Source organism: Micromonospora sp. PLK6-60, from assembly GCF_019890675.1.
In the GTDB taxonomy this organism is placed as follows: domain Bacteria; phylum Actinomycetota; class Actinomycetes; order Mycobacteriales; family Micromonosporaceae; genus Micromonospora.
This window is the reverse complement of the sequence record NZ_JAIOAA010000002.1, coordinates 173015-287474: the sequence shown is the minus strand read 5'-3', so window position 1 is coordinate 287474 and position 114460 is coordinate 173015. Positions and strand designations below refer to the sequence as shown.

Annotated in this window: 104 protein-coding genes (2 of these 104 cut by a window edge); 30 read left to right on the top strand and 74 right to left on the bottom strand. The window is 73.7% G+C overall.

All coding sequences use genetic code 11. The features are described 5' to 3' along the window. From thyX to K7640_RS04300, 3 genes are all read right to left on the bottom strand, one after another. On the bottom strand, window positions 1-215 hold the 5' end (the start) of the coding sequence (thyX, locus tag K7640_RS04310; protein WP_222953718.1) for an FAD-dependent thymidylate synthase. The gene continues 523 nt to the left of window position 1, outside the view; 215 of the gene's 738 nt are visible here — the first part of the coding sequence; it begins with the start codon at window positions 213-215; its stop codon lies off the left edge, out of view. A gap of 94 nt (window positions 216-309) precedes the next feature. After that, on the bottom strand, window positions 310-966 hold the full coding sequence (locus K7640_RS04305; RefSeq protein ID WP_374198050.1) for a DUF2752 domain-containing protein: 657 nt from the start codon (window positions 964-966) through the stop codon (window positions 310-312). Next, entirely contained in the window at window positions 956-2185 is a 1230-nt protein-coding gene (locus K7640_RS04300; protein ID WP_222953366.1) for a winged helix-turn-helix domain-containing protein, read from the bottom strand. Before K7640_RS04300 ends, K7640_RS04305 begins: the two co-directional genes overlap by 11 nt. Before the next feature lie 40 nt (window positions 2186-2225). Between K7640_RS04300 and K7640_RS04295 the strand changes: the two genes are divergently transcribed. Continuing rightward, a complete protein-coding gene (locus tag K7640_RS04295; protein WP_255608026.1) occupies window positions 2226-2816 on the top strand; it encodes a GNAT family N-acetyltransferase in 591 nt (196 codons plus the stop codon). Here the strand turns inward: K7640_RS04295 and K7640_RS04290 are convergent. After that, a complete protein-coding gene (locus tag K7640_RS04290) occupies window positions 2715-4013 on the bottom strand; it encodes a glycosyltransferase 87 family protein (RefSeq protein WP_222953716.1) in 1299 nt (432 codons plus the stop codon). The two genes, K7640_RS04295 and K7640_RS04290, sit on opposite strands and share 102 nt — an antisense overlap. A 35-nt stretch (window positions 4014-4048) precedes the next feature. On the opposite strand from K7640_RS04290, the gene K7640_RS04285 reads away from it, so the two are divergent. Continuing rightward, entirely contained in the window at window positions 4049-4630 is a 582-nt protein-coding gene (locus K7640_RS04285; RefSeq protein ID WP_222953365.1) for a GNAT family N-acetyltransferase, read from the top strand. 23 nt (window positions 4631-4653) lie between these two features. On the opposite strand, the gene K7640_RS04280 is transcribed toward K7640_RS04285, so the two are convergent. The 6 genes from K7640_RS04280 to K7640_RS04255 all read right to left on the bottom strand — a co-directional run bounded on the left by K7640_RS04280 (window position 4654) and on the right by K7640_RS04255 (window position 9741). Next, on the bottom strand, window positions 4654-5067 hold the full coding sequence (locus K7640_RS04280; protein ID WP_222953364.1) for a type II toxin-antitoxin system VapC family toxin: 414 nt from the start codon (window positions 5065-5067) through the stop codon (window positions 4654-4656). After that, the gene (locus tag K7640_RS04275) at window positions 5049-5303 is read right to left on the bottom strand and encodes a hypothetical protein (RefSeq protein ID WP_222953363.1); all 255 of its coding nucleotides are present in this window, start codon (window positions 5301-5303) and stop codon (window positions 5049-5051) included. The genes K7640_RS04280 and K7640_RS04275 overlap by 19 nt, the downstream gene beginning before the upstream one ends. Window positions 5304-5394: 91 nt before the next feature. Continuing rightward, a complete protein-coding gene (locus tag K7640_RS04270; RefSeq protein ID WP_222953362.1) occupies window positions 5395-6279 on the bottom strand; it encodes a carbohydrate ABC transporter permease in 885 nt (294 codons plus the stop codon). 1 nt (window position 6280) lies between these two features. Beyond that, window positions 6281-7390 carry a carbohydrate ABC transporter permease gene (locus K7640_RS04265; RefSeq protein WP_222953361.1) on the bottom strand — a complete coding sequence of 370 codons (1110 nt, stop codon included), beginning with the start codon at window positions 7388-7390 and terminating at the stop codon, window positions 6281-6283. An 83-nt stretch (window positions 7391-7473) separates the two neighbouring features. Further along, on the bottom strand, window positions 7474-8724 hold the full coding sequence (locus K7640_RS04260) for an extracellular solute-binding protein (RefSeq protein WP_222953360.1): 1251 nt from the start codon (window positions 8722-8724) through the stop codon (window positions 7474-7476). 36 nt (window positions 8725-8760) lie between these two features. Beyond that, entirely contained in the window at window positions 8761-9741 is a 981-nt protein-coding gene (locus K7640_RS04255; protein ID WP_308042452.1) for a LacI family DNA-binding transcriptional regulator, read from the bottom strand. Window positions 9742-9899: 158 nt separating this feature from the next. Here K7640_RS04255 and K7640_RS04250 point away from each other — a divergent pair, with 158 nt between their 5' ends. Then, on the top strand, window positions 9900-12020 hold the full coding sequence (locus K7640_RS04250) for a glycogen debranching N-terminal domain-containing protein (protein WP_222953358.1): 2121 nt from the start codon (window positions 9900-9902) through the stop codon (window positions 12018-12020). An 81-nt stretch (window positions 12021-12101) separates the two neighbouring features. On the opposite strand, the gene K7640_RS04245 is transcribed toward K7640_RS04250, so the two are convergent. The 8 genes from K7640_RS04245 to K7640_RS04210 form a co-directional block, all read right to left on the bottom strand. After that, complete coding sequence (locus tag K7640_RS04245; RefSeq protein WP_222953357.1) at window positions 12102-12578, bottom strand: GNAT family N-acetyltransferase; 477 nt, start codon at window positions 12576-12578, stop codon at window positions 12102-12104. A gap of 472 nt (window positions 12579-13050) precedes the next feature. After that, window positions 13051-13806, bottom strand: a complete 756-nt coding sequence (gene dapB, locus K7640_RS04240) for a 4-hydroxy-tetrahydrodipicolinate reductase (protein ID WP_255608206.1) — start codon at window positions 13804-13806, stop codon at window positions 13051-13053. Between the two features lie 65 nt (window positions 13807-13871). Then, window positions 13872-15206: a pitrilysin family protein gene (locus tag K7640_RS04235; protein ID WP_222953355.1), complete on the bottom strand. Its 1335-nt coding sequence runs from the start codon at window positions 15204-15206 to the stop codon at window positions 13872-13874. Between the two features lie 92 nt (window positions 15207-15298). Further along, window positions 15299-17662 (bottom strand): polyribonucleotide nucleotidyltransferase, encoded by a 2364-nt coding sequence (locus tag K7640_RS04230; RefSeq protein WP_222953354.1) that lies wholly within the window; start codon window positions 17660-17662, stop codon window positions 15299-15301. Between the two features lie 252 nt (window positions 17663-17914). Next, window positions 17915-18184, bottom strand: coding sequence for a 30S ribosomal protein S15 (gene rpsO / locus K7640_RS04225; protein ID WP_013284678.1), 270 nt, complete (start codon window positions 18182-18184; stop codon window positions 17915-17917). A gap of 194 nt (window positions 18185-18378) precedes the next feature. Continuing rightward, window positions 18379-19308 carry a bifunctional riboflavin kinase/FAD synthetase gene (locus K7640_RS04220; protein ID WP_222953353.1) on the bottom strand — a complete coding sequence of 310 codons (930 nt, stop codon included), beginning with the start codon at window positions 19306-19308 and terminating at the stop codon, window positions 18379-18381. A 76-nt stretch (window positions 19309-19384) separates the two neighbouring features. Continuing rightward, window positions 19385-20269, bottom strand: a complete 885-nt coding sequence (truB, locus tag K7640_RS04215; protein ID WP_222953352.1) for a tRNA pseudouridine(55) synthase TruB — start codon at window positions 20267-20269, stop codon at window positions 19385-19387. A gap of 96 nt (window positions 20270-20365) precedes the next feature. Further along, a complete protein-coding gene (locus tag K7640_RS04210) occupies window positions 20366-21694 on the bottom strand; it encodes an MATE family efflux transporter (protein ID WP_222953351.1) in 1329 nt (442 codons plus the stop codon). A gap of 126 nt (window positions 21695-21820) precedes the next feature. Here K7640_RS04210 and K7640_RS04205 point away from each other — a divergent pair, with 126 nt between their 5' ends. Next, window positions 21821-22567 carry an MIP/aquaporin family protein gene (locus K7640_RS04205; protein ID WP_222953350.1) on the top strand — a complete coding sequence of 249 codons (747 nt, stop codon included), beginning with the start codon at window positions 21821-21823 and terminating at the stop codon, window positions 22565-22567. A 114-nt stretch (window positions 22568-22681) separates the two neighbouring features. Here the strand turns inward: K7640_RS04205 and K7640_RS04200 are convergent, their stop codons facing one another. The 11 genes from K7640_RS04200 to rimP all read right to left on the bottom strand — a co-directional run bounded on the left by K7640_RS04200 (window position 22682) and on the right by rimP (window position 33180). Beyond that, window positions 22682-23194, bottom strand: a complete 513-nt coding sequence (locus K7640_RS04200) for an AAA family ATPase (RefSeq protein ID WP_308042451.1) — start codon at window positions 23192-23194, stop codon at window positions 22682-22684. 630 nt (window positions 23195-23824) lie between these two features. After that, window positions 23825-24034, bottom strand: coding sequence for a DUF6186 family protein (locus K7640_RS04195; protein WP_222953714.1), 210 nt, complete (start codon window positions 24032-24034; stop codon window positions 23825-23827). Then, the gene (locus K7640_RS04190) at window positions 24034-24441 is read right to left on the bottom strand and encodes a hypothetical protein (RefSeq protein ID WP_222953713.1); all 408 of its coding nucleotides are present in this window, start codon (window positions 24439-24441) and stop codon (window positions 24034-24036) included. The genes K7640_RS04195 and K7640_RS04190 overlap by 1 nt, the downstream gene beginning before the upstream one ends. A gap of 85 nt (window positions 24442-24526) precedes the next feature. Further along, window positions 24527-25558 (bottom strand): bifunctional oligoribonuclease/PAP phosphatase NrnA, encoded by a 1032-nt coding sequence (locus K7640_RS04185; protein WP_222953712.1) that lies wholly within the window; start codon window positions 25556-25558, stop codon window positions 24527-24529. Window positions 25559-25575: 17 nt separating this feature from the next. Beyond that, complete coding sequence (rbfA, locus tag K7640_RS04180; protein WP_222953349.1) at window positions 25576-26076, bottom strand: 30S ribosome-binding factor RbfA; 501 nt, start codon at window positions 26074-26076, stop codon at window positions 25576-25578. A gap of 194 nt (window positions 26077-26270) precedes the next feature. Then, window positions 26271-26564, bottom strand: a complete 294-nt coding sequence (locus tag K7640_RS04175; RefSeq protein ID WP_222953348.1) for a DUF503 domain-containing protein — start codon at window positions 26562-26564, stop codon at window positions 26271-26273. Window positions 26565-26894: 330 nt separating this feature from the next. After that, window positions 26895-27944, bottom strand: coding sequence for a TRM11 family methyltransferase (locus K7640_RS04170; protein ID WP_222953347.1), 1050 nt, complete (start codon window positions 27942-27944; stop codon window positions 26895-26897). Window positions 27945-28029: 85 nt separating this feature from the next. Next, the gene (gene infB / locus K7640_RS04165) at window positions 28030-31020 is read right to left on the bottom strand and encodes a translation initiation factor IF-2 (RefSeq protein WP_222953346.1); all 2991 of its coding nucleotides are present in this window, start codon (window positions 31018-31020) and stop codon (window positions 28030-28032) included. Between the two features lie 93 nt (window positions 31021-31113). Beyond that, window positions 31114-31449 (bottom strand): YlxR family protein, encoded by a 336-nt coding sequence (locus tag K7640_RS04160; RefSeq protein WP_222953345.1) that lies wholly within the window; start codon window positions 31447-31449, stop codon window positions 31114-31116. Between the two features lie 16 nt (window positions 31450-31465). Continuing rightward, window positions 31466-32509, bottom strand: a complete 1044-nt coding sequence (gene nusA, locus K7640_RS04155; RefSeq protein ID WP_222953344.1) for a transcription termination factor NusA — start codon at window positions 32507-32509, stop codon at window positions 31466-31468. Further along, entirely contained in the window at window positions 32506-33180 is a 675-nt protein-coding gene (gene rimP, locus K7640_RS04150) for a ribosome maturation factor RimP (protein ID WP_222953343.1), read from the bottom strand. Before rimP ends, nusA begins: the two co-directional genes overlap by 4 nt. Window positions 33181-33413: 233 nt before the next feature. On the opposite strand from rimP, the gene K7640_RS04145 reads away from it, so the two are divergent. From K7640_RS04145 to K7640_RS04115, 7 genes are all read left to right on the top strand, one after another. Continuing rightward, window positions 33414-33860, top strand: coding sequence for a hypothetical protein (locus tag K7640_RS04145; RefSeq protein ID WP_222953711.1), 447 nt, complete (start codon window positions 33414-33416; stop codon window positions 33858-33860). After that, complete coding sequence (locus tag K7640_RS04140) at window positions 33857-34300, top strand: ferritin-like domain-containing protein (RefSeq protein ID WP_222953342.1); 444 nt, start codon at window positions 33857-33859, stop codon at window positions 34298-34300. Before K7640_RS04145 ends, K7640_RS04140 begins: the two co-directional genes overlap by 4 nt. 80 nt (window positions 34301-34380) lie before the next feature. Beyond that, window positions 34381-34965, top strand: a complete 585-nt coding sequence (locus tag K7640_RS04135) for a PadR family transcriptional regulator (RefSeq protein WP_222953341.1) — start codon at window positions 34381-34383, stop codon at window positions 34963-34965. Continuing rightward, the gene (locus tag K7640_RS04130) at window positions 34962-35696 is read left to right on the top strand and encodes an ABC transporter ATP-binding protein (RefSeq protein ID WP_222953340.1); all 735 of its coding nucleotides are present in this window, start codon (window positions 34962-34964) and stop codon (window positions 35694-35696) included. Before K7640_RS04135 ends, K7640_RS04130 begins: the two co-directional genes overlap by 4 nt. Beyond that, window positions 35693-38428, top strand: coding sequence for an FtsX-like permease family protein (locus K7640_RS04125; protein WP_222953339.1), 2736 nt, complete (start codon window positions 35693-35695; stop codon window positions 38426-38428). The genes K7640_RS04130 and K7640_RS04125 overlap by 4 nt, the downstream gene beginning before the upstream one ends. A gap of 107 nt (window positions 38429-38535) precedes the next feature. Then, on the top strand, window positions 38536-39018 hold the full coding sequence (locus K7640_RS04120) for a nitroreductase/quinone reductase family protein (protein WP_222953338.1): 483 nt from the start codon (window positions 38536-38538) through the stop codon (window positions 39016-39018). 107 nt (window positions 39019-39125) lie between these two features. After that, complete coding sequence (locus K7640_RS04115; protein WP_374198049.1) at window positions 39126-39851, top strand: nucleotidyltransferase domain-containing protein; 726 nt, start codon at window positions 39126-39128, stop codon at window positions 39849-39851. Window positions 39852-39964: 113 nt separating this feature from the next. On the opposite strand, the gene K7640_RS04110 is transcribed toward K7640_RS04115, so the two are convergent. Next, window positions 39965-40681 carry a VIT1/CCC1 transporter family protein gene (locus tag K7640_RS04110; protein WP_222953336.1) on the bottom strand — a complete coding sequence of 239 codons (717 nt, stop codon included), beginning with the start codon at window positions 40679-40681 and terminating at the stop codon, window positions 39965-39967. Beyond that, the gene (gene map, locus K7640_RS04105) at window positions 40678-41535 is read right to left on the bottom strand and encodes a type I methionyl aminopeptidase (RefSeq protein ID WP_222953335.1); all 858 of its coding nucleotides are present in this window, start codon (window positions 41533-41535) and stop codon (window positions 40678-40680) included. The genes K7640_RS04110 and map overlap by 4 nt, the downstream gene beginning before the upstream one ends. Window positions 41536-41631: 96 nt before the next feature. On the opposite strand from map, the gene K7640_RS04100 reads away from it, so the two are divergent. Further along, complete coding sequence (locus K7640_RS04100) at window positions 41632-41949, top strand: STAS domain-containing protein (protein ID WP_222953334.1); 318 nt, start codon at window positions 41632-41634, stop codon at window positions 41947-41949. A gap of 6 nt (window positions 41950-41955) precedes the next feature. Here K7640_RS04100 and K7640_RS04095 read toward each other — a convergent pair whose 3' ends face one another. The 5 genes from K7640_RS04095 to K7640_RS04075 form a co-directional block, all read right to left on the bottom strand. Continuing rightward, window positions 41956-45636 carry a SpoIIE family protein phosphatase gene (locus K7640_RS04095; protein WP_222953333.1) on the bottom strand — a complete coding sequence of 1227 codons (3681 nt, stop codon included), beginning with the start codon at window positions 45634-45636 and terminating at the stop codon, window positions 41956-41958. 125 nt (window positions 45637-45761) lie between these two features. Next, window positions 45762-46505 carry a gamma-glutamyl-gamma-aminobutyrate hydrolase family protein gene (locus K7640_RS04090; protein ID WP_222953332.1) on the bottom strand — a complete coding sequence of 248 codons (744 nt, stop codon included), beginning with the start codon at window positions 46503-46505 and terminating at the stop codon, window positions 45762-45764. Further along, on the bottom strand, window positions 46502-47269 hold the full coding sequence (locus tag K7640_RS04085; protein WP_222953331.1) for a 3-oxoacyl-ACP reductase: 768 nt from the start codon (window positions 47267-47269) through the stop codon (window positions 46502-46504). Before K7640_RS04085 ends, K7640_RS04090 begins: the two co-directional genes overlap by 4 nt. 5 nt (window positions 47270-47274) lie before the next feature. Further along, window positions 47275-48630 carry an aldehyde dehydrogenase gene (locus tag K7640_RS04080; protein WP_222953330.1) on the bottom strand — a complete coding sequence of 452 codons (1356 nt, stop codon included), beginning with the start codon at window positions 48628-48630 and terminating at the stop codon, window positions 47275-47277. Between the two features lie 105 nt (window positions 48631-48735). Next, window positions 48736-50100 (bottom strand): glutamine synthetase family protein, encoded by a 1365-nt coding sequence (locus K7640_RS04075; protein WP_222953329.1) that lies wholly within the window; start codon window positions 50098-50100, stop codon window positions 48736-48738. A gap of 227 nt (window positions 50101-50327) precedes the next feature. Between K7640_RS04075 and K7640_RS04070 the strand changes: the two genes are divergently transcribed. Next, window positions 50328-52979: a glycosyl hydrolase gene (locus tag K7640_RS04070; protein ID WP_222953328.1), complete on the top strand. Its 2652-nt coding sequence runs from the start codon at window positions 50328-50330 to the stop codon at window positions 52977-52979. 88 nt (window positions 52980-53067) lie between these two features. Further along, window positions 53068-53439, top strand: coding sequence for a hypothetical protein (locus tag K7640_RS04065; RefSeq protein WP_222953327.1), 372 nt, complete (start codon window positions 53068-53070; stop codon window positions 53437-53439). 45 nt (window positions 53440-53484) lie between these two features. On the opposite strand, the gene K7640_RS04060 is transcribed toward K7640_RS04065, so the two are convergent. After that, complete coding sequence (locus K7640_RS04060) at window positions 53485-53919, bottom strand: MerR family DNA-binding transcriptional regulator (protein ID WP_222953326.1); 435 nt, start codon at window positions 53917-53919, stop codon at window positions 53485-53487. 49 nt (window positions 53920-53968) lie between these two features. Here K7640_RS04060 and K7640_RS04055 point away from each other — a divergent pair, with 49 nt between their 5' ends. Both K7640_RS04055 and K7640_RS04050 read left to right on the top strand, forming a co-directional pair. After that, the gene (locus tag K7640_RS04055; RefSeq protein ID WP_222953325.1) at window positions 53969-54961 is read left to right on the top strand and encodes an NADP-dependent oxidoreductase; all 993 of its coding nucleotides are present in this window, start codon (window positions 53969-53971) and stop codon (window positions 54959-54961) included. Window positions 54962-55007: 46 nt separating this feature from the next. Continuing rightward, window positions 55008-55505 (top strand): YcxB family protein, encoded by a 498-nt coding sequence (locus tag K7640_RS04050; RefSeq protein ID WP_222953324.1) that lies wholly within the window; start codon window positions 55008-55010, stop codon window positions 55503-55505. A 361-nt stretch (window positions 55506-55866) separates the two neighbouring features. On the opposite strand, the gene K7640_RS04045 is transcribed toward K7640_RS04050, so the two are convergent. The 9 genes from K7640_RS04045 to pcaF all read right to left on the bottom strand — a co-directional run bounded on the left by K7640_RS04045 (window position 55867) and on the right by pcaF (window position 65804). Then, window positions 55867-56577, bottom strand: a complete 711-nt coding sequence (locus K7640_RS04045; RefSeq protein WP_222953323.1) for a GAP family protein — start codon at window positions 56575-56577, stop codon at window positions 55867-55869. A 48-nt stretch (window positions 56578-56625) separates the two neighbouring features. Beyond that, a complete protein-coding gene (locus K7640_RS04040; protein WP_222953322.1) occupies window positions 56626-58164 on the bottom strand; it encodes an amino acid permease in 1539 nt (512 codons plus the stop codon). Window positions 58165-58435: 271 nt separating this feature from the next. Then, window positions 58436-59347 carry a UbiA family prenyltransferase gene (locus tag K7640_RS04035; protein WP_222953321.1) on the bottom strand — a complete coding sequence of 304 codons (912 nt, stop codon included), beginning with the start codon at window positions 59345-59347 and terminating at the stop codon, window positions 58436-58438. Window positions 59348-59492: 145 nt separating this feature from the next. Then, entirely contained in the window at window positions 59493-60239 is a 747-nt protein-coding gene (locus K7640_RS04030; protein ID WP_222953320.1) for an MBL fold metallo-hydrolase, read from the bottom strand. A 147-nt stretch (window positions 60240-60386) separates the two neighbouring features. Next, the gene (locus K7640_RS04025) at window positions 60387-60857 is read right to left on the bottom strand and encodes a hypothetical protein (RefSeq protein ID WP_222953319.1); all 471 of its coding nucleotides are present in this window, start codon (window positions 60855-60857) and stop codon (window positions 60387-60389) included. A 20-nt stretch (window positions 60858-60877) separates the two neighbouring features. After that, entirely contained in the window at window positions 60878-61378 is a 501-nt protein-coding gene (locus K7640_RS04020; RefSeq protein ID WP_222953318.1) for a DUF456 domain-containing protein, read from the bottom strand. Window positions 61379-61394: 16 nt separating this feature from the next. Next, the gene (locus tag K7640_RS04015) at window positions 61395-63554 is read right to left on the bottom strand and encodes an EAL domain-containing protein (protein ID WP_308042450.1); all 2160 of its coding nucleotides are present in this window, start codon (window positions 63552-63554) and stop codon (window positions 61395-61397) included. Window positions 63555-63561: 7 nt separating this feature from the next. Next, the gene (locus tag K7640_RS04010) at window positions 63562-64380 is read right to left on the bottom strand and encodes an SAM-dependent methyltransferase (protein ID WP_222953317.1); all 819 of its coding nucleotides are present in this window, start codon (window positions 64378-64380) and stop codon (window positions 63562-63564) included. Between the two features lie 221 nt (window positions 64381-64601). Beyond that, window positions 64602-65804 carry a 3-oxoadipyl-CoA thiolase gene (gene pcaF / locus K7640_RS04005; protein ID WP_222953316.1) on the bottom strand — a complete coding sequence of 401 codons (1203 nt, stop codon included), beginning with the start codon at window positions 65802-65804 and terminating at the stop codon, window positions 64602-64604. 107 nt (window positions 65805-65911) lie between these two features. On the opposite strand from pcaF, the gene K7640_RS04000 reads away from it, so the two are divergent. The 5 genes from K7640_RS04000 to K7640_RS03980 all read left to right on the top strand — a co-directional run bounded on the left by K7640_RS04000 (window position 65912) and on the right by K7640_RS03980 (window position 71303). Further along, a complete protein-coding gene (locus K7640_RS04000) occupies window positions 65912-66874 on the top strand; it encodes a glutathione S-transferase family protein (RefSeq protein ID WP_222953315.1) in 963 nt (320 codons plus the stop codon). Beyond that, window positions 66867-67541 carry a DUF998 domain-containing protein gene (locus tag K7640_RS03995; RefSeq protein WP_222953314.1) on the top strand — a complete coding sequence of 225 codons (675 nt, stop codon included), beginning with the start codon at window positions 66867-66869 and terminating at the stop codon, window positions 67539-67541. The genes K7640_RS04000 and K7640_RS03995 overlap by 8 nt, the downstream gene beginning before the upstream one ends. 201 nt (window positions 67542-67742) lie before the next feature. Continuing rightward, the gene (locus K7640_RS03990; RefSeq protein ID WP_222953709.1) at window positions 67743-69047 is read left to right on the top strand and encodes a dicarboxylate/amino acid:cation symporter; all 1305 of its coding nucleotides are present in this window, start codon (window positions 67743-67745) and stop codon (window positions 69045-69047) included. Between the two features lie 65 nt (window positions 69048-69112). Beyond that, a complete protein-coding gene (locus tag K7640_RS03985) occupies window positions 69113-70180 on the top strand; it encodes an NADH:flavin oxidoreductase/NADH oxidase (RefSeq protein ID WP_222953313.1) in 1068 nt (355 codons plus the stop codon). A gap of 163 nt (window positions 70181-70343) precedes the next feature. Then, the gene (locus K7640_RS03980) at window positions 70344-71303 is read left to right on the top strand and encodes a TAXI family TRAP transporter solute-binding subunit (RefSeq protein WP_308042449.1); all 960 of its coding nucleotides are present in this window, start codon (window positions 70344-70346) and stop codon (window positions 71301-71303) included. Between the two features lie 11 nt (window positions 71304-71314). Here the strand turns inward: K7640_RS03980 and K7640_RS03975 are convergent, their stop codons facing one another. The 12 genes from K7640_RS03975 to K7640_RS03920 all read right to left on the bottom strand — a co-directional run bounded on the left by K7640_RS03975 (window position 71315) and on the right by K7640_RS03920 (window position 80453). Continuing rightward, window positions 71315-72079, bottom strand: a complete 765-nt coding sequence (locus K7640_RS03975; RefSeq protein WP_222953312.1) for an ABC transporter permease — start codon at window positions 72077-72079, stop codon at window positions 71315-71317. Beyond that, on the bottom strand, window positions 72076-73029 hold the full coding sequence (locus K7640_RS03970) for an ABC transporter ATP-binding protein (protein WP_222953311.1): 954 nt from the start codon (window positions 73027-73029) through the stop codon (window positions 72076-72078). The genes K7640_RS03975 and K7640_RS03970 overlap by 4 nt, the downstream gene beginning before the upstream one ends. Before the next feature lie 74 nt (window positions 73030-73103). Continuing rightward, window positions 73104-73265, bottom strand: coding sequence for a hypothetical protein (locus tag K7640_RS03965; protein WP_222953310.1), 162 nt, complete (start codon window positions 73263-73265; stop codon window positions 73104-73106). 77 nt (window positions 73266-73342) lie between these two features. Continuing rightward, window positions 73343-74809, bottom strand: coding sequence for an NAD(P)/FAD-dependent oxidoreductase (locus tag K7640_RS03960; protein ID WP_222953309.1), 1467 nt, complete (start codon window positions 74807-74809; stop codon window positions 73343-73345). Beyond that, window positions 74806-76536, bottom strand: a complete 1731-nt coding sequence (locus tag K7640_RS03955; protein WP_222953308.1) for an ABC transporter ATP-binding protein — start codon at window positions 76534-76536, stop codon at window positions 74806-74808. The genes K7640_RS03960 and K7640_RS03955 overlap by 4 nt, the downstream gene beginning before the upstream one ends. Continuing rightward, window positions 76533-76712, bottom strand: coding sequence for a hypothetical protein (locus tag K7640_RS03950; RefSeq protein ID WP_222953307.1), 180 nt, complete (start codon window positions 76710-76712; stop codon window positions 76533-76535). The genes K7640_RS03955 and K7640_RS03950 overlap by 4 nt, the downstream gene beginning before the upstream one ends. Window positions 76713-76724: 12 nt before the next feature. Next, window positions 76725-77447 carry a class I SAM-dependent methyltransferase gene (locus K7640_RS03945; protein ID WP_222953306.1) on the bottom strand — a complete coding sequence of 241 codons (723 nt, stop codon included), beginning with the start codon at window positions 77445-77447 and terminating at the stop codon, window positions 76725-76727. Continuing rightward, window positions 77444-77995 carry a hypothetical protein gene (locus tag K7640_RS03940; RefSeq protein WP_222953305.1) on the bottom strand — a complete coding sequence of 184 codons (552 nt, stop codon included), beginning with the start codon at window positions 77993-77995 and terminating at the stop codon, window positions 77444-77446. The genes K7640_RS03945 and K7640_RS03940 overlap by 4 nt, the downstream gene beginning before the upstream one ends. Further along, window positions 77992-79038, bottom strand: a complete 1047-nt coding sequence (locus tag K7640_RS03935) for an alpha/beta fold hydrolase (protein WP_222953304.1) — start codon at window positions 79036-79038, stop codon at window positions 77992-77994. The genes K7640_RS03940 and K7640_RS03935 overlap by 4 nt, the downstream gene beginning before the upstream one ends. Next, window positions 79035-79871, bottom strand: coding sequence for a hypothetical protein (locus tag K7640_RS03930; RefSeq protein WP_222953303.1), 837 nt, complete (start codon window positions 79869-79871; stop codon window positions 79035-79037). The genes K7640_RS03935 and K7640_RS03930 overlap by 4 nt, the downstream gene beginning before the upstream one ends. An 86-nt stretch (window positions 79872-79957) precedes the next feature. Further along, window positions 79958-80137, bottom strand: a complete 180-nt coding sequence (locus K7640_RS03925) for a hypothetical protein (protein WP_222953302.1) — start codon at window positions 80135-80137, stop codon at window positions 79958-79960. Window positions 80138-80252: 115 nt separating this feature from the next. Continuing rightward, window positions 80253-80453, bottom strand: a complete 201-nt coding sequence (locus tag K7640_RS03920) for a hypothetical protein (RefSeq protein ID WP_222953301.1) — start codon at window positions 80451-80453, stop codon at window positions 80253-80255. Between the two features lie 293 nt (window positions 80454-80746). Between K7640_RS03920 and K7640_RS03915 the strand changes: the two genes are divergently transcribed. Together K7640_RS03915 and K7640_RS03910 are read left to right on the top strand one after the other, a co-directional pair. After that, window positions 80747-81403, top strand: a complete 657-nt coding sequence (locus tag K7640_RS03915; RefSeq protein ID WP_222953300.1) for a response regulator transcription factor — start codon at window positions 80747-80749, stop codon at window positions 81401-81403. A gap of 12 nt (window positions 81404-81415) precedes the next feature. Further along, window positions 81416-82840, top strand: a complete 1425-nt coding sequence (locus K7640_RS03910) for a HAMP domain-containing sensor histidine kinase (RefSeq protein ID WP_222953299.1) — start codon at window positions 81416-81418, stop codon at window positions 82838-82840. A gap of 29 nt (window positions 82841-82869) precedes the next feature. Here K7640_RS03910 and K7640_RS03905 read toward each other — a convergent pair whose 3' ends face one another. The 5 genes from K7640_RS03905 to K7640_RS03885 form a co-directional block, all read right to left on the bottom strand. Continuing rightward, entirely contained in the window at window positions 82870-86367 is a 3498-nt protein-coding gene (locus tag K7640_RS03905; RefSeq protein WP_222953298.1) for an ABC transporter ATP-binding protein, read from the bottom strand. A gap of 178 nt (window positions 86368-86545) precedes the next feature. After that, a complete protein-coding gene (locus tag K7640_RS03900; RefSeq protein WP_222953297.1) occupies window positions 86546-87139 on the bottom strand; it encodes a TetR/AcrR family transcriptional regulator in 594 nt (197 codons plus the stop codon). A gap of 43 nt (window positions 87140-87182) precedes the next feature. Further along, window positions 87183-89333: a YhgE/Pip domain-containing protein gene (locus K7640_RS03895; RefSeq protein ID WP_222953296.1), complete on the bottom strand. Its 2151-nt coding sequence runs from the start codon at window positions 89331-89333 to the stop codon at window positions 87183-87185. Next, a complete protein-coding gene (locus K7640_RS03890; protein WP_255608015.1) occupies window positions 89330-90223 on the bottom strand; it encodes an ABC transporter ATP-binding protein in 894 nt (297 codons plus the stop codon). The genes K7640_RS03895 and K7640_RS03890 overlap by 4 nt, the downstream gene beginning before the upstream one ends. A gap of 232 nt (window positions 90224-90455) precedes the next feature. After that, the gene (locus tag K7640_RS03885) at window positions 90456-91295 is read right to left on the bottom strand and encodes a DUF4081 domain-containing GNAT family N-acetyltransferase (protein WP_222953295.1); all 840 of its coding nucleotides are present in this window, start codon (window positions 91293-91295) and stop codon (window positions 90456-90458) included. Window positions 91296-91426: 131 nt separating this feature from the next. Here K7640_RS03885 and K7640_RS03880 point away from each other — a divergent pair, with 131 nt between their 5' ends. Further along, window positions 91427-91990: a PadR family transcriptional regulator gene (locus K7640_RS03880; RefSeq protein WP_222953294.1), complete on the top strand. Its 564-nt coding sequence runs from the start codon at window positions 91427-91429 to the stop codon at window positions 91988-91990. 55 nt (window positions 91991-92045) lie between these two features. Here the strand turns inward: K7640_RS03880 and K7640_RS03875 are convergent, their stop codons facing one another. Then, window positions 92046-92870, bottom strand: a complete 825-nt coding sequence (locus K7640_RS03875) for a class I SAM-dependent methyltransferase (protein WP_222953293.1) — start codon at window positions 92868-92870, stop codon at window positions 92046-92048. 130 nt (window positions 92871-93000) lie between these two features. On the opposite strand from K7640_RS03875, the gene K7640_RS03870 reads away from it, so the two are divergent. After that, window positions 93001-93675, top strand: a complete 675-nt coding sequence (locus tag K7640_RS03870; protein WP_222953292.1) for a helix-turn-helix domain-containing protein — start codon at window positions 93001-93003, stop codon at window positions 93673-93675. Between the two features lie 66 nt (window positions 93676-93741). On the opposite strand, the gene ispG is transcribed toward K7640_RS03870, so the two are convergent. From ispG to K7640_RS03845, 5 genes are all read right to left on the bottom strand, one after another. Next, window positions 93742-94914: a flavodoxin-dependent (E)-4-hydroxy-3-methylbut-2-enyl-diphosphate synthase gene (ispG, locus tag K7640_RS03865; protein WP_222953291.1), complete on the bottom strand. Its 1173-nt coding sequence runs from the start codon at window positions 94912-94914 to the stop codon at window positions 93742-93744. A gap of 8 nt (window positions 94915-94922) precedes the next feature. Beyond that, window positions 94923-96173 carry an RIP metalloprotease gene (locus tag K7640_RS03860; RefSeq protein WP_222953290.1) on the bottom strand — a complete coding sequence of 417 codons (1251 nt, stop codon included), beginning with the start codon at window positions 96171-96173 and terminating at the stop codon, window positions 94923-94925. Then, a complete protein-coding gene (gene dxr / locus K7640_RS03855; protein WP_222953289.1) occupies window positions 96173-97384 on the bottom strand; it encodes a 1-deoxy-D-xylulose-5-phosphate reductoisomerase in 1212 nt (403 codons plus the stop codon). The genes K7640_RS03860 and dxr overlap by 1 nt, the downstream gene beginning before the upstream one ends. A 43-nt stretch (window positions 97385-97427) precedes the next feature. Next, complete coding sequence (locus K7640_RS03850) at window positions 97428-98111, bottom strand: Uma2 family endonuclease (protein ID WP_222953288.1); 684 nt, start codon at window positions 98109-98111, stop codon at window positions 97428-97430. Window positions 98112-98197: 86 nt separating this feature from the next. Continuing rightward, complete coding sequence (locus tag K7640_RS03845) at window positions 98198-98728, bottom strand: YcxB family protein (RefSeq protein ID WP_222953287.1); 531 nt, start codon at window positions 98726-98728, stop codon at window positions 98198-98200. Between the two features lie 133 nt (window positions 98729-98861). On the opposite strand from K7640_RS03845, the gene K7640_RS03840 reads away from it, so the two are divergent. After that, window positions 98862-99353, top strand: coding sequence for a hypothetical protein (locus K7640_RS03840; protein ID WP_222953286.1), 492 nt, complete (start codon window positions 98862-98864; stop codon window positions 99351-99353). A gap of 127 nt (window positions 99354-99480) precedes the next feature. Here K7640_RS03840 and K7640_RS03835 read toward each other — a convergent pair whose 3' ends face one another. After that, window positions 99481-99687: a DUF397 domain-containing protein gene (locus K7640_RS03835; protein ID WP_222953285.1), complete on the bottom strand. Its 207-nt coding sequence runs from the start codon at window positions 99685-99687 to the stop codon at window positions 99481-99483. Continuing rightward, complete coding sequence (locus K7640_RS03830; RefSeq protein WP_222953284.1) at window positions 99678-100484, bottom strand: helix-turn-helix transcriptional regulator; 807 nt, start codon at window positions 100482-100484, stop codon at window positions 99678-99680. Before K7640_RS03830 ends, K7640_RS03835 begins: the two co-directional genes overlap by 10 nt. A gap of 253 nt (window positions 100485-100737) precedes the next feature. Between K7640_RS03830 and K7640_RS03825 the strand changes: the two genes are divergently transcribed. Then, on the top strand, window positions 100738-100989 hold the full coding sequence (locus tag K7640_RS03825) for a hypothetical protein (RefSeq protein WP_222953283.1): 252 nt from the start codon (window positions 100738-100740) through the stop codon (window positions 100987-100989). Beyond that, the gene (locus K7640_RS03820) at window positions 100986-101282 is read left to right on the top strand and encodes a hypothetical protein (RefSeq protein ID WP_222953282.1); all 297 of its coding nucleotides are present in this window, start codon (window positions 100986-100988) and stop codon (window positions 101280-101282) included. The genes K7640_RS03825 and K7640_RS03820 overlap by 4 nt, the downstream gene beginning before the upstream one ends. Here the strand turns inward: K7640_RS03820 and K7640_RS03815 are convergent. Both K7640_RS03815 and K7640_RS03810 read right to left on the bottom strand, forming a co-directional pair. After that, window positions 101277-102164, bottom strand: a complete 888-nt coding sequence (locus K7640_RS03815; RefSeq protein WP_222953281.1) for a hypothetical protein — start codon at window positions 102162-102164, stop codon at window positions 101277-101279. The two genes, K7640_RS03820 and K7640_RS03815, sit on opposite strands and share 6 nt — an antisense overlap. A gap of 4 nt (window positions 102165-102168) precedes the next feature. Then, window positions 102169-109941, bottom strand: a complete 7773-nt coding sequence (locus K7640_RS03810) for a ricin-type beta-trefoil lectin domain protein (protein ID WP_222953280.1) — start codon at window positions 109939-109941, stop codon at window positions 102169-102171. 447 nt (window positions 109942-110388) lie between these two features. Between K7640_RS03810 and K7640_RS03805 the strand changes: the two genes are divergently transcribed. Next, the gene (locus K7640_RS03805) at window positions 110389-113472 is read left to right on the top strand and encodes a DNRLRE domain-containing protein (RefSeq protein ID WP_222953279.1); all 3084 of its coding nucleotides are present in this window, start codon (window positions 110389-110391) and stop codon (window positions 113470-113472) included. Window positions 113473-113627: 155 nt separating this feature from the next. Here K7640_RS03805 and K7640_RS03800 read toward each other — a convergent pair whose 3' ends face one another. Further along, window positions 113628-114173 carry a GNAT family N-acetyltransferase gene (locus K7640_RS03800; RefSeq protein ID WP_222953278.1) on the bottom strand — a complete coding sequence of 182 codons (546 nt, stop codon included), beginning with the start codon at window positions 114171-114173 and terminating at the stop codon, window positions 113628-113630. 51 nt (window positions 114174-114224) lie between these two features. Here K7640_RS03800 and K7640_RS03795 point away from each other — a divergent pair, with 51 nt between their 5' ends. Further along, window positions 114225-114460: the beginning of a YhjD/YihY/BrkB family envelope integrity protein gene (locus tag K7640_RS03795; RefSeq protein ID WP_222953277.1), read on the top strand. The gene runs 604 nt beyond the window's last position; the window shows 236 of its 840 coding nt (coding positions 1-236); the start codon lies at window positions 114225-114227; the stop codon falls past the right edge of the window.

Here is a 114460-nt window from a genome sequence, read left to right as displayed (position 1 = left end):
TGCTCCAGCACCGACAGGTGGCCGACGTCGAGAATGTGCGCCAGGTAGCCGGCGTTCGTCGCGGTCGCCGGGTTGGGCTTCTTCCAGGACTGGTAGCAGGCCCGGCCGGCGAACTCGGCGAGGGCCTGACCGCCCTCGGCGTCGGTCGACCACGGCACCTCGTCGGGTGCCTCGAACTGGGTCCACGCGATCAGCTTGACCTGGGGCTGCACCATCTCCGGCATTCCTGCGACTGTAGTGGCCGGTGGGCCCGAGGCGAAACCTGGGCGCGCCGCCGTGAACGCGCCCACGTCCGCCTCGGGGCGGATGTCAGACGTAGAGGGCGGTGAACGGGGCCCAGGGCAGGTTGCGGGCCACCGAGAAGACCAGCCACCCGACCAGGAAGCCGGCGATCACCCGGTTGTCGAGCCGCAGTTGCGGCAGCCGCCAGCCGAACGCCTGCTTTCCGGCCCAGGCCACGAAGAGGTAGGCCAGGAAGGGCAGCGCGAAGACGAAGACGAAGTGGTGCCGCGCGGCGGCCGGCAGGTCGGCGTGCAGCACGTACCAGAGGGCGCGGGTGCCGCCGCAGCCCGGGCAGTCCAGCCCGGTGGTGAGCTTGAGCAGGCAGCTCGGCGCCGCGTCCGGGTCGCTGCGGGTGGGGTCGCTGAGCAGGGCGTACGCCATGCCCATGCCGACGCAGGCGAGCGCGCCCAGCGGCAGCGCCCAGCGCGGCGCGCGGTCGTGCAGCCGGAGCACGAACCGGGTGAACCGGTCCGGCTCGGGGGCCGGATACGGGTAGGACCAGGCGGGCGGCGGGGGCTGACCCGCCTCGGCCGTCCAGGCCCCGGCCGGCTGACCGGCCCCGACCGGCGCCGGCTGGCCCGCCTCGGCCGGGCCGGGCTGCCCCGGCTCGGGCGACCACGCCGGCGGCTGCTCCTGCCCGGGGGCGGCGGGCCGGTCAACGCTCGTCACGCGCTCACCGTACACCCGCCACGCCCGCCAGGGCGGCGGCCAGCGGGACCGCCAGATCCCCGGCCGCCGGCGGGGCGACCGCGTCCAGGCCCAGCCAGCCGGCGAGCCGGTACAGCTCGGCGGCGAGCGCCACGGCGGTCTCCCCCGGGTCGGCGCCCGGCTCCACCCAGGCGGCCGGCACCAGCAGCACGCCGGCCTTCCGGTCGGCCTTCAGGTCGACCCGGGCGGTGAACCGGTCACCCTGCAGGAACGGCAGCACGTAGTAGCCGTGCACCCGCTGCGGGGCCGGCACGTAGATCTCGATCCGGTAGCTGAAGCCGAACAGCCGCTCGGTGCGGGACCGTTCCCAGACCACCGGGTCGAACGGGCTGACCAGGGTGTTGCCGCGCACCCAGCGGGGCAGCCGGGCGTCGGCGTGCAGGTACGCCGGCTGCCGCCAGCCCGCGACGGTGACCGGGGTCAGCTCGCCCGCCTCGACCAGCTCGGCGATCGCCCGGCGCGCACCGGCCAGCGGCAGCCGGAAGTAGTCGCGCAGCTCCACCTCGGCCGCCACCCCGAGCGAGCGGGCGGCGAGCGCGACCAGGGCGCGGTGCGCGTCGGCCTCGGTCGGGGTGGGCGCGTCGAGCACGGCCGGCGGCAGCACCCGCTCCGGCAGGTCGTAGCGGCGGGCGAAGGAGGTGGTGCGCTCGGCGGCGGTCACCTCGCCGGCCCAGAACAGGTATTCCAGCGCCCGCTTGACCGCCGACCAGTTCCAGCCCCAGTTGCCGGTCTCCCGGGGCGCGTCGTGCTCGATCTCGGCGGCGGTCAGCGGCCCCCGGGCGGCCACCTCGTCGCGGACCCAGGCCACCAGCTCCGGCTGCTCCTGGGCGATCCGGCGCATCCCGCCCCAGGCCTCGTCCCGGGCCCGGGCCATCCGCCAGCGCAGCGCCGGGTGCAGCCCGACCGGCACCAGCGACGCCTCGTGCCCCCAGTATTCGAAGAGCTCGCGGGGGCGGCGGTAGGCGGCGGTGTCCAGCAGCGCGGTCGGGTAGGGGCCGAGCCGGCTGTAGAGCGGCAGGTAGTGCGCCCGTTGCAGGACGTTCACCGAGTCCATCTGGATCAGCCCGACCCGGTCCAGCACCCGGCGCAGGTGCCGGCGGGTGGGCGCGCCGGTGGGCGCCGGGTCCGCGAAGCCCTGGGCGGCCAGCGCCACCCGCCGGGCCTGGGCCAACGACAGCGATTCCGGTACGGCCATGGTCGGGCACCCTAATCCATCGGTACGACGCCGGAGCGGGATGCTGGACCGCACGGCCATCGAGGCATACAACGGACAGATGCTCAGCATCCGCCACGAGGAGCCGGACGACGCGGAGGCGGTCGCCCGCGTGCACATCCACGGCTGGCAGGCCGGCTACGCCGGGATCATGCCGGACGAGGTGCTGCGCCGGCTCAACCCGCTGGCCTGGGCGCAGCGCCGGCGGGACCTGGGCACCGCCGACCCGGAGCACCCGTTCACCACTCTGCTCGCCGAGGCCGACGGGGCGGTGGTCGGCTTCGCCACGTTCGGGCCGTACCGCAACAACCAGGACCGCGACGACCTGGACCTGACCCGGGGCGAGATCGTGGGGCTGTTCGTCGAGCCGGCGTACTGGGGCGCGGGGGCCGGGCCGGCGCTGCTGGCCCGGGCCCGGACCGGACTGGCCGGCCAGGGCTGGACCGACTACCGGGTCTGGGTGCTGGCGGCGGCCCACCGGGCCCGGCGGTTCTTCCAGCGGGCCGGGCTGTCACCCGACGGCGAGCGGTCCACCTATCCGGTGCCGCTGGCCGGCGGTCGGCCCCCGGTCGGCCTGGTCGAGCTGCGCTACGCCGGCCGGCTCGACGGTTGACGGGCCACCGGGCGCGGCCGGGCCGGACCGCGCCCGCTCCGGACGCACCGGCAGCAGCAGGAGCAGTGCGATGCTGACCCAGACGTAGGCGTTGCTGCCCAGGAAGCCGCCCAGGCCGGCGAAGTCCTCCTCCCAGGCCCAGACGATCCGGCTGATCAGCAGGGCGTACGCGACGGCGGCGAAGGCCAGCAGGGCGCGCCGGCGGCGGCTGCCCGCCGGGGCGGCCGTCGCGTCGTCCACCAGCAGGATCAGCGCGGGGATCAGCCAGACCAGGTGGTGCACCCAGGTCACCGGGCTGACCAGGCACATCAGCACGCCGGTGAGGGCGAAGCCGGCGGCCTCGTCGCCGGCCGCCACGGCGGTGCGGGACCGGCGGGCCCAGATCGCCAGCGCGCCGAGCACCAGCGCCAGCCAGAGCAAGGTGCTGGGATGCTCCGGGGCGAGCCGGGCCACCATCCCGCGCAGCGACTGGTTGGAGATGAACGCCAGCTCGCCGACCCGGTCGGTGTTCCACAGCGCGGCGGTCCAGAACTCGCGGGAGGCGTCCGGGAAGAGGGCGCCGGCGAGCAGCGTCGCCGCGGCGGCGGTGACGGTGGCGGTGCCCGCCGCCCACCAGCGCCGGGTGACCACCAGGTAGACGATGAAGATGCCCGGGGTCAGCTTGATCGCGGTGGCCAGGCCGACGCCCACCCCGGCCCACCGGCTGCCCCGGGGCAGCAGCCGCAGCAGGTCCGCGCCGACCAGGAACAGCAGCAGCATGTTGACCTGGCCGAAGTTGACCGTCTCGCGCATCGGCTCGAACGCGGCGGCCAGGCAGAGCGCCACCGCGAGGGCGAACCAGCGGGCCCACCCCTGCCGGCGGGCGATCGGGTCGACCAGCCACCAGATCAGCACGACGCTGACCACCACGCTGGCGGCCACGCTCACCGTCACCGCCACCGGCCAGGACAGGTACGCCATCGGCAGCATGACCAGGGCGGCGAACGGCGGGTAGGTGAAGCCGTACTGGGTCATCGGCTTGAGGTAGTCGTAGATCTGGCCGCCGTCGTGCGTCCAGTAGCGCAGTGCGCCGTAGTAGACCCGCAGGTCGAAGAAGCCGTGCCGGGCGGCGAAGACCCCGACGAACCAGGCCACCGCGGCGGCGAGCGCGGCCACGGCGACGACCTGCCGGAACGTCCGCGCGGCACCCTGCGACACCACCGTCTTCACCGCCCTGCGTAGGCTCACGTGTCATGGCTTCGGGGTACGTCCGCCCGGCGCGTCCCGAGGACGCCGGCGAAATCGCACGCATCCAGCTCGCGACCTGGCGGGTCGCCTATCGCCGGATCCTGCCCCGGCACGTGCTCGACAACCTGGACGAGGGGTGGCTCGCCCGGCGGTGGAGCGCCGCGGTGCAGGAGCCGCCCTCGGGCGCCCACCGGGTGCTGGTCGCCGTCGAGCAGGCCGAGCAATCCTATCTGGTGGGGTTCATCGCGGCCGGTCCGGCCGACGAGGAGGCACTCGCCCCGGGCGAGCCGGCGGAGGCGCTGGGGGCGGGCACGGTGGCGGTGACCGACCTGCTCGTCGAGCCCCGCTGGGGCCGGCGCGGGCACGGCAGCCGGCTGCTGGCCGCCGCCGTCGACCACTGGCGCACCGACGGCCTCACCCGCGCGCTGGCCTGGACGTTCGACGGCGACGAGGCGACCCGGAAGTTCCTCACCGGCACCGGCTGGGAGCCGGACGGCGCGGCCCGGGCGCTGGACGTCGACGACATGCTCGTGCCCCAGGTCCGCTGGCACGTGGCGGTCCCCACCGAGCCACCCGCCGCCGACTGAGCCCGTACGCCCCGCGCCGGTGCTCAGGTGGCGAGCAGCCGGATCTCGCAGCGCACGCCGCTGACCTTGGCGAGCCGGCCGTCCCCGGTGACGAGCGGACAACCGAGCAACTCCGCCGCCGCCACGTACGCCGCGTCGTACGCGGTGACGTTGCCACGCAACTGCCACATTCGGTCCACCAACAGCGGCACACCGACCTCGTCGATGACGAGCGAGGGAAGCGCGTCGACGGCCTCCTGGGCTCGGGCGAGGCCGGGTTTCCGGCCGAGGGACTTGCCCCTGATCACCGACAGCACCCCGACCAGGAGATGGCTCGGCGCGGCCCAGTGCGGGTCGGCGCTCAGCTCCACCCGCGCCGCGTCACCCATCGGCCCGTCGTCGACCAGGGCGTCCGCCAGCACGGACGCGTCGACGACGATCACGCGGCGTCCCCCCACGACCCGCGCTGCTCACGCTGCTCCGCCACCTCGGCGGCGGTCTCGCCCGGCAGGGAACGCGCGCCGTCCGACCGCCCGGCGAACCGATCGAAAACCGCGGTGTTGCGCAGGCGCCGGGCCTGGGTCTCCACCAACTCCAGCAGGTACGCCTGGAGCGACTGCCCGCGCGCCTTGGCCTGGGCCGCCAGGGCGTCCCGTACCTCCTCGGGCACGTCGCGAATCTGAAGCGCAACCATGCATTCATGATGCATGCGGCGGTCGCCCGTCGGCGCCGGAACAGTCACGGCGGACCGGTGGCGGGCCGCGCCGGCCCGCCACCGGGAGAGCTCAGCCCTTGTCCGCGCCCTCGTTGGCGCCCCGCACGAAGTAGCGCTGGAAGATCATGAAGAGCACGGCCACCGGGATGGTGGCCAGCAGCGCCGCGCCGAGCTTCAGCGGATATTGCGTGCCCTTGCCCAGCGAGCCACTCACCAGGTCGGCCAGGCCGCGGGGCAGGGTGAACAGGTGCGGGTCCTGCACCGAGACCAGGCTGTGCGGGAACTCGTTCCAGGAGCCCTGGAACGACAGGATGGTCAGCGTGATCAGCGCCGGCCTCGCCATCGGCAGCACCACCGACCAGAAGGTCCGGAAGACGCTCGCCCCGTCGATCCGGGCCGCCTCCTCGACGCTGACCGGGATCGACTCGAAGAACTGCTTCATGATGAAGACGCCCGCCGCGTCGGCGATCAGCGGCACGATCAGCCCGGCGTAGCTGTTGTAGATGCCGAGCTGGTTGAGCACCAGGAACTTCGGGATCAGCAGCACCACGCCGGGCACCGCCATCACCGCGATGACGGCGGCGAAGAGCCCGGCGCGCCCGCGGAACCGCAGCCGGGCCAGGGCGTAGCCGGCCAGCGAGTCGAAGAACACCCGGCCCAGCGTGACCAGCACCGTGACCAGCAGTGAGTTGCCCAGCCAGAGCGGGAAGTTGGTGCCGGCGAAGATCCGCTCGAAGCCGGCGAACGTCAGCGGGTCGGGGAACGGCGACAGCGGGTTCGCCGCCGCCCCCTCCTGCGTCTTGAGCGAGTTGCCGAGCTGGATGACGAACGGATAGAGGAAGACGAGCGCGAAGAAGACCAGTACCGCGTACCCGAGGAAGCGGTTGACCAGGGTGCGGGCGCCGCGGTCCCGGCGCCGCACGGGCGCCGCCGGTCGTTCGGTGAGCACGGCCATGTCAGGACCCCTCCCCCGTGCGCCGCCACCACCGGCGCCGGGGCTCGTCCCGGTCGGCCATGATCCGGCGCTGCACCAGCGTGAGCAGGATGATGATCAGGAAGAGCACGAACGAGATCGCCGCGCCGCGGCCGTAGTCGAAGTCCCGGAACGCCGTCCGGTACGACAGGTAGGCCGGGGTGAGCGTGGTCTTGGCCGGCTCGCCCTGGCTCATCACGTACACCTGGTCGAAGACCTGCCAGGAGCCGATCAGGCCGAGGGTGAGCACCAGGAACGTGGTCGGCTTGATCATCGGCAGGGTGACGTGCCGGAACCGCTGCCAGCGGGTCGCGCCGTCCAGCGTGCTCGCCTCGTCCAGCGCCACCGGCACGTTCTGCAGCGCGGCCAGGTACATCAGCATGAAGGTCCCCGAGGTGGTCCAGATCACCAGGCAGATGATGGAGACCATGCCGACGCTCGGCCCGGCCAGCCAGTCCCACCAGGTCAGCCCGAACGGGCCGCCGTCGGTGAGCGCGGCGGGCGGGTTGTCCACGCCGACCGTGCCGAGCAGCAGGTGCAGCACGCCCCGGGCGTCGGAGAACCACTGCGGTCCGTCGATGCCGAACAGGCCGAGCAGCTGGTTCACCGCGCCGGAGTTGGCGAAGAGGAACAGGAAGACCACGCTGATCGCCACCGAACTGGTGACCGAGGGGAAATAGAAGGCGCTGCGGAAGAAGCCCTTCCCCTTGAGCATCCGGTTGTTGACCACCAGGGCGAGGCCCAGCGCCAGCGCGGTCTGCGCCGGCACCACGATCGCCACGTAGTAGATGTTGTTCCGGATGCTGGTCATGAAGTCCCGGCGGGCCAGCCCCTCCTCGGTGAACAGCCGGGTGTAGTTGTCCGCGCCGACGAACGGCACCTTGCCGGTGAACGGGCTGCCCTGGCCGTTCCAGTCGGTCAGGCTCACCCAGAGCGCCATCAGGATCGGCAGCAGCACGAAGAGACCGACGATCACGATCACCGGCGCCACGAAGAGCCAGCCGGTGACGTTCTCGTTGCCGCGGATGCCGCCCTTGCGGCGCGGCGATCCGGCCGGCGTGGTGGCCGGCGCGGCGAGCGCGTCCGTCGCCATTTCCCCTCCTCCCTTCGGTCGGAGGTGGAAGGAGGGGCCCCTTGTTAACACACGTCTGTTAATAGGGGGCCCCTCCTTGCACCTCAGCCGCCGAGTGCCGCCTTGGCGTTGGTGTCGAAGTTGGTAAGCACCTTCTTCGGGTCGCCGCCGGTCAGGGCCTGCAGGCCGGCGTCCAGGTCACCGAGGACGCTGTCCATCTTCGGCGCGTTCACCGGGCCCTGCGCGTACGCGGCGCCGTCGATGAACGGCTTGTCGGCGGGGAACTCGCCGGTGTACTGCGCCTGGACGGACTGCCGGGACGGCATCACGCCGAACGCCTTGGCGTAGGTCATCTGCTGCTCGCCGGAGGTCATCGCCTCGACGAACTTGATCGCCTGCTCCTTGAACTTGGACTTGGCGGCGATGCCCCAGCAGTTGGTGAAGGAGAGGGTGCCCTTGCCCTTCGGGCCGGCGGGCAGCTCCACGACCTTGTACTTGACGTTCGGGAAGTCGTTCTGCAGGGCGCCCTTGATCCAGTTGCCCTCGATGGTCATCACGACCTTGCCCTTGCCGAACGCCTCACCGGACCAGCCGGCGTCGAGCTGCTTGGGATAGCGGGCGTAGCCGTCGGTGAGCAGCTTCTTGACGTACGTGAGGGCCTCGACGTTCTCCGGGGTGTCGGCGGTGGGCTGCTTGCCGTCCTTGCTGATCAGCCAGCCGCCGTTCTGCACCAGGAACGCGCCGATCCGGTCCCGGGTGTCGCCGAGCGCGAGCGGCACCAGGCCCTTGGCCTTGATCTTCTGGCTGGTGGCGGTGAGCTGGTCCCAGGTGGTCGGCACGTCGGCGTCGGTCAGCCCGGCCTTCGCCCACAGGTCGGTGTTGATCTGCAGCGCCAGGGTAGAGAAGTCCTTCGGCGCGCAGTAGAACTTGCCGTCGTAGGTGAAGGTGGTACGCAGGCTCTCGTAGAAGTCGTCCGGGTTGCTGATCTTGTCGCCGTACGGCTCCAGGGCGCCGACGCTGGCGTAGTCGGCGAACCGGCTGGCGTCGACGTAGAACACGTCCGGCGGGGTGCCGCCGGCGAGCGCCTGACCGAGCTGCTGGACGAGGTCCTGGGCCGGGGTGACGGTGGCCTGGTTACCCGAGGAGGAGGCCCACTTCGCGGCCGCGTCCTGCACCGCCTTGGTCTCCGCGTCGCCGGAGGAGCCGATCAGGATCTGCAGGTTGGCCGGGCCGCTGGACTGCTGGGCGCCGCCCGACGAGTCGTCGTCGAAGCCGCTGCCGCAGGCGGCGGAGCCGAGCAGCGCGACGGAGGCGAGGCCGGCGAGCGCCGCCCGGGCGAGGTATCGAGGTGCCATCTGTTCTCCTGGTGGGGATACGGGGGAAACGGGGGATCACGCGGTGTGCCGCAGCACCAGCGAGGGTGCGAGCAGCACGGGGGCCAACGCCCGCCGCGGTTCGTCCAGCACCGCGGTGAGCAGGTCGACGCAGCGGGCGGCGGCGTCGCCGAGAGGTTGGCTGACACTGGTGAGCCCGACCGCCGCGGCGACCGGGGTGTCGTCGAAGCCGATCACCGGCACGGCCGGTCCGGCGGTCCGGGCGGCCTGGAGCGCGCCGAGCGCGAGGGAGTCGCTGGCGCAGACCAGCGCCGTCGGTGGGTGCGGGGCGTCGAGCAGGTCACGGGCGAGGGTCTCGCCCTCGGCGATGCCGTCGACCGTCTCCCGGGCCAGCCCGGCCGGGTCGACCCCGGCCGCGCGCAGCGCCTCCCGCCAGCCGGACCGCCGATCGTCGCCGACGCCGGAGCCGGCCGGCCAGCCGAGCCAGCCGATCCGCCGGTGGCCGGCGGCGAGCAGGTGCCGGGTGGCCTCGCCGGTGCCGGCCGCGCCGTCCACGTCGACCCAGCAATACGCGCCGGGGTCGTCCCACGGCCGGCCGAACGTCACGAACGGCACGCCGCGGTCGGCCAGCCAGGCGGTACGGGGATCGCCGTGGTCGGTGCCGGTGAGCACGAAGCCGTCCAGGTCGTACGAGCCGAGCAGGTCGTCGTAGGTGTCGATCTCCCGCTGGGCGTCGGTGGCGGTGTAGAGCAGGGTCCGGTAGCCGGCCGCCTCGGCGGTCTCGGTGAGGCCGTGCAGGAAGCGGTCGAGCACCGAGCCGTTGATCCCGTCGCGGGTGGGCTCGATGCGTACCGCGATGAGCCGGGACCGTCCGGTGCGCATCTGGCGGGCGGCCTGGTTGGCCCGGTAGCCGAGGGTGTCGATGGCCTCCTGGACCCGCTGGCGGGTCTCCTCGCGCACGATGTGCGGCGCGTTCAGCACGTTGGACACCGTCTGCCGGCTGACCTGGGCGTGCCGGGCCACCGTAGCGATGGTCACCTTTTCGGCCACTTGATCCCTCTCGCGGTCTTGAACGATCCAATTTGGATAAGGCAGGATTGGATCGTTCAAGTTTCTGGAATGTTTCGCACTCTGCACCGGCCCGGACGGCTTGTCAAGACGTCGTCCACCCCCTCACACGATCTGGAGCCGAAGTCGTGACCGAACCGCACCTGCAACCCCTGCTGCACGATCTGGTCGGGGTGCTCCTCGCCCCCACCAGCGCGCTGGGTGACCGGGCCGGGCAGATCCGCCCCACCGGCGTCCAGGGCGTCTTCCACGCCGACGCCCGGGTGCTGGCCCGGGCCGAGCTGCGCGTGGACGACCGCGAGCCGGAGGCGCTCACCCACGGCGCCGCCGGGCCGCACGGGGCCCGCTTCGTCGGGCTCGCCCGGTGGCTGGGCGACCCCGGCCCCGACCCGACCGTCCGGATCGAGCGGATCCGCCAGGCCGGCCCACACGGCCTCGACGAGGAGGTACGCGTCGTCTCCACCGCCGCCACACCCGTACGGGCCACGGTCAGCGTCGACCTCGGCTGCGACCTGGCCCCCGTCGAGGGGGTCAAGATCGGGCTGACGGCTCCCCCGCTGCCGGCCACCACCGGCCGGCCCGGCGAGCTGACCTGGACCGCCGACGACGTCACGGTGACCGTGACCGGCGACGGCGCCACGGTCGACGCCGCCGCGGACCGGGCCACCGCCCCCCGGCTGAGCTGGCCCGTCGAGCTGCCCGCCCGGGGCGCGGCGACGCTGCGCTGGCGGCTGCGGGTGGCCGACCCCCGGGCCGTGGTGGCCACCCCGCCCGGCGAGCCGGACTGGGCCCGCCCCGAGGTGCGCGCCGACGACCGGCGGATCGTCCGGCTGCTCGACCGGTCCCTCGACGACCTGCGCGGGCTGCGGCTCACCGACACCGCCGGGGACGGGCGGGACGTGTTCCTGGGCGCCGGGGTGCCGTGGTTCCTCACCCTGTTCGGCCGGGACAGCCTCTGGGCGGCCCGGATGATGCTGCCGCTCGGCACCGACCTGGCCGCCGGGACGCTGCGCGTACTGGCCCGCCGGCAGGGCGTCCGGGTCGACCCGGCCACCGAGGAGGCGCCCGGCAAGATCCTGCACGAGCTGCGCCGCGGCGAGTTCAGCCCGGGCCCGGGCAAGCGGCTGCCGCCGGCATACTTCGGCACGGTCGACGCCACCATGCTCTGGGTGGCGCTGCTGCACGACGCCTGGCGCTGGGGCCTGCCCGCCGAGCAGGTGGAGCCGCTGCTGCCGCACCTGGAGGCGGCGCTGGGCTGGCTCGGCGAGCACGCCGACGCCGACGGCGACGGCCTGATCGAGTACGTCGACACCACCGGGCACGGCCTGGCCAACCAGGGCTGGAAGGACTCCGGCGACTCCATCCGGTTCCGGGACGCGCGACTCGCCGCGCCGCCGATCGTGCTGGCCGAGGTGCAGGGGTACGCCCACCAGGCGGCGGTGAACGGCGCCGACCTGCTCGACGCGTTCGGCCGGCCCGGCGCCGACCGCTGGCGCGGCTACGCCGACCGGCTGGCGGCCACCTTCCGGGAGCGGTTCTGGGTCGACGGCGGCCCGGACGGCCCCCGCCCGGCGCTGGCCCTGGACCGGGACAAGCGCCCGGTCGACTCGCTGACCAGCAACATCGGGCACCTGCTCGGCACCGGACTGCTCGACGGGGCGGAGGAGGCGCGGGTGGCGGAGCTGCTGGCCGGGCCGGCGCTCGCGGGCGGCTTCGGGCTGCGCACCATGTCCACCGACGACGCCGGGTTCAGCCCGCTGTCGTACCACTGCGGGTCGATCTGGGCGCACGACACCGCGATCGTGCTGGCCGGGCTGGCCCGGGCCGGCTTCCGGGAGGCCGCGCTCGGGCTGGCCGAGGGGCTGCTCGGCGCGGCCGAGGCGTTCGACTACCGCCTGCCCGAGCTGTACGGCGGTGACGACCGGGAAGTGCTCGGCCGGCCCGTGCCGTACCCGGCGGCCTGCCGGCCGCAGGCCTGGTCGGCGGCGGCCGCGGTGCTGCTGGTGCAGGCCGGCACGGGCCTGCACCCGGACGTGCCGAACAGTCGGGTCGCCCTGCGTCCGCTGGCCGGCGCGGAACTGGGCGCGCTGGCGGTGCGGGGCCTGCGGGTGGCCGGCGCGGAGGTGACCGTCGAGGTCGACCACACCGGCCGCCCCACCGTCTCCGGCCTGCCCGTCTCCCTCACCGTCGACACCCCCACCGTCCCCACCCCGCGCACTCCCGCCCACCCCACCCCGCTCCCCCGCTGACCCGACCCGCGTCGCGGCTCGCTTCGGTGATCATGGAGTTGGCGGCGAACTCGATCGCCGAGACCGCCGCCAACTCCATGATCAACGCGGGTCGGCGAGTTCGACGACGAGTTCGGCGTCCTCGCGGGCGCCGGTGGGGCGGAAGCCGAGGGAGGTGTAGAGGCTCGCGGCGGCCTGGTTGTCCGGGTGGTACGACAGCCGGATCGGGTGGTCGCCGTCCTGGCGGCGCAGCCAGTCGGTGAGCGTCCGCACGGCGGCCCGGCCCACCCCGCGCCCCTGCTGGGACGCGTCGATCACCATGCCGCCCAGCCAGCGCGAACCGTCGTCGTCCACGCCCCACATGAGGTGCCCGACGACGTCCGGGCCGGCGTACACGGCCAGCGACGTCCACACCTCGGACCGGTCGCTCAGCAGCAGGTACCGGGCGGCCAGCGCGGCCACCCAGGTCCGCTGGTCGTCCCGGGGCGCCACGTCGGCCACCGCCCGCCAGTTGTCGTCGTCCACCGGGCGCAGCGTCACCGGCCGGCCGGCGCGGTCGCACAGTCCTGAATCGATCATGGCGGGAAGCCTAGGCGGGCCCGCCCTCGCCGACCACGCTAATACTTCCCGGCGGCCGGTCGGCGCTGGTCGATGCCGGCCGGCAGCCAAACCCAACGCGACCGGCAGCCCGGCCCGAGCGCATGCCGGCGGGAACCGGCCACCGACACCTTTGCGGGCCGCCTACCAACTTGATGTCGTCAACGAATCACCAGCCCCCGCGATCAGACCGACACGCGGCATCTTGGCCCGTGTCCACGCCCCGACTGATACGCCTACGACATCAAGTTGGTAGGACGCCGGACCGGGTACCGGCACCCCGCGCGATCACGCAGCCCAGATACCGGCCGAACCGCCGGAAAGCCGGCACCCGCGCTACCACGCAGACCAGACGCCGGCCGAACTGCCGGAACGCCGGCACGGCAGAGGGACCGCCGGGAGGGCCGACCCGCCCGGGGGCTACCTGGAGGGCGGCGCGAACCCCGACCGGGATTCAGTCGAGCAGGGGGTCGATGCCGAGGGTCAGGCCCGGACGGTTGCGCACCGCGCGCACCGCCAGCAGCACACCCGGCATGAACGAGACCCGGTCGTACGAGTCGTGCCGGATGGTCAGCGTCTCGCCGGTGGTGCCGAAGAGCACCTCCTGGTGGGCGACCAGGCCGGTGGCGCGGACGGCGTGCACGCGTACCCCGTCGATGTCGGCGCCGCGCGCGCCTGCCACCTCGTCCTTGGTGGCGTCCGGGGTGGGGCCGAGACCGGCCTCGGCGCGGGCGGCGGCGATCAGCCGCGCGGTGTGCGTGGCCGTACCGCTGGGCGCGTCGAACTTGCGCGGGTGGTGCTGCTCGATGATCTCGACCGACTCGAAGTGCCGGGCCGCGCGGGCGGCGAACTGCATCATCAGCACCGCGCCGATGCCGAAGTTCGGGGCGATCACCACGCCGACGCCGGGCTTGCGGGCCAGCCAGCCCCGCACCCGCTCCAACCGCTGCTCGGTGAAGCCGGTGGTGCCGACCACCGCGCTGATGCCCTGCTCGATGCACCAGTGCAGGTTGTCCATGACGACGTCCGGCGCGGTGAAGTCGACGACCACCTCGGCACCGGCGTCGGAGGCGGCGAAGAGCCCGTCGCCCTGGTCGATCATCGCCACCAGGTCCATGTCGTCGGCCGCGTCGACCGCCTTGCAGACCTCCGTGCCCATCCGCCCCCGGGCGCCCAGCACACCGACCCGGACCGGCTCCGTCGCGGTCATCCCCTGCTCGTCAGTCACGGGCCACAACCTATCCCAACGGCAACGGCGCGCGGTGTGCAGATCGGTCAGTCGGCGAAGTCGCTCGCGCCGAACGGGCCGACCACCGCCAGCGACATCGGCCGGGCGAGCAGCTCGGCGGCGAGGCCGTTCACCTCGTCGACGGTGACCGCGTCGACCCGGGCGAGCAGCTGGTCCACCGGCATCAGGTCACCGTAGAGCAGTTCACCCTTGGCCAGCCGGCTCATCCGGGAACCGGTGTCCTCCAGGCCGAGCACGAACGAGCCCTTGCTCATGCCCTTGCCCCGGGCCACCTCGGCCTCGGTCAGCCCGTCGGTGGCCACCCGGTGCAGCTCGGCGCGGGTCAGTTGGAGCACCTCGTCGACCTTGCCCGGGGCGCAGCCGGCGTAGACCGCGAAGACGCCGCTGTCGGCGTACTGGCTGGCGTAGGAGTAGACCGAGTAGGCCAGGCCCCGCCGCTCGCGGATCTCCTGGAACAGCCGGCTGGACATGCCACCGCCGAGGACGTTGTTGAGCACCCCGAGGGCGAAGCGCCGGTCGTCCACCCGGTCGATGCCGGGGCAGCCGAGGATGACGTGCGCCTGCTCGGTCTCCTTCGGCTCGACCAGGGTGCCGCGCGGGCGTACCCGTACCGCCGGGGTGGCCGACCGGCGCGGCGCCGGCGCCGCCGGGTCGGCGTCCAGCGGGGTGCCGCGCAGCGCCTGGCGGACCAGCTTGACCACCGTGGCGTGGTCGAGGTTGCCGGCGGCGGCGATGACGATGTTCGGTGGGGTGTAACGGCGGCGGTAGAAGCTCTGGATCTGCCGGCGGGTCATCGGGGTGACCGTCTCCTCGGTGCCGGAGATCAGCCGGCCGAGCGGATGGTCGCCGTAGACGACCCGGGCGAAGAGGTCGTGCACCTCGTCGCCGGGCTCGTCGTCGTGCATGGCGATCTCTTCGAGGATGACGCCGCGCTCGGTCTCCACGTCGGCCGGCTCCAGGACCGAGTCGGCGACCGCGTCGCACATGACGTCGATGGCCAGCGGCAGGTCCTCGTCGAGCACCCGGGCGTAGTAGCAGGTGTATTCCTTGGTGGTGAAGGCGTTCGTCTCACCGCCCACCGCCTCGATCTCCGAGGAGATGTCCAGCGCGCTGCGCTTGTGGGTGCCCTTGAAGAGCAGGTGCTCCAGGAAGTGCGCCGCGCCGCCCTGCGGGCCGGTCTCGTCCCGGGAGCCGACCCCCACCCAGATCCCGAACGACACGCTGCGCATCGCCGGGATCGCCTCGGTCAGCACGCGCAGGCCGCTCGGGAGCACGGTACGCCGGACCGTGCCGCCCAGCGGGTCGTCACTGATGGTCCGGGTGACCGCCCGACCGGCAGGAGAAGACGAAGGCGGGGCCACGGAAACCTGCTCCCAGTTGGACGAGGGGTGGGGATGCGGTGTCACGGAACCGGCCGGGTGGCGACGTGGTCACCACCCGGCCGGATCACTGCTCAGCTGTGCCGGGTCCGGCGACGCGGGCGGGACTCGCCGCCGCCCTCGCCACCCTCACGCGGACCCCGGTCGCCGCCCTCACGCGGGCCACGGTCGCCACCCCGGTCACCGCGCGGGCCACGGTCGCCCCGGTCCCGGGCCGGCCGCTCGCCGCCGGCGGCCTCACCGGCGGCCGGCGCCTCGGCGCCCTCCGGGCGGACCTTGTCCAGGTAGATCTTGCCGCGGGCGTCGATGTCGGCGATCTCGACCTCGACCTTGTCGCCGACGTTGAGGAAGTCCTCGACCTTGTCGACCCGCTTGCCGTCGCCCACCTTGGAGATGTGCAGCAGGCCGTCACGACCGGGCAGCAGCGAGATGAAGGCGCCGAACGCGGCGGTCTTGACCACCGTGCCGAGGAACCGCTCGCCGACCTTCGGCAGCGTCGGGTTGGCGATGCCGTTGATCCGGTCGACCGCGGCCTGGGCCGACGGGCCGTTGGTCGCGCCGACGTAGATGGTGCCGTCGTCCTCGATCGAGATCTCGGCGCCGGTCTCGTCCTGGATGGCGTTGATGGTCTGGCCCTTCGGGCCGATCACCATGCCGATCTTGTCGACCGGGATCTTGACGGTGGTGACCCGCGGCGCGTAGTCCGACATCTCGGCCGGAGCCGCGATCGCCGCCTCCATGACACCGAGGATGATCTGCCGGGCCTCGTTCGCCTGCTGCAGCGCGGCGGCCAGCACGTCCGACGGGATGCCGTTGAGCTTGGTGTCGAGCTGGAGAGCGGTGACGAAGTCCCGGGTGCCGGCGACCTTGAAGTCCATGTCACCGAACGCGTCCTCGGCGCCGAGGATGTCGGTCAGCGTCACGTACTCGGTCTTGCCCTCGATCTCGTCGGAGATCAGGCCCATGGCGATGCCGGCCACCGGCGCCTTCAGCGGCACACCGGCGCTGAGCAGGCCCAGCGTCGAGGCGCAGACCGAACCCATCGAGGTGGAGCCGTTGGAACCGAGCGCCTCGGACACCTGCCGGATGGCGTACGGGAACTCCTCGCGCGACGGCAGCACCGGGATCAGCGCCCGCTCGGCGAGGGCGCCGTGGCCGATCTCGCGCCGCTTCGGCGAACCCACCCGACCGGTCTCACCGGTGGAGTACGGCGGGAAGTTGTAGTTGTGCATGTAGCGCTTGCGGTTCTCCGGGGACAGGGTGTCCACCATCTGCTCCATGCGCAGCATGTTCAGCGTGGTCACGCCCAGGATCTGGGTCTCGCCCCGCTCGAACAGCGCCGAGCCGTGCACCCGCGGCAGCACGCCGACCTCGGCGGTCAGCGGACGGATGTCGCGCGGGCCGCGGCCGTCCATGCGGACCTGCTCGCGTAGCACCCGGTTGCGCACCTCGGACTTGGTCAGCGCCCGGAAGGCGGCGCTGAGCTCCTTCTCCCGGCCCTCGAAGCGCGGGGCGAGCGCCTCCATCACGCGGGCCTTCACCGCGTCCAAGGCTTCCTCGCGGTCCGCCTTGCCGGCGATGGTGACCGCCTCGGCCACGTCGCCGCGGGCCAGGTCCGCGACCGCGTTGTACACGTCGTCCTGGTAATCGAGGAAGACCGGGAACTCGGCGACCGGCTTGGCGGCCACCTCGGCCAGCTCACTCTGGGCGCGGCACAGCTCGCGGATCGCCGGCTTCGCGGCCTCCAGGCCGCTGGCCACGATCTCCTCGGTCGGGGCGGTGGCGCCGCCCGCGATCAGGGTCACCGCGTTCGGCGTCGCCTCGGCCTCGACCATCATGATCGCGACGTCGCCGTCCTCCAGCGCCCGGCCGGCCACGACCATGTCGAAGGTGGCCCGGGCCAGCTCCTCCAGGGTCGGGAAGGCCACCCACTGGCCGTCGACGTGCGCGACCCGGGTGGCCCCGATCGGGCCGGAGAACGGCAGGCCGGAGAGCTTGGTCGACATCGAGGCGGCGTTGATCGCCACCACGTCGTACGGGTGCTGCGGGTCGAGCGCCAGCACGGTCTCGACGACCTGGACCTCGTTGCGCAGGCCCTTGACGAAGGACGGGCGCAGCGGCCGGTCGATCAGCCGGCAGGTGAGGATGGCGTCCTCGCTGGGCCGACCCTCGCGGCGGAAGAACGAGCCGGGGATCCGGCCCGCGGCGTACATCCGCTCCTCGACGTCGACGGTCAGCGGGAAGAAGTCGAACTGCTCCTTCGGCTGCTTGCCGGCGGTGGTGGCGGAGAGGACCACGGTCTCGCCCAGCTGGGCGACGACCGAGCCGGCGGCCTGGCGGGCGAGGCGGCCGGTGGAGAACGTGATCTCACGGGTGCCGAAGGACCCGTTGTCGATCACGGCGGTGCGGGATTCGGTGCCGAGGTTGGTCTCGGTCATGTGCTGTGGTGCTCCTTCGCGTCGTGGGCTCACGACACCGGAGCTGCTCAGACGGCCGGTCTTCGATCGAAGCGCCCGGGGTGGTCGGCGAACTGCCGAGGTGCCCGGGGGCCACTACCGGAGACCGGTACGCTGACCGGCTCCCTGTCGGGTGGTCGCGCGGCCCTTCTTCTGTTCTGGTGGTGCCGCCACCCGGTCCTCGGGTGGCGCACCGGAACGGGGGAGCGGCCAGGCGGCCACTCCCCCGTCACGTCATCGGCGCAGGCCGAGCCGCTCGATGAGCGACCGGTAGCGGTTGATGTCCTTCTTCTGGACGTAGTTGAGCAGCCGGCGGCGCCGGCCGACCAGCAGCAGCAGCCCACGGCGGCTGTGGTGGTCGTGCTTGTGCACCTTCAGGTGCTCGGTGAGCTCGGCGATCCGCTTGGTCAGGACCGCGACCTGCACCTCCGGCGAACCGGTGTCGCCCTCGGCGGTCGCGTACTCCTGGCGGATCTTGGCCTTGGCTTCCTGGTCGAGCGCCATGTTCTCCCTGTTTCGTGGGTCGTTTGACGATGCCCGTCGGATCGGTCTCGGGACCGGGGGACGGGCCGGTTCCTCGCACCCGCGGCGTCGTGCAGGCACGCGAGGCCCCACGTCGGTCAGCCGACGTCCTAGCCAGACTACCAGCACCTGCGGGAAGCGCCCGGTCAAGGGCCCGCGCGCCCGGCCCGGCCGGCTCAACCCAGCGCCCGCCGGGTCCGCTCCACGTCCTCGGCGATCTGCGCCACCAACGGCTCGATCGCGTCGTATCTGCGCTGCTCGCGCAGGTGCGCCACGAAGTCCAGGGCCAGCCGCTCGCCGTACAGGTCGCCGGTGAAGTCCAGCGCGTACGCCTCCACCCGGCGCTCCCGCCCGGAGAAGGTGGGGTTGGTGCCGATCGAGACGGCCGCCGCCAGCGGCTCCCGGTGGCCCCGCCGGACCAGCCGGGCGGCGTAGATGCCGTCGGCCGGCACCGCCGCGTACCGGTGGCAGAGCAGGTTGGCGGTGGGGTAACCCAGCTCACGTCCGCGCTGGTCGCCGCGGACCACCACGCCCTCCAGCCGGTGCGGCCGGCCCAGCGCGGCGGCCGCCGCAGCCACGTCGCCCGCGTCGACGCAGGACCGGATGTACGTGGAGGAGAAGACGGTGCCCGCCTCGGCGACCAGCGGGGCGCCCTCCACCCCGAAGCCGAAGGTCCGGCCGAGCCGCTCCAGCAGGGCCACGTCACCGGCCGCCCGGTGCCCGAACCGGAAGTTGTCCCCCACCACCACCAGCGCGGCGTGCAGGTGCTCGACCAGGATGTCGTGCACGAACGCCTCGGCCGACAGCCGGGAGAACTCCGGGGTGAACGGCACCACGCAGAGCACGTCCGCGCCGAGCGCCTCGATCAGCTCGGCCTTGCGGGCCGGCTCGGTGAGCACCGCCGGGTGCGAACCGGGGCGGACCACCTCGGCCGGGTGCGGGTCGAAGCTGACCACCACCGACCTGACCCCCAGCTCGCGGGCCCGGGCCACGGCGTGCCCGATGGTCGCCTGGTGGCCCTTGTGCACGCCGTCGAAGACGCCGATGGTGACCACGGAGCGCCCCCACCCGCCGGGCGCCGCCTCGTACCCCCGCCACCGCTGCATGCCGTCCTCCCCTGTAAGGAAGGGCCCCCTATTAACGCCTGCTGTATAGGAAGGGCCCCCGGTTAACGCTTCCCCGTCAGGCCGGGGCGAGCACGATCTCCGCGCGGGCCCGCCCGCCCCGCTCGCTGACGATAGCGATCAGCCCGCCGTCCGGGCCGAAGACGGCGTACGGTCCGTCGATGCCCGCCGGGTCGAGCGGCCCGCCGTGGGAGAGCGTCTTCGCCTCCTCGACGCCGGCCTCCCGGCGCGGGAAGAACCGGTCGGCCGCCGCGTCGAGGGGCAGGTTCACCACCGTGGGGGCCCGCTGCTCCAGCTCGTCGAGGGTGGCCGCCTCAGCCAGGGTGAACCCGCCCACCGCGGTCCGCCGCAGCGCGGTCAGGTGCCCACCCACGCCCAGCGCCAACCCGGCGTCGCGGGCCAACGCCCGGATGTACGTCCCGGACGAGCAGGTCACGTCGACGTCGACGTCCACCACGTCGGGGGTGTCCCGCCGGATCGCCAGCACGTCGAGCCGGGAGACGGTGACCCGGCGGGCCGGCAGCTCGACGCTCTCCCCCTCGCGGACCCGCTTGTACGCCCGCTGACCGTCGATCTTGATGGCGCTCACCGCGCTCGGCACCTGGTCGATCTCGCCGGTGAGCGCGGCGAACGCGGCGCGGATCGCGTCGTCGGTGACCGGGCCCGCCGGGGTGGTGGCGATCACGTGACCCTCGGCGTCGTCGGTGACGGTGGCCTGGCCGAGGCGGACCGTGGCGGCGTAGCTCTTGCCCGCCCCGATCACGTAGGTGAGCAGCCGGGTGGCCCGCCCCACCCCGATCACCAGCACACCGGTGGCCATCGGGTCCAGGGTGCCGCCGTGCCCGACCCGGCGGGTCCGGGCGAGCCGCCGGATCCGCGCCACCACGTCGTGCGACGTCATGCCGCCCGGCTTGTCCACCACGATCAGACCGTCTGTGCTCACGACCGCCAAGCCTGCCAGACGGGGCAGCGCGGGCCGTCACCGACGTACGGCGCACCGGGCCAAGGTCCCGCCGGCACACCTCGAAGGCAGCCGGGCTCAGCGCACCGCGCCGACCACCGCCCACCCGCCGGAGCGCAGCCGCAGCAGCAGGGCCACCAGCCGCAGCACCACGAAGAGCATCAGGCCGGCCCAGATCCCGCCCAGCCCCAGGTCGAGCGCGTAGGCCAGCCAGATCGCCGGCAGGAACCCGCCCAACGCGGCCACGATGGTGAGGTTGCGCAGGTAGCGCACGTCCCCGGCGCCGATCAGCACCCCGTCGAGGGCGAACACCACGCCGCCGATCGGCTGCAACGCCACCAACCAGGGCCAGGCCACCATGGCCTGCTCGCGTACCCCCGGGTCGGCGCTGAACAGGCCCGGGACCACGCCGGTGCCGGCGGCGATGAGGACCGCGAAGCCCACGCCGCAGACCCCGCCGAACAGCGCGAGGCGGCGGGCCAGCGCCCGGGCGGCGGGCGCGTCGCCCGCGCCGAGGGCGGCGCCGATCAGGGCCTGGGCGGCGATGGCGAGCGCGTCCAGCACCAGCGCGGTGAAGAACCAGAGCTGCACCGCGATCTGGTGGGCGCCGACCGCGGCGGCGCCGAACCGGGCGGCGACCGCCGTGGCGGACAGGAAGCTGGCCTGGAAGGCCACGCCGCGGACCAGCAGGTCGCGGCTGAGCACCAACTGCTGCCGGATCAGCCGGGGACGGGGCCGCAGCGGGACCCGCTCGCGGACCAGCGCGGCGGCGAAGAGGACCCCGGAGAGGGTCTGCGCCAGCACGTTGGCCACCGCCGAGCCGACCAGCCCCATCCCGGCCGGATAGACCAGCAGCGGGCAGAGCAGGGCGGAGAGCAGGTTGGGACCGAGCACGAACCACAGCGGCCGGCGGGTGTCCTGGATGCCGCGCAGCCAGCCGTTGCCGGCCGCGGCGAGCAGCAGGCCGGGAGCGCCCAGGGCCGCGACCCGCAGCCAGTGACCGGCGGCGTCGGCCACCGCCCCGGGCTCGCCGACGAGGGTACGCGCCAGCGCGCCGCCGCCGAGCTGCATGCCGGCCGCGACCAGCAGCCCCACCCCGAGGGCGAGCCAGGAGGCCTGCACCCCCTCGGCCACCGCGGCGGCCCGGTCGCCCGCCCCGAACCGGCGGGCCGACCGCCCCGTGGTGCCGTACGCGACGACGGTGCCGAGCCAGGCCACCAGGGTCATCACCGTGCCGGCGACGGCCAGCGCGGCCAGCGGCACCCGGCCGAGGTGCCCCACCACGGCCGTGTCGACAAGCACGTAGAGCGGCTCGGCGGCGAGCACCACCAGGGCGGGCAGGGCGAGGGCGGCGACCCGGCGCGCGGTGGCGTCGACCGGGGCGGGAGCGGTGGCGGGCTGGCTCATCGACGCCGATCCTGGCACGCACCCAGTAAGGGACGCAAGCCCTGTCATCACTTACATAACCGGGCACCCCGCGCCGACCTCGCCGACCCACGTCCCCGAGCCGGCACCCCGTCGTACGGTGAGGCCATGACGGCGGGCGGCGAGGCGATCGTCGACGGCGGGGACCCGCTGTGGTGGCGGCGGTTCTTCGGCGAGTACCTCGGCACCTTCCTGCTGGTGCTGGCCTCCGTCGGGCCCGGGGTGGTCAACCAGCGGATCGGCGCGGAGGCGGTCAGCCGGACCGCCGCGGTGGTCAGCCCCGGCCTGATGGTGGCCTCGATCATCCTGTTCATGGGTGCGGTGGCCGGGGCCCACCTCAATCCGTCCGTGACGCTCGCCTTCGCCCTGCGCCGGGACTTCCCGTGGCGGCGGGTGCCGGGCTACCTCCTCGCCCAGTTCGCCGGGGCGGTCTCCGCGGCCGGGCTGCTCGCCGGGTCGCTGGGCGGGCACGGCACCGCCGGGCTCACCCTCCCCGGCCCGGGGGTGGACGCCCGACTCGCCCTGCTCTGGGAGCTGATCCTCACCGTCGGCCTGCTCAGCGCCATCCTCGGCACCGCCTCGGGCGCGCAGAACGTCGGCGGGCTGGCCGCCGTGGCCGTCGGCGGCTACCTCGCCCTGGCCGGCCTCTGGGCCTCACCGCTGACCGGGGCGTCGATGAACGTGTTCCGCTCGCTCGGCCCCGCCCTGGTGTACGGCCAGCCCCGGGCCTGGTGGGCGTACCTGCTCGGCCCGCTGCTGGCGGTGCCGGTGGCGGTGGCGATCGCCGCGGTGCTGCGCGGGCCGGGCGGCGGCCGGATCAGCCGGCGCACCGCCCAGGGCACGGCCCGCCACTGAGCCCCCGGCCCGACACAGCCCCGCACGGCCCGGCGCAATCCGGCCCGGCACAGCCCGCACGGTTCGGCACAGCCCGGCCCGGCCTGGCACGGTCGGGCGGGGCCGGGCTGAGCCTCAGGCGCTCGGCAGGGTGGCGAGCCAGCGGCGTACGTCTGCGGGCCGGCGCAGTCGGACCACCGGCAGGTCCGGGGCGGTCTCCGCCAGCGCGGCGAAAACCCGGGGCCGGGACCGCCGGGGGTAGTGCCAGACGTACCGGAGGAACTCCAGGTCGAGCCGCTCGGCGCAGCCGTCCGGTCGGTCCGGCCGCCGGCTGGCCCGGTCCACCCAGCGCCGGCGCAGCACCCGGACGAGGCAGCGCAGCCGGGGCGGGTCGCAGAGCACCAGCAGGTCGGCGCGGGGCAGGCGGAGGTCGAGGGTGGCCCGGTAGTTGCCGTCCATCACCCAGGCCGGGCGGGCGGCCAGCGCCGCCACCTCGGCGCGGAAGTCGGCCTCGTCGGCGGCGACCCAGCCGGGACGCCAGTAGTGCCGGTCGAGGTGGATCAGCGGCAGATCGAGCCGGCGGGCCACCGCACGGGCCAGGGTGCTCTTGCCGGCGCCGGCGCTGCCGACGATGAGGATCCGTCGCACCGGACGACCGTAGCGTCCGGCCGGGCGGGCGTCCGGCGCGGCGGTGACGTCGGCGACGTCAGGTCGCCGGCGCCGCCGCCGGGTCCGGCTGGGTCACTGGCGGGTGTCCATCGAGGTCTGCAGCGCGCGCCGCATCTGCTCGCGGGCCTCGTCGGTGTTCTCGGGCTTGGGCTTGCTGGCCATGGGAGTTCCCTTCCAGGGTGGGTCGGGCCACCGGCACGGCGGCCCCTGCGGGCGGTCCTGCGGCGCCGGGCGGGCGGTCCGGGATCACCGGAGCGGCTCGCCTGGCAGCGTGAGCCCGGGTCGGTCTGACCCTGGAGGGAGGCGACGCCGGGTGTGACGCCACCGCCCCGCGACCCGCGTCCGTCCGGACGCCGGTCCGTTCCCAAGTTAACGTTTACTTTCCACATGTTGCCCACGCTTCCCGCCATCTGGACAGGTGCGACGAACCGGCAGCTCAGCGGCGCGCGGTGACCCCACGGGGCAGCGGGCCCGCTTCTCGACGGCGGGCGACGGGATGACGGAGCGGCCGGCGGCGGAATGCCGGAGCAGCGGGCGGCGGGCGGCCGGCAGCGGGCGGCGGGCGGCGGGCGGCCGACGGCGGTGGGCGGTGGGCGTGGGAGGGTGGGCTCAGCGGGCGAGGAAGTGCCAGCCGAGCCACCACCAGAAGCCGAACAGTCCGATCCGGCCCACCGGCACCGGACCGACCTCATAGCGCATCACGTAGGCGCAGACCACCCCGAGCGACGGGATCCGCGACCCCTCCCGCCGGGAGAGCACCTCCAGCAGCGCGAACAGCGCCAGGGCGAGCAGGAAGCCGCCGATGGCCAGCATGCGCATCATCGGCGCACCAGCCCCCAGAACGCGGCCAGCCAGGCGAACCAGGCCGCCGACCGGACCATCGGGTCCTCCAGCAGCGGGTCCGCCAGCCGGGAGAAGGTCGGGAACTCGTCACCCACCGACATCACGAACGTGGCGCCCTCGAAGACGCCGAAGACGGTGATCGGCAGCAGCCACCACCCCGCCGCCCGGTCCACCCGTCGGGGGGCCGGCCGGCGCGGCACCCGGTTGCCCAGACCGAGCCAGATCAGCGCGCCACCGGTGCCCAGCGTCCAGATGTTCGCCGCCGCGGAGAAGGAGGGGAACTGGCCGCCCACCACCGAGATGCAGACCAGCACCGGCACGGTGACCACCGGCCGATCCCACGCCCGGGGTGCCTCGACGACGAGCTCGCGGGGCTGCTCCATCATCCGATTCTCCCCGCCCTCACGCGGCGCCGGAAGACCGACACCCCCGGAGGTGACCCTGATCTCCGGCCCGGCCGGGCCAGGGTCAGGAGGTGACCAGCGCCGAATCCAGCTCCGCCCGGATCCGGTCGACCACCGCGTCGGCGTCGCCGCTGCCGGTGAAACCGGCCGCGAACCGGTGCCCGCCCCCGCCGAGCGCCGCCGCCACCCGGCTTACGTCTACCGCGCCCTTGCTGCGCAGGGAGACCGCCCACTGGGCCGGGCCGACCTGCTTCAGCACGCACGCCACGTCGGCCTCCGCGGTGCACCGGACCGAGTCGATGAGCGCCTCCAGCACGTACGGTCGCTGGTCGTGCCGGGCCAGGTCGTCCTGGGTGGCGTACGTCCACACCAGACCGTGGCCGGCGGCGGCCGGCGGCTCCAGCCGGGCCCGGCCCAGCACCTCGCCGAAGAGGCGGACCGCGCCGAACGGGCGGGTGTCGAAGACCTGCCGGGAGATGTCGCCCGGGCGGATCCCGGTGGCCAGCAGGCGGGCGGCCAACTGGTGCACGGCCGGCGTGGTCGCGTCGAAGCGGAACGAGCCGGTGTCCGTGGTCAGCGCCACGTAGAGGCAGGCGGCGATCTCCGCGTCCAGCGCGATGTCGAGCCGGGCCAGCAACTCCTCGACGACCACCGAGGTGGCCGCGGCGGCCGGAGCCACCAGCTGGACGTCACCGAACCCGGTGTTGGAGGCGTGGTGGTCGAGCACCAGGACCGGCCCCGGCTCCGCCAGCCGGCCGGCCAGCTCGCCGAGGCGCGACTCGCTGGCCGCGTCGAAGCAGACCACCAGCTCCGGGTCCGGGTACGCCTCGGTCGCCGGCACCAGCAGCTCCAACCCGGGCAGCCAGCGCAGCGGCTCCGGCACCTCCGGCGGGCCGGGAAAGGTGGCCTGGAGCTGCCGTACGCCCAGCCGGCGCAGGGCCAGGCCGAAGCCGAGCATGCTGCCCAGCGCGTCGCCGTCCGGGTTGACGTGGCAGATCAGCAGCACCCGGGATTCGGGGCCGAGGCCGCGTACCGCCGCCACGGCGGCCGCCCAGTCCGGCTCGCCCGGTCCGGCGGGCACCCCCTGGCGGGGCACCCGGTCCGGGACGTCGGTCACCGTCGGTCCGTGGCGGGCGGGACGTCGCCGCCGTCCGCGCCGCTGTTGTCCGCGTCGCTGTTCTCCGCGTCGTCCTCGTCCTCGTCGACCCGGTACGGCTGGGCCTCGCCGGCGTAGCTGGACTGCGCGGCCAGCCGCTGCACCTCGGCGTCGGCCGTCCGGGCCGCGGCGAGCAGGTCGTCGATGTGCTTGACCTGGTCCTGCACGTCGTCCAGGACGAAGGTGAGGGTCGGCGAGTGGCGCAGCCCGAGCGCCTTGCCCACCGTGCTGCGCAGCATGCCCTTGGCGCTCTCCAGCGCGGCGGCGGTGCTGGCCTGGGCGGCCGCGTCGCCGAGCACCGTGTAGAAGACGGTGGCGTCGCGCAGGTCGGCGGTGATCCGGGCGTCGGTGATGGTGATCATGCCGAGCCGGGGGTCCTTGATCTGGCTCCGCACCACCGACGCGACCAGTTCACGGATGCGCTCCGCGTGCCGGCGTACCTTGGCCGGATCCGACATCTCCCCCACCTCCACGGCGTGCTGCTCCCGGCCGGGAACGACGGCGCTGGCGCCGCCGGGTCCGACCGCCCAACACCTCGAACCCTACCCGCGCCGCCCCGCCCCCCGCGCACCCCCGCCGACCGGTAAGGAAGGGCCCCCTGTTAACGCTTTCGGTAGAGCAGGGGCCCCCTGTTAACACCTCGCGTGGGCGCTCAGTCCTCGGGGCCGTAGAGGCGGCGGCGGACCGACAGCAGCTCCGTCTCGGGCCGGGCGGCGACCAGGCGTTCGCACGAGTCGAGCACCTCGCGCACGTGGGCCGCCTCGGCGGCCACCACCGCCACGCCGATCTCGGCCCGGCCGGTGAGATCCAGGGCGCCGGTCTCGGCCACCGACACCTCGAAGCGGCGCAGCGCGGCGACGATCGGCCGGACGTAGGAGCGCTTGGCCTTCAGGGAGCGGGAGTCCCCGGGCAGCAACAGGTCGAACAGCGCGGTTGCGGTATACACGGCGGCAAACGGTACGCCACCGGTGCGGCGCGGATCACGGATTTTCCCTCCCGCCGTCCACGCCGACCGAGGCTCCCGGCCCGGCCCCCCGGCCTCAGCGACCCGGGCCGGCACGGGCCGCGTTGCCGGCGAAGGGAACCCCCACCTGCCCCAACCCGCCCCACGACCACCCAACCCGCCGCAACCCCGCCCAGCGATCCGGGTCGACACGGGCCGCCTGCCGCCGAGGGAGAGACCCCCCTGCCGCAACCTGCGGCCACCCCGTCCCACGACCGCCCCACCCGCCGCATCCCGTGGCCACGCCGGGCCGGCGGGCGGCGGCGCCGGAGGTCAGCGCGGGGCGACCGCGACCAGCACGTCCCGGTCGATGGCCTGGTCCACCCGGTGCGCGAGGTCCCGCCAGCCGGGGCCGTCGACCACCCGCAGCCCCGCCCCGGCCAGCACCTCCTCAGCCGCCACCCGCGGCGTGACCTGAGTGTTCCAGGACAGCCCCAGCGCGCCGCCGGGGCGCAGCAGCTGGCACCAGACCGGTACGGCGGCGGCCAGCAGGTCCAGCGGGCTGCGGGACAGTCCCCGCTCGGCGGTCCGGGCGCCGTGCGCCACTCCGTACGGGGCGTCGGTGACGATCACGTCGGCGCAGCCGGCCCGGAGCACCTCGCGGGCCCGGGTGGTGTCGGTGTGCAGCACGGTCACCCGCTGGGTGGCCCCGGACCGGTGCTCCTCCCGGGACGGGGCGAGCACCGCCTCGAACCGGCGCGCGAGCAGCCGGCGGTCCCGCCGCACCGGCACCATCTCGGCGGTGTGCTTGAGCCGCTTGCGGCGCAGCCAGGTACGCAGGAACGCCGCGTACGCGTCGACGTCCTTGCCGTCGAGTTCCACGCCGATGCCGTCGTAGCCGTACATCAGGGCCTGGTTGAGGGTGGTCCCCCGACCGCAGAGCGGGTCCAGCACCACCAGCTGCCGGTCGAGCATCGCCGGGGCCGAGGCGGAGGCGAGCACTGTGACGTTGAGCAGCAGCCGGGTGAACTGTTCGTTGGTCTTACCGGCGTACTTGGGGATGGTGATCAGGTCGGCGTCGTAGCGCGCCAGGGGGCGTAGCGGCACCGGCCGCAGCAGGTCGTCACCCACCCGCTCGAACAGCGCGTACGCCGCCGACAGGTTCGCCAGGTAGGCCAGGTCGCGGGCGCCGAGGCCGGGCTCCGGGGCGGCGAAGGTCAGGTACTCCACCCCGCCGATCCGCTCGGTGGCGGGGTCGACCGGCGCGGCGTCGAGCGCCCCGGAACCGGCGAAGATCTCCAGCTCGGCGCGGGCCAGCCGGCCGGCGGCGTCGGCGTAGACCCGGTTGGCGGACGGGGCGAGCAGCAGCGCGTACCTGAGCACGCCGGAAATTGTCGCAGCTCGCAGATACGGCGACGGCCGGGACCCACCAGGGGCCCCGGCCGTCGACCGGTCGTGCTCACCGCGCTCAGGCGCGCGGCTTCTCCCGCATCTCGAACGTTTCGATGACGTCGCCGACCTGGACGTTGTTGTAACCACCCAGGGTCAGACCGCACTCGAAGCCCTCGCGGACCTCCGTGGCGTCGTCCTTGAACCGCTTCAGCGAGCTGATCGTGAGATTGTCCGCCACGACCGCCCCGTCCCGCAGCAGCCGCGCCTTGGCGTTGCGGCGGATGATGCCGGACCGGACGATACAACCGGAGATGTTGCCGATCTTGGACGAACGGAACACGTCGCGGATCTCCGCGGTGCCCAGCTCGACCTCCTCGTACTCCGGCTTGAGCAGGCCCTTGAGCGCCGCCTCGATCTCCTCGATGGCCTGGTAGATGACCGTGTAGTACCGGATCTCCACGCCCTCGCGGTCGGCCATCTCGCGGACCTTGTTGGCGGCCCGCACGTTGAAGCCGATGATCGTGACCGGCTCGGACGACGCGCTCGCGAGCATGACGTTGCTCTCGGTGATCGCGCCGACGCCCCGGTCGAGGACCTTGAGCTGGACCTCCTCGGGGATGTCGAGGTTGAACAGCGCGTCCTCGAGGGCCTCCACCGAACCGGAGACATCGCCCTTGAGGATGAGGTTGAGCGACGTCTTCTCGCCCTCCTTGAGCTGCTCCATGAGCGTCTCGAGGGTGGCCCGACCGCGGGAGTTGGCGAATGCCGCCGCCCGCCGCCGCGCCTGGCGCTGCTCGGCGATCTGCCGCACCGTACGGTCGTCCGCCGCGGCCAGGAAGGTGTCGCCCGCGCTCGGCGGCGCGGTCAGGCCGAGCACCAGGACCGGACGCGCCGGCCCGGCCTCGGCGACCTGGTTGCCGTTCTCGTCGAGCATGGCCCGGACCCGGCCGTGCGCCCCACCGGCGACGATCGAGTCGCCCGCCCGCAGGGTGCCCTTCTGCACCAGCACCGTCGCCACCGCACCGCGGCCCTTGTCCAGGTGCGCCTCGATGGCCACACCCTGCGCCGGCCCGTCGATCGGAGCGGTCAGCTCCAGCGACGCGTCGGCGGTCAGCAGGACGGCCTCCAGGAGGTCGTCGATGCCGATGCCGGGCTTGGCGGCCACGTTGACGAACATGGTATCGCCGCCGTACTCCTCGGCGACCAGGCCGTACTCGGTCAGCTGCTGGCGGACCTTGTCCGGGTTGGCGTCCGGCTTGTCGACCTTGTTGACCGCGACCACGATCGGCACGTCGGCCGCCTTGGCGTGGTTCAACGCCTCGATGGTCTGCGGCATGACGCCGTCGTCGGCCGCCACCACCAGGATCACGATGTCGGTGACCTGGGCACCACGGGCACGCATGGCGGTGAACGCCTCGTGACCCGGGGTGTCGATGAAGGTGACCGCGCGGTCCTCGCCCTCGTGCGGGACGTGGACCTGGTACGCGCCGATGTGCTGGGTGATGCCACCCGCCTCACCGGCCACCACGTTTGCCTTACGGATGGCGTCGAGCAGCTTGGTCTTACCGTGGTCGACGTGACCCATGACGGTCACCACCGGCGCCCGGCTGACCAGCCGCTCCTCCGCCACCTCGGCGTCGAGGTCGATGTTGAACTGCGCGAGCAGCTCACGGTCCTCGTCCTCCGGGCTGACGATCTGCACATCGAAACCGAGGTGCGCACCCAGCAGCTGCAGGGTCTCGTCGGAGCAGGACTGGGTCGCGGTCACCATCTCGCCCAGGTTGAACATCTCCTGGACCAGCGAACCCGGGTTGGCGTTGATCTTGTCGGCGAAGTCCGACAGCGAGGCGCCACGGGAGAGCCGGACGACCTGACCCTGGCCCCGGGGAGCACCCGAGGACATGGTCGGGGCCGACAGGTTGTCGAACTCCTGTCTGCGCTGCTTCTTGGACTTGCGACCGCGGGTCGGCCGGCCACCCGGACGCCCGAAGGCACCCGCGGCACCGCCGCCACGACCACGACCGCCGCCACCGGGGCGACCGCCGCCACCACCCGGACGGAAACCACCGCCGGGAGCACCGCCGGGAGCACCGCCGCCGCCACCGGGACCGCCGCGGTAGCCACCGCCACCGCCGCCACCACCGGGACCACCGCGGTAGCCACCGCCACCGCCGCCACCACCGGGACCACCGCGGTAGCCACCGCCACCGCCGCCACCACCGGGACGACCCGCGCCGCCACCGGGGCGACCGGCGCCGGGACCACCCGGACGACCGGGACGCTGGCTCGGCATGGACGCCGGGCTGGGCCGCGGCGGCATCGACGCCGGGCTCGGCCGCGGCGGCATGCCCGCCGGGCTGGGCCGCGGACCGCCCGCACCGGCGGCCGGCGGCCGCTGCTGCTGGCCACCGGAGATGCCGAACGGGTTGTTACCGGCGCCGCGCGCCGGCGGGCGACCGCCGGGACGGCCACCGGGGCCCTGGGCGGGCCCGCCGGGACGACCACCGGCGGCCGGCGAACCGGGCCGCGGCGGCATGGCGCCCGGGCCGGGACGCGGACCCGGACGGGGGCCGCCCTCGGCCGGGGGCTCCCGGCGGACGTTCTCGCGCTGCTGCTGGCGGGCGGCCTGGGCGGCCTTGACCGCGGCCTCCTGCTCAGCCTTCAGCGCGGCGGCACGCGCCTCGGCGGCCGCCACTTCGATGTCGTGCGCGCTCGCCGGCTTCGCGACCGGCGTCGCCGCGGACGGCGGGCCGGGAACCGGCGGCTTGGGCTTCGGGCCCGGGGTCGGCGCGGCCGGCCGCCGAGGCGGCATCGGCTTGGCCGAGACCCGGGGGGCGCCCGGGGTCGGGGTCGGCGTCGGGGTCGGCGCCGCCGCGGGAGCTGCCGCCGGTGCCGGAGACCCGGCGGAGGCGACGAACGCGTTGCGCAGCCGTCGGGCGACGGGCGCCTCGACGGTGCTCGACGCGGACTTGACGAACTCGCCCATTTCCTTCAACTTGGCGAGCACGGTCTTGCTTTCGACCCCGAGCTCCTTAGCAAGCTCGTGTACGCGGGCCTTACCTGCCACTGCACTCCTCACTCCGAGGTCGTGCGGGCAGCACCCGCAGCGACCTCACTCGTGCACTTGAAGCCTGGTCATTTCAGGGACTTCATCGTGTGCTCATGTCGGTCGTCCTACCTTGCTAGCGACCCTCGCCCGGTCGGGTTGACCGGACGTCGGGCTTGACGCGTGAACGTGCTCCGCCAGCTCACCGTGATCGATGACCGCGGTGACCCGCAACGCACGCCCGAAGGCGCGGCGTCGCACCGCCTGCGCGAAGCAGGCCGGATCAGGGTGCATGTTCGCTCCCCGACCCGGCATCCTGCGGGCCGGATCAGGTCGGAGGCTGTAACCACCAGCCTCGTCGCCGAGCGCGACGATCCGCAGCAGTTCGTCGGCCGGCGCTCGTCGCCGGCAACCCACACAGGTGCGCTCCGGCAGCGCGCGTCGTACCACCGAAGAAAGTCTACCCCTAGCTGCCGGAGATCGCTCCGCCCGGCTCCCGGACGTGATCAGCTTCGCCCCGGCCGGCCGGCGCGGACTGCTCCGCGTCGGACCGGATGTCGATCCGCCAACCGGTCAACCGGGCGGCAAGCCGGGCATTCTGCCCTTCCCGGCCGATGGCCAGCGAGAGCTGGAAGTCCGGCACGGTCACCCGGGCCGTCCGGCTGGCCAGGTCGACCACCTCGACCCGCAGCGCCTTGGCCGGCGACAGCGCGTTGCCGACGAAGGTGGCCGGGTCGTCCGACCAGTCGATGATGTCGATCTTCTCGCCGTGCAGCTCGCTCATCACCGCGCGCACCCGCTGGCCCATCGGGCCGATGCAGGCACCCTTGGCGTTCACGCCCGAGACGGTGGAGCGTACAGCGATCTTGGTGCGGTGCCCGGCCTCGCGGGCGATGGCGGCGATCTCGACGGTGCCGTCGGCGATCTCCGGCACCTCCAGCGCGAAGAGCTTCTTCACCAGCGCCGGGTGCGAGCGGGACAACGTGATCTGCGGCCCGCGCATGCCCTTGGCCACGTGCACCACCACGCACCGGATCCGCTCACCGTGCTGCGGGTCCTCGCCGGGGACCTGCTCGGACTGCGGCAGGATGCCCTCCAGCTTGCCCAGGTCGACGCTGATGATGCCCTTCTCGCGGCGTACCTCGTGCGCCTGCACCACGCCGGTGACCAGGTCACCGTCGCGGCCGACGTACTCGCCGAAGTGCACCTCGTCGGTGGCCTCCCGCAGCCGCTGGAGGATCACCTGCTTGGCGGTCATGGCGGCGATCCGGCCGAAGTCGTGCGGGGTGTCGTCCCACTCCCGCACCACGGTGCCCTCGTCGTCCAACTCCTGGGCGTACACCAGGGCGGCGCCGGTCTTACGGTCGATCTCCACCCGGGCGTGCGGCTCGGAGCCGTCGGTGTGCCGGTAGGCGGTCAGCAGCGCGGTCTCGATCGCCGCGAGGATCGTGTCGAACGGGATCTCCCGCTCGCGCTCGAGTGCGCGCAGCGCCGCGAGGTCGATGTTCACCTCTCCTCGTCCTCCACATCATCTTCGTCGTCGATGTCGTCAATGTCGTCGGCCTCGTCGATCTCGTCGAGGCGGTTGAACTCCACCTGCACCCGGCCGGGGCCGAGCTCGGCGTACGGATGTCCGGCGCGGCCGGCGTCGGTCTCCAGCACCACGCGCTCGTCGTCGGCCTCGACCACCCGGCCGGTGAGCTGCCGGTCCCCGGCGGCGCGCTGCTCGGGCAGGCCCGCCGCGCCGCGCACGGTCACCTTCACCAGCCGGCCGACGTTGCGCCGCCAGTGCCGGGGCAACGTGAGCGGCCGGTCCACCCCGGGCGAGCTGACCTCCAACTGGTATTCCCCGGCGACCAGGTCGCCGCCGGCCTCCTCGGCCGCGTCCAGCGCGGCGGAGACGGCCCGGGAGACGTCCGCCACGGCGTCCAGGTTGATCCCGCCGTCGGCGTCCACGATCACCCGGACCACGTGCCGCCGGCCGGCCCGGGAGACGGAGAGGTCCTCGAGGTCGTAGCCGGCCTCGGCGACCACCGGCTCGATCACCTCGCGTAGCCGGGCCCGCCGGGCGCCCAGGTCACCGCGCGGCGCGCCGGCCCGGTCCCCGCCCCGGGGGCCGTCGGGCCGCCGGGGACGACCCGACGGTCCGGTCGACCTGGTGGCACGGCCACGCTGCGTCATCTGGCGCACCCCTCCGAGATCGACGGCGGCCCGGTCGGGCCGCCATGCCGGCACGCCACCGGGGCGAGACGCGCCCGGTGGCTGCGCAGAGCGTAACGCGCCTGCCGGGTGGCGTACCCGGCGGCGCACCGACGCCGGTGGCCCACCTGCCGGCGCGGATGGTGTTGACTTGTCCGGTGGCGACGGGCAGAACGACAGAGCGCGACGAGACGACCGGGCATTCCCGGCGCAACGTGCTGCGGGCCGGCACCCTGCTGATGCTGGGCGGGGCGACCGCGCCGCTCGCCGGTTGTGATCTTTTCGACCGCAAGGACGAGCCGCCGCCCGCGCCCGATCCGCTCGAGCCCCTCGTCGCCGGCGCCCTCGACCTGGCCGCCCGGCACCGCGCGGCCATCGCCGCGGATCCCGGCCTCGCCGACCGGCTCACCCCGATCGCCGAGGCGCACGAGGCGCACGCCGCCGAGCTGCGCCGGGTGATCGGCCGGACGCCGCCGTCGGGATCGCCGGCCGCGAGCGCGAGCGCCCCGGCCGGCGCCGACTCGCTCGCCGCGCTGCGCCGGGCGGAGCAGCAGGGCCGGCAGGCCGCCGCGCAGGCGTGCGCCGCCGCCCCCGCCGAGCGGGCGGCGCTGCTCGGCTCGATCACCGCCGCCCGGGCCACCCACGCCGAGGTGCTGGCATGACCCGCCGCGCGCCCGCCGGGGCCACCGAGGCGCTGCGCGCCGCGCTGAGCGCGGAGTACGCCGCAATCTACGCGTACGGCCGGATCGGGGTGCACCTGACCGGGGCGGACCGGTCCGCCGCCCGCGCCGCCGAGGCCGCGCACCGCAACCGGCGGGACGCGCTGGTCCTCCAGCTCAGCGCCGACGGCGAGGTCCCGGCGGACCGGGCCGGCTACGCGCTGCCCTTCCCGGTCTCCGACGGGCCGAGCGCGCTGCGCCTGGCGGTCGGGATCGAGGAACGCACCGCCGGGTTCTGGCGGGCCGCCCTGGCGCACACCGACGGGGCGGACCGCAGCCGGGCGCTGGCCGCGCTCACCGACAGCGCGCTGCGGGCCACCCGCTGGCGGCGGGCCGCCGGGGTGACCCCGCTCACCGTCCCCTTCCCGGGCCGCCCCGCCTGACGCGGGCGGCGGCCCGGCGGAAGCGTCGGCTGTCGGCATCCCGGTTGCGGACCGTATACCAGGTATGCATACTCCGTTGCGTGTCCATCCGTCACGGGCTGCTCGCCCTGCTCGAACGCGGCCAGATGTACGGCTATCAGCTCCGGGCCGCCTTCGAGGAGTCGACCGGGTCGACCTGGCCGCTGAACATCGGGCAGGTCTACACCACCCTGTCCCGGCTGGAACGCGACGGCCTGGTCCGCCCGCTGCCCGAGGGCGAGGGCGGCCAGCGGCCGTACGAGATCACCGACGCCGGCCGGGCCGACCTGGCGCTGTGGTTCGCCACCCCGATCAGCCGCACCGACCGGCCCCGCGACGAGCTGGCGATCAAGCTGGCCCTGGCCCTGACCACGCCCGGCGTCGACGTCCGCTCGGTGGTGCAGGGCCAACGCACCGCCACCATGCGCACGTTGCAGGAGTTGACCCGGTTGAAGTTCGCCAGCGACCGGCCCGAGGATCTGCCCTGGCGGCTGGTGCTGGACTCGATGGTGTTCCAGGCGGAGGCCGAGATCCGCTGGCTGGACCACTGCGAGACGAGCCTGGTGCGGTACAGTCCGCCGCCCGGCCGCCCGGCACCGACCGCCGCCGAGGCGGTGGACCGGTCCGACCAGGAGGTCCGGCGGTGAACCCGACGACCGACCCGGTGCTCGACGTCCGCGACGTGCACCGCACCCACGGCGCCGGCGCGGCCACCGTGCACGCGCTGCGCGGGGTGAGCCTGACCGTGCGCCCCGGGGAACTGGTCGCCGTGATGGGGCCCTCCGGCTCCGGCAAGTCCACCCTGCTGGCGCTGGCCGGCGGGCTGGACAGCCCGACCGCCGGGGAGATCCGGGTCGAGGGCCAGTCGCTGGGCGAGCTGGACCGGCGGCGGCTGGCCCAGGTCCGGCGGCGGCGGATCGGCTACATCTTCCAGGACCTGAACCTGCTGGGCAGCCTCACCGCCGCCGAGAACGTGGCGCTCCCCCTCGAACTGGACGGGGTGGGCGTACGGGCGGCGCGGCGGCAGGCCCTCGCGGCGCTCGACGAGGTGGCGATGGGCGGGCTGGGCGACCGGTTCCCGGACCAGCTCTCCGGCGGCCAGCAGCAGCGCGTCGCCATCGCCCGCGCGCTGGTCGGTGAGCGTCGGCTGGTGCTCGCCGACGAGCCCACCGGCGCCCTGGACTCGCAGACCGGTGAGGCGGTGCTGCACCTGCTGCGTACCCGGGTCGACGCGGGCGCCGCCGGGGTGCTGGTCACCCACGAGGCGCGGCACGCCGGCTGGGCCGACCGGGTGGTCTTCCTCCGGGACGGCGTGCTGGTCGACTCCACCGCGCCGCTGCCCGGCGTCGAGCAGTTGCTGACCGGCAGCCCGCGGTGAGCCGGCGCGGCGCCGGACGGCTCGCCGCGCTGGTCGGATCGTGGCGCGCCGCGCTGCGCATCGCCCGCCGGGAGGCCCGCCGGGCGCGCGGGCGGACCGCGCTGGTGCTGGCGATGATCGCGCTGCCGGTGCTGGCGCTGACCTTCGTCGCGGTCAGCTACGACATGGCCGAGCTGACCCGCGACGAGCAGTTGGACCGCCAGCTCGGGGTGGCCGACGCCGCGCTGCGGGCCGTGGCGGACGGCCGGATCCGGCAGGACGCCTGGGGCGGGGGCTACCGCCAGGCCGACGACCAGCCGGTGGGCCGCCGGGCCGACGACCAGCCGGTGCGGCGCCCGACCCGGGTGGAGGAGGTGGCGGCGTTGCTGCCGCCGGGCAGCCGGGTGGTGCCGGTGGCCCGCTGGATGCCGTTCGAGGTCCGTCGCGGCGGCCGGGACGTGTCCCTCGACGCCCGCGCCATGGACCTGGCCGACCCGCTGGCCCGGGGCAGCGCGCGGCTGCTGACCGGACGCGCCCCGGCCGGGCCGACCGAGATCGCGGTCAGCGAACGCGCCCGGTCCCGCCTCGGCACCCACCTCGGCGGGTGGGTCACGGTGGCCGACGGTTCGCGCAGCTACACGGTGGTCGGCATCGCGGAGTTCCCGGACGACCTGGGCGAGGTGGTCGCCCTGTACCCGGCGACGGTGGGCCGTCCCGACCGGGACGGGGAGTTCGGCTGGATGGTCGACCTGCCCGGCCCGCCGGACGACGCCCTGGTCCGCCGGCTCAACGACAACGGGGTCACCATCACCGCCCGCGGCGCGGTGCCCGGCGCGGTCCCGCTCGACCAGGCCTCCGGACTGGCCGCCGACGAGCTGGGCAACGGGCTGCTGATCGGCGGGCTGGGCCTGCTGGAGGTGGTGCTGCTGGTCGGCCCCGCCTTCGCGGTCGGCGTACGGCGGCGGCGGCGGGAGCTGGCCCTGGTGGCGGTCGCCGGCGGGGACGCCGCCCAGTTGCGCCGGGTGGTCCTCGCCGACGGGGTGGTGCTGGGCTGCGTCGGGGCGGCCGTCGGGGTGGCGCTGGGCGTGGCGGCGGCCTTCGCCGGCCGGCCGCTGGTCGAGGAGTACCTGCTGATGGCGCGCTCCGGCGGCTACCGGGTCTTCCCGGCGGCGCTGGCCGCGATCGCGCTGGTGGCGGTCACCGCCGGGGTGCTCGCCGCGCTCGCCCCGGCCTGGACGGCCGCCCGGCAGGACGTGGTGGCCGGGCTGGCCGGACGGCGCAGCGCACCGCCGCACCGCCGCCGCTGGCTGGTCCTCGGGGTGGCGCTCACCGCCGCCGGCTGCGCGGTGGCCGCGTTCGGCGCGGCCCGCAGCCAATCCACCGGCATCCTGCTCGGGCTGGTCCTCGGTGAGCTGGGGCTGGTCTTCGCCACCCCCGCCCTGCTCGGCGGGCTGGCCCGGTTCGGCCGGCTGCTCCCGCTGGCGCCCCGCATCGCGCTGCGCGACGCCAGCCGCAACCGTGCCTCCGCCGCGCCGGCCATCTCCGCGGTGATGGCGGCCGTCGCCGGCAGCGTCGCCCTCGGCGTCTACCTGGCCAGCCAGGGGGACCGGGAGGTGGCCCAGTACCAATCGACCCTGCCGCCGGGCCACGTGCTGGTCACCTCGAGCCACGGCGACGATCCCGGCCAGCAACTGCCCCCGCTGCCCGTGGTCGACGAGCTGGCCCGGACCCATCTGCCGGGCGGATCGGCCGCCCCGCTGGCGTACCCGGTCTGCGCCACCGGCCCCGGCTACTGCGACGTGACGGCCCGGCTGCCGGCGGAGCGGGCCTGCCCGTACCTTCTCGGGGAGCCGCTGAGCCGCGCCGAGCAGCGGGCGGCCCGCGCCGACCCGCGCTGCGGTGACACCACCGAGGGCTTCTACTCGATGTACCCGGTCGCGGTGGTCGACGACGGCCGCGCGCTGCTCGCGCTGGCCGACGCCGACCCGGCGGCGACCGCCGCGGCGACCGCGGTGCTGCGCGCCGGCGGGGTGGTGGTCGGTGACCCGAGACGGGTCGCGGATGGGCGGGTCACCCTGGTCGCCACCCGGACCGAGGACGATCCGGAGCCGCTGGACACCCGGATCAGCACCGTGCCGGGCTACGCCCTCACCGGCGCCATGTCCCCCGACCGGCTGGTGCTGTCGCGCGCGGCTGCCGAGCGGCTCGGGCTGACCGGGCGCCAGGTCGGCTGGGTGGTCGGCACCGACGTGGTGCCGGACCAGGGCCAGCAGGCCCGGTTCACCGCCGCGCTGCGGGCGTACCTGCCGGTGGACGTCACGGTGGAGCGCGGCGCGTCGAAGACGGACCGGTCCCCGCAGTTGCTCCTGCTGGCGCTGGCCGCCGGGGTGGTCACCTGCGGCGCGGCGGCCATCGCCACCGGACTCGCCGCCGCGGAGGGCCGGGCCGACCTGTCCACCCTGGCCGCGGTGGGCGCCAGTCCTCGGGTACGGCGACTGCTGTCGCTCTGCCAGGCCGGGGTGATCGCCGGGACCGGCTCGGTGCTCGGCATCCTGGCCGGCCTCGGCTCGGCGGTGATCATCCTCACCGCGGCGAACCGCCGGTACGCCGAGAGCTGGCCGGCGCAGGAGCCGTACCGGCTGGTGGTGCCCGGTTCGATCCTCGTCGTGCTGGTGGTGGTGCCGCTGGTGGCGATGCTCGGCGCCGGCCTGTTCACCCGCTCCCGGCTGGCCGTCGAGCGCCGGCTCGACTGAGCGCCGGGCTGGACTGAGCGCCGACCCGACCGAGCGCCGGCCCGACCGATCGATCAACCCGGCCGGCGAGGGTGTCGCGGCCGGCCCGGAGCCGGCAGACTGGACGGGTGCTGGCAGCCCTGACCCGCCGCGTCGGCCACCACCGCTGGTTCGGCGCCGTCGCCCGTCTGATCGTGCCCGCCGACCGGCTGGTCGGCCGGCTCACCCGGGGCCGGGTGGTCGCGCTCGGGCTGATCCCGTCCCTGGTCATCACCACCACCGGCCGCCGCTCCGGCATGCCCCGCAGCAACCCGCTGCTGTACGTGCCCGACGGCGACGCGTACGTGGTCATCGGGTCGAACTGGGGGCAGCAGCACCAGCCCGGCTGGGCGTTGAACCTGCTCACCCAGCCGGCCGCCGAGGTGGCGGTCAAGGGCCGCCGGGTGCCGGTCCGCGCCGAACTGGCCGACGGGGCGGAACGGGAGCGGCTCTGGCAGCTGCTGGTCACCGAGTGGCCGGCCTACCGGACGTACGTGCAGCGGGCCGGCGGTCGCGAGATCCGCATCTTCCGCCTGGTCCCGACCGGCGAGCCCTCCGGTCCGCGGGTCTGACGGGACGGACCGGCCGGGCCGGACGGCGGCGCGTCGATCCCGGGGCCCGACGACGTCGCACGGCTAGGGTGGTGACGCCGGCCACGCCGGGCATCGGGAGGATGCGGATGGACGGGATCAGCACCGGGCCCGACCTGGACGATCCGCGGTGGACCGTGGCGGAGCGGGTGGCCGGCGCGGCGCTGCGCCGGTTCCCGGCCGACCTGCTCGCCGTCGCGGTGCACGGCCCGCTCGCCCACGGCGACGACGACGGGGGCGGCGACAGCGAGGTGGGGCTGCTGCTGGTGACGTACCGGCCGGGCACCGGTCCGCAGCCGGCGACCCGGCGGGTGGACGGGGTGCTTGTCGACCTGACCGTCACCGGCGCGGAGGACTACCTGCGGCAGGCCCGCACGATCGGCCCGCTCTGGCCGCTCACCGCCGACCGGTACGTGGCCACCCGCGGGCTGCACGACCCCACCGGCTGGCTGCGCACGCTGCGCGACGAGCACCTCGCCCGGCTGGCCCGGGCCCGGCCGGCCGAGTTCAGCACCGCCGCCCGGCAGGCGTGGTACCGGGGCAGCGCCGCGCACGCCCGGGCCGCCCGCCTCGCCGAGTGGTACGAGACGGACCAGGCGCTGCTGATGCTCGGCGAGGCCCGGCTGGCGGCGGCGACCGTCGCCGGGCTGATGAGCCGCACCTACTTCCGGGACCCGGGCGACGCGGTGCGGCGCACCGGGCTGGCCGGGGCGGACATGACCGAGGTGGGCGCGGTGCTGCGCCGGCAGGCCGACGAGCTGGCCGCGCGGGGCCGCCCGGTCGACGGCACCGTCGACGACCTCCTCGACGGCTGACCCGCCGGGCCGCGCCGCCTCCCCCGGGCCACCGATTAACGGGAACAGCGGCCACCCGACGCGGAATGGCCACTGTTTCCGTCAATTTGCGCGATGGGGAGCGGAAGAGCCGATCAGCCGAGCCCGCCCTGGATGCCGATCAGGCTGCCGACCAGATAGGTCGCGCCGGCCGCCAGCGCGCCGAGCAGCAGCTGACGCAGGCCACTGGTCCACCACGGGCGGTTGGTGAACCGGGCCACGATCGCGCCGGCCACGAAGAGCCCCACCCCGCCGACGCCGAGCGCCAGCCAGAGGCTGGTGAAGCCGAGCAGATAGGTCAGCAGCGGCACCAGCGCGCCCACCGAGAAGCAGACGAACGACGAGATCGCCGCCGCCCACGGGCTGGGCTGGTCGTCCGGGTCGACACCCAACTCCTCCCGGACGTGCACCCGCAGCGCCTCCTCCGGGTTGCGCCGGACCGCCTCGGCGACCTGGGTGGCCAGGTCGCGCGGCAGCCCCCGGGCCACCCACGCGTCGGCCAGCTCGCGGGCCTCCGCCTCCGGGTGCCGTTCCAGCTCCCGGCGTTCCTTGGCCACCTCGGCCGCCACCTGCTCGTTGGCCGACCGGACGCTGGTGTATTCGCCGAGCCCCATCGAGATCGCCCCGGCCACCAGGCCGGCCGTGCCGGTCAGCACGATGTTGCGCGGCGACACGCCGCCGCCACCCACGCCCGCGATCAGGGCGATGTTGGTGACCAGGCCGTCCATCGCGCCGAACACGGCCGGCCGCAGCCAGCCGCCGGACACGTCCGCGTGGTGCGCCTCGCGCAGCGCCGCCGGGGTCTCGGTCACGGCAGGGTCAGGATCTCGTAGCCGTCGTCGGTGACGACGATGGTGTGCTCGAACTGGGCCGTCCACTTCCGGTCCTTGGTCACCACCGTCCAGCCGTCGTCCCACATGTCGTACTGGTAGGTGCCCAGCGTGATCATCGGCTCGACGGTGAAGGTCATCCCCGGCTCCATGATGTCGGTCGGCCGCGGGCTGTCGTAGTGCGGCACGTAGAGCCCGCTGTGGAACGCCTCGCCGATGCCGTGGCCGGTGAAGTCGCGGACCACCCCGTAACCGAAGCGCTTGGCGTACGACTCGATCACCCGGCCGATCACGTTGATCTGGCGGCCGGGCCGGACCGCCCTGATCCCGCGCATCATCGCCTCGTGGGTCCGCTCGACCAGCAGCCGGGCCTCCTCGCTCACCTCGCCCACGCAGAAGGTGGCGTCGGTGTCGCCGTGCACGCCGTTCAGGTAGGCCGTCACGTCGACGTTGATGATGTCGCCGTCGACCAGGACCGTGGTGTCCGGGATGCCGTGGCAGATCACCTCGTTGAGGCTGGTGCAGCAGGACTTCGGGAAGCCCTTGTAGCCCAGCGTCGACGGGTACGCCCCGTGGTCGCAGAGGAACTCGTGCACCACCTTGTCGATCTCGTCGGTGGTCACCCCCGGCTTGCAGTGCTCGCCGGCAAGCTGGGTGGCCTGGGCGGCGAGGCGGCTGGCCACCCGCATCTTCTCGATCGTCTCGGGGGTCTGCACGTGCGAGCCCTGCCACGGCCGGGGGCGCTTCTTGCCCACGTACTCCGGGCGGGGGATGTGGGCGGGCACCGGCCGCCACGGGGACAGCGTGCCGGGGGTGATCGGCGCACGGACGGTCATGGCCGCAAGCCTATCGCCGCGACCGACGTGACCCCCGCCACCGCCGGGTCGGCGGAGTTGTTGCCGCTGCGCCGAGCGCTGTGCCATTGTGACTGCGTGGATCAAGGGGGCGAGCCTTCCGTGTTCTCCGTGAGCACGGAGTTCGACGGCGATCAGCTCCGGGTGGTGGTGACCGGCGAGGTCGACATGGCGACCGCCGACACGATGTTCCAGAGCGCCCTGCGCGAGCCCGCCGGGCAGGTCCTGCTCGACCTGCGGGCGGTGACGTTCTTCGACTCGGCGGCGATCTACGCGGTGCTGCAACTCGCGGAGCGGCTGCCCGACCGGCTGAACGTGCTGCCGTCCCGGCAGGTCGGCCGGGTGCTGGAGATCTCCGGCCTGGGCGACCAGGGCTGGCTGCGGCCGGTGGTCTGACCCCGGTCAGTCCCGCAACCGCCGGCGCAACGTCACCTCGGTGCCGTGCTCGGTACGCGCCATCGACACCTCGCCCAGCGCCTGGATCAACGCGATCCCCCGCCCCCGGAAGCCGGACCCGGTCGACTCCCGCCACCGGCCGCTGTCGCGCACCGTGGCGACCACCGTCCGGTCCTCGATCGTCACCTCGACCTCGATGGTCGGCTCGGCCGGCTCGACCGGGTGCTCGATGGCGTTGGCCGCCGCCTCCGAGACGGCGACCGTCAGGTCGAACAGGTCGGCCTCGCCCACCCGGTGCGCGAGCAGGAAGTCCTCCAGCCGCTTGCGCAGCACGCGGAGCCGGGTCGGATCGGCCGGCAGGCGCAGCGCGAAGCGGTTCAGGTCGGCCGCCTCCAGGGCGAGCACCGCCACGTCGTCGTGCCGGGGCCGGCCGGTGACCCGTTCCAGCACGGCGTCGACCAGGTCGCTGACGTGCTCACCGGGCCGGCCGGCGTCCGCCCGCAACTGGTCGAGGGCCTCGTCCAGGCCGATCCGCCGGTCCTCGAACAGGCCGTCGGTGTAGAGCAGCAGCCGGTTGCCGGGCGCCAGCCGCGCCTCCACCGTCCGGTAGGCCGCGTCCGGGATCGCCCCCACGGGCGGGCCCAACGCCCGGTCGTGCAGGAACGCCACATGATCTCCTCGGATGAGCAGGGGCGACGGGTGCCCGGCGTTGGCGAACCGCAGCAGACCGGTCCGGGGGTTGAAGTGCAGGCAGACCACGGTGGCGAAGGACCGCCCCTCGGTCGACCCGACCAGCCGGTTGAGCCGGGTCAGCGACAGGCCGGGGTCGAAACCCTCAAGCACGTACGCCCGCAGCGCGTTGCGCAGTTGGCCCATCGCAGCGGCGGCCCGTACGCCCTTGCCGACCACGTCGCCGATCACCAGCACCAGCTCGTCGTCGGCCAGCCCGATCACGTCGTACCAGTCGCCGCCGACCTCGACGTCGGCGCTGCCCGGCAGGTACCGGCTGGCCACCACCGCGCCGGGCAGCTGGGGCAGCGACCGGGGCAGCAGGCTGTGCTGGAGGGTGGTGGCGATGCGGTGCTCGGCCTCGTAGAGCTGGGCGTTCTCCAGCCGTACGCCGACCAGGCGGGCCAACTGGGTGAGGGCGGCCTGCTCGGTGCCGTCCCCGTCCCGCCGCCAGACCCGCAGCTCGCCCAGCCGCTCGCCGGTGGTCCCGGCCAGCGGCAGCACGGACGACGGGTCGGTCGCGCTGTCGCCGCCCGAGTCGGCCTCGTGCCGCGCGCCGGTGGCGGTGCTGATCGTCACCCGGGCCGCCTCGGCGAGGCTCAGCGCGTGCTCGGCGGCCACCCGCACCACATCGTCGGTGGACCGGGCGGTGTTCACCGCGACCGCCGCGTCGGCCAGGCCCCGCAGCTGGCGGATGACCTGCCCCCGCAGCTGCCCCAGCTCGACGTTGGCCCGGACCCGGGCGATCAGCTCCTGGCTGGTGAAGGGCTTGGTGAGGTAGTCGTCGGCGCCGGCCGACAGCCCGGCGACCGCCTCGGCGGAGCCGGCCCGGGCGGAGAGCAGCACGATCGGCACGTGCCGGGTGGCCGGGTCGGCGCGCAGCGCGGCGACCAGCCCGAAGCCGTCCAGTCGGGGCATCATCACGTCGCTGAGCACCAGGTCGAACGGGCTCTCCACGGCCAGCCGGAGCGCCTCCAGCCCGTCCGGGACGGCCACCACCTCGTAGGACGGGGCGAGCAGCCGGGTGACGTGCTCCCGCAGGTCGGCGTTGTCGTCGGCGAGCAGGACCCGGCCCGTCCGGCCACCCGTGCCCGCGGGGCGGGAGATCTCCAGGGCGTGCTCGACGCCGTCGATCCAGAGGCCGGTCTCGGCCACCCAGAGGCGGGCCTGCTCCGGCTCGGCCGGGGTGACGTCCGTGCTGGCGTCGACCCGGTCGGGCGGCAGGTGGCCGGTGCCGAACGGCAGGGTCACCGTGAAGGTGCTGCCCTTGTCCACCCGGCTGTGCGCCTCGACCCGGCCGCCGTGCATGTCGACCAGCTCGCGGACCAGCGCGAGCCCGATGCCGGTGCCCTCGTGGGTGCGCGACCGCACCCCGGGGACCCGGTGGAAGCGTTCGAAGACGTGCGGCAGCTCCTCGGGCACGATCCCGACGCCGCTGTCGCTGACCTCCAGGCGGGCCTGGCCGTCCACCGCCCGGACCCGGACCGTGATCTCGCCGTCGAAGGTGAACTTCAGCGCGTTGGAGAGCAGGTTGAGGACGATCTTCTCCCACATGTCCCGGTCGACGAAGACCGGCCCGGGCAGCGGTGGGCAGTCCACCACCAGCCGCAGCCCGGCCCGTTCGGTCGCCGAGCGGAATGTGCTGGCCAGCCGGGACGTGTAGTCCGCCAGGTCGGTCGCCCGGTAGTGCGCGGCGAGCCGGCCCGACTCCAGCCGGGAGAAGTCCAGCACCGTGTTCACCAGTTTCAGCAGCCGCAGCGCGTTGCGGTGCATGACGGTCAGCTCGGCGGTCAGCTCCGGCGCCAGCCCGGAATCGGCGAGCAGGTCCTCCAGCGGGCCGAGCACCAGGGTCAGCGGGGTGCGGAACTCGTGGCTGACGTTGGTGAAGAAGTTGGTCTTGGCCCGGTCCAGCGCGGCCAGTTCCGCCGTGCGGGCGCGCTCCTGCTCGTACGCCTGCTGCTTGCCGACCGCCCGGGAGATCTGCGCGCCGACCAGGTCGAAGAAGTTTCGGTATTCGTCGGTGAGTCGCTGGCGGCCGGAGAGCCCGACGACGAGCGCGCCGGCCGGCTCGTTGGTGGCGGTGAGCGGCAGCACCAGCGCCTCCGTCCCGGCGTCGGGCGGCACCTCGCCGAGCAGTTCCTCGACGCCGACCCGGCCGTCCTCGACGGCCCCCGCCGCGACCTGCGCCACGATCGGCGGTGGCGCACCGGCCACCCGCCGCCCGGGCACCCCGCCGGCCCCGGCGAGGGTCACCCGACCCCCGGCGTCGCGCAGGTAGAGCAGCGCGAACGGCACGTCGGCCCGGTGCCCGTCGAGCACCCGGACGACGGCCTCGGCCAGCTCGTGGTCGGTGCGGACGTCCGCCAGCTCGGAGCCGAGCTCGGCGAGGGCGCGCAACCGGCGCTCGCCGAGCACCCGGCCGGTGGTCTCGTTGACGAAGCAGAACACTCCGATGATCGAACCGTCGTCGTCGCGGACCGGGTCGTAGGAGATGTCGAAGTAGACGTCCTCCAGGAAGCCGTACCGGTCGAGGACGAAGGGGTGGTTCTCACCGCGGTACGCCTCGCCGGTGCCCCGGACCCCGTCCAGCAACGGTTCGAGCACGTCCCAGGTCTCCACCCAGTGTTCCCGGGCCGGCCGGCCCAGCGCGGCGGGGTGCTTGCCGCCGATCGTCGGCAGGTACGCGTCGTTGTAGAAGGCGCGGTAGTCGTCGCCCCAGAACAGCACGGTCTGCGCCCGGGAGCCGAGCATCAGGCTCATCGCGTGCCGCAGCGCCGGGGACCAGCCGGCGGGGTGACCGAACCGGGTGGCGGGCCAGTCGAACTCGGCCAGCCGGCGGCCCATCTCACCGGAATTGGCGAAGGTGGCGGCGAGCAGCGGTGGGAGCACGACGGAACCGGACCGGCCGTTCGCCGGGGACAGCCCTCCGCCGTCCTCGCCCCCCAGGGCCGAGCTCATGCAGCCTCCCGCTCCGGCCTCGTTCGCGGACGGATCAGGATGATCCTCTCGCCGCGTCCGCCCATGTACCCCGACCGACCAGCAACGTAACGTATTTCGCCCGAAGGGCGCTGGTTACCTTCCCCTCATCCGAATGCCACCGGCCGGTCGGCGCGGTCCCCGAGGTCGGCGACGACGACCGGCTCGCCCCGCGCCGCGCGGACCAGGGCGGTCACTGGCCGGGGATCGGCGTCCACCTCCGGGTGCCACTGCACGCCCAGCACGAACCGGCGGTCCGGATCCTCGATCGCCTCGATCACCCCGTCGTCCGCCCAGCCGCTCACCGCGAGCCGGCCCGGGTCCTCGACGCCCTGGTGGTGGTAGGAGTTGACCCGGCCCACCGGGCCCATCACCCCGGCGGCGAGGCTGCCGGCGGCGAACCGGACCGGGTGCGCGCCGTAGACCCCGGGCGCCGGCCGGTGCCCGTCGTGACCGACCAGGTCGGGCAGGTGCTGGTGCAGCGTCCCGCCCCCGGCGACCGCCAGCAGCTGCATTCCCCGGCAGACGCCGAGCACCGGCAGGTCCGCGTCGAGCGCGGCGGCGAGCAGCGTCAGCTCGCCGGCGTCCCGGTCCGGGCGGGACTCGGTGCGGGGGTCCGCCGGCCGGCCGTACCGCCGCGGGTCGACGTCCGCGCCGCCGGCCACCAGCAGCCCGTCGAGCATCCGCAGCACGTCGGCGTCGGCGTCGTCCGGGGGCAGCACCACCGCCCGGCCGCCGGCCGCGGCCACCGCCCGGACGTACGCCTCGGGCACCAGCACCGCGGGCACGTCCCGCCACACCGCCCAGCCGGCCGGCTCGACGTACGCGGTGATCCCGATCACCGGCCTCATAGCGGTGTCACATAGGCGCCCGTGATCCCGCCGTCCACCACGAACTGCGCGGCGGTCATGAAGGAGGAGTCGTCGCTGGCCAGGAAGGCCACCGCGGCGGCGATCTCCGCCGGGTCGCCGAACCGGCCCATCGGCACGTGCACCAGCCGGCGGGCGGCCCGCTCCGGGTCCTTGGCGAAGAGGTCCAGCAGCAGCGGCGTGGCGACCGGGCCGGGGCAGAGCGCGTTGACCCGGATCCCCTCCCGGGCGAACTGCACGCCCAGCTCCCGGGTCATCGCCAGCACCCCGCCCTTGCTCGCGGTGTACGCGATCTGCGAGGTGGCGGCCCCCATCAGCGCCACGAACGAGGCGGTGTTGATGATCGAGCCCTTGCCCTGCCGGCGCATGTGCGGGATGACGTGCTTGCAGCAGAGGTAGACGCTCGTGGTGTTGACCCGCAGCACCCGTTCCCAGGCGTCCAGCCCGGTGTCGAGGATCGAGTCGTCGTCCGGCGGGGAGATGCCGGCGTTGTTGAACGCCACGTCGACCCGCCCGTGCCGCTCGACCACCCCGTCGAAGAGGGCCCGGACGGCCGGCTCGTCGGCCACGTCGGTGGCGACGAACTCCCCGCCCACCTCGGCGGCGGCCCGCTCGCCGGCGTCGGCGTCGATGTCCACACAGACCACCCGTGCCCCCTCGGCGGCGAACCGCCGCACGGTGGCCAGCCCGATCCCGCTGCCCGCGCCGGTCACCACGGCGACCCGGTCCGTCAGTCGACCCTGCACTGCGCTCACTCCTCCGTGCTGATGAAGACGTTCTTGACGTCGGTGAAGGCGTGCAGCGCGTCCGGGCCCAACTCGCGGCCCAGCCCGGAGCGCTTCATCCCACCGAACGGGGTCCAGTAGCGCACCGAGGAGTGCGAGTTGACGCTGAGGTTGCCGGCCTCGACCGCCCGGGCCACCCGCACCGCCCGGCCCACGTCCCGGGTCCAGATCGAGCCGGAGAGGCCGTACTCGGTGTCGTTGGCCAGCCGGATCGCGTCCGCCTCGTCGTCGAACGGGAGCACCGACACGACCGGCCCGAAGATCTCCTCGCGCCAGTGCCGGTCCGCCGGGGAGTCGGCGAGCAGCACGGTCGGGGCGTGCCAGAAGCCCGGCCCGTCGGGGCGGGAGCCGGTGAAGGCGACAGTCGCCCCGTCGACGTAGCCGGCGACCCGGTCCCGGTGGCCGGCGGAGATGAGCGGGCCCATCTCGGCGGTCTCGGTGGCCGGGTCCGCCACCCGGAACGCGCGTACGGCCGGTTCGAGCAGCTCCAGGAAGCGGTCGTACACCGGGCGCTGGACCAGGATCCGGGACCGGGCGCAGCAGTCCTGGCCGGCGTTGTCGAAGACCGCGGCCGGCGCGCTGGCCGCCGCCCGCTCCAGGTCGGCGTCGGCGAAGACCAGGTTGGCGGACTTGCCGCCCAGCTCCAGGGTGACCCGTTTGACCTGCTCGGCGCAGCCGGCCATGATCCGGGTGCCGACCTCGGTGGAGCCGGTGAAGCAGACCTTGCGCACGGCCGGGTGGGTGACGAACCGCTCGCCCACCACGCTGCCCGACCCGGGCAGCACGGTGAACACGTCCTCGGGCAGGCCCGCCTCCCGGGCCAGCTCGGCCAGGCGCAGCGCGGTCAACGGGGTCAGCTCGGCCGGCTTCAGCACCACCGTGTTGCCGGCGGCGAGCGCCGGGGCGAAGCCCCAACCGGCGATGGGCATCGGGAAGTTCCACGGGACGATCACCCCGACCACGCCGAGCGGCTCGTGGAAGGTGACGTCGAGGCCGCCCGCGACGGGGATCTGCCGTCCGGTCAGCCGCTCCGGCGCGCCCGCGTAGTAGTCGAGGACGTCCCGGACGTTGCCCGCCTCCCAGCGGGCGTTGCCGATGGTGTGCCCGGCGTTGCGCACCTCCAGCCGGGCCAGCTCCTCCAGGTGCGCGTCCACCTCGGCGGCGAACCGCCGCAGCAGCCGCCCCCGCTCCCCCGGCGGCACGTTCCGCCACGACTCGTACGCCCGCGCCGCCCGCCCGATCGCCGCGTCCGTCTCCGCGACGGACGCCCCCACCACCTCGGCCACGACCTCCCCGGTCGCCGGATTCCGCACCTCACTCACGCGCCCACCCCTCCTCGCCGATCATGGAGTCGTGGCCCCGAACATACGCCGCCAGCGGGGCGAACCGGGCGCCACCAGTCCATGATCGACGGGGTTGGCGGCGGGTCAGAGGCGTTCGAAGCCACGGGTCAGTTCCCAGTCGGTGACGGCGGCGTCGAAGGCGGCCAGCTCGACCCGGGCGTTGTTGGCGTAGTGCGCGACCACCTCGTCGCCGAACGCCGCCCGGGCGATCGTCGAGTCCTCCCAGCGGGTGAGGGCGTCGCGCAGGGTGGCGGGGACCCGCTCGGCCCGCGGGTCGTCGTAGGCGTTGCCGGTGCACTCGTCGGCCAGCTCCAGTTCCGCCTCGATGCCGTGCACCGCGCCGGCGACCAGCCCGGCGATCGCCAGGTAGGGATTCACGTCCGCCCCGGGCACCCGGTTCTCCACCCGCATCCCCTGCCCGTGCCCGACCAGGCGCAGCGCGCAGGTGCGGTTGTCGGTGCCCCAGCGCAGCGCGGTCGGGGCGAACGAGCCCGGCTGGTAGCGCTTGTAGGAGTTGATGTTGGGGGCGAAGAGCAGGCTGAACTCCCGCATGGTGGCCAGCAGCCCGGCCAGCACCCGCTGCCCGGTGCCCGACAGGTGCGCCGGCCCGTCGCCGAGCATCGCCGAACGGCCGTCGGCGTCGCGCAGCGAGAAGTGGATGTGGCAGGAGTTGCCCTCCCGGGCGTTCGGCTTGGCCATGAAGGTGATCGACATGCCCTCCTGGGCGGCGATCTCCTTGGCCCCGTTCTTGTAGATCACGTGGTGGTCGGCGCAGGCCACCGCCTCGTCGTAGCGGAAGGCGATCTCGTGCTGGCCGAGGTTGCACTCGCCCTTGGCGCTCTCCGGGGTGAGCCCGGCGCCGGCCATCTCGGTGCGGATGCGCCGCAGCAGCGGCTCCACCCGCGCGGTGCCGAGCAGCGAGTAGTCCACGTTGTACTGGTTCGCCGGGGTGAGGTCGCGGTAACCGCGCGACCAGGCCTCCTCGTACGAGTCGCGGTAGAGCACGAACTCCAGCTCGGTGCCGGCGTACGCGGTCAGCCCGTGCGCGGCCAGCCGGTCCAGTTGGCGGCGCAGGATCTGCCGGGGCGAGGCGAGCACCGGGCCCGAGCCGTCCAGCCACTCCAGGTCGGCCAGCACCATCGCGGAGCCGGGCTGCCAGGGCGTCCGGCGCAGCGTGGCCAGGTCGGGCTTCATGGCGAAGTCGCCGTAGCCGCGTTCCCAGCTCGACATCGCGTACCCGTCGACGGTGTTCATGTCCACGTCCACCGCGAGCAGGTAGTTGCAGCCCTCGCTGCCGTTCTCCACCACCTGGTCGAGGAAGAACGGCGCGTGGATCCGCTTGCCCTGCAACCGGCCCTGCATGTCGGTGAGGGCGAGCACCACCGTGTCGATCTCCCCATCGGCGACGGCGACGCGGAGTTGCTCCAGCGTGAACGGCGCGTTGCTCATCGGCGGGCCTCCATCACCAAGGTCTACTGGCTCAACGGATCACCGTCAATGCCCGCTTCCGACACCCCGGCAAACGTGACCGGCCGGCCGTCCATGATGGCTTCGATGATCGGGTGACAGTGTCCATCGTTGTCGCCGAGCAACTTCTCTTGATATTCGTCGATGGCTAGCGTGCGAAGCGGGTCGGGCGCCGACGGAGGTGCCCGGTCACGATGGGGAGGAGCGCCATGCGCACTGCTCAACACCGTCGGCGTGACCGCCGACGCATGCTCGCCGCCGCCGCGACCGCCGCGGTCACCCTGCTCGCCACGATCGCCCCGGCCCACGCCGGTCCGGGCGAGGACGAGGAGGAGGAGTCCGGGGCCAAGGGCATCAAGCCGTACGCCGCCCAGGAGGCGTCGGCCCGGCTCGCCCCGTACGGGTCGGTCGAGCCCGGCGAGTACGGCGACGCCCTCGCCGACCTGCGCGGCCTCCGGGGCACCACGGCACCGTGGACGGAGGTCACCGACAAGCCGTACGACGCCGACGACCCGAACTACCGCGACCCGGAGTTCTCCAACTCCGGTGGCGGCGCCGGCCTGGTGGCCGGGCGGATCACCGGCCTGGCCGCGGGGCGGGGGCAGGTCTTCGCGGGAGGCGCCAACGGCGGCGTGTTCCGCAAGAAGCTGGCCGGGGGGAAGTGGACGCCGATCTCCGACGGCATCCTCGCCCTGTCCACCGGCGACCTGGTCTACGACAGCCGGGCCGACACCCTCTGGTACGCCACCGGCGAGGCGAACACCGGCGCCACCAGCTACACCGGGGCGGGCGTCTACCGGCTGCGCCACGCCAGCCGGGCCCGCGGCTTCACCCAGGCCGACCGGGTCGGCGGGGACGAACTGGAGTCGCGCAGCATCAACCAGCTCCGGTTCGACGGGGCGGGTCACGTCTACGCGGCCACCACCCGCGGGCTCTGGCGGCACTCCACCGACGAACGTCGGCACGCCGAGCGGTGGCAGTTGCTGTTCCTGCCGAACCCGGCCTCGGACAGCGACATCACCAAGCCGTACGACAACATCGTCAACGACGTCCTCATCGACCCGCGCGCGAAGGGGCGTACGGTCCTGATCAACGCGGCCTGGCGATCGGGGGCGGCCTACAACGGCTACTACCTGTCCACGGCGGGCGGTCGGGCCGGCAGCTTCGCCCGAGTGGACCTGCGCGGGGACATCGACAACGACGACGTGGGCAACGCCGAGTTCGCGGTCTCGGCCGACGGGCGCACCTACTACCTGGTGCAGGAGAGCCCGGAGCAACTGCTCGAGGGTGAGCCCTCGGTCCTCAAGGGCGCCTACCGGTCCACCTCCGGCGTCCTCGGACCGTGGACCCGGATCGCCGACTCGACCAAGCTGGCCAACTCCGGCTCGGCGTTGAAGTCGCTGCCGACGTACCAGCCCGGCGTGCAGGCCTGGTACAACAACTTCATCGACGTCGACCCGGGCGACCCCCGGCACGTCTACCTCGGTCTCGAGGAGGTCTACGAGAGCGAGGACGGCGGCGCCACCTGGAAGACCGTCGGGCCGTACTGGAACTTCTACTTCCCCTGCTTCGAGATCACCCATCCGACCGGCGGCTGCCCGCCCACCACCCACGCCGACCAGCACTCCATCGCCTTCAGCGGCGGCACCGTGCTGATCGGCAACGACGGCGGCGTCTACTCCCGGCCGCTGGCCCCGCGCGCCAGCCGGGAGAACGCCGACGGGCACGCCCTCGACTGGGCCAACCACAACAACGGCCTACGTACCCTCCAGTACTACTCGGTCGGTACCGGCCGCGACCCGGACCGGCGGGGCGTGACCGTCGCCGGCGGCCTGCAGGACAACGGCGGTTCGCTGCTGCGGGCCGGCGCGCGCAAGATGGTCAGCCCGTTCGGCGGCGACGGCGGCGACACCATCGTCAACCCGCGCAACGGCTGCCAGATCCTCGACGAGTACACCAACCTCGTGCTGTGGCTGACCAAGAACTGCGGTCGCAGCAACGGCACCACCAGCGCCATCTTCGACGTGACGGTGCCGGATGTGAACTCCCGCTTCACCGCGCCGTTCCGGGCGATCCGGGGCTCAAAGAACACCCGCGACGGCAGCAGCGAGCGCTGGGTGGCCGGCGGCAACTCGGTCTGGCGGCACGACCTCGCGTTCGGCTACACCCGGGCGGAGGCGGCGGCCGAGGCGGACAACGGCTGGCGGAAGCTCTACACCCTCGACTCCGACGGCGCCCGCCTGGTCGTCGGCCTGGACGGGGTGGCGGATCCGTCGGCGCCGGCCGACCCGGCGAAGGACACCTACCTGGCCGCCTGGTGCGGCGAAGCCAACTGCAACAGCGCCGGGTTCACCCGGGGCGTCGCCACCAACTGGGGTGGCGCCTGGACCGAGCTGGATCTGACCGGACTGCCCAACCGCTATCCCAACGCGGTGACCTTCGACCCGGCCGACCGCACCAACTCGACCATCTATCTGGTGTTCAACGGCTTCAACCGGCGCTTCATCGAGGGCCCGGGGGCCGGGGTGAAGCACGTCTACCGGGGCAAGCTGACGAAGACCGGCGGCGGCGTCCGGGTGGCGTGGACCGACCTGTCGGTGGGCTTCCCGGACGTACCGGCCACCGACGTGGTGGTGGTCGGCGACAAGCTGGTGGTCGGCACCGACCTCGGCGTGCTCGTCGCCGACCGCCGGGCCACCCCGGAGACCATCCGGTGGCGGCGGGTCGGCCGGGCGCCGGGCAGCGGCCCGAAGGCGCTGCCGCTGACCGCGGTCTACGACCTGCACGTCAGCGTCGACGGCCACCTGTACGCCGCGACCCACGGGCGCGGCATCTGGAAGACACCGCTGCGCCTGCTCTGAGCGCCCAGGGGCGGGCCGGCCGTCGCCGGCCCGCCTCCCCTGGAAGGCGAGGGCGGAACCGGGGTTGCCGCCGCCTCGTCCCACCAGCATGCGGAGCACCCGTGCGGTCGCCCTCGTCGCGGCCACCCTGCTGCTGGTCACCGCCTGCGCCGGCAACCCCGACCCGCCGCCCGCGACCCCGACCGGCGAAGCGAACCCGGCGGGCCGCACCGCGTCCGCCGCGCCGACCGGCCGGTCCGACCCGGACCGCCGGGGTGATCTGGTACGCGGCTACCGCAGCCTCACCGGGACGATCGACCGGTCCGGCGCCTGGGTGCTGCTGCGCGTCGACGGCGTGACGTGGGCGCTGCTCGGCGCGCCGGCCGCCGACCTGCCCGACGGGCGGGTGGTCACCGTCGCCGGTGTAACGGCCCCGCTCCCCCCGGACTGTCCCGCCGACCAGGCCGTCACGCTCAGGTGAAAGGCCCCCGCAGCGCGGCGCCCGGCGACGACCGCATCCTGCGCTTCACCCGGGGCCACTGACCGCCCGGCCCGCGCCGCTGTCCGAACCGGTCCGCGAGCGGGCGCAGCCCGGTTCTCGGGCGGCGCGGAGCCGGCGCAGGTGCTGCCGTACGGCGTCCCGGCTGAGGCTCAGGCAGGCGACCTGACGGTCGAGCCGGGCCAGTTCGGCGGCGAACAGCGCGATCAGCTCGTCCCGGTCGCCCGGCTCGTCGGCCGCCGGCGGTTTCGGCCGCAGGTCGTCGAGCAGCGGCATGATCAGCCTGGTCGGCAGGCCCGCCCTGACCAGGCTGCTGACCAGTGCCGCCTGCCCGACGTCCGACTCCTGGTAGAGCCGGTAGCCGCTCGGTGTGCGCTGTGGCGTCAGCAGCCCGCGCTCCTCGTAGTACCGCAGCATCCGGATCGGGATCCGGGTGCGCCGCGACAGCTCGCCGATCCGCATGAGCCGCTCCTTGACTCTCACACCGGCGTGAGACTTTACGGTTCGGGCCATGAACCCTCAACCCGCCGGGCACCCGGCCGAATCGGCCCCCGGCCCCGACCTGATGCGCGCCGTCGTCATCGAGCGGTTCGGCGACCCCCAGGTGCTGCGTACGGTCCGGTTGCCCCGACCGGCACGAGCACCCGGACACGCCCTGGTCCGGGTGCGGGCGGCCTCGGTCAACTTCGGTGAGACGAAGATCCGGAAGGGACTCGTGCCGGAGCTCGGGCCGCCACCGCTGGGACTCGGCTCGGACCTCTCCGGCACGGTCGTCGAGGCCGAGCCCGGCGGCCGGTTCCGGGCCGGCGACGACGTCTACGGCATCCACTTCATCGGCACCTACGCCGAGTACGTCTCGGTGCCGGAGGCGGCGCTGGCCGCCAAGCCCGGCTCGGTGGACCACGTGACCGCGGCGGCGCTGCCGGTCGCGGCGCAGACCGCGCTCGTCGCCGTCGCCGACTACGCCGACCTCCGCGCCGGGCAACGGATCCTGATCCACGCGGCGGCCGGCGGCGTCGGCCACCTCGCGGCGCAACTCGCCCGGCACCGGGGCGCCCATGTTCTCGGCACCGCCCGGACCGCGCACCACCCGTTCCTGCGCGAACTCGGGGTGCACGAACCGATCGACTACACCAGGGTGGACTTCCGCAGCGCGGCCACCGACATCGACGTCGTCCTCGACCTCGTCGGCGGTGAGTACGGCCGACGCTCCCTCGACTGCCTCCGCCCCGGAGGGCTTCTGCTAGGCGCCGCACTCGACCCGGGGGTGACCGAGGAGGACGCCGCGCGACGGGGCCGACGGTACCGCTGGGTGGGCGGCACGCGGCTGGCCCGGCCCCTCGACCTGGTGCGCGAGTTGGTCGACGCGGGCCACCTGAGGGTCCACGTGGAGCGGACCTATCCGCTGTCCGACCTGCCGGCCGCGCACGCCCACGCCGACAGCGGCCGGGTCACCGGGAAGCTCGTCATCGCGATCGACGACGAGCCGCCGACCCCGCCGTAGTTCGCGCCAAAGGTCGCCGGCCGGCCGGAGGCACTATCGTTTCGGCGTGCACATCCGTTTCGACGTCCCGGCCGATCCCGCCTACCCGGGCCGGGTGGCCGCGGTCCTCAGCAGTGTCCGGCTGCGCCGGTTCGGTTACATCGGCGCGGCGCTGGCGGCGGCCGGGGCGCTCGGTTTCCTCGTCACGCGGGGGTTCACCTGGGGTGACAAGGTCACGCCGCTGTGCACGACGCTGGTGGTGGCCGGCCTGCTGTCGATGCTGTACCCGCCGTGGGTGCGGTGGCGCGCCCGGCGCCGCTCCAGCGGCTACGCCGTCGAGGGCGGTTACGACATCACCGACGAGAACATCATGATGCGCAGCGGCACGGAATCCGGCGGCATCGCCTGGGACGGGGTCACCGAGGTGCGGGACACCCCCGAGTTCTGGATCGTGTTCGTCGGCCGGATGCCGGCGACGGTGATCCCCCGCCACCTGATGTCCGACCGGGACGCCGAGACGCTGCGCGCCTTCCTGGCCGACCGCGGCCTGCTCAAGCCGCGCTGACCCGCACTCCGGGCGCCCGCCTCCCAGCGGTGGACCGGGGATCGAGCGCTCGCCACCTCGCTGATCCCCGGGTGGCGCGTGTCTTCGCCCGGACCGGGTGGGGTGCGTTCCGCGCCCTACCAACTTGATGTCGTAGACGAATCATGTGGTGGCTCCGTCGCGCCCGCTTGCGGCAATGATGGGGGTCGTTGATTCGTTTGTGAGGTCAAGTTGGTAGGGCGCGGACGAGGTGCCGCCGGCGTCGTGCCCGCCGGCCGGGCGTCTGCCGGCCCGCGCGCCCGATGCGGCCGGGACGGAAAGGAGCCGTCCGTCCGCGAGCCGTCCCGTCCGCGAACCGGTCATCGCCGCGGCGGCATCGGGATCACCCGCCGCCGAGGAGTTGCGGGAACCACAGCCGGGCGGCGGCGTCCCGGGCGACCAGGAAGCCCGCGATGCCCAGCGCCCAGCTCAGCAGCCCGCCGCCCTTGGCCAGCACCCAGGCGTCCAGCCGCGCCAACAGCGCCTCGACCCAGCGCGGACCGGCGGCGCGGAGCGTGAGGAGCAGCACCGCCGGCAGGATCATCACCACGCAGTAGCCGGCCAGCAGGACCGGGATCAGCCAGGCCGGCAGGTCGGCGGTCGCCATCATGCCGATCGCACCGAGGTACGGCAGCATCGTGGCCACCTCGGCCAGCGCCGCGAGCAGGGCCAGGCCGGTCAACGCGCCCGAGCCGGACGCGCCGCTGACCGCCCGGTCCCGCCAGCGCAGGATCGCCGCGACGGCGAGCCCCTTGCGCTTCTCCACCCAGAAGCTGAGCAGGAGCAGGACGGCACCGACGGCGAACTGCGCGATCAGCAGCGGCCGGCTCGCCGTCCCCGCCGCCAGCAGGGCCGCGAGGCGGGTGCCGCCGACGACGAGCAGCACGCCGACGACGAAGTAGAACGCCGCGATGGTGGCGAGGTAGCCGAGCAGCCGCCCGGCCCGCAGCCCATTCGGCGCGAGCAGCAGCCAGACCGGGATGAAGAGGGTGCCGATGCTGGTGCTGTCGACCAGGGCCAGGCCCACCAGGGAGAGCAGCAACACGACACTCACCGGCCCGATGATGCCAGTTCGTCCGGCTCAGCGGGGCCCCTGCGAACCTCAGTCGACGGTGCGGCGGGGGCCGGTGAACCACTTCCGCGCCGAGGCCCACCACCACACCGCCACCCCGAGCAGCACCCCACCCACCGCGAGCGGCGCGTAGTTCACCGCCGTCCAGGTGAAGTCGGCGTGCCCGGGCACCCCGGCCGGCACGATCGGCAGCACGAAGTAGACCGAGATGATCGCGATCTCGATCACCGCGATCCAGCCGAGCAGCTTGTACTTCGGGCCGAGCGTCCACGGCCCGGGGACGAACCGGTCGCCCATCCGCAGCCGCAGGAAGATCGGGATCAGGAAGGAGAGGTAGAGCCCGATCACCGCCACCGAGACCACCGCGTAGAAGGCGACCGGCACGCCGCCGGACTGGTAGAGGGCGGGCAGGGTGAGCACCAGCCCGGCCGCGGTCGCCCCGATGATGGCGTTGACCGGGGTGCCGTTGCGGTCCACCCGGGACCAGAGCCGCCAGCCGGGGACCGCCCGGTCCCGACTGAACGCGTACGCCATCCGGGACATCGAGGTCACGCAGCTCATCCCGCAGAAGAACTGCCCGATGGTGGAGATGATGATGACCGTCTTGAAGAAGAACGGGGTGAGCGCCGTTTCGAAGATCGCCCCGGAGAAGCCGCCCGCCGAGTTGATCGCGTCCACGTCGGTGGCCGCGAACAGGAACGCCAGCAGCAGGATCCAGCCGCCCACCGCCGAATAGAAGATGGACCGCCAGAGGCCGCGCGCGGCGGACTGCGACGCGTCCCGGGTCTCCTCCGACACGTGCGCGCAGGCGTCGAAGCCGGTGATCGTGTACTGGGTGAGCAGGAAGCCCAGCGGCAGCACATAGAACCAGAAGGTCAGCCCGCCGGTGGACCCGTCGGCGAAGCCGGAGTTGTTGAACCGCTCGGTGAAGACGAACCGGAAGCTCTGGTGGTCGTCCGGGACCAGCAGCAGGATGGCCACCACGGCCGCCGCGCCGGCCACGTGCCACCAGACCGAGACGTTCTGGAGTACGTCGATGATCCGGTGCCCGAAGATGTTGATCAGCCCGTGCAGGGCCAGGATGATCACGAACAGCAGGAACGCCTGGCTCAGCGTCCCCGCCCAGCCGTCGAAGAGCGCCGACAGGGTCAGGTTGAGGAAGGTCGCGCAGCCGTAGTCGACCGAGGCGGTGACCGCGACCAGCCCGATCAGGTTGAGCCAGCCGGTGAACCAGCCGTGCACCGGGCGGCCCATCTTCGCCGCCCACCAGTAGATCCCGCCGGCCGTCGGGTACGCCGACACCAGCTCGGCCAGGCAGCAGCCGATGATCAGGATGAACAGCGAGATCAGCGGCCAGCCCCAGGAGATGGCGACCGGGCCGCCGTTGTTCCACGCCTGGCCGAAGGTGGTGAAGCAGCCGGCCAGGATCGAGATGATCGAGAACGAGATGGCGAAGTTGGAGAAGCCGCTCCACTTGCGGTGCAGCTCCTGCTTGTATCCGAGTTCGGCGAGCCGGCGGGCGTCGTCGTCCATCGGCTGCTCGGCGGTCGGCGCGGGCGTGGTGGCCACTGCACACCTCCTGGAGGTGATCCCCGATACGAGTGCGCCCGAGTCTGCTCCCGCCGCTGACGATGGTCAATCCATCGGCCGTTTCGAACTCGCAAATTGCGTTGCCGGCACGTCCCCCGCCCGGGCATCCTGGAACCCGTTGGCCGGCCCGCTCGCGACGGGCCCACCCCGGGCGCTCGGCACCGCCCGGCCGGCGCGGGACGCCCACCTCTCTCTCACTCGTACGGCGTGACGCCGTACCCCTCGGGCGTCCCGCGCCACCCACGCTCGGTCAGGGTCGTACGGCGTTCACCCAGGCCCACAGGAAGTCGAGCGCCGGCACGGCGAACACCAGGCAGACGGCCGCCATCCGGGCGATCGTCGGCCGCCGCACCGCCATCGCGTACGCCACCACCAGCACCGGCGCCACCGCCGTCTGCACGGTCCACGAGTCCCGCGTCACCAGCAGGTCGAGGTGGCAGCAGGCCAGCCAGAGGGCGGTCGCCGCCACCCAGAGACCGAGACCGAGCCGGCGACACCACCGCGGTGACCACCGCACCGCCGCGGTGGTGTCACCGGCCAGCGCGTCGGCCGCCACGTCCAGCACCGTGGTCGGCAGGTAGAGCGCCGCCGCCAGCAGGACGCCCAGCGCGGCCAGCGCCACCGGGTACTCCGCCACCGGCCGGTGCAACGCCCAGCCGGCCAGCGGCGCGAGCACGCCCACCACGACCGCGTTGACGGCGACGTCCGCCCCCGGCCGGGCCTTGAGCCGCACCGGCGGGGCGCTGTAGAGCCGGCCGAGCACCAGCACGGCGACGGTGCCCGCCGCGAAGACCGGACCGATCAGCAGCGCCACCAGCACGGCGGCCACCTCGTACCGGTGCTGCCAACGGGCCAGGTCCGCCTCGGTCAGCACGCCGGTGACCAGCGGGGCGGTCGCCTTGCGCGGATTGCGCCGGTCGCTGGGCAGGTCGTACCGGTCGTTGCCGGCGAGCACCGCACCCCAGACCAGCGGCCCCAGCACGACCAGCGCGGCGGCCCAGCGCGGGGTCGCGTCCGCCGGGGGCAGCCACGACCGGGTCGCCAGCACCGCGCCGAGGTAGGCGGCGGCCCAGCCGAGCGGCCAGAACCAGGGACGGGTCAGCCGGACCAGCGCCCAGGCACGAGAGGTTCGCCGGACGGCCGGCGGCGCGAGCAGGACCATGCCTCGACGCTAGGAATTCACCACCCGGCCGGCCTCCCGCCGCCGGGCCAGTCGCCTCCCACGAAGGAGGGACCCGCGCCACCCGTCCGCCCCGAACCGATCCGGCCGGCCGCGGCACCGGCCCGCCACGGCCGGCCCGGCGGCATCAGGACGGTACGTCGCACACCAGTCCCGGCCCGGCGACGTCGACCGGACCGGCGTACGCCCGCCGCGCCGCCGCCACCGCCGCCGCCGGCGAGGTGCCCGGCCACAGGTGGGTGAGCAGCACCCGCCGCGTCCCCGCCGCGGCGGCGTACCGGCCGACCTCGGCGGCGCTGGACAGGTTCCCGGCGTGCCGGTCGGGAACGGTGTCCACGTAGGTGGCCTCCGCGATCAGCAGGTCGGCGTCGCGGGCCAGCTCGATCAGCTCCCGGCCCGGTCCGGTGTCACCGGTGTAGGCGACCACCCCGTCCGGCCCGGCGAACCGCGCCCCGGCGTTGCTCACCCAGTGCGGCAGCGCCCACGTGCGCACCGCGAACGGACCGACGTCGAAGCAATCCCCCGGGGCGAACGCGTGCAGCCGGTACGCCCCGTCGACCAGCCCCGGCTCGTCCACGCCGAGCAGCGCGTCCAGGCTGCCGGCCGGGGCGTGCACCGGCAGGGCCGGGCCGTCGCGGTCGACGAGCACCCGCGCCCGCAGCAACGGTTGCAGGTCGGCGCAGTGGTCGGGGTGGCCGTGGCTGACGTACACCGCGTCGACCGCGGCGGCGGGCACCCGGGACAGCAGCGGCTGCACGGTCGCGTAACCCGGGTCGACAAGCAGGCGGAAGCCGGCCTGCTCGATCAGGAAACCGGAGCAGCCCTGCCGCGCCGTGGGCCAGGCACCGAGGCCACCGAGAACGAAGATCCGCACCGGCCGACCGTACGCGCCGGGCCGACCGGCGTCACCGGCTTTCGGCGCGCTGGCCCCCGCCGCGACCACGGTGGCGGCGGCCAGCGACCCGGCCCTGAGCGGCCAGGTGGGGGTCGGGACGGTCGCTGTACCCGGCCCGTACCGCCGTCAGGCCATCGACACCGCGAGTACGACCGCCAGTCCCAGGGCCACCACGACGTCCGGTGTCTGGGCCAGCATCGCCGCCCGCCACCACCGGTTGCCCAGGTCCCACCAGCCCTCCCGCAGCTCGTTCGCCACCAGCATCTTCACCAGGTGCACACCCGCCATGAACATGAGGAAGAAGGCCAGCACGGCACTCACCACGAAGACCGCCCGGAATACCGCTCCCTCCCGTTCGCCGGTCAGCAGCGAGACCAGCAGGAGCAGCACCAGGGAGGCCGGCAGCACCGCGGCGAACAGCACGCCCCAGGTGACGGCCCGGGCCATGTGCCGCATCGACAGGTCGAGCTCGTCGGCGGGCGCCGAGGTGATGTCGCTCATCACCTCGGCGCGCCGCTCGTCAGGCGTACCGTCGACGTCCAGGATCCGGGCCACCAGGCCGGCCAGCCGGCGTGCCGGCCATGCCAGCAGGTCCATCACGCTCCCGTCGCGCCGAGTCAGGCGAACAGCAGGCCGAACACCCAGATGGTGCCGATCACCACGCCGGCGGTGAACTCGACCAGGATGGACAGTCCGGCCGCGCCGAGCGCCTGCCTGGTGGCCGGCCAGGCGAGCTGGTTGCTGCCCAGCCGCAGCCGTTCGGCGCCCCACACCCCGGCGACGAAGCCGATCACCAGGCCGATCACCGGGATCACGAAGAAGCCGACCAGCCCCAGCAGCGCGCCGGCCAGCAGGGTGGACGTGGGCACCCCGGCGTTGCGCAGGTTGCGGCCCGGCCAGACGTACTTGATGACGGTGGCCCCCGCCGCGACCACCGTGGCGGCGGCCAGCACCGCCCAGCGGCCCGGCCCGGCGTCGGTGAGCAGCGCCCACACCAGCACCCCGGCCCAGCACAGCGGCAACGCCGGCAGCCCCGGCACCACCACCCCGGCCAGCCCGGCCAGGATGGCCAACCCGGCGACCAGCGAGGCCACCGCCTCGCCGTCGGTCAGTCCCATGCCCGCTCCCGTCCGCTCACGCCGCCGATCCTGCCTCACCGCCGAGCCGGGCGGTGATCGCCTCCGCCGGCACCGGCGCGCCGAACCACCGGCCCTGCCCGGTGTCGCAGCGCAGCGCCCGCAGCCGCTCCGCCTGCGCGCCGGTCTCCACCGCCTCGGCGGTCACGTTCAGTTCCAGCGCGTGCGCCAGCCGGACCAGGGCGTCCACGATCCGCTCGTCCCGGTGGTCGGCGGCGGCGGCCGGTCCGTCGGCCCGGATCCCCTCGACGAACGGCCCGGCCAGCTTCAGGCAGTGGATCGGCAACCGCCGCAGGTACGCCAGGTTCGAGTAGCCGGTGCCGAAGTCGTCGATCGCCATCCGTACGCCGAGCGCGGCCAGCCGGTGCAGCGCGCGCAGCGGCTCCCCCGCGGTGCCCATCACCGCACTCTCGGTCAGCTCCAGTTGCAGCAGCTCCGCCGGCAGCCCGCTGCCGGCCAGCGCCGCCGCCACGGTCTCCACGATGGCCGGGGCCTCCACCTGCCGGGCGGCCAGGTTGACGCTGACCACCAGCCCGGCGCCCGGGAACCGGCGCCGCCACGCCTCCGCGTCCCGGCAGGCCCGGTCGAGCACCCACGCGCCCAGCCGGACGATCAGCCCGGTCTCCTCGGCCAGCCCGATGAACCGGTCCGGGCCGAGCAGCCCCAGCTCGGGGTGTTGCCAGCGGACCAGCGCCTCCACCGCCCGCATCGAGCCGTCCAACAGGGACACGATCGGTTGGTAGTGCACCACGAACTCGCCCCGGTCGAGGGCGGCGGGCAGCCCGGCGGCCAGCGCCGAGCGGGCGATGTCCCGGGCGCCGCGCTCCGGGTCGTACACCGCCCAGCGGCCCCGCCCCTCGGCCTTGGCCCAGTAGAGGGTGGTGTCGGCGGCCTTCATCAGCTCGGAGGCGTCGGTCTCCTCCGCCGGGCAGTTCACGATGCCGATGCTGGCCGACACGGCCAGCTGCTGATCCCCGATGATCACCGGGGCGGCCACCGCGGCCAGCGCGGACTCCGCCACCGCGACCACCTGGTCCAGGTCGCCACCGCCGTCGACCAGGATGACGAACTCGTCCCCGCCCATCCGGGCGACCAGGTGGCCGCGCTCCGCCACGCAGTCCGCGAGCCGCCGGGCGATCACCACCAGCAGCCGGTCGCCCAGGTCGTGGCCGAGGCTGTCGTTGACCGCCTTGAAGCCGTCCAGGTCGAGGAAACAGACCCCCACCCGGTGCCGCGGCGCGGCGGCCCGCAGGACCTGGCCGAGGGTCTCGAAGAACAGCGTACGGTTCGGCAGGCCGGTGAGCGGGTCGTGCAGCGCCTGGAAGCGCAACCGCTGCTGGAGCTCGTACCGCTCGGTGATGTCCTCGATCATCGCCACCGTGAACCGGGGCCGGCCGTCGTCGTGCCGGACCAGGGAGACCGCCAGGTCGGTCCAGACGACGCTGCCGTCCTTGCGGTGGTAGCGCTTCTCCACCCGGGCCGAGTCGTGCTTGCCGGCGATCAACTCCTGGTAGAGCTCCCACATCCCGGCCGCGTCCTCGGCGTGGAACAGCGACGCCACGTTGATCTGCCGCAGCTCGTCGATCGAGTAGCCGAGCATGTCGGCGAAGGACTGGTTCACGTCGACGATCCGGCCCTCGGTGTCGGCGATGCCGATGCCGATGGCCGCGCCGGTGAAGACCGCCCGGAACCGCGCCTCGCTGTCACGCAGCGCCTGTTCGACCGCGTCCCGGGCCTGCCAGGCGGAGCGGGCGATGCGTTCCTGCTGGCTGAAGGTCCGGTCGCGCAGGGCCCGGGCGAAGGCGGCGGCCAGGGCCGCCTGGAGGGCGTCGGTCCGCCCGGCCAGCCCGCCCGGACCGGCCCGGTCGGGCAACACCAGCGGCACGAACCGCTCGCCGAGCGCCCGCACCGACCAGTCGAGTACGCCCGGCTCGGTCAGGTGCGCCTCCACCAGCGCCCGCCCCACCTCCGCCGCCGGCCGGACCGAGAACGGCTCGGCGAGCAGCCCCCGGGCCAGCCGTACGGTCTGGGTCAGCAGCAGGCGCTCGGTCTCGGTCGCGCTCATCGGCACGAACCCGAGCCGGCGTACGGCCCGGGCCCAGGTGGCGGCGTACTCCTGGGCGCCCGGCCCGCTGAAGTCCTCCGCGCCGCCGGCCACGTCGGGCCTAGTCGCCCGCGCGGTCGTGCCGGGCGACGCCGCCGAACGCGCCGAACCGCTCGGGGCGCTCGTCGGACTCGGACGGCGAGTCGGGCCGCCACAGCGGCATGTGCACCACGCCCGGTTCCAGGATGGTCCAGTCGCCGAAGTAGCCGGTGATCTCCGCCCGCGAGCGCAGCGTGATCTCGGTGGCGGTACGCGCCGACAGCCGCTGCGCGTCGAGCATCTCCTGTGGCTGGTCCTCGTAGGTGGAGTGGGAGATCACCAGGTGGCTGCCGGGGGCCGCGGCGGCGCGCAGGGTGGCCAGGATGTCGGCCGGCCGGTCGGCGTCCGGGACGAAGTGCACCACGCCGGCGAGCAGGAGGCCCACCGGGCGGTCGAAGTCGATCAGCCCGCCGGCCCGGGCCTGGTCCAGGATCAGCTTGGGCTCGCGCAGGTCGGCGCGGATCGCGGTGGCCCGGTCGTTGCCGGCGAGCAGCTCCTGGCTGTGCGCCACGGCGACCGGGTCGATGTCGACGTAGACGATCCGGGCGTCCGGGTTGGTGGCCTGGGCGACCTCGTGCACGTTGCCCACGGTGGGGATGCCGGAGCCGATGTCGAGGAACTGGTCGATGCCGGCGTCCAGCAGCACCCGGACGGCCCGGCGGAGGAAGTCCCGGCCGGCCCGCATGGTGGCGGGCAGGTTCGGCGTCATGGCGGCGATCTGCTCGGCGAGCTGCCGGTCGATCTCGAAGTTGTGCGCACCGCCGAGGAAGTAGTCGTAGACGCGGGCGGCGCTGGGCCGGGTCAGGTCGATCTCGGCGGTGATGTCGTCCGGCCTCTGCATCGCTTCGCCCCAGTTCGTCGCCGTGGCGCGGGAGGGCACCGGTTGCCGGGCGCGTGCGCGTGCGTCCACCGGCCGACCCGCGGATCGTGTGGTGTTGACCACTCTAGGCCCGCGCGGCCAGGTGTGGGAGATCCACTTTTCGCCGTGGCCGGGCCGGCCCGCGCCCGGGGTGTTAAGAAGGGGCCCTTCCGCTACCGGAGGCGTTAACAGGGTGCCCCTCCTTACCCCCGTTCCAGCAGCAGGGCGATGCCCTGACCGACGCCGATGCACATGGTGGCCAGCGCCCGCCGGGCGTCCCGGCGGCGCAGCTCCAGCGCGGCGGTCAGCGCCAGCCGGGCGCCGCTGGCGCCGAGCGGGTGGCCGAGCGCGATCGCGCCGCCGTTCGGGTTGACGTGCTCGGCGTCCTCGGGCAGCCCCAGCTCGCGCAGCACCGCGACGCCCTGCGCGGCGAACGCCTCGTTCAGCTCGACCACGTCCACGTCGGCGAGCGCGACCCCGTGCCGGGCGAGCAGCTTGCGGGTGGCCGGCACCGGCCCGATCCCCATGATCCGCGGCGGTACGCCGGCCGCCGCCGCGCCGGAGACCCGGGCCAGCGGGGTCAGGCCGTACCGGGCGACGGCGGCCTCGGAGGCGACCAGCAGAGCCACCGCGCCGTCGTTGACCCCGGAGGAGTTGCCGGCGGTGACGGTGCCGCCCGCGCGGAACGGGGTGGGCAGCGCGGCAAGCTTTTCCAGCGACGTCTCCCGCGGGTGCTCGTCGACCTCGACCAGCTTCGTCTCCCGCCGCCCGGCGGGCACGCTGATCGGCACGATCTCCTCGGCCAGCCGGCCGTCGGCCTGCGCCTTGGCGGCCCGCTGCTGGGACCGGTAGGCGAACTCGTCCTGCACGGCGCGGGAGACGCCGAACTCGGCGGCCACGTTCTCCGCCGTCTCCGGCATCGAGTCGATGCCCCAGCCGCGCTTCATCAGCGGGTTGACCAGCCGCCAGCCGATGGTGGTGTCGTACACCTCGGCGGCGCGGGAGAACGGGGTGGTCGCCTTCGGCATGACGAACGGCGCCCGGCTCATGCTCTCCACCCCACCGGCCACCACCAGGTCGGCCTCGCCGGCCACGATGGAGCGGGCGGCGGTGGCCAGCGCGTCCAGGCCGGAGCCGCAGAGCCGGTTGACCGTGCTGCCGGGCACCTCCTCGGGCAGGCCGGCGAGCAGCGCCGCCATCCGGGCCACGTTGCGGTTGTCCTCGCCGGCCTGGTTGGCGCAGCCCAGGATGACGTCGTCGGTGCGGGCCCAGTCCACCGACGGGTGCCGGGCGACCAGCTCCCGGATCACGTGGGCGGCCAGGTCGTCGGGGCGGACCCCGGCGAGGGCGCCGGCGTACCGGCCGATCGGGGTACGGACTCCGGCCACCAGGTATGCCACGGTCATCGACGCACGTCCTTCGAGGGGTGGAAGGGTTCGGACGGCGACGTCGCCCGGATCACGGGGACGTCCGGGCCAGGATATCCAGCCGCCGGACCGGATAGGTTGACGGCATGGCCGAGGCCCAGTTCAGCGCAGAGACCAGCGGCGGCGCGTTCGTCCGCCAGCCCAACCGGTTCACCGGCCGGGTCACCCCGCACTCCACCGCACCGGAGGGCGGCGGGCCGGACGAGCAGGGGCGCTGGCCGCTGGAGGCGGGGCGCTACCGGCTGATCTGGTGCCGGGCCTGCCCGTGGGCGCACCGGGCCCGGATCGTGCGCAACCTGCTCGGCCTGCAGGACGTGATCTCGCTGGGCACGGTCGACCCGATCCGGGACGAGCGGGGCTGGCGGTTCGCCCTCGACCCGGACGGCTTCGACCCGGTGCTGGGCATCGGCTTCCTCTCCGAGGCGTACCTGGCCACCGACCCGGACTACACCGGCCGGGTGACCGTGCCGGCGCTGGTCGACACGGTCACCGGCCGGGTGGTCACCAACGACTACCCGCAGCTCACCCTGGACCTGTCCACCGAGTGGCGGCGCTTGCACGCCCCGGACGCGCCGGACCTCTACCCGGTCGAGCTGCGCCCGGAGATGGACGCGCTGATGGCGGAGATCCACCGGGACGTCAACAACGGCGTCTACCGGTGCGGCTTCGCCACCTCCCAGGCGGCGTACGACGAGGCGTACACGGCGGTGTTCGCCCGGCTGGACGCGCTGTCGGAGCGGCTGTCCGGACGCCGCTACCTGATGGGCGACGCGATCACCGAGGCGGACGTGCGGCTGTTCACCACGCTGGTCCGCTTCGACGTGGCCTATCACGGCCACTTCAAGTGCAACCGGCAGAAGCTGACCGAGATGCCGGTGCTGTGGGCGTACGCCCGGGACCTGTTCCAGACCCCCGGGTTCGGCGAGACGGTCGACTTCGACCACATCAAGCGGCACTACTACGCCACCCACGAGGCGATCAACCCGACCCGGATCGTGCCGCTCGGCCCGGACACCGCCGGCTGGTCGACGCCGCACGGGCGTGGCTGAGCGCGCGGGTGCCCGGACGCTCGCCGCGTCGGCCGCCGCCGGCTGCGTGCTGGCCGGCACGCTGGCGGTGACGGTCGCGGTGGTCGCCGGTCCCGGTCCGGGGCTGACCGCGTACGTCAGCGAGGCCGGCATCGAGGCCAGCGGCTGGGCCCCGACGTACCGGGTCGGGATCTTCGCGCTGGCCGCGGCGCTGCTGCTGCTCGCGGTGGCGCTGCCCGCGGCGTTGCGGCTCGCGGCCGGGCTGCTCGGCGCGGGCGCCCTCTTCGCCGCCCTCTCCGGCGCGGTGACGTGCAGCGCGGGCTGCCCGTTGCCGCCGTTCGAGACGCCGACCGTGGCGGACCTGGTGCACGGCGGGGCGAGCATCGTCGCCGTCGCGGCCACCGTGCTGGCCATGCTGGTGATCGCGGTCTCGCCGGCGGCGACGCCCGGGTTGCGCCGGGTGGCCCGGCTCGGCGCGGCGGTGGCCCTGCCGCTGGCCGGGTCGGTCGCGCTGACGATGCTGGCGGTGGGTCGGGGTGGCCTGGTGGGCGGCCTGGAGCGGCTGCTGCTCGGGGCGACCGCCGGGTGGGGCCTGGCCACGGCGGCGGTGCTCGGGCACCGGCCGGGCACCGGTGGCGAGCGGGTGACCGTGACGAACGGGTCATCCGGCCGTGAACGGACCATGTAAGGAGCGTCACCACCGTCGGTCATTCCCGCTGTGGATTCCCTGGGAGTACCGTCGGCGGGCGATGACCAACGTCTGGCACCTCACCGTGCGCCTGTACGTCGACCTCCGACTGCAGGCCAGCGGCGTCTGTCCGGCGCAGCCGCTCTCCTGACGCTGCCCCGTTCACCTCCACCAGACCTTGGACGTCCCATGGCTTCCACCCTGCGCAAGATTCCCTTCTCCGTACAGATCCTGGCCGGCCTGGTGCTCGGCGTGGCGCTCGGCTTCCTCGCCCGCGCCGCCGAGCTGAGCTGGCTGACCACCACCCTCGACACCGTCGGCGGCCTCTTCGTCCAGCTGCTCAAGCTGGCCGTCCCGCCGCTGGTCTTCACCGCCATCGTGGTAAGCGTGGTCAGCCTGCGGGGCGTGGCCAACGCCGCCCGGCTGGCCCTCAAGACCCTGCTCTGGTTCGGCGTCACCGCGCTGATCGCGGTGACCATCGGCATCGGCCTCGGCCTGCTCACCGACCCGGGCCGGGGGGTGACGCTGGACGTCGCCGGCGCCGAGGCGCCCGAGCGGACCGGCTCCTGGACGGACTTCCTCACCGGCATCGTGCCGACCAACCCGGTCGGCGCGTTCGTCGACAACAACGTGCTCCAGATCGTCTTCCTGGCCCTGGTGGTCGGCGCCGCCGCGCTGCTGATCGGCGAGCCCGCCGAGCCGTTCGTCAACCTCAACCGCTCGGTGCTGGCCATCGTGCAGAAGGCGCTGTGGTGGGTGATCCGGCTCGCCCCGATCGGCACGCTCGGCCTGATCGGCAACGCCATCGCCTCGTACGGCTGGGACCTGCTGGCCCCGCTCGCCAAGTTCACCACGGCCGTCTACGTCGGCTGCGCCATCGTGCTGTTCGTGGTCTACCCGGTCGTGCTGCTCGCCGCCGGCCGGCTCAACCCGCTGCGCTTCTTCGCCGGCGCCTGGCCGGCGATCGAGCTGGCCTTCGTCTCCCGCTCCTCGGTGGGCACCATGCCGGTGACCCAGCGCTCCGTCGAGCGCCTCGGCGTCCCCCGCGAGTACGCCTCGTTCGCCGTGCCGTTCGGCGCGACCACCAAGATGGACGGCTGCGCGGCGATCTACCCCGCGCTGGCGGCGATCTTCGTGGCGCAGGTCTTCGGCGTCCAGCTCGGCGTCACCGACTACCTGCTGATCGCCTTCGTCTCCGTGGTCGGTTCGGCCGCGACCGCCGGCCTGACCGGCGCGATCGTGATGCTCACCCTGACCCTGAGCACGCTCGGCCTGCCGCTGGCCGGCGCCGGCCTGCTGCTGGCGATCGACCCGATCCTCGACATGATCCGCACCGCCACCAACGTGGCCGGGCAGGCGCTGGTGCCGACCGTCGTCGCCGCCCGTGAGGGCACCCTGGACCGCGCCGCGTACGACAGCGCCGGCAAGCGGGACCTGACCGACCTGGACGAGGCCGACCAGCCGGCGGACCGGCCCACGGACCGGCTCGCCCCGGCGCCCGCCTGACCCACCGCTCACCGCGCAGGGCCCCCGATTCCGGGGGCCCTGCGCCACGCCTGGAGGATCGCCCCATGAGTGCCCTGTTCACCCCGCTGACGCTGCGCGCGGTCACCCTGCCCCACCGGGTCGCCATGGCCCCGATGTGCCAGTACAGTGCCGGTCCCGACGGCCTGCCCACCGACTGGCACCGGGTGCACCTCGGCGCCCGGGCCGTCGGCGGCGTGGGCCTGCTCCTCACCGAGGCCACCGCGGTCGTCCCGGAGGGCCGGATCAGCCCGCAGGACACCGGCCTCTGGTCCGGCGCGCACGTCGACGCGTGGCGCCCGATCACCGGGTTCCTCGCCGCCCAGGGGGCGGTGCCGGCGGTGCAGCTGGCCCACGCCGGGTTCAAGGCGTCCACCTACCGGCCGTGGGCCGCGCGGCGCGGCGGGGTGCCGGACGCCGAGGGCGGCTGGACCCCGGTGGGCCCGGGCGTCGAGCCGTTCGTGCCGGAGTACCGGCACCCGACCGCGCTGGACGAGCGCGGGATCGCCGAGGTGGTGGCCGCGTTCGCCACCGCCGCCGGCCGGGCGCTGGACGCCGGGTTCGCCGCCGTGGAGATCCACGCCGCGCACGGCTACCTGCTGCACGAGTTCCTCTCCCCGCTGACCAACCACCGCACCGACGGCTACGGCGGTGACCGGGCCGGCCGGATGCGGCTCACCCTGGAGGTGGCCCGCGCGGTCCGGGCGACCGTGGGTGCGGACGTACCGGTGCTGGCCCGGATCTCCGCCACCGACTGGGTGGCCGGCGGCTGGACCGTCGAGGACAGCGTGGTGCTGGCCGGCGAGCTGGCCGCGGCCGGCGTCGACCTGGTCGACACCTCCTCCGGCGGCGCGGCGGTGGGGGCCACCATCCCGGTCGGGCCCGGCTACCAGGTGCCGCTGGCCGCCCGGATCCGCCGCGACGCGGGCGTGCTCACCGGGGCGGTCGGGCTGATCGTCGAGCCGGAGCAGGCCGAGCAGATCGTCGCCGCGGGCGAGGCCGATCTGGTGCTGCTCGGCCGGGAGCTGCTGCGCGACCCGTACTGGCCGCGCCGCGCCGCCGCCAAGCTCGGCGCGACCCCCGGCTGGCCCGACCAGTACACCCGGGCCTTCTAAGCCGGGCGCCAGGCGGGATTCCCGTACGGCGGACATTGCAGCTCGGTCGCATCGCGCCGGGCTTGGTTGCAGCGGGCGCGAATTCGGTTACGGTGCATTCCACAGTGGCGTTACTCGATTTTTTGATCGTTCAACAACTGTGCCGGGCCGACCTGGAGGACTCGTGCAGCCGACGACCGTGGCGCTGTCCCGCCGCGGCCTGCTGGCCACGGTGGGCGCCGGCCTGCTGACCACCGCCGGGGCGGGCTTGCTGGCCGGCTGCGGCGGCGAGGCGCCCCGCACCCACCGGGTACGGATCGCCACCGGCGGCCTCGGCGGGGTCTACGCCGAGCTGGGCGCTGCGCTGACCCGGGCCCTCACCGACCACTACCCCGAGCTGCGCGCCGAGGTCCTGGTCACCTCGGCCTCGGCGACCAACCTGATGCTCGTGCACGCCGGCGACGCCGAGGTCGGGTTCACCCAGGCCGACATCCTCTCCCGGGCCGGGCATCCCGCCCTGTTCGCCCTGGCCCGGCTCTACGACGACTGCCTGCACCTGGTGGTCCGGGCCGGCGACGGGGCGCGGGCGGTGACCGCCCTGCGCGGCTCCCGGGTCTCGCCCGGACCGGCCGGCTCGGGCACCGAGATCACCGCGAGCCGGGTGCTGGCCGCCGCCGGCCTGCGGTTCGGGGACGACCTGATCAACGTGCCGCTCGGCCTCGACGAGTCGGCCCGGGCGCTGGCCGCCGGAGAGATCTCCGCCTTCTTCTTCTCCGGCGGCCTGCCCGTCAAGGCGATCACCGCGCTGGCCGGGCGGCTGCCGGTCCGCCTGGTCAGCCTCGCCCGCTACCTGCCGGCGCTGCGCCAGCGCTACGGCGAGGTCTACGCCGAGCGGACCATCCCCCGCTCGACCTACGAGGTCCCGTCCGTGGCCACCATCGGCGTGCCGAACTACCTGGTGGCGCACGCCCGGCTGCCGGAGGAGGTCGGGTACGCGCTGACCCGGACCCTGCTGGGTCAGCGCGACGTGCTGGCGATCGCCCACCCGGCCGCCGAGCGGATCAACCACATGGCGGCCATCGCGACCGACCCGTTGCCGCTGCACCCCGGCGCCGCCCGGTACTTCCGGGACAACAAGCGCTAGGGCCCCGGAGTTCAGGTCCGCGGTTCCCAGCGGAACCGGCGGACCGCGATCCACCCGAACAGCGCCACCCAGACGCCCTCCAGCACCCCCCGGGCCAGCCCGGCGGCGACGCTCAGCTCCCCGGTCCAGCCGGACCGGATCAGATCCACCGTGCCGGCGAGCGGCGCGAACCGCAGCACGTCGCCGAGCGAGTCGGGCAGCACCTCACGCGGGATGTAGATGCCGGAGATCATCGGCAGCACGAAGATGGCCGGGAGCGTCGCCACCATGACCGACTCGACGGTCCGGCAGAGCGCCGCCGTGGCCGCCGCCATCACGGTCGCCAACGCCACCCCGGTGAGCAGTCCCGCGACGGCCGCCGGCAGCTGCCGTGGCGCCGCGGAGAACATCACCGACACCACCGCGGCGACGACCACGATCTGCACCACGGCGATCGCGACGTACATGGACGCGCCGCCGGCCAGGATCACCGGGTCGGAGACCTCGCCGGTGCGCAGCCGCTTCAACACCAGCTCCTCCCGCCGCGCCACGTACAGGCCGGTGACCGACGAGTAGAGCGAGAAGATCAGCAGGATCCCGACGGCGGTGGCCACCATCACCGGTCCGGCGGCGAGTCCGTTCGCCGAGAGGTTCATCTGCTCCTGCACGAAGCGCATGCCGAACAGCAGCAGCACCGGGATGAAGAGGACGAACACGTAGTTGGATCTGATCCGGTGGAACAACTTCCACTCGACGCGGAACAGGGTGCGCATCTGCCGCAGGGCCGGGCCGCTCACGTCGTCTCCTCCTCGTCGGGGTCCCGGTGGGAGTGGGCGATGCTGATGAACGCCTCCTCGAGGGAGGCCGGGCGGGCGGTGAACCGGTCGAGCGTCACGCCGCGCTCGGTGGCCCAGGCCAGCAGGCGCGCCGCATCCTCCTGCAACCGCTCGGTCACGATCGTCACCCGTCCCTGGTGCTGCTCGACCCGCCCGCTCACCGGCAGCTCCCCCGGCGTCGCGCCGCCGTCGGCGGCCAGGCCGAAGGAGAGCGTCGACGGGTGGCCCGCGACGATCTGCGAGACGGTGCCGCTGACCGCGATCCGGCCCCGGTGCATGATGGCCAGCCGGTCGGCGAGGGTCTCGGCCTCCTCCAGGTAGTGCGTGGTGAGCAGGACCGTGGTGCCCTGCTCCCGCAACTGCCGGATGAGTTTCCAGGTGGCGTGCCGGCCCTCGGCGTCCATGCCGGTGGTCGGTTCGTCGAGGAACAGGATCTCCGGCTGCGACAGCGTCGCCATCGTCAGGTCCAACCGCCGTTTCTCACCGCCGGACAGGTTCTGCACCAGCACGTCCGCGCGGTGGGTCAGCCCGGTAAGGTCGAGCGCCTCGTCGACGGGCCGGGACCGGGAGGTCAGCTCGGCCCACATCAGCACGGTCTCCCGCACGGTCAGGTGCGAGATGAACCCACCCTCCTGGAGCATCGCGCCGGTGCGCGGCCGGATCCGCGCCCGGTCCGCGACCGGGTCCAGGTCGCCGAAGAGCCGGATCCGCCCCCGGTGCGGGGCCGCCAGGCCCTCCAGCAGCTCGACGGTGGAGGTCTTGCCCGCGCCGTTCGTGCCGAGCAGCGCGAACAGCTGGCCGGGCGCGACGGCGAAGCTGACGCCGCGTACGGCGGTGAAGGTGTCCCGGCCGCGCCCGTACCGGCGGGAGACCTCCTCGACCAGGATGTGACTGTCGTCCGTTGGTGTCATGTCCCTTTCCCCAGCGCAGGACGGTCGGTGGCGCGGCACGCCGGCCCGAGGTGGACCGGCGTGCCGCGGTGGCGTCAGCCCCCGGAACGCTCCTGGGCCCGCAGCTCCACCAGGGCGCGCAGCGCCGCGCTGTACATCTTGATGCTCTTCTCGCTGTGCGAGTCGATCGCGGCGCTGAGTTCCTTGAAGGTCTTCGCCACCACCTCGTCGAGCGCGTTGCTGTCGATGCCGGTCATCGTCGTCTCCCTCGTCTCGTCGGTTCCGTCGGCCGGTGGCACCGGCCGCGTCGTTGCTGTCCCGCCACCCGCCCCGATCATGCCCGGTCGAGAGTGGACCGCGCCGGTCGCGGTGACAGGTCCGGTGTGCTCCGGATGCCGTGCCGGCGCAGGGCGGAGCGGGCCGCCAGGTGGCCGCACATGCCGTGCACCGACGGGCCCGGTGGGGTGGCGGACGAACACAGGTACACCCCGGGCAGCGGGGTGGCGTACGGGTCCCGGCGGGCGGTCGGGCGGGCCAGGGCCTGGCGCAGCGTCAGGGCACCGCCGCCGATGTCCCCGCCGACGTAGTTCGGGTTGTACGCCTCGTAGTCGGCGGCGGCGATCCCCCGCGCCTCGATCACCGTGTCCGAGAAGCCCGGCGCGTACCGTTCGATCAGGCGGCGGAGCAGGTCGACCGGGTCACGCCGGTCGCCGTTCGGCACGTGCGCGTACGCCCAGACCGGTCGCCGGCCGCCCGCGGCGCGCGACGGGTCGGTGACGGCGGGATCCACCACCAGGGCGAACGGCTCGTCGACCGGTACGCCGGCCACGGTGGCGTTCTCCGCGCGGATGATGTCGGCCCGGGTGCCGCCCAGGTGCACCGTGCCCGCCGCGCCCAGCACCGGGTCGCGCCACGGAATCGGCCCGTCGACCAGGAAGTCCGCCTTCGCGGCGCCGGGGCCGTAGCGGTAGCGGCGCAGCGCGCGCCGGTAGCGGGGCGGCAGGCGGTCCCCGGCGATGGCGAGGAACTCCTTCGGGCCCACGTCCAGCAGCACGATCGGGGCGTCGGCCAGCTCGGCGAGGTCGCGGACCCGGTGACCGGTGTGGACGGTGCCGCCGTGCGCGAGCACGTCGGCGAGCAGGGCGTCGGCGATCCGGCCGCTGCCGCCTTCGGGCACCGGCCAGCCGGTGCTGTGCGCGGTGTGGCCCAGCAGCAGGGCGACCACGGTGGACGCCACTGAGGGCAGCCGGCCGACCGCGTGCGCGGCCACCCCGGTCAGCAGCGCCCGCGCCGCCTCGGTGCGCAACGGCGACCGGGTGGTGGCGTGCGCGAGCACCCGCGGTGCGAGCAGCGCGGGCGCGGCCAGGTCGCGGGGCAGCGAGCGCTGGTCGGCCAGCAGCAGGTCCACCACGGCCGCCGACCGGGCCACCAGCGGACCCATCAGCTTGGCCCAGCGCGGCCCGTCGACCCCGAGGTGCTCGGCGGTACGGTCCAGGCTGCGCCAGGCCGCCGCGGCCGGACCGTCGGGCAGCGGGTGGGCGTACGGGATCTCGGGCTGGAGCAGCCGCACCCCCCGCGCGGGCAGGTCGAACTCGCGGAAGAACGCGGACGCGGCCGCCATCGGGTGGATCGCCGAGCACACGTCGTGCCGGACGTCCCGGTCGAACAACGACCGGGTCCGCAGCCCGCCGCCGACGGTGTCGGCCTGCTCCCACAGCGACACCCGCAGCCCGGCCCGGGCCAGGACCACCGCGGCGGCCAGCCCGTTGGGCCCGGTGCCGACGACGGCCGCGTCGGTCACGACGCCGCCCCGACCGGCGCCAACTGCTGGTCGGCGAGCCGCCGGTAGACCGGGTCACCGGCCATCAGCTCGGCGTGCGTGCCGCGTGCCCGCAGCCGCCCGGCCTCCAGCACCAGGATCTCGTCCGCGCCCATCGCGGTGGACATCCGGTGCGCGATGGTCAGCACGTGGCAGTGCGCGCCGATGGCGGTGACCGTCTCCCGCAGCGCCCGCTCCGAGTCCGAGTCGAGGTGGGAGGTGGCCTCGTCGAGCAGCAGCACCCGGGGGCGGCCCAGCAGCGCCCGGGCGATGGCCAGCCGCTGCTTCTGCCCGCCGGACAGGCCGATCCCGCCCTCGCCCAGTTCGGTGTCCAGCCCGGCGGGCAGGGCGGCGACGACCTCGGCGAGGTGGGCGGCGCGCAGGGCGTCGGTGATCTCCTCGGCGGTGGCGTCCGGGTGGGCGTAGGTGAGGTTGTCCCGGACGGTGCCGCGCATCAGCGGGGCGTCCTGCTCGACCAGGCCGATCCGGCCGCGCAGCTCCGCCAGCGGGGTGGTCGCCGTGTCCGCCCCCGCGACCCGCACCGTGCCGCGGTCGGGGCTGCGGAACCGCTCGATGAGCTGGAACAGGGTGGACTTTCCCGCCCCGGACGGGCCGACGACCGCGGTCACCCCGGTGGCCGGCAGGGCGAAGGAGACCCCGTCCAGCGCGGGCGCGGCGGCCTCGGCGTAGCTGAAGCTGACGTCCTCGAACACGACGGCCGGCGCCGGCGCGGCGGATGCACCGCCGTTGGACCCGGTCGTCGGGCCGCCGGCCGGTTCCTGCTCGATCCCGGCCAGCTCCTGCACCCGGTCGATGGCGGCCCGGCCCTGCTGGAACTCGCCGAGCCCGAGGAAGAACAGCACCAGCGGCGACACCAGATAGAAGAGGTACATGATGAAGGCGGTCAGGTCGGCCACCGACAGGGATCCGGTGGCGGTGCGGGCGACGCCCCAGGCGATCACCACCGCCAGCGACAGCTGGGTCCCGACGTTGATCGCGGGCATGAACATCGCCGACAGCCGGGTCACCCGGATCCCGCTGTGCCGGGCGGCACCCGCCAGCCGGGCCAGCCGCTCGGCCTCGCGCCGCTCGGCGCGCGACGCCTTCACCGTGGTCACCGCGCCGAGCACCCGCAGCAGGGCGGAGCCGTAGTCGCTGGTGTCCGCCCGGTTCTGCGCCGCCGCCACCCGTACGCCCTTGGCCAGCACCAGGGCCACCGCCGAGGCGCCGCCCAGGCAGCCCAGGGCGGCCAGCAGCAGCCGCCAGTCGAGCCAGGCCATCACCGCGACGCAGCCGACCGTGGTGAAACCGGCGGTGATCATCTGGGCGACCGACGAGGTGAGGGCGAGCCGGGCCAGCGAGGTGTCGGCAAGCGTGCGGTTGAACACGTCCCCGTGCTCCAGGCGCTGGAACGCCGGCAGCCGCGCGTGCAGCAACCGGCCGGTGACGGTGGTCCGCAGGTCGAGCACGATGTTCTCGCCGGCGATGCCGATCAGGTAGAGGTGCAGCGCGGCCAGCAGAGCGTCGGCTACGAAGAGTAGTGCGATGAGGGTGATCGGGGGGACCACCGACTCGCCCGCCACCACCGCCGCGATGAGGTTCCCGATCAGGATCGGCTGCAGCAGCGTCGCCACCGTGCCGAGCAGGCCCAGGACGATCGCGACCCCGATCAGCGTCCGCTGGCGGCGGACGGCCGGAGCGACGATCATCGCCGGCCCTTACCGAGGAACAGGGTGACGATCGCGGCCATGACCGCCGCGAAAATGACCGCCTGAATCCACGAACTGCGGCTGGTCCCCTCGTCGTCCCGAAGCATCAACAACATGATGGGCAGGCCAAACAAGAATGCGACCAGAAACCAGGTCACTCGACTCGCCGTCACCATCGCGGGCTCCTTTCACTTGCCGCCGTTGCGGGTGAGATACCAGTCGTAGGGCTGCATGCCCTCGGCCGGCCAGAATTGCTCGACCAGAAATCCGGCCCGGAGCAGGCAGTTCTCCACCTCGGCCCGCTCGATCAGCAGCACGCGCTCGCTGAATTCCACAGTCGGCAGCGGTGCCGCGTCGACCCGGGTGTGCATGGTCAGCAGGTCGGCCCCGTCGAGGGTGATGGTGAAGGTGCTGCTGCCGCCGTGGTGCGGGGTGGGCACGGTGACCGAGCCCAGCTCCACCAGCGGCCGGTACGCGGCCGTGGCGTAGTACTCGAACAGCAGCGGCGCGCCCGGCACCAGCACGTCGCGTACGTGGGACAGCGCGGTGACCAACTCGTCGCGGGACGCCACGCAGGCGATCGACCCCATGGTCGAGTACGCCGCGTCGAACCGCCCGTCCAGCGGCAGCGGCTCCCGGAAGTCGGCCCGCACCAGCCGGACGTTCGCCGGCACCCCCTTGGCGCGGAACTCGTCAAGCATCGGCCCCGAGTTGTCCACCCCGACCAGTTCGGCGGCGACCGCGGCGGCCGGTACGGCGACCCGACCGGTACCCACGCCGACCTCCAGCGCCCGGGCGCCGACGAGGTGCGGGCGCAGCCGGGCGATGGCGTCCCCGGCCGGCATGGCGGGGGCGATCAGGGAGTCGTAGACGGACGCGACCGCCGGGCCGTACTGGACCTCCCGGATCATGGCTGCACCTTCTCGTAGTCGAAGACCATGTCGTACTTCGGATCCTCGCTGTGGTCGTAGCCGGAGTAGCGGACCAGCAGCACCTGGAACAGCGGGTAGCCCGGCTCCGGGGTGAGCCGGCTGCGGACGAAGTCGTGGATCAGCCGGTAGGCGGACTGCTTCGCCTCCTTGTGCAGCGGCGTCATCGCGCCCGGGTTGTTCACCAGGGTCGACGCCACGTCGAAGACCGCCTTCTCGATGCGGCGCCCGGGGAACCAGAACGCGTGCATCAGCCGCCGGGGCACGATCGAGTACACCTCGCGCCACTCGGTGTGCGCGGAGCGGTCCTCGGTGGCCAGCCGGTAGAGGAAGTGCTGGTCCTCGACGGCGGGATTGGGCGCGAAGAAACGCCAGTTCGGGATCATGATGCCGGTCCCGGTCCGGTCCAGGTTGCGGGTCTTGTCGTAGCTGCGGTCCGGGTGCTGGCTGAGCACCGTCGCCACGAACCAGCCGGCGAAGATCGCGGGTACGGCCCGGCCGAGCACCGCGCCGGCGGCCGTGCCCTTCACGCCGCCTCCCCCCGGGTCGACGCCGCCCGCCCGTTGGCGCTGCCGGCGACGCCCACCGCCGGCCGCCCGGCGGCGTCGGCCTCCGCCAGCGCCCGGGCGATCTCCTGCGCGGTACGCGGGGCGTGGTCCACGCCGCCGATGACCGACAGGTGGCTGGAGCCGGCGACGGTGACGATCCGGCCGCCGGTGCCCGAGTCGACGTACTCCTGGTAGAGCTCGCGGTGTTCGGCGGTCTGGTCCAGGGTGGCCTCGGCGGCCACCACCGAGACCGGCACCCGCAGCCGGTCCAGCGGCCGCCCGCCGTCGAGCATGAACGCGTACGAGTAGTCCCACTCCCGCCGCGCGGCCCGCCAGGTCGACACGGTCGACGTCTCCAGCCGCAGCGTCCGGTGGTGCGGGCTGCCCTCGGCGAAGGCGAACAGGCCCTTCTTGTCGATCAGCAGGCCGGCGCCGAACAGCGCCGACGAGGGGCCGAGCTTCATGGTCAGGTTCACCCCGCGCGAACCCTCCCGCTGGGCGCGCGAGTGCAGCAGCTCGCGGGGGTGCGTCGGGTCGACCAGGAGCACCCCCCGCACCCGGTCCGGCAGCGCCGCCGCCGCCCGGTGCACCAGGTAGCCGCCGAGGGAGTGGCCGGCCAGCACGCAGGTGGCGTCCGGCTCCACCTGGTGGCGGATCACCTCGACCAGGTCGTTCACCGACTCCTGCAACGCGTAGTCCTCGGGACAGCGGCGCAGCGAGCCGCGGTAGCCGGCCCGGTCGTACAGCAGCACCGTCACGGCCGGGTCGAGGTGGTCGGCGACCAGCAGCCAGGACGCGGAACTGCTCATCAGGCCGGCGTCGCAGACCAGCACCGGCCCGCCCGGCTCGCCGGGCCGGACGTGGTAGTCGATGATGTTGCCGCTGGCGCAGCGCACCTGGTGCCGGGTGTAGCCGCGGTGGCCCTGGTGCGTCATCAGCGTGGCGTAGCCCAGGTGGGCGACGCCGACGGCCAGGCAGCCGAGCAGGCCCAGCCCGGCGAGCCGGGGGAAGGTCGCCCGGGTCACGACTCGCTCCCGGTGCCCTTGGCCAGCGCGCGGACCGCCGGATAGGTGGACATGAAGGCCCAGGCGAACCGGGACAGGCCCATGAAGCGGGCGTTGGCCAGGTGGAATCCGCCCATCACCAGCAGCCCCGCCTCGATGTACCGGCCGCGCTTGAGCAGCAGCAGCGGGAACCCGCACTCGATGGCGAGCACCGTGTGGCAGAGCAGCCGGGCGGCCTGCGGGTAGCGCTGGAGGTTGGTGAAGAACCACTCGTCGCCGTAGGTCCGGGTCCGCATGATCTTCACCAGGGCGTCGCCGGAGCGCCAGGTCTCGCCGGGCAGCTTGGCCCAGCCCGAGGCGCCGTACGACAGCACCGTCTGCGCGCCGATGAACTGCACGGCGGCGGTCCGGGTGGCCTGCGTGCCGCCCGCCCGGCCCAGCGCGGCGGCGCTCTGCACCAGGAACGACACCTGGTCGGAGCCGTCGGTGCCGAACAGGTGCCGGGGATAGATCAGGACCTGGGTGCCGGCCAGGTAGGCGTTGGCGAGCATCCGTACGGTGTTGTTGCGGGTGGGTCCGATGAGCACGGCGGCGGCCAGCGCGCGGGAGCCGTGCAGGGCCTGGGTCACCGGCTCGCGGGCGACGAAGTCGCGCAGCACCTGCGCGGTGCGGGTCTTCGCCGGCACCTGCGCCCGGGTGTGGTTCCAGTCGTTGAGCCCGCCGGTGACCCGGTCGCTGCGCCGGACCATGTACTCCAGGCTGGACAGCAGGTGGGTGGCGGCGGAGAGCCGCTCGGCGGTGGCGAGTGGCTGGGCGAACGCCGATCCGACGACGCCGCGTATCCGTGAGAACATGGGCCGTTCCTGATCGCGTAGGGGTGGCGGGGTGGGTCCGGTCGCGGCGAGCACCGACGGGACGGGGGCCCGCCGCGACCGGGGTGCTACTTCTGGGCCGTCTTGACCGCGGCGCCGACGCCGGCGGCGCCGACGAGGATGGCGGACGCCTTGGCGCCGGCCACGACACCGGCGACGAAGGCCGCCGGGGTGGCCATCACCGGCGCGGCCGGGGTGCCGGTCAGCTGGCCGAAGCCGGCGTTGACCTTCTCGGTGAGCACGGACATGCTTCCTCCAGGAATCTGGTGACTCGATCCGGTGACGTGATAGATCGGATGGAGCACCGGTTCCGGCAGGTACCTTCACTATCTGCCGGAACCGGTGCCTCCGGCAGAGCCGGGGTCAGCCCGTGGCGACCTTGTACGCGACGTACGCCGCGCCGGTCACGGCGCCCGCGCCCACGACGGCGCCGGCCGCCTTGGCGATGACCGGCGTCGCGATCAGCGCCGGGGTGGCCATCACCGGCGCGACGCCGGCGACCGGCGCGCCCGCGCGCAGCGCACCCCGCAGGGCGCTCTCGGCGTTCACCTTCTCGATCAGCATGTTTCCCTCCCTCCTGACGAATCGTCGGATCATCGAGGACCTGCTGGCCAGGCCGAACGCGCATAGCGCAGAGCATCGGTCATGACGGGAATAATTGCGTCGACAAACGACGGCAATAGACGAACGTCAGTTGCACCTACCGACTTCCGCGTATGTCACGTCTGAATTGGACGATACATATCGGCCGGTGCCCGGCGGGGCGCGGCGACGATTCTTGAGGTTTCCTTGAGAGACCTCGAACCGGTCCTCGCCGAAGCGGCCGAAACGCGGGATCAACCGCTATTGTTGGGCCGGTGCAGGTGCTGCTGGTCGAGGACGACATCCGGGTCGCGGCCGCCCTGGTGCGGGTGCTGCGCCGCCGCGGTTGCACGGTGACCTGCGTGACCACCGTCGCCGAGGCGCTCGCCGCGCCCATGGTGGATCTGGTGCTGCTCGACATGGGACTGCCCGACGGCGACGGGCTGGAGGTCTGCCGGTCGCTGCGCCAACGGTCACGCGACGTGTCGATCATCGTGGTCTCCGCGCGCGGCGAGGAGTACGACCGGGTGGCCGGGCTGCGCACCGGCGCCGACGACTATCTGGTGAAGCCGTTCTCCATGGTGGAGCTGCACGCCCGCATCGAGGCGGTGATGCGGCGGGCGGCCCGCAGCAGCTCCGGCCCGGAGGAGATGTGGATCGGGTCGATGCGGGTCGACGTCACCGCCCGCCAGGTCAGCATCGACGGCCAGCGCGTGCAGCTGACCCGCAAGGAGTTCGAGATCCTGGTGGCGCTCGCCCGCCGGCCCGGCACGGCGGTCTCCCGCAAGGATCTGCTGCTCGCGGTCTGGAACACCACCGAGGGCGCCGAACGCACCCTGGAGGTGCACATCGCGGCGCTGCGGGCGAAGCTGGGCGACGCCGGTCTGGTGCGCACCGTACGCGGTGTCGGCTACCAGTTGCAGGCAGGCTGAGCGGGCACCGGCATGCGTCGACACCTGGTCCGCAGCTACGGGGCGCTCCTGGTGGCCGTGCTGCTCAGCCTCGCCGTCCCGCTCGCGGCGGCCTCGGTGGGGCGCGACAGCCAGCACCTCGCCGCGGACCGGCTCTCCGACGTGGCGTACCTCGCGAAGCTCGCCGAGCCGGCGCTGCGTACCGGGGAGTCGGCGGCCCTCGACACCGCGCTGTCCCGGTACGAGCAGGTATACGACATCCACGGCGCGGTGATCGACGCCGATCGCCGGGTGGTGGTGAGCTCCGACCCCACCGGCCGGATCGTCGACCTGGCGGCGGCCGCCACGGCCGACCGCCCGGACACCGCCGGGGCCGTCCGGCGGGCGCTCGCCGGTGAGCAGGTCGGCTTCGACACCCGGGTCTGGCCGTGGGGCCCGGAATGGCTGGTGGTGGCCGCGCCGATCGGCACCGGCGGCGAGGTGAGCGGGGCCGTGGTGACCGTCTCCTCGACCGCGGGCCTGCGGGCCGCCACCGCCCGCAACTGGCTGCTCGTCGCCGCCGCCGCCACGGCCCCGCTCGGGCTCTGCGTGCTGGCGGCGAACTGGCTGGCCAACTGGACCCTGCGCCCGGTGCGCCGGCTCGACGCCGCCGCCCAGGAACTGGCCGCCGACGGGTACGCGGTCCGGGTGCCCGCCGACGCCGGGCCACCCGAGTTGCGCCGGCTCGTGCAGGAGTTCAACCAGATGGCCGACACCGTCGCCGAGGCGCTGGCCCGGCAGCGGGCCTTCGTCGCCCAGGCCAGCCACCAGCTGCGCAACCCGCTGACCGCGCTGCTGCTGCGCATCGAGACGCTCGGCGAGGAGCCGCTGACCCCGGACGGGCGGATCGACCACCGGCTCGCCGTGGAGGAGGTCGAACGGCTGCACCAGATGCTGGAGGGGTTGCTGACCCTGGCCCGCATCGAGCGCCACGACGACCCGATCGAGACGATCGACGCGGTCGCCACCGCCGCGGCCCGGGTACGCGCCTGGCAACCGCTGGCGCGGGCGCGCGGCGTCACCCTCGCACTCGACGCCACCGTGCCGGCCGCGCCGGTGCGCAGCGTCGTCACCGGCCTGTGCCAGATCCTCGACGCGCTCATCGACAACGCGCTGAAGTTCGGGGCGCGGACGGTCACGGTCCGGGTCACCGACGACGACGGGCCCCGGGTGGAGGTCGTCGACGACGGCCGGGGCATGACACCGGAGCAGCGGCAGCGGGCCACCGAACGGTTCTGGCGGGCCGGGGACGCCCAGAACCAGGCCGGCCACGGGCTCGGCCTGTCGATCGCCACCGCGCTGACCGAGGCGTCCGGCGGCACGCTCGTGCTGGCCGGCGCCGACGGCGGCGGCCTGCGCGCCGGCCTGGAACTGCGACCGGCCGCGCAGCCGCCGCCGGCGGCGGCCCCGGCCTGCTGACCCGGCTGGCCTTCGGGCCGGCCGCCGGGTCAACCGGCGAGGTGACTCCAGCGCCCCTCCAGGGCTGTCCAGGGCCCCTGGGCCGCCACCGCGCCGTCCTGGAGGACCACCACGTGGTCGGCCCGGACCAGGGCCGCCCGCTTGGCGGTCGACCCGACCACGGTGATGCCGTGCTCGCGCAGCGCCGCCCAGAGCGCCAGCTCGGTGGTGACGTCCAGCGCCGACGACACGTCGTCCGCCACCAGCAGCTCGGTACGCGGCGCGAGCGCGCGGGCCAGCGCCAGCCGCTGGAGCTGCCCGCCGGAGAGCCGGGTGCCCTTGTGCCCGATCAGCAGCCCCAACCCGCCACCGGCGGCGGCCAGGTCGGGTTCGAGCTGGGCGGTCGACACCGCACCGGCGGCGTCCACCGAGTGGCCGAGCGCGATGTTCTCGGCCACCGTGCCGGAGAGCACCCGGGGCAGCTGCCCCACGTACCCGACCTGGTTCGGGCGCAGGAACAGCTCCGGCTCGGTGACCGGCTCGCCGTTCCAGCGCAGCGAGCCGGTGTGGTGCACGATCCCGGCCAGCGCCCGCAGCAGCGACGACTTGCCGGCGCCGACCGGGCCGACCACCAGCACCAGTTGCCCGCGCTCGACCACCAGGTCGACGTCGCGGACGGCCAGCGTGCCGTCGGAGTGCAGCGCGCCGAAGCCGGCCAGTTCCAGCCGGCGCAGCGGGTGCCGGGGCGGCGGCTCGGGCGCCGGCGCGGTGCCGGCGGCCAGGTCCAGCCCGGGCACCGCCGCGGAGTAGGTGCTCAGGCCGGTCATCGCCACGGTCCGCCGGGTCCACACCCGCGCCGACGGATACTGCGAGACCAGCGCGGCGGTGGTCCACGCGAACCAGCGGGCCGCGCCGAGGGTGGAGACCGCGACCAGGGTCGCGCCGGCGGAGAGCCCGCCGGCCAGGTAGAGCGCCCAGGCCCCGATCGGCAGCAGTCCACTCGCGATCGACGGGGTGGACCGGGCCCACACCTGCATGGCGATCTCCCGGCGCTGCCGCTCGCTGCGCACCACGTCCAGCCCGGCGAGATGGTCCAGCACCGGCCGGGTGGCGCCGGCCAGCTTCACCGTGCGGGCGGCGGAGAGCGCGGAGACCAGCGCGGTGGCGAACGCGGCCCGCGCCTTGACGGTGCCGGCGGCGGTGCGCTCCAGCCGGGGACCGAACAGTGTCGCCGCCAGGCCGGAGACCACCATCGTGCCGGCGAAGAACAGCGCCGGTACGAGGCTGCCGGTCACCAGCGTCATGGTGATCACGATGGCCAGCGAGATGAACTGGTCCATCAGGTTGTCGGCGAGCTGGACCACCCGGTCGGTGTCGCCGCCCTGGGCCACCACCTCGGCGGGGGTGTGCCCGCTGACCCGGCGCGCGCCGGTCTGCCCGTGCACCAGCCGGGCGCTGATCCGCAGCATCTGCCGGATCCACCAGTGCGGGAACCACAGGTTGGTCAGGTAGGGCAGCGGGAGCACCACCAGCAACGCGGCGACGATGCCGAGCGCCGGCAGCCACGGGTCGCCGCCGTTGACCAGCTCGGCCCAGAGCCAGGGCAGCACCGAGCCGTCCAGCCCGAGCAGCGTCATCACGACGAACAGGGCGACGGAGAGCAGGCCGTACCGGGGATCGTTGACGCCCAGCCGGAGGATCTCCCGCATGGTCCGGGCGCGCGGGGTGGGGGGCGCCGGCGGCGGGTCGGCGCGCGGCGCGGCGACCCGGCGCGGCCCGCCGACCGGCGCGGCCGGCGCCGTGGGCGCGTCGACCCAGTCGGGCTCGGGCGCGTCGAGCAGCTCCACCCCACCCCGCCGGGCGCCGGTGCCGGCGTACGCCCCGGCGTGGCTGGTGGCCAGCAGCTCGGCGAAGCGGGCGGACTCGCGCAGCGGGCCGGCCTCCAGCACCGCGCCGTCGGCCATCACCACCACCTCGTCGCAGCGGCGCACCGAGGAGAGCCGGTGCGCGATGACGATGCCGATCCGGTCGGTGAGCAGCCGTTCGGTGGCCTGCCGGACCCGGTTTTCGGTGACCGGGTCGAGCCGGGCGGTGGCCTCGTCGAGGATCACCACGTGCGGGTCCCGGACCAGGATCCGGGCGAACGCGACGAGCTGCTCCTGGCCGGCGGAGAGCACGTGCCCGCCCTCGCCGAGCCGGGTGTGCACCCCGTCGGGCAGCTCGGCGATCCACCCGGCCAGGCCCAGCTCGGCGAGCGCCCGCTCGGCGGCGTCGAGCAGCTCCGGGTCGAACAGCGCGACGTTCTCGGCGAGCGTGCCGGCCAGGATCTCGGTGCGCTGCGGCACCACGGCGATCCACCGGCGCAGCTCCTCGACGTCCAGGTCGACCAGGTCGACCTCGCCGAGGAACACCGTGCCGCGGGGCACCTCCACCGCCCGGGTGAGCACCTTGGCCAGCGTGGACTTGCCCGAGCCGGTCCGCCCGACCAGCGCGTACGAGCGGCCCCGGGCGAAGTCGAGCCGCACGTCGCGCAGCGCCGGGCCACGCTCGTCCCCGGTGGCCGGGTAGCGGAAGGTGAGCCCACGGATGGTCAGGTCGCCGTCGGTCGGTGCGGCCCCGCCGACCGGCTCCTGGCGCGCGCCGGCCAGCAGTTGCACCCGGGCCCACGCGCCGAACGCCTGTTGCAGGTGCGGCACCCAGCGGGCGATGTGCTCGACTGTCGCGCCGAACGCGATCGCCAGCAGCCAGATGGCGGTGAGCCGGGCGGCGTCCACCCGGCCGGTGGCAAGCGCCCACGCGCCGGCCAGCACCACACCGGCGATGCCGACCCGGACGCCGCCGGTGGCCACCCCGGTGACCCGGGCGGAGAGCCGGAAGACCCGGCCGCCCCGGGCGATCACCTCGGCCGCGCGGCGGGCGTAGAGGCGCAGCACGTACGGCCGGGCCAGGCTGGTGCGCACGTCGTCCTGGCCGTGCACCGCCTCCTCCATCACGGCCGCCAGGTCGGACCACGCCTCCTCCTCGGCGGCGCGGGCCGGGGCGATGCGGGCGGTGGGTCGGCGCAGCGCCGCCGCGAGCAGCGCGGTGAGCAGCACCATCCCGAGGCCGGCCGGCCACCAGACGACCAGCGCGCTGACCGTCGCGAGCAGACAGACGGCGACGCCCCACACCAGCCGTACGCCGGTGTTCCGCAGCTCGGCGGCGACCTGGTAGACGTCGTTGTCGATCCGGTCGAGCAGCTCGCCCACCGGGGTGGTCTCCAGGGCCGGCAGCTCCTGCCCGAGCGCGACGCGGCAGAGCCGGCGGCGCACGTCGGCGGACCAGTCGGCGGTGAGCCGGGCCATGATCAGCCCGATCAGCAGGTCGGTGACGACGGCGGCGACCAGGGCGACGGCCAGCGCGACGAACCAGCCGGACGAGCGGTGCACCAGCACCGGTCCGGCCAGCGCGGACGCGGCGGCCTGGCCACCGGCGCCCAGCACGATCAGCAGCAGGACGGCCGCCATCCGCCGGGGTGCGGTGGCCCAGAGATCGCGGAGCAGGCGCATGGGCGGTCCTCCCGGAGTCGGGTCGGTGGGGGCGGTGACTCCAGCCTGGCCGTCCGGCCACGACCGTTCAACGCATTTACGCCGCCGGCAGACGCCGCGCGCCCCGCGCCACCCGGGGCCGCGCCACCCGCGCCCACCGGCGGCCTCAGGGCCCCGCCACCCGCGCCCAGCGGCGGTCTCAGGTCTGGGCCACCCGGCGGACGATGCCCAGCAGCGCGTCCTCGACGTCGGTGATCGGGCGTTCCGGCTGGAACACCAGCCAGTCCACGGCGACGACCAGCCCCACCCCGAACAGCGCCGACGACGCGGTCCGCACGTCCAGGTCGGCCGGCAGGTCGCCGCTGGCCACCCCGGCCCGCACGGTCTCCGCGATCACCTCGATCGCCTCGCCGCGCAGCAGCCGCAGGGTCTGCTGCCACTCCCGGTTGGTCCGCCACATCTCCGACAGCAGCAGCTGGGCGAAGGCCCGGTACCGGCGGATGTACTCCAGCTCGGCGCGGACCAGGGCGGCCAGCGCCTCGCGCGGCGGCAGGCCGGCCACCGCGGCCCGGAAGTCGGCGGTGAGCAGGCCGATGCCGTGCCGCAGCAGCTCCTCGAAGAGGACCGTCTTGGACTCGAAGTTGTAGTAGACGGTCCCCTTCGCCACCCCGGCGCGGGCCGCGATGTCGTCCACCGTGGTGGCGGAGAAGCCCTGCTCGGCGATGAGTTCCACGGCCGCCTCGAAGAGCCGCTGCCGGGTGTCCGCCCGCCGCCGCGTCCGCCCGTCCGCCACTGGCCCTCCCCTCGCCCCGGCCGTACGCCGGCCACCTGCATCCTCACATGGTCAGTTCGGGGTGCAGCTTCGCCGGGGTGAGCCGCCGGGAGCGGCGGGTCGCGGCGACGGTCAGCGCCAGCGCGCCGAGACCGAAGCCGGCCAGCACCAGCACCCCGGTGAGCACCGGGCCGGTCGGGCCACCGTTGATGGTGTGCCGCAGCCCGGCGACCACGTAGCTCATCGGTAGCCACGGGTGGATCGCCTGGAAGAACCCGGGCGAGGTCTGCACCGGGTAGGTGCCGCCGGAGGAGGTGAGCTGGAGCATCAGCAGGGCCAGCGCGGCGAGCCGGCCGGCTGGGCCGAGCTGGGCGCCGAGCCACTGCATGATCGCGGTGAACGCCAGCGACACCAGGGCCAGCAGGCCTAGCGTCGGCCACGGCCGGACCGGGTCCAGCCCCAGCACCTGGGTGACCACCACGAAGAGCACCCCGGCCTGGGCCAGGCCGATCGCCGCGGCGGGCAGCCAGCCGGCGAGCGCGACCCGCCAGGCGGCCGCGCCGGACATCACGTGCCGCCGGTTGACCGGCCGCAGCAGCATGTACGTGATCATCGCGCCAACCCAGAGGGCCAGCCCGAGGAAGTACGGGGCGAAGCCCACGCCGTACGAGGCGGCGGGGTGCCGCGCCTGCCGGTCCAGGGCCACCGGGTCACCGAGGACGTCGGAGCGGGCGCCCGCGTCGTCGTACCCGGGGATCTTCTCCTCCCCGGCGGCGAGCCCGGCGGCCAGGTCACCGGCCCCGCCCGCCAGCTTGCCCAGCCCACCGACCAACTGCTGCTGGGCGCCGGTGAGCCGGCCGAGCCCGCCGTCGAGTTCCCGCGCGCCGGTGGCCAGCCGGAACAGCCCGCCGCGCAGCTCGTCCGCGCCGGTGGCGGCGTCGCCGAGCCCGTCGCGCAGCTTGGCGCTGCCGTCGGCGAGGGTGTTCAGACCGGCGGCGAGCTGGTCGACCTTGGCCCGGGCGGCGGCCACGTCGTCGGCGAGGTGCGGCGCGGCGGCGGCGATCTCCCGGGCGGTGCCGGCGACGCTGTTCATCCGGGCCTTGAGCCCGGCCAGGTCGGCGGCGTCCAGGGAGTCCACCACCTGCTGCGCCTTGGCAGCGGCGTCGGCGGCGGCCCGCCGGGCGGCCACCACGGTGGGATCGTCGGCCAGCTCGGGGTGCGCCCGGACCAGCGCGTCGAGCTGGTCGCTGACCTTCTGGGCGGCGGCCGCCGCCGCGCGGGCGGTCTGCGGCAGCGCGTCGACGTTGTCGGCGAGCGCCTGCGCGCCGGTGGCGACGGCGGTCGCGGCGCGCTGGATCTCGTCGGCGTTGTCCCGTAGCACCGGCTCGATCCGCCCCGCGGCGGCGTCGACCTTCTTCGCGGCGGCGGAGGTCTCGGCGGCGGCCCGCGCGGTGCCGTCGGCGAGCCGCGTCGCGCCGGTACGCAGCTCGCCGAGGCCGTCGGCCAGCTCGTCGGCGCCCCGGCTGGCCTGCCCGAGGCCGTCGGCGAGCTGCCGCGCGCCCTGCTCGGACCGGTCGATCCCGCCGGCGATCCGCCCAGCGCCGGACTCGGCGTCGCCCAGCCCGTCGTGGATCTGCCCGGCGCCGTCGGCCGCCCGGCCGGTCTCGGCCTTGAGGTCGGTGAAGCCGATCAGCATCTGCTCGAAGTACTTCGCGGCGGCGCTCTCCCCGGCCGCCGCCCGGATCTCGGCGAACGCGGAGCGGGCCAGCAGCCCGGACAGATAGTTGGTGGCGTCGTCGTTTACCACCTTCAGCTCGCCGCGCCGGGCGGTCTGCGCCGGCTCGGGGCCGGCGGCCAGGCTGGCGGAGAAGTCGGCGGGGATCTCGAAGACCAGGTGGTAGCGGCCGTCGCGCAGGCCGGCGTCGGCGTCCCGCTCGTCGGTCACCGTCCAGCCGAAGACCTTCCGGTCCAGCAGCTCGTCGGCGAGATCCCGGCCGGCGTGCACCACCGTGCCGTCGCTCGCCTCGGCCGGCCGGTCGGCGTTGACCATCGCCACCGGAATCCGGTTCAGGTTTCCGTACGGGTCCCAGAAGGCGTACAGGTAGAGGGCGCCGTAGAGCAGCGGGATGACGGTCAGCACGGCCAGCGCGGCGCGCGGCAGCCGACCCCGGGTCATCCGGCTCAGCTCGAACCGGGCCAGCCGGAACACGCTCATCGGTTCACCTCGACCAGGTCGGCTGCGGCGTCGTCGTCCGGCACGGCGGCGTCGGTGATCCCGGCGGAGTCGCGCAGGCCGGCGGAATCGCCGCGTGCGGCGGGTTCGCCTGGCCCGGCGGAGTCGTCGCGTGCGGAGTCGTCGCGTGCGGAGGATTCGCGTCGGCCGGCGAGATCGCGCGCGGCGGGGCGCGGTGGGGGCGGGACGAGGGCCGGGCGGGGCGGGACGGCGGTCGGGTCGCCCAGCCGGTGCACGACGGCCACGCTGCCGGGCTCGACGGCCCGGGCGCTGGCCACCACCGCGTACCCCTGCTCGGCGAGGCGGGCCATGGCCGCCCACAGCCAGGCCCGTTCGGGGGCGTCCGAACCGCTGTCCACGTCGTCGGCGACGATCAGCTTCGGGCCGCCCAGCGTGGCGAGGACCAGGCCGAGCACCTGACGTTGCAGCGGGGTGAGGTCGCGGCCCCGGGTGGTCGGGTCGAACGGCACGTCGCCGGTGAAGCCCGCGCCGGAGATGGCGGTCGCGAAGGCGTCCCGGCGGTAGGCCCGCCGGGCCCGGACGGCGGCGACCGGCACCAGCTGGCGGCGGCGGCGCGGCACCGGCCCGAGCAGCAGCAGGCGTTCCTGGATGTGCTCGGCGACGGTGAGCGCCGGGTCGGGTTCGTGCACGCCGGCCACCTGGCCCAGCGCCGCCGGCCCGTGCCGCAGCACCCGCCCCTCGCCGACCGGGAAGCGGCCGGCGAGCGCCAGCAGCAGGGAGGTACGTCCGCTGCCGGGCGGCCCGGTCACCGCGTGCAGCTCGCCCTCGGCGGCGCACAGGTCGACGTCCCGGAACACCCAGCCCCGGCGGGTACGCAGTCCCAGCCCGCTGGCCTCGACGACGGCGCTCATGGCTTCCTCACTAAACTGACTGGTCAGTACAAAAACATGCCCAGCATAGTCCCGACCGTCCCGTTCGCCTCAAGCCGAACCCACGTGATCCCCCGCACCCCGCAGCCCGGTGCGCGCCGGCGCGGCAGGCGTTAGCCGGCAGGCGTTAACAGGGGGCAGGCGTTAGCCGGCAGGCGTTAACAGGGGGCCCCTCCTCTACCAGAGGCGTTAACAGGGGGCCCTTCCTTGCACCTCAGAAGAGGACGGTGGCGAGGGTGCCGACGGGGCGGAAGCCGCACCGGGCGTAGACCCGGCGGGCCGGCAGGTTGAAGTCGTTGACGTAGAGGCTGACCGTCGGCGCGACCCGGACCAGCGCGTCCCGCACCACCGCGGCCATCGCCGCCGTGGCGATGCCCCGACCGCGCCACTCGGGGGCCACCCAGACCCCCTGGATCTGGGCGGTCCGCCGGGTCACCACCGCCAGCTCCGCCTTGAAGACCACCTTGCCGTCGACGAACCGGGCGTACGCCCGGCCGGCCCGGACCAGGTCGGTGACCCGCCGCCGGTAGCCGCGCCCGCCGTCCTCGGCCAGCGGCGAGACGCCGACCTCCTCGGTGTACATGGCGACCGCGGCGGGGAAGAGCCGGTCCACCTCGCCGGAGCGGACCCGCCGCACCTCGGGGTCCGGCGGCACGTCGGGCAGCGTGTCGGCGGCCAGCAGCGGCTGATTGGCCCGGACGTCGCGGGCCGGGCCCCAGTGTTCCCGCAGCCGCTCCCAGAGGCCGAGCACCGCGTCCGCCCGGCCGACGATCGACGAACACAGCCGCTCCTCGCCGACGAGCAGGTCGGCATAGGCGGCGACGGCCGGCTCGGTGGCGAGCACCGGGGTGAGGTTGCCGCCCAGCCAGCAGATCGACTCCAGGTTGCGGCGGCCGCCGTAGCCGAGGATCCGGCCCTCGGCCCGCCACCAGGCCAGCCCGCGCGCGGCGACCCGCTCGGCGACCTGCGCCCCCGCGTACGGGTCGAGGTCGAGCAGCCGCTCGACCGAGCGGCGCTCCGATTCCCCGAGTTGCCGTACCGGCACCGTCAGCACGGATACCAGCCTGCCAGACGCGCTGCCGGCCCGTCGGTCGGACCCGCCCCTCAGCCCGGCTCGCCACCCTTTTCGCTGATGCATCGCCGATATATCGTTGATGCATCAGCGATAGTTCCCTGGAGGTTCGAATGGGATTCCACCGACGAATGCACGCGCTGCACGAGGCCCGGATGCGCGGGATGGGCGGGATGGGCTTTCCCCCGTTCCCGCACGGCCCGCACGGACGTGGCGGCCGGGGCCGGGGGCGGGGCCGCCGGCCCAACGTCCGCGGTGCGGTGCTGGCGCTGCTCACCGAGCGGCCGATGCACGGCTACGAGATGATCCAGGAGATCGACTCCCGCACCGGCGGGGCCTGGCGGCCCAGCCCGGGATCGATCTACCCGACCCTGCAACTGCTGGAGGACGAGGGCGTCGTCGTCACCGTCGAGGAGTCCGGCGGCGGCCGGAAGCGGTTCACCCTGACCGAGCAGGGGCGGGCCGAGGCGACGGAGGCGGCGCAGAGCCCGCCCTGGGCGGAGTTCGCCGAGGACACCGTCGCCAGCTGGCACGACATCCGCGAGGCCGGCCTGCAGGCGATGAACGCGCTGCGCCAGGTGATGATGACCGGCACCGACGACCAGCGCGAACGCGCCGCCCAGGTGCTCGACGAGACCCGGCGCAAGCTGTACGCCATCCTCGCCGAAACCGAGTGAACGCCGCTTCGGCCCCGGCGCGGGCAACCGCCACCCGCGCCGGGGTCACGCCGGTTCAGCCCGACCGCGCCGCGGTGAGCAGCAGATATTCCCAGCGCATCGCGCCGGCCGCCAGGTGCCGCCCGGCCAGCTCGGCGAGGTCGCGGTCGAGGGCGGCGATCCGGTCCGGGTCACCGGCGTTCGCCCGGTACACCGCGACCGTCGGCCCGTAGTGGGTCTTGAAGTAGTCGCGGAACGCCTCCGGCTCGGTGAACCGGTCCACCACGACGGACTCCCGGCGGGCGACCAGATCGGTGACCCGGTCCCCCAGCAGGGCCCGCACGTGCGCCTCGTCGCCCCAGAGCGGGGGCGGCTGCGCGCCCGGCGGCGGCGCCGGGGCGTACGGCTTCATGGTGGCGAACAACTGCCCGACGAAGCCGCCCGGCGTCCAGTTCAGCAGGCCGATGGTGCCGCCCGGCCGGCAGACCCGGACCAGTTCGTCGGCGGCGGTCTGGTGCCGGGGCGCGAACATCACGCCCACGCAGGACAGCACCGTGTCGAACTCGCCGTCGCCGTACGGCAGCGCCTCCGCGTCGCCCTGCTGCCAGTCCAGCACCGCGCCCCGCCCCGCGGCGCGGGCCTGCCCGGCCGCCAGCAGCTCCGGGGTCAGGTCGCTGGCCACCACGCTCGCCCCGGCCAGCGCGGCGGGCACGGCCGCGTTTCCGGTGCCGGCGGCCACGTCCAGCACCCGGTCCCCCGGCCGTACGCCGGCCGCCCGCACCAGCGTGGCGCCCAGCTCGGGAATGATCTCGTCCGCGAGGGTCGGATAGTCGCCCAGCGCCCACATCTGCCGGTGCCGCTCCTTCACGGCCCGGTCCGCCGCCATCGCCTCGGTGGTCATGTCATGTCTCCTCGTGGTCGGTCCTGCTCCCCACCGACGCTAGGCAGCCCGGCCGGGGCCACCTAGTACCAGATCTGTACCGGTCGGCTTCCCGACCGGCACCGGCCCGGCGTGGGCATAGGCTGCCGCCATGGGTGCGCCGTACCGCCAGTTCTGCCCGGTCGCGAAGGCGATGGAGCTGCTCGACGAACGCTGGACGCTGCTCGTCGTCCGGGAGCTGCTCAGCGGCTCCCGGCACTTCAACGAGCTGCGCCGCGGCCTGCCGCGGATGTCCCCCACCCTGCTGTCCCGGCGGCTGCACCAGCTCGTCCGGGCCGGGGTGGTGCAGCGGCAGGCCGACGGGGCGTACGTGCCGACCGTCGCCGGGGAGGAGCTGCGGCCGGCGCTGGAGGCGCTCGGCGCGTGGGGGATCCGCTGGATCGGCGAGCTGGGCGACGAGGACCTGGACCCGAAGCTGCTGCTGTGGGACATGCACCGGCACGTCGACCACGACGCGGTGCCCGCCGGGCGGACCGTCGTCCGCTTCACCTTCCCGGACGTGCCGCGCGGCCAGCGCGACTGGTGGCTGGTGATCGCCGGCGCGGAGGTCGACGTCTGCGACGTGGATCCGGGCCACGCGGTGACCGCCACGGTCACCGCCCGGCTGCGCGGTCTGATCCAGGTGTGGCGGGGCGACCTGACCTGGTCGGCGGCGCTACGGGACGGGGCGGTGCAGGTGTCCGGCCCGGAGCCGGTGCGCCGCGCCCTGCCCGGCTGGTTCACCCTCTCCGCCTTCGCCACCGTGCCCCGCCCGACCCCGGCCTGACCCCACCGGCCACGCCGCGAAAAGGGCCGGCCTCCCGCGGGAGAGCCGGCCCTTCGTCGGTGTTGGTCAGTGCACGGTGACCGTCGCGCCGGGGACCAGGTCGCGCAGCTCCTCGGGGATCTCCGCGCCCATCTCGTCGGCCAGCCGGAGCGCCTCCTCGATCAGCGTCTCCACGATCTGCCCCTCGGGCACGGTCTTGATGACCTGGCCCTTGACGAAGATCTGCCCCTTGCCGTTGCCGGAGGCGACGCCGAGGTCGGCCTCGCGGGCCTCGCCCGGACCGTTCACCACGCAGCCCATCACGGCCACCCGCAGCGGCACCGGCAGCCCCTCCAGGCCGGCGGTGACCTCCTCGGCGAGCTTGTAGACGTCGACCTGGGCCCGACCGCAGGACGGGCAGGAGACGATCTCCAGGCCGCGCTCGCGCAGCCCCAGCGACTCCAGGATCTGGTTGCCGACCTTGATCTCCTCGACCGGCGGGGCGGACAGCGACACCCGGATGGTGTCGCCGATCCCCTCGGCCAGCAGCGCGCCGAAGGCGACCGCCGACTTGATGGTGCCCTGGAAGGCGGGCCCGGCCTCGGTGACGCCCAGGTGCAGCGGGTAGTCGCACTGCTCGGCGAGCTGCCGGTACGCCCGGATCATCACCACCGGGTCGTTGTGCTTGACCGAGATCTTGATGTCCCGGAAGCCGTGCTCCTCGAAGAGCGAGCACTCCCAGAGCGCCGACTCGACGAGCGCCTCGGCGGTGGCCTTGCCGTACTTGGCGAGCAGCCGCTTGTCCAGCGAGCCGGCGTTGACCCCGATCCGGATCGGGGTGCCCGCGTCGCCGGCCGCCCGGGCGATCTCCTTGACCTTGTCGTCGAACTGCCGGATGTTGCCCGGGTTGACCCGGACGGCGGCGCAGCCGGCGTCGATCGCGGCGAAGACGTACTTCGGCTGGAAGTGGATGTCGGCGATGACCGGGATCTGGGACTTCCTGGCGATCGCCGGCAGCGCCTCCACGTCGTCCTGCGACGGCACGGCGACCCGCACGATCTGGCAACCGGAGGCGGTCAGTTCCGCGATCTGCTGGAGGGTGGCGTTGACGTCGGCGGTGAGGGTGGTGGTCATCGACTGCACCGAGACCGGCGCACCGCCACCGACCGGCACCGAGCCGACCATGATCTGGCGGCTGGCCCGGCGGGGGGCCAGCGGCGGGGGCGGTACGGCGGGCATACCGAGACTGACGGAAGTCACGTGGGCACTCACCTTGCGAAGAGCGTGATGGGGTTGACGACGTCCGCGGTGATCGTCAGCAGCGTGAACGCGCCACCGATCAGGATCACCCCGTACGTGAGGGGCATGAGCTTGAGATAGTCGACGCGCCCCGGGTCGGGCCGGCCGAGCCGGGTGAAGATCCAGGTCCGGGCCCGCTCGAACCAGGCGATGGCGATGTGGCCGCCGTCCAGCGGGAGCAGTGGGAACAGGTTGAACACGCCGATGAAGAAGTTCAGCGACACGAACAACATGAAGAACAGGTACCAGGCGTTGTTCTCCACCGCCTCGCCGCCGAGCCGGCTGGCGCCGACCACGCTGATCGGGGTGTCCACGTCCCGCTCGCCGCCGGTGATGGCGGTCCACAGGGCGGGCACCTTCTGCGGGATGCGCTTGATCGCCTCGTACGTGCCGACGGCCATCTGGCCGGTGTAGTCGCCGGTGGCCCCGAACGCGTCGATCGGCCCGTACGCGACCCGGGTGGGGGTGGTGAACTGGAGGCCGACGCCGAGCGCGGCGACCGGGCCGACCGTGCCGTCCGGGTTGTCCAGCGGCGGGCGCTGGGTGGTCGCCAGCACGGTGCTGGTGGTGGCCGGCTGGCCGTCGCGGACGTACCCGATCTCGGCGCGCTCGCCCGGCTTGGCGGCCCGCAGCGCGGCGAGCAGGTCGCCGTAGTCGGCGACCGGCGTGCCGTTGAACGAGGTGATCCGGTCGCCGTCGCGCAGGTTCGCCTGGGCGGCGGGGCTGGCCGGGTCGCCGGCCTGGCAGGCGCGGGCGGTGGCCTCGGGCACCACGCACTCGGCCAGCCCGACCACTGCCGGCTCCTGGCGGGCCTCGGCGTCGGTGGTGGGGAAGGCGGGGTTGGGCAGGCCGACGGAGACCGCCATGATCCAGAGCGCGATCAGGGCCAGCGCGAAGTGGGTGACCGAGCCGGCGGACATCACGATCGTCCGCTTCCAGACCGGGTACCGCCACATCGCGCGGGGCTGGTCGGCCGGCTCGACGTCGTCGTCCTGCGGCGTCATGCCGACGATCTTGCAGAAGCCGCCGAGCGGGATGCCCTTGACGCCGTACTCGGTCTCGCCCCGCTTGATGGACCAGAGGGTGGGGCCGAAGCCGACGAAGTAGCGGGTGACCTTCATCCCGAAGGCCTTCGCGGTGGCCATGTGCCCCGCCTCGTGCAGGCTCACCGAGATGAGGATCGCGAGGGCGAAGAGCACCACCCCGAGCAGGTACGACATCAAGCTCCTTCCACCGAACCCGCGATGATCTCCTGCGCGTGTGCGCGCGCCCACGACTCGGCCGCGAGCACGTCCTCGACGGTACCTGGTTCGGCGAAATCGGGTGCGTCCTCCAGCACTCGCCGCAGGGTGTCGACGATGCCGAGGAAGGGCAACCGGCCGGCCACGAACGCCGCCACACACTCCTCGTTGGCGGCGTTGTAGATCGCCGGCCGGCAGCGCCCGGCCTCCCCGGCGGCCTTGGCGAGCGCCACCGCCGGGAACGCCTCGTCGTCCAGCGGGGCGAACTCCCAGGTGTGCGCCCTGGTCCAGTCCACCGCCGTCGCGGCGTCAGCCACCCGGTCCGGCCAGCCGATGCCGAGCGCGATGGGCAGCCGCATGTCCGGCGGGCTGGCCTGGGCGAGGGTCGAGCCGTCGGTGAACTCGACCATCGAGTGGATCACCGACTGCGGGTGCACCATCACGGTGATGTCGGAATACGGCACGTCGAACAGCTCGTGCGCCTCGATCACCTCGAGCGCCTTGTTGACCATGGTGGCCGAGTTGATCGTCACCACCGGACCCATGTTCCAGGTCGGGTGGGCGAGGGCCTGCTCGGGTGTGACCTGCGTCAACTCGTCGCGCCGCTTGCCGCGGAACGGCCCGCCGCTGGCCGTGACGACCAGCCGCCGCACCTCGCCCCGGGTGCCGCCGCGCAGGCACTGCGCCAGCGCCGAGTGCTCCGAATCCACCGGGACGATCTGCCCCGGCCGCCGCACCGCGGCCTTCACGAGCGGGCCGCCGGCCACCAGCGACTCCTTGTTCGCCAGCGCGAGGGTACGCCCCGAGCGAAGCGCGGCCAGGGTCGGCGCCAGCCCCAGCGAGCCCACCACCCCGTTGAGCACCACGTCGCAGGGCCACTGCGCCAGCTCGGTCATGGCGTCCGGCCCGGCCACGATCTTGGGCAGCTTGAAGTCGCCGGTGGCCCAGCCCCGGCGGCTCGCCTCGGCATAGAAGGCGAGCTGGAGGTCCTGGGCGGCGGACGCCTTCGCCACGCCGACCGCCTCGACGCCGAGTTCGAGGGCCTGGGCGGCGAGCAGTTCCACGTTGCCGCCGCCGGCCCCGAGCGCCACCACCCGGAACCGGTCCGGGTTGCGCCGCACGATGTCGATGGCCTGGGTGCCGATCGAACCGGTCGAGCCGAGCAGGACGAGGGCGCGGGGAGATGTCACGGCGCCATTCTTCCCCAGCCGGCTGTGCGCCCGCCGGGGAGCCTCAGCCCGCGCCGCCGCCGTCCTCGACGGGGCCCTCCTCGACCGGGGCCTCCTCGCCGAGCAGGTCGGCGGGATCGATCCGGAATTCGAACGGTTCCCTCATCACGAAGGACGTCCCTGCTGCGGCGGCGGCAACAGGGAGGTATTCGCCGTCGGTCAGCTCGAACAACGCGATGGTGGGAACCCGGTTCCGCAGGTCGACCCGGAGGAAGTAGGGAACGCCGGCGGCGGCGTACTCCCGCGGCCGGTCGATCACGTCCTTCCGGCGGTTGCCCGGTGACACGATCTCACCCAGCAACACGGCGTGGCCGATATCCATCGTCGTCCGGCCGCCGCCCGCCACCTTGAGGATGACGATGTCCGGGATGAACAGGTCGTCCCCCGAAACGACGTTGGCCTCGAGGTAGAGCCACAACTTGGCCCGACGGGCCGCCTGCTTGAGCAGGTAGGCCAAGTCGAGTTCGGCATCCTGGTGGTCATATCCGGCATGTGGTGTCACGATCACGCTTCCGCTCAGGACCTCGACCTTGGGACCGTTGGTCTCCGGCAACAGGTCGAGGGCGAGCTGGGCGGTCCACGGCTCGTCACGCCAGCGCAGCACGTCGAACGACGGCCCGGTCGGCTCGGGCACCGACTCGGACGCCGACCCGGGTGCCGGCTCCGGCGCGTATGCGGCCTGGGCCATCGGGCTCACCCCCTCAGCGGAACATCGTGCTACCGACCACCCTAGTCGCGCTGTCCCGCCACCGGCCGAATCGCACCGGTTGTCCGTCAGGGCGTGCCGGCTTCCCCGGCGTTGGCCCCGGCGGCGGTCCGGGCGGCGCCGGGGCGGACCCGCTCGGCGAGCAGGGCGGCGAGCCAGCGGTCCTGCTCCGGGGTGAGCGGCGCGCGGGGGATGTCCCAGGCGGCGAGGCCGCCGTCCTGCCAGAGCAGATAGCAGGAGCGGCGCTCGGTGACCCGGGTGAACGCCGACCAGCTCACCCAGGACCGGACGGAGGCGGACAACCAGGCGATGCCGTCGTCGTCGATCCGGTAGGTGTAGCTCTGGTACCTGGCGGCGGGCGACCGGCCGACCACCTGCCACGGCAACATCAGCGCCGTGAGCAGGTAGACCAGCCCGAGCCCGAGGCCGGCCAGGCCGAACAGGACCGCCCAGCCCGGGTCGGCGATCGTCGCACCAAGGCCGGCCCCGGTCGCCACCACGCCGAACCCGGCGTACGTGATCCGCAGTCGCCGGCTCGTCGAGCGGGCGAGCCGCCGGGCGTACGCGCGGTCCCGCTGATACGTGAACTCGATCGCCACGCCCGCCGACCCTAGCGTCCCCACCCCGCCCCCGATGCCCCGCCGGCAGCACCGTCGCGCCGCAGATATTGGACAGTTACCGTTCGTGCGGAACGGAAAGTCGCCAAGATCTGCGGGGGAAGGCGGGCGGGCCGTGCTGAGATCCGTCGAAATCACGACCGTGCTCGCCGTGCCGGGCTCGCCCTTCCACAATCTGCACTGGAGCAGCAGGCTCGCCCTCAGCCTGGACTGCTTCGTCTGCGAACGCACCGGGCGCACCACGCTCTTCGAGCTGGGCGCGGAACGGGCGGTCTGCTCCGGATCCCGGGAAACCGGCGAGCACTACACCGCCGCCCGCATCGCCACGTTCGACCACACCCGCGAGCGGGACCGGACGACCCTGCGGGCGGTGGTCGACTACTGGTGGGCGCCCTTCCACGACGCGAAGCGCGACCAGCCGGCCCACGCCCTGAGCCACCATCCGTGGGTCCGGCACCACCTCGGCTACCACTGCCCCGAGCACGACCAGGCCGGCGAGTTCACCACCCAGACGAACCTCGCCCGACCACACGCCGAAGCCTGCCGGCACTGCGCCGCCCCGCTCGCGCACAGCTACGAGTCGCCCCAGCTACGGATTCTGACCTGAGCTGACCCCGGCCGGGGTGCGGCCGTGACCGGGCGGGCGTCCGCCACCGATCGGGCCAGCACGCCGTCAGGCCGGGCGGCTCACGGCCGGAGTCCGATGGATCGGGGCCGGCCGCGCCCGGGCGCGTTCAGCGGGCCGGGCCGAGGGATCCCGCGGCGGTGGCACGGGCGAAGTTTGCCCAGGCGGCGGGCGGAAAGATGAGCACCGGCCCCTGACGGTCCTTGCTGTCGCGTACGCCGACCAGGCCGGGCAGGTTGGTGGCCACCTCGACGCAGGTCGAACCGCCGTTGTCGCTGCGGGTGGACTTGCGCCAGACCGCGCCGGTCAGGTCCATGACTTGGTCAACCCCCGGATCAGCTCGCGGGAGGCCCGGCGGGGCAACGTCTCGGCCCGCAGGCTCTCCCATCTGCGTCGCAGGCTAGCAATGTCGTCCGGCCGGTCCGTGACGTCCGCCTTCAGTGCGCTGTCCATGTGCGCCACCTCGCCGCCGTCCGGGGTCTGGGCCAGGATGAACGGGCCGGCCAGGCCGGCGTGCATGCCCGCGTCGGCGGGGACCACGAGCAGGGTCACGTGCGGCTGCTCGGTCAGCCGGAGCAGGTGCTCGAACTGCTCCACCATCACCGCCGGCTCCCCCACCGCCCGGCGCAGCACCGCCTCGTCGACCACCGCGACCACCTCCGGCGGGCTCTCCCGCGCCAGGATCGCCTGCCGCTCCAGCCGAGACGTCAACCGCTGCTCGACCTCGCTCTCCCGCAGCATCCGGCCGCCACGCAGCACCGCGCGGGCGTACGCCTCGGTCTGCAACAGGCCGGGGATCAGCGACGGCTCGAACCAGCGGATCAGCGTCGCCTCCCGCTCCACGCTGATCCACTCCCGCAGCCACGGCGGTGCGGCGTCGGCGCGGACCAGGGTGAGCAGCCGCTCGAACAGGCCACCGGCCTCCAGCGCCGCGTCCACCCGGGCGACGAAGTCCTGCGACGGGGTGCGGTGGCCGATCTCCACCATCCCCACCAGCGACGACGAATAGCTGATCCGCTGGGCCAACTCCTCCTGACTGAGCCCCTTCGCCCGGCGGGCCCGGCGCAGCTCCGCGCCCAGGAACTCCAGCGTCGACATCCGCTCGTCGCCCATCACACCTCCACCACAGCCCGCCGCCGGTCACCACAACCCGCCCGCCAGTCACCACAGCCCGCCCGCCGGTCACCACAGCCGTGCCCGGTCACCACAACGCGCCGGCCGGTCACCACGGCCGCGCCCGATCCTCACCGCCGGTTCACGGGGCCGCGCCCCACCGGCACAGGCGGCAATGAGGGCTCGCGGCACCTTCCGACCGTAGTCACGTCCACAGCAGAGTGTGAGCAGGCGCGGCGAGGGGAGCAAGCCGATGGACCACCGTTTTCCGTTTCTCGGGCAAACAGTGACCGTGCCCGAGGCGGACTACTGCTACGGCGTCGGGCCGCTGCGGCTGCGCGTCACCCGGGAGCCGGCCGGGCTGGACCATCCCCAACTGGAATGGGTGGAGCTGACCGGCGTGGAGCTGCGACCCGACGGCACCGAGGCGGCCGGTGGGCGTACCCGGACCGCGCTGGTCCGGGTCGCGGCGCTGCGCCGGGGCGCGGCCGGTGACCAGGGATGAGCGTCTCCCTCGCCGACCTGCGGCGGCACGTCGCCGCCCGGCCGACCTGGCGCTGCCGGGTGTGCGCCGCGCCGTGGCCCTGCCAGCCGGCGAAGCTGGCCCTGCGCGCCGACTACGCCGACGACCGGCCCGGGCTGGCCGTCTATCTCTGCACGCTGCTGCACGACGCGGTGGCCGACCGGCTGCGGGTACGGCCCGACGAGGTGAATCCGGCGGAGTTCTTCGCCCGGTTCATCGGCTGGACCCGACCGTGGCATCAGCACGGGACGGGACACGCGGACGGCGGGTCATGACGCCCGGTCGAGATACCGATCAACGAGCCACCCGGCGAATCGCCTGTTCTCGTGTGCCGCCCTGCTGTGCGGACGTCGCGCGGTCCGCGCGACCAACTCCCGCAGCGCCGTCCTCGCCTCGCCGATTCTCCCGTCGACAGCAAGCGCGAGCGGCGGGCGCCACTCGCCGTGTCGGGAGGTGCCATGACGCCCGGATCGCCACAGCTCCTCCAGGGACGAGAGGCCCGACATCCCGGCCAGGACGTCGAGGAATGCCTCGACGTGGCGACTGACGGTCGCGGCCGTCGCCTCGGTGCCCGCCCGGGATGTGATGTGCACGCCGACCGGCCGGAGGCGTCCGACCGCTGCACTGGCGGTCGACGTGAACACTTCCGGCGGCGCCGCCCCAAGCAGTTCGTAATAGGCGTGCTCGACCGGGACGAGACTCAGGTCGACCCAGGGACGGATGACGACCGGGTCGACGGTGACCACGTCGAAACGCAGGCGACCGGCGAACTCGCCGTCGACCGGCAGGCCGAAGGTCAATTCGTCGAAGGGTGCCAGACCCGCCCGGACGCAAGCCGTCCAGATCAAATCGACCACAGCGGACAGCCCGGCGGACCCCACCTCGGGAGGGCGGACGGGGGGCGGTGGCAGGGCCGCCCACCACCAACCGACACCTGTCGCGGCACCCGATGCGAGCACACCGAGGGTCTCGTCGAAGCCCTCTGTCCGATCCCGTAGCCGCTGGGCGGAGGGATGGTGCCGGGTGAGCACTCCCTCAACGCAGTCCCGGGCGGCGAGGGCCGTGAAGGCCACCCGGCGAGCCGGTCGACGACCGTTCGACGTCGGTTCCAGAAACCGACTCAAACAGCCGACCAGCTCGCCGGGGCCGAAGAACACGTCGCTACTTTCCGAGTTCCTTGAGGTATTCGGCAAGAGGATTGTCGGCTCTGAAGTAGGTGACGATCCCGTTGTCGCCGAGCACGCCCAACTCCCCGGTGTTGATGTTGACGCGCACCAACGCGCCGTCCGAGTCGCGGAACTGCTGCTTCACGCCCTCCGGAACGTTCATCCCCTTGCAGGTGCACATGAAGTTCCGGGAAGCGTTCTCGTATGCCTCCAGGGCCAGGTCGACGTCCCCGTTGGCGTCGTCCAGGAAGTTCTTCATGTCCCCGACGCCGCCCTCCTTGCCGACACCCTGCACGTGCTTGTCGAAGTGATCGAACAGGTTTCCGTCACTCGTCCACTCGCAGTTGTGGACCAGCACCGGAGAGCTGCCGGCCACCACATAGTACGTGTGGACGTTGGCGACGGTCAGGTTGTGTACGACGGCGCGCGGGGTGGTCCAACGCTCCACCCCCGTGATCTGCACGCGGGTCCCCGCGCTGGTCCGCAGCCACTGGCCGGAGCGCAGGTCGGTCGCGTGGATCCACTCGCCGAGCTCCGGCACCCAGAACGGGTGGCCGGCGGTGGCGGTGACCTCGGCGGTAGCCGGGCCCCGCGCCCCGTCGGTGTCGACGGTGACCTTTACCAGGTGCTTGACGCCGTCACCCTTGATCGCTGCGGTGACCGTCTCCGCCTTGGTGCGGCCGGTCTCGGGATCGGTGACCTTGACCTTGTCGCCCGGCTTCACGTCCTCGATCGGCTTGGTGGAGCCGTCGGCCATGACCACCTTGGTGCCCGGGACGAAGCTGTTCCTCAGGCACGAGTCGGCGCCGCCGGCGCGTCCGGTGCCGCCACCACCGCTGGAACCGCCGTTGCTGCGCGCGGATCCGCCCGAGCTGCCCCCCGGCTTGGACGTCTCCTTGCCACCGCCGGAGCTCTTGCCACCGCCGGAGCTCTTGCCACCGCCGGTCGGCTTCCGGCTGCTGCCGGAGGCGGCGGAGGAGCCCTTCGGGTTGGCCCTCGCCTGAGCCTGTTTCTGGACTGGGTTGCCGGTCTTCTTCGTGGCTTGAGCAGCGCGATTACTCGTCGTGCTGGCCTTCTCGGCCGCCTTCTTCTTCGCGGCCTGCGCTGCCTTCTTCGCGCGCTCGATCGCCGCCTTCTTAGCGTTGAGCGCCGCCCGTTCCGCCGCCTTGGCCGCCGCCAGGACCGCCTCAGCCGCCTTCTTCGCCACGCGCCATGCCTGGATCGCGTCGATGACCCGGTTTACGGCCTTGATGACGGCCGGGATCTTGCCGAGCTTCGCCCATGGAATCGCCCCGATGATGAGGCTGCCGCACGACCACATGTCCCCGCCGAAGCAGTTGATGGCGTCGTTGATCCCGATGAACTCCTTGAGGATGTACCAGGCCGAGTCGAGGATCACCGACATCAGCGAGCGGCCCATGGTGGACTGCGCCTGGGCCACCTGCGCGGCCGACAGGCCGGCGCCGGCCAGCGCCGCCGCCATCTCCGAGGCGTTCAGCGAGACCGACAGACCGCTCGGGTCGGAGAACGTCACCGGGTTGTTGTGGGCGTAGGAGTACCCGTTCGCCTGCGCGGGGTCTCCCACGTCCAGGATCGGGTCCACGGAGAGGAAGCGGCCTACGGCCGGGTCGTACAGGCGGGCACCGAGCGGCGTGTAGCCGGAGGCGTCGTCGCGGACCGCGCCGAGGAAACCGGTCGGCGTCTTCATGTTGATACCGAGCGGGTCGGTGCCCCGCTGGTTGCCGAACGGATCCTGCTTGCGGATCCGGGTGGCCATGCCGCCGTTGAGGGCCACCTCCGCATACGGGCTGCCCTGATGGTCACCGGCCAGGGCGACCAGCGTCGACGCCGCCGTGCCGTACGAGTAGCGCAACACCGAGCCACCAGGCGCCGTGTACGCGCGCTGGCTGTTGACCAGCACCCCGCCCTTCTGCACGGTGAGCTGGGACTCGCCGAGGCGCAGCGTGGCCTGTCGGTCCTGCAGGGTCAGGAGTCGGCCACCGTCGGGACCGTAGATGTGCCGGGTCTCGTTCTGCGCCGCCCACTGCTGCGCCGCCGCGGCGCTGTCGCAGGTCGCCAGCACGAGTGGAGTGCCGTTCGCCGTCGCCCCGTCCTTGACCGCGAGGCAGAGGCCGGACGCGGTGTGCTTGAGCTGACCGGATGCGGTGCGTTCGATGCGCTGCCCGGCCGACCCGTCGCACTTCTGCACCCGGAAGGCCGAGCCGGCCGTGTTGGCGGCCGGCTGTACGCACCAGTTGTCGTAGACCGACAGGGTGCCCAGGTTGGCGTTGCCCTGCCCCGGGGCCGGGTTGAAGGTCCACTTCTGGGCCACCGACTCGTTGCACGAGTACAGCTGGATCGGCTGGTCGGCCGCCGCGAGGCCGCCGGTGAGATCGATGCACTTGTTCGCCGGACCCAGATAGGCGGTCTTGCCCTTGCCGCCCTGGCCGGCGATCCGCTCGACCTGGCCGTCGTAGGTCCAGGAGAGCGTCTGCTGGTCGCCGTTCTCCACTGACGTGACCGACTTCGTCTCACCGGTCAGCTCGTACAGCCGCTCCGCCGCGGCGGTGACCGCCGCCCCCGCCGGGGTCACGTAGCTCTTGCTCACCTTGGTCAGCGTGCGCGGCTGACTGCCGTCGACCTTGCCGTAGGTGTAGGTGGTGGTGGCGTCCTTGGCGGTGTTGCCCGTCAGGTCCTTCTCCACCAGCTTCTTGCGGTTGCCGAGCAGGTCGTACTCGTACTGCTGCCAGTACCCGGCGTTGTCCGGGCCGGCCGCCACGGTGGCACCGGCCGGGTCGGCCTGGCAGGACGCCTGGTCCTTGGCGGTCCAGGCCGTGGTCAGCTGGCCCACCGTGTCGTACCGGAAGCACTGCCGCTCCTCGATGCCGAGGGAGCGCTCACGGATCGACGTGACGTTGCCCGCGTTGTCGTACCAGTAGGAACGGTGCGAGACGAGGTTCCCGCCGACCAGCGACTTGTCGCCGGTCTGCTCGCGATAGACCTGCTGGTCGGTGAGGGCGCCGCTGGCGTCGTCGTAACTGGCCATGGTCCACACCCGGTACGGCTGCGCGCCCAGGGTCGAGCGCAGGACCTGCCCGTACGGCGAGTAGACCGTTTCTGAGCCGTACCAGTCCTTGCCGGAAACCGACAGCGGCAGGCCGTCCTTGGTGTAGCGGACGAGCATCTTCTCGGCCGGCAGGCTGCCTAGAGCGGGCAGACTGGTCGATTCCAGCAGGCCGGTGTCGGTGTACGTGTAGTCGTACCGGTAGGAGGCCGGCAACCCCCAGGTGTCGGCGACCGACTGTGGCAACGTCAGTGTGGTCGACGTCGGCTGGTAGTCGTTGGTGTAGCCGCCGATGGACTGCGTATAGGGCAGGCCGTCGGTGTAGCGGGTGGCGGTCGCGGGCAGGCCCTTGCCCCCGGCCACGGTGTCGTACGTGTACTCGGCCAGGAGCGCACCGGCACTGCTGCCGAGTCGCTGCTGCCTTGGGCGGGACAGTTCGTCGTAGCCGTACCAGACCGTGACGTCACGAGCGTTGGTGACAGTCAGCTGCCGGTCCCGATGATCGTAGGTGATCCGAGTGGAGCCCGCGTCCGGGTCGGCCGCCGTCAGCAGCCGTCCCCGCTGGTCGTACGACCACGACCACGGGTGACTCGGGTCGGCGGAGTTGGTCGCCTTCGCCAACTGGCCTCGCGCGTCGTACTCGTACCGCATAGAGGTGAACGTGCTGCGACCGGCGTCGGTGAAGGTGTCCAGCCGGCTGGTCCGCCCCAGCGCGTCACTGAACAGACGGTAGGAGGCGGCGCCGGCTGGGTTGATCACCGACGAGTGGTCGGCGCCGTAGGTGTAGAGGGTGGCCCGCGCCGGCTGGTCGACGCCGCGCAGGACCGGCAGCTCCTGGGTGACCCGGCCAAGGCCGTCGTAGGTGTAGCGGGTGGCGTTCGGCACGGCGGTGTCGGCCAGCGGCGTGAACAGCGTGCCGACCGGGGAGCCCTCGGTGAAGTAGGCGTTGTTGGTCTGCCACACCTCACCGGAGCTGTTGTACAGCGTGTCGGTGATCAGCCGGCCGCCGCCGGTGGCCTCCTCCTGGGACTGCCGCTCCCGGCCCAGGCCGTCGAAGAGGGTGACCGAGGTCTGGGTGCGGCCCTCGTGGCCCCGGCTGAAGGTGGTGATGTACGGCGGCTTGCCGGGCGGGGTGGCGTACTCCGCCTTGAAGTCCGGCACGGCCGCGGGTGACGGGGTACGGCCAGGCGCCCAGCCCTCGACCAGCCGGCCGAGCGGGTCGTACCTCGCCTCGCTTACCCGGTTGTTCATGTCGGTGGTCTTGATGGTGACCGCGCGGCCGGGGTCCAGTTCCTGGGTCTGCTTGTGCCCGAGCGGGTTCTGCTCGGTGACGCTGAACGCCTGGCCGGTGGCCGGGGTGTAGGTGATCGTCGAGGTCTTGCCGTCCGGGTCCGTACCCGAGACGACCCGCCCGATGGCGTCGAATCCGGTGGTGCCCTCGCTCTGGAAGCCCGAGCCGTCGCCCTTCAGCGACCAGGTCTGGGTGGCCAGGCCACGGGTCGTCGCACCGAGCGCGGTGCCGTACGACTGGCTGTCGTAGGCGACCCGGGTCGCCGAGCTGAGCGTCTTCAGGTTGTCGAAGGTGGCCGCGCCGCACGCGGTCGGGCTGGTGCGGACCTGGCTGGTCAGTCCGATGAGGTTCTTGTCGGTCTGGTGCTGGTATTCCAGGAAGGTGCAGGACTCGTCGCCGGTCTTGCCGGTGTCACCCAGCGACTCGATCTGCGTCGGCAGGCCGTACGTGGTCTCGAAGGTGGTCTTCGTCTCGACGGTGCGCAGCGTGCGGGTGTCGTCGCCGGTGCCCGACGACTTCGTGTACGAGACCTGGCGCGGCTCGGTGACCCGCCACGCCTCCAGCGGAGTCAGCCCGTCGTCGCGGGTGCGGCTGGCGAGCAGCTGCGCGGCCGGGAAGGTGACGCTGCGGGTGAGCCAGTTGGTGTCGGCGTCGTCCGCGTCGGCGTAGGTGAGTTCCTCGGCGACCCGGCCGGCGAACGGCTCACGGTCCTTGGCGATCTCGGCGCCGGTGATGTCCTTCATCGACACCGCGTCGCCCATGCCGCGGAAGTAGCGGGTGACCGCCTTGGTCCGCTTGCTGCCGATGGTCGGGTCGTCCACGCCGGTGACGACGGTGGTCTGCTCGAAGCCGGCGAACTGCGACCAGGTGCGGGTGGACTTCTTGGTGAACTCCTGCTCGGCGAGCTTCCAGCCGGCCTTGGCGTAGGCGTACCGGGTGAGGGTGCTGTACGCGCCGTCCACGTTTGGCAGTTCCTCGACGGATTCCACCACGTACTTGTGGAACCAGTCGATCTGCTCGGCGTCCGGGTCCGGATGCCAGAAGGACGGGTAGCAGAGCCGGGTGTTGGCCTTCAGCTCGGCGGTGTCCGCCTTGCCGGGTAGCCCGGTGCCGGTGGCGCAGTCCCCGGTGGGCTGCTGGTAGGTGACGACCGTCTCGCCGCCGTACTCGTTGATGACCCGGGCGATGCGCAGCCGGGAGAAGCCGGGGCGGTGGTCCCGCTTGACGCGGTTCGGCATGTCCTCGACGTTCGGCTCGAAGCGCACCGGGTTGAGGGTGACCTTCGCGTCGGTGGTGCCGTTGCGGCCGTAGCCGGTCCGGGTGACCGACTCCAGCCAGAGCGCCGTGTTCGGGCCGGTCCGCAGGATCGGGAAGGACTGCTTGAGCTGGTACTCGTCGACCACCTGGCGGGCGGTGGTGTCGGTGCGCCGCTGGGCCGACGTGCTGATCTTGTCCAGCCGCTTACGGCTGAAGAACGAAGGACCGGCGTTCCAGCACTTCTTGCCGGACTCGCAGCGCAGGTCGGCCGGGGTGTCGTACCAGATGCGGTACTTGCCGGGGTCCTTGGCGGCGAAGTTCGCGTCGGTGCAGGCGAGGCCGCCCTCGGCGTAGCACCGCTCGGCCACCTCGAAGCGGATGCGGGCCGGCGCCTCGGCCGAGAACAGGCTGTCGCGCCGCTGGCCGTAGTCGATCCGGGTGAGGTAGCCGCCCCGGTCGTACTCGACCGGCGCCTTGAAGTTGAAGTTCTTGGCGTACCAGTTCTTCTCCTTGGCCCACCAGAAGCTCATCGCGTTGCCGTGGACGTCCTCGACGTAGTCGAGCGACCAGCGCCAGGCCTGGGTGCAGGAGGACGCCTTCCACTTGTCCGTCCCGGCGCCCTGGTAGCAGGGCTCGTCCACGTGGTTGCCGTACACCGGCACGGTGAGCACCGAGTTGGTGACCGGGTCGTCGGCGGCGGAGCCGTTGTCCGACCAGCCCGGCAGGCGGTTGAGACCGAAGTGGTACTTGGTGCCGTCCCGGGTGGTGACCACCCAGTACTCGCCGTCCGCGTCGCCGTTGGCCAGCGCGGTGTTCTTCTTCAGCTCGACCGTGGAGCCGTCGCCGTTGGCGGTGAACCAGCTCTGCTTGCTCTTGTCCCAGACCAGCTCGGTGGTCATCCCGGCCAGCGACAGGGTGGCGTTGTCCGAACCCCAGCAGAGGTCGGCGGTGCGGTGGTCCTTGTTGTTGGCGCCGGTCTTCTTGGAGTCCTGCCGGCAGTTCGCGTAGCTGCGGGTGATCGCCCCGGCGTTGTAGTCCCAGCCCTCGCCGATCCAGGAGGCCTGGTTGTTGGTGGCGGAGGTGCGACCGTCGGCGGACTGCGAGGAGTACGCCAGGGCCACCTTCGGCATCAGGCCGCCGGCGGTCTCCGGCACCTGCACCTGGTACGAGTAGGTGAACGCGCCGGACGAGGCGCCGGCCGCCCAGGAACCCGAGGAGAGCAGCGGGGTGGCGGTGAAGTCGCCACCGGAGGAGGCGCCGGTGTCCAGCACGCCGACGACGTTGGGGTCGGTCGCCGCCGCGCCGAGCGAACGGGCGCCGGTCTCCCCGGCGTCCTGGCCGGTGAGCAGCGGGCCGACGGGCACGGTGCTGGTGATGACCCGCCGGGTCGGCTCGTCCCCGGCGGCGGTGGCCCGGAAGCCGGCCTCCGTGCCGGGCACCAGCTCCACGTCGCTGGCCAGCGTGCGCAGCGGCGCGGGCGGCTCCTCCCCGCCGTCCGGGGCGCAGTCGCCGGTCTCGGGCGAGTCGTAGACGCAGTTGGGCAGCAGCACCGCGCCGAAGCGGTCGGCGGCCTGCGGGCCGTACAGGTCGACGAAGGGCGTGGAGTCCACGCTGAGCGCGACCTCGGCCGCCGGGTCGGCGGTGTCCGGCGGGGTGATCTTCATGATCAGGCCGGAGACGCCGGCGTCCTGGGACGCCTCGGGGGCGGCCAGGTCGACGCTCCAGGTGCCGGCCAGGGCGGCCGGGTCGGCGCCCTCGGGCACGCCGAGCGCGACCGGCAGGTCGTCGACCGGCACGGAGTCGCCGGCCGCCACGCCGGTCAGGTCGACCACGCCGCTGTCCTGCTGCCACGGGGTGACGGCCTGCGGCTCGTACGGCTCGACCGGGACCTCGTCCGCGGTGGTCAGGTTCTTCTCGCCGCTCTCGTCCTCGCCGACCTGCTCGCTGGCCGGGATGCCCGGGAGGGTGAGCCCTTCACGGCTCATGCCGGCGCCGGGAACCGCCCAGGCGGGCGCCGGCAGCATCGTGGCGATCAGGGTGATGGACAGGGCCATGGTCGTGGCCGTACGGGCGCGACGCCGCCGGGCACGGCGACCGGGCTCCGTCGGGATCCCCCGGCCAGGCCACCGCCGGGACAGCAAACCGGTACCAGGCATACGCGTCGACTCCCACCCAGCGCGAGAACGAAAAGAGGGCGCGGAAAACCGCAGCAGGACACGCGCCGGTTGGGCACGTGCGTGAGCACTCTGCGTCAGGAGGAGCCGCCCACTCAAGGCAACGGAGAGTAACTAGACCGCCGTCGAAGTGACCTGCGCCACTGTCTCTTTAGGGCAAGAAGCCGTCACATCGGAAGCGTTGCCACCAAAGGGCCAGATCCCCCCATGTCCCGCATTCGGTGGGACCAAATCCGGACGCATGATCAATTTCCGGCACCACATCGGACGGTCACGCTCCGCACATAACGGATTCATAACGGTCACGGGGCGACATGAACCCCTGGCGGCGTGCGATCGTGTGCCCGCGTTCTGCCCCTCGGCCCCGCCGACCGGGGCCGTTCGTCGTCGCCTTTCCCTGTCCCCTGGCCCCCACGGGAGTGGACCGCCGTGACCGTGCCTCGCCTGCTCAGTCCCTTCGTACGCACGCGCACCAGGCTGACCATCACCCTGGGCCTCGCACTGGCCGCACTCGTCGCCGCCCCGTTGCCCTGGTGGCTCGGGTCGGACGAGCCGCAGGAGGTGACCACCGCCGCCGCGCCGGCGCCCACCGGGCCGCGCGACGAGGTGGTCGCCGTGGCCGACGCCCGCCGGAGCGGCAAGGAGGTGCTGGTGGAGACCGCCACCACCGCCACCTCGCAGACCTGGGCGCTGCCCGACGGCCAGCTGCGCACCACGTTCCACGCCGCGCCCCGCCGGGCGCGCGACGCCGCGGGCCGGTGGGCGGACATCGACACCACGCTGACCCGCACCGGCGGCGACCTCGGCGTCCGCCCGGCCAACCCGCCCACCCCGGTCCGCTTCTCCGGCGGCGGCAAGGGCGAGGACAACGTGCTGGCCGAGATGGACGTCGACGGCCACACCATCGCGTACGTCTGGCCCGGCCCGCTGCCGGAGCCGGTGCTCGACGGCCCGCGCGCGCTCTACCCGAACGTACGCTCCGGGGTGGACCTGCTGGTGGTCGCCCGCGAGACCGGCGGTTTCGCGCAGCTGCTGATCGTCAAGGACCGGTCGGCCGGCACCCTGGCGGCCGTGCGCACCCTCGGCTACGGCCTGCGCTCGGCGACCCTGGTCTTCCGGCACGACCCGGACACCGGCGGCGTCCGGGCCCTGGACCGCGCCGGCAAGGAGATCGGCTCGATCCCCACCCCGTTCGGGTGGGACTCCTCCGGCCGGGACCCCGACGCCGAGCCGGGCAGCGCCCCGCGCACCGCCGTGGCCAGCCCGGCGGACGTGCTGAAGCTCTCCGGTCTCAGCGGCATCGAGCCGGGCGCCCGCCAGGCGCCCATCCCCACCCGCCTCGACCGGGACGGCACCGGCGACGCGCTGCTGCGCCTGGACGCCGCCGCCAGCGGGCTGCTCAGCCGCGCCGACGTGCGCTTCCCCGTCTTCCTGGACCCGACCCTCACCAGCGGCGAGTCGGCGTGGACCTTCGCCTACAAGCCGTACCCCAACAGCAACTACTGGAACGGCACCAACTTCAACGGCGGGACCTCCGACGCCCGGGTGGGCTACGAGTCCGACACCGGTGGCACCGCCCGCTCCTTCTGGCGGATGGGCTACAGCAGCACCCTCAAGGGCGCCACGATCAGCTCGGCCACCTTCAAGGTGCTGAACAACTACTCGTGGTCCTGCTCCGGCCGGGAGATCCAGCTCTGGCGCACCGGGGCCATCTCCACCGGCACCACCTGGAACAAGCAGCCGAGCTGGACCAAGGAGCAGCAGCGCAAGAGCTTCGCGTTCGGCTACAGCAGCAGCTGCGCCGACGACTACGTGAGCTTCAACGTGCTCGAAGCCGCCCAGGTGGGCGCGGACGGCGGCGCGTCGAGCATCACCCTCGGCATGCGCGCCACCAGTGAGACCGACAAGTACACCTGGCGCAAGTTCCGGGCCACCTCCGCCGAGCTCTCCGTCACCTACAACCGGCCGCCGAAGGAGCCGACCGGCGGCACCACCACGCCCGGCGGCGCGTGCGTGCCCGGCCCCGGCAACGGGGTGACGATCGCCAAGACCAACATCGTGCTGACCGCGACCGGCAGCGACCCCGACGGCAACCTGAAGGGCCTGCGCTTCCGCTGGTGGAAGACCGGCGGCACGGTGCCGGCGGGCACCCTGGTCACCAGCCTGAGCAGCGGCAAGGGCACCGTCACCATCCCCTCCACCACGCTGGAGGACAAGGCCACCTACTCGTGGGACGTGCGCTCCGAGGACTCCGGCGGCGAGTCGTCGACGTACTTCCCGCCGGGCACCGAGCCGTGCCGGTTCACCATCGACGCCTCCGCCCCGCCCGCGCCCGAGGTCACCAGCGACGTGTTCAAGGAGGCCACCCCGGACGGGGCCACCTGGGCCACGGTGAAGTTCGGCCAGAAGGGCGCGATCACCTTCACCGCCACCGGGGCGACCAAGTTCAGCTACGCCTTCGAGGGCATCGGCGCCAAGGAGGTGACCGCCAGCAGCGGCAAGGCCACCGTGCCCGACCTGACGCCGCGGCACGCCGGCCCGACCACCCTGCACGTGTACGCGTACGACGCGGTGGGCAACCGCAGCGCCCGCACCGACTACTGGTTCTACGTGCCGCCGAGGGACGTGGCGGACAGCCCCGGTGACACCGGCGGCGACGGCATCGTCGACCTGCTGCTCATCGACTCCGGCGGCCGGCTGCGCAACTACGCCGGCGACGTGGACGGCGAGCTGTACGCCTGGCAGTACGCCTCCTACGACGACAAGGGCGCGCTCAACCCGGCCGGCCACTGGTTCGACCCGGCCAGCGGCAGGGCGGCGCTGATCGCCAAGCACGGCGACGCGTACCCGGGTGACGGCTCGACCGACCTGTTCGCCCGCACCCCCGACGGCGGGTTCTGGCTCTACCCCGGTGACGGGTACGGCAGCTTCAACGTCGACAAGCGGCTGCGGGTGTTGCTGCCGGCCAACGCCCCCGCACCGGACACCTGGACGCAGCTCAAGGCGGTCGGCGACATCACCGGCGACAAGCTGCCCGACCTGGTGCTGCGGGCCGGCACCGCGTTCTGGACGCTGAGCGGCTACACCGGGGCGAGCTTCCAGGAGGCCACCCTGATGGAGGGCACCGCGTGGGCCCGCCGGGAGATCGTCAACGTGGCCGACGTCGACCTCGACGGCACGCCGGACATGCTCTGGCGCAACCTGGACGCCGGCACCTTCTACATCCGGCACGGCAAGCCGGGGACGGTGGCGGGCAGCGTCAGCCTCGACTCGCTCAAGTCGGCCGCCGCCTCCCGCAGCGGTGACGTCTCCTACGGCACGAACTGGACGGAGGCCAACATCAGCGCCGTCATCGGCATCCCCGACGTGAACGGGGACCGGATCCCGGACCTGTGGGCCCGCAAGGGGGCGGACGGCACGATGGTGGTCTACCACCCGTCCACCACCAACACGAACGCGCCGGTGAAGACGGTGCTGGGCGACAACTGGAGCGGGATGAAGGGCTTCGGCTGACGACCGCCCCGGACGGATGACGGGCCCGAGCAGGATCACCTGCTCGGGCCCGTCCCGTTCCGGCCCGACGGTCCGCCCGGGCCATCACCGATCAGGCCCGACCGGTCAGGCCGAGCCATCCCCGATCAGGCCCGGTCGGGTCGTCCAGCGGGCGCTCAGGCCGGGCGGCGGCGGACGAAGGTCTCCAACAACTCGCCGCCGTACCAGTCGGTGCGCCGGCCCACGTGGCTCATGCCGAGGCGCCGGGCCACCGCCATCGACGCCTCGTTGCCCGGCGCCACCACCGCGAGGACCTCGGCGGCGCCCAGACTCAGCTCGCGCTCCACCGCCGCCCGGGCCGCCTCGGTGGCGTAGCCGTGCCCCCACGAGTCGGGGTGCAGGTGCCAGCCCACCTCGATGTCGTCGGTCAGCACCCCCTCGTCCCGGCCGGGCAGCGGCCTGAGCAGCAGCGTCCCGACGACCTCGGCGGTGTCGCGCCGTTCGATCGCCCAGGTCCCGTACCGGTCGCCGTGGTCGGCGTGCCGGGCCCGCCACATCGCCAGCCGCCCGGCCGCCTGCTCCGGCGCGGTCAGCGGCAGGCCGGCCGCGTTCAACCAGTGGACGACCTCCGCCCGGGAGTAGATGTCGTAGATCCGGGCCAGGTCGGCCGGGGAGTCGGTCCAGTCGCGCAGCAGCAGCCGGTCGGTGGTGAGGACGGTCATGACGCGCGATCGTAATGCGTACCGGGCCACCGCGCGGGGAAGAAGATCGCGATGGGTACGGGGTGGCAGCGGGCGAAACGGATCACCAGGGGCGCGTTCCGGCCGGTACGCGGTCGGGACCTGTCGCTGCACGCCGCCGCGATCACCTTCTACGGGGCGATCGCCGTGGTGCCGGTGGCCCTGCTCGCCATCTGGATGACCGGGCTGCTCGCCGGCGACGACAAGGTCCGCCGGCTCACCTCGTACGCGATCGACACCCTGCCCGCCGACATCGGCGCCAACCGGGC

Bases quoted from the DNA above. Each gene is read 5' to 3' on its own strand.
- K7640_RS04300 (WP_222953366.1), bottom strand. From the start codon at position 2,185: ATGGCCGTACCGGAATCGCTGTCGTTGGCCCAGGCCCGGCGGGTGGCG.
- K7640_RS04295 (WP_255608026.1), top strand. From the start codon at position 2,226: ATGCTGGACCGCACGGCCATCGAGGCATACAACGGACAGATGCTCAGC.
- K7640_RS04285 (WP_222953365.1), top strand. From the start codon at position 4,049: ATGGCTTCGGGGTACGTCCGCCCGGCGCGTCCCGAGGACGCCGGCGAA.
- K7640_RS04275 (WP_222953363.1), bottom strand. From the start codon at position 5,303: ATGGTTGCGCTTCAGATTCGCGACGTGCCCGAGGAGGTACGGGACGCC.
- K7640_RS04270 (WP_222953362.1), bottom strand. From the start codon at position 6,279: ATGGCCGTGCTCACCGAACGACCGGCGGCGCCCGTGCGGCGCCGGGAC.
- K7640_RS04265 (WP_222953361.1), bottom strand. From the start codon at position 7,390: ATGGCGACGGACGCGCTCGCCGCGCCGGCCACCACGCCGGCCGGATCG.
- K7640_RS04260 (WP_222953360.1), bottom strand. From the start codon at position 8,724: ATGGCACCTCGATACCTCGCCCGGGCGGCGCTCGCCGGCCTCGCCTCC.
- K7640_RS04245 (WP_222953357.1), bottom strand. From the start codon at position 12,578: ATGATCGATTCAGGACTGTGCGACCGCGCCGGCCGGCCGGTGACGCTG.
- dapB (WP_255608206.1), bottom strand. From the start codon at position 13,806: ATGACCGCGACGGAGCCGGTCCGGGTCGGTGTGCTGGGCGCCCGGGGG.
- K7640_RS04230 (WP_222953354.1), bottom strand. From the start codon at position 17,662: ATGACCGAGACCAACCTCGGCACCGAATCCCGCACCGCCGTGATCGAC.
- rpsO (WP_013284678.1), bottom strand. From the start codon at position 18,184: ATGGCGCTCGACCAGGAAGCCAAGGCCAAGATCCGCCAGGAGTACGCG.
- K7640_RS04220 (WP_222953353.1), bottom strand. From the start codon at position 19,308: ATGCAGCGGTGGCGGGGGTACGAGGCGGCGCCCGGCGGGTGGGGGCGC.
- K7640_RS04210 (WP_222953351.1), bottom strand. From the start codon at position 21,694: ATGAGCCAGCCCGCCACCGCTCCCGCCCCGGTCGACGCCACCGCGCGC.
- K7640_RS04205 (WP_222953350.1), top strand. From the start codon at position 21,821: ATGACGGCGGGCGGCGAGGCGATCGTCGACGGCGGGGACCCGCTGTGG.
- K7640_RS04195 (WP_222953714.1), bottom strand. From the start codon at position 24,034: ATGCGCATGCTGGCCATCGGCGGCTTCCTGCTCGCCCTGGCGCTGTTC.
- K7640_RS04190 (WP_222953713.1), bottom strand. From the start codon at position 24,441: ATGGAGCAGCCCCGCGAGCTCGTCGTCGAGGCACCCCGGGCGTGGGAT.
- rbfA (WP_222953349.1), bottom strand. From the start codon at position 26,076: ATGTCGGATCCGGCCAAGGTACGCCGGCACGCGGAGCGCATCCGTGAA.
- rimP (WP_222953343.1), bottom strand. From the start codon at position 33,180: ATGACGCAGCGTGGCCGTGCCACCAGGTCGACCGGACCGTCGGGTCGT.
- K7640_RS04140 (WP_222953342.1), top strand. From the start codon at position 33,857: ATGACCCGCCGCGCGCCCGCCGGGGCCACCGAGGCGCTGCGCGCCGCG.
- K7640_RS04115 (WP_374198049.1), top strand. From the start codon at position 39,126: ATGGACGGGATCAGCACCGGGCCCGACCTGGACGATCCGCGGTGGACC.
- map (WP_222953335.1), bottom strand. From the start codon at position 41,535: ATGACCGTCCGTGCGCCGATCACCCCCGGCACGCTGTCCCCGTGGCGG.
- K7640_RS04095 (WP_222953333.1), bottom strand. From the start codon at position 45,636: ATGAGCTCGGCCCTGGGGGGCGAGGACGGCGGAGGGCTGTCCCCGGCG.
- K7640_RS04090 (WP_222953332.1), bottom strand. From the start codon at position 46,505: ATGAGGCCGGTGATCGGGATCACCGCGTACGTCGAGCCGGCCGGCTGG.
- K7640_RS04075 (WP_222953329.1), bottom strand. From the start codon at position 50,100: ATGAGCAACGCGCCGTTCACGCTGGAGCAACTCCGCGTCGCCGTCGCC.
- K7640_RS04070 (WP_222953328.1), top strand. From the start codon at position 50,328: ATGCGCACTGCTCAACACCGTCGGCGTGACCGCCGACGCATGCTCGCC.
- K7640_RS04065 (WP_222953327.1), top strand. From the start codon at position 53,068: ATGCGGAGCACCCGTGCGGTCGCCCTCGTCGCGGCCACCCTGCTGCTG.
- K7640_RS04060 (WP_222953326.1), bottom strand. From the start codon at position 53,919: ATGCGGATCGGCGAGCTGTCGCGGCGCACCCGGATCCCGATCCGGATG.
- K7640_RS04055 (WP_222953325.1), top strand. From the start codon at position 53,969: ATGAACCCTCAACCCGCCGGGCACCCGGCCGAATCGGCCCCCGGCCCC.
- K7640_RS04035 (WP_222953321.1), bottom strand. From the start codon at position 59,347: ATGGTCCTGCTCGCGCCGCCGGCCGTCCGGCGAACCTCTCGTGCCTGG.
- K7640_RS04025 (WP_222953319.1), bottom strand. From the start codon at position 60,857: ATGGACCTGCTGGCATGGCCGGCACGCCGGCTGGCCGGCCTGGTGGCC.
- K7640_RS04020 (WP_222953318.1), bottom strand. From the start codon at position 61,378: ATGGGACTGACCGACGGCGAGGCGGTGGCCTCGCTGGTCGCCGGGTTG.
- K7640_RS04010 (WP_222953317.1), bottom strand. From the start codon at position 64,380: ATGCAGAGGCCGGACGACATCACCGCCGAGATCGACCTGACCCGGCCC.
- pcaF (WP_222953316.1), bottom strand. From the start codon at position 65,804: ATGACCGTGGCATACCTGGTGGCCGGAGTCCGTACCCCGATCGGCCGG.
- K7640_RS04000 (WP_222953315.1), top strand. From the start codon at position 65,912: ATGGCCGAGGCCCAGTTCAGCGCAGAGACCAGCGGCGGCGCGTTCGTC.
- K7640_RS03985 (WP_222953313.1), top strand. From the start codon at position 69,113: ATGAGTGCCCTGTTCACCCCGCTGACGCTGCGCGCGGTCACCCTGCCC.
- K7640_RS03970 (WP_222953311.1), bottom strand. From the start codon at position 73,029: ATGACACCAACGGACGACAGTCACATCCTGGTCGAGGAGGTCTCCCGC.
- K7640_RS03965 (WP_222953310.1), bottom strand. From the start codon at position 73,265: ATGACCGGCATCGACAGCAACGCGCTCGACGAGGTGGTGGCGAAGACC.
- K7640_RS03955 (WP_222953308.1), bottom strand. From the start codon at position 76,536: ATGATCGTCGCTCCGGCCGTCCGCCGCCAGCGGACGCTGATCGGGGTC.
- K7640_RS03950 (WP_222953307.1), bottom strand. From the start codon at position 76,712: ATGGTGACGGCGAGTCGAGTGACCTGGTTTCTGGTCGCATTCTTGTTT.
- K7640_RS03945 (WP_222953306.1), bottom strand. From the start codon at position 77,447: ATGATCCGGGAGGTCCAGTACGGCCCGGCGGTCGCGTCCGTCTACGAC.
- K7640_RS03930 (WP_222953303.1), bottom strand. From the start codon at position 79,871: ATGTTCTCACGGATACGCGGCGTCGTCGGATCGGCGTTCGCCCAGCCA.
- K7640_RS03925 (WP_222953302.1), bottom strand. From the start codon at position 80,137: ATGTCCGTGCTCACCGAGAAGGTCAACGCCGGCTTCGGCCAGCTGACC.
- K7640_RS03920 (WP_222953301.1), bottom strand. From the start codon at position 80,453: ATGCTGATCGAGAAGGTGAACGCCGAGAGCGCCCTGCGGGGTGCGCTG.
- K7640_RS03910 (WP_222953299.1), top strand. From the start codon at position 81,416: ATGCGTCGACACCTGGTCCGCAGCTACGGGGCGCTCCTGGTGGCCGTG.
- K7640_RS03905 (WP_222953298.1), bottom strand. From the start codon at position 86,367: ATGCGCCTGCTCCGCGATCTCTGGGCCACCGCACCCCGGCGGATGGCG.
- K7640_RS03895 (WP_222953296.1), bottom strand. From the start codon at position 89,333: ATGAGCGTGTTCCGGCTGGCCCGGTTCGAGCTGAGCCGGATGACCCGG.
- K7640_RS03890 (WP_255608015.1), bottom strand. From the start codon at position 90,223: ATGAGCGCCGTCGTCGAGGCCAGCGGGCTGGGACTGCGTACCCGCCGG.
- K7640_RS03880 (WP_222953294.1), top strand. From the start codon at position 91,427: ATGGGATTCCACCGACGAATGCACGCGCTGCACGAGGCCCGGATGCGC.
- K7640_RS03875 (WP_222953293.1), bottom strand. From the start codon at position 92,870: ATGACCACCGAGGCGATGGCGGCGGACCGGGCCGTGAAGGAGCGGCAC.
- K7640_RS03870 (WP_222953292.1), top strand. From the start codon at position 93,001: ATGGGTGCGCCGTACCGCCAGTTCTGCCCGGTCGCGAAGGCGATGGAG.
- K7640_RS03860 (WP_222953290.1), bottom strand. From the start codon at position 96,173: ATGTCGTACCTGCTCGGGGTGGTGCTCTTCGCCCTCGCGATCCTCATC.
- K7640_RS03850 (WP_222953288.1), bottom strand. From the start codon at position 98,111: ATGGCCCAGGCCGCATACGCGCCGGAGCCGGCACCCGGGTCGGCGTCC.
- K7640_RS03835 (WP_222953285.1), bottom strand. From the start codon at position 99,687: ATGGACCTGACCGGCGCGGTCTGGCGCAAGTCCACCCGCAGCGACAAC.
- K7640_RS03830 (WP_222953284.1), bottom strand. From the start codon at position 100,484: ATGGGCGACGAGCGGATGTCGACGCTGGAGTTCCTGGGCGCGGAGCTG.
- K7640_RS03825 (WP_222953283.1), top strand. From the start codon at position 100,738: ATGGACCACCGTTTTCCGTTTCTCGGGCAAACAGTGACCGTGCCCGAG.
- K7640_RS03820 (WP_222953282.1), top strand. From the start codon at position 100,986: ATGAGCGTCTCCCTCGCCGACCTGCGGCGGCACGTCGCCGCCCGGCCG.
- K7640_RS03810 (WP_222953280.1), bottom strand. From the start codon at position 109,941: ATGCCTGGTACCGGTTTGCTGTCCCGGCGGTGGCCTGGCCGGGGGATC.
- K7640_RS03800 (WP_222953278.1), bottom strand. From the start codon at position 114,173: ATGACCGTCCTCACCACCGACCGGCTGCTGCTGCGCGACTGGACCGAC.